We start from the raw sequence: 115,343 nt of genomic DNA, 5'->3' as shown, positions 1-115,343 counted from the left end.
ATTGCAATCACCGCAACCGTTTTCTCATGAATGGAGGGTCTGCAATGATAAAACTGGACGTCTTTAATATGAAAAACTTTTTACAGACAGTAAACGAGTGTAGTGGAGCGATTAATTTGCTGCACCCGGACGGCAGAAAAGAAAACATTAACAAACAGTACGGTGTTCAGAATGAATTGCTGCAAAAACATAGGGAAAACAAAGGCTTTCTGCGGATCTCACTGGATATTCCAGCCTACAAGGATTATATGCGTCTTGTATATTTTACGATTGGGGACTCTTAAATAGTTTGTCTGTCAATTTTTCATCAGAAAAGGGCCTGACCGGTTTTTGGGTCAGGCCCCGGTCGTTTCACGAAAAAGAGCCAAAACGCATCACAATCAGGTGTGCGTTTTGGCTCTTCATTGGTTTCGGAACCGTCCCAGGGACAGCTTCTCTGCTCAGGGAAGGTTTTGCCGGCAAAGTACAGAAGGCTTGCTTCTGTGACAATGCTGATTTTACCGGGAATTCAGTGTCGTCTGAATTCTGTGAACGGGTCTCTGGTTCCGGCTATTGCGGGTTTGCGCTTGCTAATTTCTGTTTCTCCTTCTCCGCTTTGCGGTTGCTGGAAAAGCTGACAAAGGAGCCCACCAGGACAAACAGAATGCCGATTACGACGTTTGGCACAATTGTCTCGCCAAGCAGAACAATTGCTAAAATCGTAGCCAGGGCAGGCTTTATCAGGAACACCATGGAGGTCATGACGGGGGAAGTCAGCTTCACGGCTCCAAGGAAGAATATGTAGCTGAAAGCCTTGATGAAGATTCCCATGTAAAGAAGGATGATGACGCTCTGGGGCGCGATTCCGGAGAGGATCGGCCTTTTGGTGATTACCAGTATCAAAAACAGAACAATGATTCCGACCAGGAAACAAAAGAAGTTCAGCACATAAGAGCCATAGTAGCCGATTCTCGTCTTGCTGCAGACATTAAAGATGGCCCATGCTACCGCGGCAACCAATGCATACAGAATTCCTATGAGGTTGCGGCCTCCGGTCATTCCGGTGAGCAGGCTTACCGGGTTAAAGATAACGATAACGCCGACGATGCTGATAGCCATGGAAATGAGATCGGTTTTGCTGATCTTGGATTTCAAAATCATGACTGCAAACGGTATGGTAAAAATTGCGTTGGAACAGAAAACCACCGCTGAAGTAGACGCCGCCGTATAGGTGACCGCAAACTGCAGGCACAGCATTGACACGGGAACGCATAAGATTCCCATCGGGATAAAATACGCCCAATCCTTCGCGGTCAGTTTCAGCTTTTCCTTCTTCATCTCCTTGAACGCCATGGGCGCCAGAATGATGGTTCCAATGGTAAATACGATGAAGGTGACCTGTATCGGATCCATTTTTCCCGTGGTCGCCAAAAATTTACCGGAAATTTCCTGCGTGCTGTACAGCAATGCCGCTAAAACGATATACAAATATCCCTTTTTCATTTCAATTCCCCCAAAAATATTTTATTTTATCCGCTTTCTTTGTCTGTCGAACATGGGAACCCGGAACACTTATCAATCGATCGATTGTTCCAAAAACGGTATCAGTCCTCCTGCGTTTACCAGTTTTAGGATATGCTCCGGCATTTTTGTGGATTTATAAACTTCGGACCTGGTGAGATTGCTGACCTTCCCGTCGAAAAAATCCACTTCTATTTCATCCCCATCGGAGATTTTGTCCGTCTCCTGACACTCAATGACCAGCAGGCCCAAATTGATCGCGTTTCTGTAAAAAATTCTTGCAAAAGATTTCGCTAAGATTACTTTTACTCCTAACTCTCTAAGGCACAGCGGGGCTGTCTCTCTGCTGGAGCCTGACCCAAAATTGTTTTCCGCGACCAGAATATCACCGGGTTTGAATTTCTTGGAAAAATCTTTGTCAATTGGGTACATCGTATAGGCCGCCGCCTCTTTGATGCTGAGTTCAATATAATTAGGAGGAGATATGATGTCGGTATTGATATTGTCACCATATTTATGAACTTTTCCTCTAAACTTGTTTTCCACAGTGTTGCCTCCCTATTTTTGCTTATGCTTCAACGCTTTGTTCCTTTATAAAAACTCCCTCGGGTCGGTAATTTCGCCCGTAATTGCAGAAGCTGCAACGGAGAGCGGCGAAGCCAGATATACTTCGGAGTCCTTGCTTCCCATACGGCCGAGAAAATTCCTGTTGGTAGATGAAATACAGACTTCACCGCCCGCCAAATCTCCTGAATGGACTCCCAGACAGGCTCCGCAGCTGGATGCCAGAACCGTGGCACCTGCTTCTGAAAGCGTGGTGAGAATACCTTCCTTCGCGCATCTTTCCCATATTTGCCGCGATGCCGGATTGACCAACAACCGGATTCCCTTTGCGATCTTTCTGCCTTTCAGCATATCTGCCGCTAATTTCAGGTCGTGATAACGTCCGCCCGTACAGGAACCAAGATAAGCCTGATCGATTCTGACATGGCCGACGCTGGAAATTTCGGTCACGTTGTCCACTTCGTGCGGGCAGGCGCACAAAGGGTTGATTCCGGAGACGTCGAATTGATATTTGTGGAAATAGACGGCGTCTTCATCACTTGTGAAGGTTTCGCCTTCCGCCGCGCCGACTTCTTTCAGATATGCCTTCGTGATCTCGTCACATGCGATGATTCCGTTTTTCGCACCGGTTTCCACCGCCATATTCGTCATGCACAAACGCTCGTCCATCGGCAGATTTCTGATCGTGTCGCCGACGAATTCCATCGCCTTATAAGTTGCGCCGCTGTGGCCGACCGTGCCGGTCGCTTTTAGGATCAGGTCTTTCGCCATTACGCCTGGCTTTGTTTTGCCGCTGAATCCAAATTGAATGGTCTCGGGCACTTTCAGCCATATTTCTCCCGTCGCCACCACGCCGAGCATCTCCGTAGAGCCGATTCCGGTGGAAAAAGCACCCAGAGCCCCATACATGCACGTGTGTGAGTCCGTACCCACGACCAGATATCCCGGCGAAACATGTCCGCCTTCCACCATCACCTGATGGCACGGCCCGCAGAATTCATAGTAATTCTTAATGTTGTATTCTTTTGCCCAGTCCCTGGTGAACTTAACGATTTCCGCCTGGTTCTCATTCGCCGGAGGAGTATAATGGTCGGAAATAATGATCACTTTATCGGGATCCCAGACTTTTTTATTCAATCTCTTCATATGTTCCGCGATTTGTACTCTCGGCCCCAGAACATCGTCCATCATAGCCCGGTCAACCTTCGCCCATACGATATCGCCGGCCCTGACATTCTCATTGCCGCTGGCTTTCGCCAGTATTTTTTCACTGATTGTCATTGACATAAAATCACACCAATCTCCTATTCATTTGCCCTTATTTACGAATTGCTTTTTTGTCCTCCCCGTCATCATTCAGACAGTTTTTTCACAAATCGGCATTCCCTCCTATTTAATCGAATCGACGTCATTGGAATTGTGCACTAACTACAATGATAGCAATTTGCGTTCCAAGTCCTGTCCAACCTTGCGAAAAATCATCAGCGCCCATGATCCGCGCCGGCAAAAAAAGCCAAGTGAGGGATGCGCGCCTGCGAAATGCTTTAAAAATGTTAGACGCGGTCCTTGTTGTTTGATTCAAATTGTTTTATAATGTTTATATGTTTCAGATTATTTTGAAACATTTTGTCGAAGCAGCAGATGCTTTTCTGTGTGCTCCGTTCCGACGCAATCGTAAAATAGATGTTCTGCGGCAATCGGCGCACTTCTGTTTTGCGGGAGCGTCTGAGGAATATATTCCAACGTACAGGGGAGAACCAAAATGAAAAAAAAGGAAGAGATCGGGCGGGCAGTGCCGGAAATATGTTTGGTCGCCCCCTCCCAGGCACTGGCGGATTTAACGGCTTCCATCGCACAAAAAAGGGGAGAGGACATCGGAATTTATGTGGGCGTCCTGGATGAAGGAGTTCGAGCCGCTGAAGAGTTGTCAAAACAGGGAGCGAAAATTTTTGTAAGCAGAAAAGGGACCGCGTCTGTGATCGGCAGAAAGGGGTTCAACGTAGTAAAAATAAACACCACGCTGAACGATTACCTTCGGCACCTGAACCTGATGCGGCAGTATTCCGGTAAAATTGCCATCGTTGAATATTATGAATTTATACCGGAACTGAAAAAGCTTTGCGACTATCTTAAAATAGAGGTGGCTTCTCTTTTGGGCTACAGCGGCACGCAGGATTACAAAGACTGCGTGGAACGAGCCATAACCAGCGGCGCCAGCATGCTGATGGGCGGGGGGGCTCAGCTCCCGGCAGAAGCGAAAAGGCTGGGAATCCCTTACACTGTTGTCGAAAACACGAAGGAGTCCATCAATGCGGCTTTGGATGTTGCCCAGCAGCTGCTCAGAGTGCAAAAAAAAGAAGCGGAAGAAAAAAAGCACTATAAGATACAGCTGGAGAAGTATACCACCGTCGTGGATTATGCCCATGACGCCATTATCAGCGTAGATAAAGAAGACATCATTACTCTTGCAAATACAGAAGCTTTCAAAATTCTGCAATGGACGGACAGCTGCGTTGGAAAAGATATTGCAAATATCGTCCCGGCTTTTGAATTCAGCGCGTTGGGGCACGACCAGAAAAAGGAGCTCAATAAGATTGTTAAAATCCATAATCTCCTGATTTCCGTGAATAAAATTCCGATTATCATTAACGGGATTTTTGAAGGCGCCGTCTATATGTTTCAGGATATTAAGGATATTCAGAAAAGTGAGGAAAAAATCCGCCTGCAGCTCTATAAGAAAGGACATATCGCCAAATATGATTTCGTCAATATCATCGGAAACAGCCACAGCATAGAGCGTACCAAGGAGATTGCCAAAGGCTATGCGAACACAAATTTTTCCATCCTGATCACCGGCGAAACCGGAACGGGAAAAGAGCTGTTTGCCCAAAGTATCCACAATAACAGTCCGAGAAAGAACGGCCCGTTTGTCGCAATCAATTGTGCCGCACTGCCGAAAGACCTGCTGAGCAGCGAATTATTCGGCTATGAGGAGGGCGCCTTCACGGGAGCCGCCAAAGGAGGGAAGCCCGGAATATTTGAAGTCGCGCACGGGGGAACCATTTTTCTGGACGAAATCGGGGAAATTCCTATGGAAACTCAGGTACAGCTGCTCCGGGTCCTTCAGGAAAGGGAAGTCAGAAGATTAAGCAGCGATCGGGTGATCCCCATTGACGTGAGGGTAATCTGTGCAACAAACAAAGATCTGGCAAAGGAAGTAAAGGAGGGGCGGTTCAGGGCGGACCTGTTTTACAGAATCAATGTTCTGAAGCTGGCAATTCCTCCGCTGAGGGAGCGGGAGGAAGATATTCCGTTGATTATAGACCATTTTCTGCAGCGGTTGACCGATCAGAATTACCTGTTGATTAAAGAATACATGCAGACTCTGTATCCTAAAATTGCGGGGTATTCGTGGCCGGGAAATGTCCGGGAACTGCTTGGGATTACCGAAAGGATCGCAACTCTTCTGGAAAATAATTTTTCAATGGATATTGATTTGAATATGATTTTGGAGAATATCGATTCTGCTTTTTTCATTGAGGATAATCGAACCATCGAACAGCTTCAGAAAAGCGATATCGTCGCAGCTTTGAGAAATCATGCATATCACAGGGGCAAAACTGCCGATGCACTCGGGGTTTCACGCAGCACACTGTGGCGCCTGATTAACAAGTACCATATTTCTCAGGACTGACAGCCAAGCTTCCCTTATGAAAACATCGTATCAGTTGGCACGAAAATTGCTTATTTATAAGTGATCAGCCGACATCCTCAGAAAATGAACGTGGAAGAGGTCCGGTGAAATTCAGTTTATCATAAGGAGAAGGCATATGAAGCTCGATTTGACATTAAAGCACACTCAGACTCAAATCATAAGCCCTGCGTTGCAGCAGACCCTTAAAATTCTTCAGATGCCGCTTCCTGAGCTCCGCGAAAAAATGGAGCTTGAGCTGGAGGAAAATCCGGTTCTGGACTGGATGGAAGACAATGATTGCGAGGATGGAATCTCCGGCTGCAGCCAGTGGGCCGGTGAGTTGGACGGGGAGGACCGCGCCGTGTTTCAAAGCGACGGCCGCATGACGGCGGATTTCGCTTCCAGGCACATTCCCGTAAAAACAGACGGCAGCCTCAGCCCCCTTGACCTGATCACAAAGGAAGAAACTTTCAAAGAGTATCTTTTAGGCCAGCTTCCGGATATTAAAGCCGATAAAAGGACATTATCCATTTGCCGCTATATGATTGAAAGCCTCAGTTCCTCCGGGTATCTGGACAGCAGCCTCCAGAATATCGCCACTGCCTTGCACTTGCCGCTCCAGCAGGTAAAACATGCGCTGAACCTGGTGCAGACCCTGCAGCCCTGCGGCGTGGGAGCACAAAATTTAGAGGAGTGCCTCAGCCTTCAGGTGAAAAAATTCTTTGAGGGTGATGAGAATTTGCTGCGGATGATTCATGAATGCCTCGAATTGATTGCAAGGAACAAAATTAAGGAGATCGCCAAAATCCTCCGGGTGGATATCGAATCGGCGGCCGGTTACTGTGCGGTTATAAAATCGATGCAGCCCATTCCTTCCTGCGGCTTCAACACGGAATCTCCTGTGGAATATGTAATTCCCGAGGCGAATATCAGCACGGAGCAGAAAAACATATGGATCCAAATGAACGATCATTTTCTTCCGAAGATATCCATTAACCGGTTCTATGAAGAGATGTACGAAAAGGGAAAAGACGAAGAGACACATGAGTTCCTTCGTCAAAAGATCATCGGTGCCAAATCGTTTTTAAACGGCGTTTCCATGCGCAATGAAATACTAAGCAGTGTTTTGCGCCAAATTGTGGAACTGCAGAAAAACTATTTTTTTGATGGGATTCTGAAGCCGATGAAACTGGCGGATATCTCCGAACCGCTTGGAATCCATGAATCCACGGTCAGCAGAGCGATTCAGGGGAAATATATCACCTGCAAACACGGAACGATCCCGCTAAAATCCTTTTTTACGACTGCCATCCGCACCGCGGAGAGTGAAAATATTTCCTCAAGCCAGATCAAAAGCACAATACGCGACCTGATTGACCATGAAGACAGCCGGAATCCCCTTTCGGATTTTGATATCTGCGAATATCTCAAGAAGAAAAATATTTTAATTTCAAGAAGAACCATCGCCAAATACCGGCGGGAAATGCAGATCGATTCCTCAACCATGCGGAGAGCTTTTATTCAAGCATGAGAGTGGGAACCGCTTTTAAAAGCTGCAGCCTGCGAACGATTACATAATTAATAACAAGCATAGATCCTATAGCTGTTTCTAAAAATTGTTTATGTAAAGCGCCGCTGAACAAGACCGAGTGATATAACCGATTTATGAGCAACAGCCATACTGATACCTCCTTTTTAAAGTTTGGTATCAGTATGGCTGTTGTTTGTTCTTTCATTATGTCGGTGCCTTAATCAACTCCGGCCGAGTGGCCTGCAAGCTATCCAGGGCGCCCTGATAAATCTGTGTATCATAAAAATTCGCTTAGCTCAAAGCTGATCATCATATCCAAAAAACAGTTGTAATCCTGTAAGTCGATATGGAAAAGCTCCTCAATTCTGTTTAGTCGGTAAGTCAGCGTATTCCGATGGATATGCAGCTTTTCGGCCGTATGGTTTTTATTGAACAGAGACTCGCAGTAACACTTAAGCGTAGATAGAAGCTCCGTGTTGTTTTTGATGTCGTAATCTTCGATTGTTTTCAGCAGCGGATCGATAAAGCAGGAAAATCCGGGCTGTTGTGAAATAAACAGATACAATGGCATGGGGTCCCCTCTGTCGTAATAGGAAAGATGGGGGACTTTCTCTTTTGGACTATTTTTATATGCTCTTGCGACAAGGTCAGCTGTTAAGTGACTTTGCAAGTAATAATCCGGTAATAGATACAAATTTTCAACCGGATAAACTGCCCCGCAATAAATTTCATAGCGTGAAAGGAAATTGGACATTTCCTGTGCGACACTTTTCATTTCACTGAAGCTATGCTTCTTTTCGTCCAGAACGAGACTTACCAGATCTGTTTTGAAAAGAGTGGAGACTGCCCCGGAAAATCTTTTTTTAAATGGATTATGAACGAAAGACAGCAAAGCCTGTTGGGCTTTGTTGCGGCCAAAAGGTGCCGTCAACAGAATTCCGGGTTTTTTGTAAAACCGTGAAAGGTTTAAAACGGCGCTGCTTTTCGCACTGTCAGGGCTGTTTCTGTTTAAAAGAATATTCAAATCGCTTGACAGAGACGGGGCATAATCCTGTGAAAGCTTGACCTTTATCCGCAGCACACTGACAAGGATGGAGGCAGCTTCCAATTGCCAGGGTTCAACGGAGTTTTTATTGATGAAAATCGCAATGTGGCCGTAAATATGGACGTCGTCATACACCTCGGCGAAAATCCGCGGCATATCTTCCACTAGACCTTTGTTGGCGAAAAAAGGATCATAGCGCGGGCCATCCTCTTCCAGATAAGCCTTCTGAAAATTCACAATTGTGTCAATTGGCAGCGTCCCGCTTTCCAGAAGCGTGTCGTAAACAGAGTCTCCAATTTTCTTTAAAGGATACTGAGCCACAATGTGGTACTCTTCATTTGTAAAAACCACGGGGGCGTCGAATATCTCGCTGGCACATTTAACAATATTTCCGAATCCGGGCCGATCCATAACTGCGTGGAATTTGCGGTAAATCCCAAGAAAATCATGGTTTCCTTTTGCATCCCACAAAGTGAATCACCTCTTTGGATTGATTATAGCAGTTCCTGTTAAAATGCACAATGACTCTATTTGATTTAGTTAAAACAAACATAGTAGAAAATCGTTAAATTATATACAATTGAATTATCATCAGTACAAATGATAATATTATTTTTTTCGTCAGATATGACGGCGTGAAAAATAGGATTGTCATTATGTACAATAATGTCGATAAGGAGGACGTATTGATGAATTTTGAAAAAACCTTCAGTCCCATGCACATTGGCAAAGTACTGATTAAAAACCGTTTGGTTGTTCCCGCAATGGACTCGGCCATGTGTGAGATGGATGGAACCATCAAGCAAATGGCTATCGACTATTACCATGCGAGGGCCAAAGGCGGTTTCGGTATGGTCATTACCGAAATTGCTGCAGTCGATGAAAGAGCCACCGGAATGCCCGGCGAACCGCGGCTTTATTCTGAAGAGTACCTTCCTGGTTTAACCAAGCTTGCCGCGGCTATTCACAACGGCGGGGCCAAAGCGTTTGTGCAGCTGCACCACGCAGGCCGCGAAACGATCCCGGACGAAATTGAGGGACTTACCCCAACTGCTCCGTCCAGCATTCCCTCCGTCGTCTATCGCGTCAAAGTGGAAGAATATACAACCGAGCAGGTTTATGAGCTGATCCATTCTTATATCGCCTGCGCTGAAAGATGTAAAAGAGCGGGCTTTGATGGGATTGAATTCCATTGTGCACACGGGTACATGGGCCTTCAGTTCTTCAGTCCGCGCACAAACAAGCGTATAGATGAATTCGGGGGCGGCTATGAAGGCAGGACATACTTCCATAAGCTTATTATTGAAGGAATCCGCAAGGTCTGTGGCGAAGACTTTGGAATTATCGTCAGGATGGATTCCATTGAAGGCAGAATCGGTGGGGTGGAAGAAAACGAAGCCATTGTTTTTGCAAGATTAATGGAAAGCTATGGTGCCGATGCGCTGAATGTTTCCGCAGGAACCTACGGCTCGTGGGTAGAGACGGTTCCTTCCCCGGACGTTCCGCAAGGCTGGAACTGGCACGCGGCCAGACGTATCCGCCAGGCCGTGGGGGTGCCGGTCATGCTGGCTGGAAGGTTCTCCGATCCTTTTGTCATTGAGCAGTCTATTGAGCGCGGCGATACCGATTTTGTCTGTACCGGACGCCAGTCCATTGCCGACCCGGATTTCCCAAACAAAATGGCCGGCGGATACCTTTCTGAGATCATCCCTTGCATTGGATGCACCCAACGCTGCATGAGCTTTAATGATCATAGCACTCTTCAGGAAGGCGACTGGGGCGTTTCCTGCATGCTGAACCCCATGAGCAACAATCGCAGGGAAGTTCAGTATCAGCCAACCGAAACGCCAAAAAAGGTTATGATTATCGGAGCTGGTATAGCGGGAATGGAAGCCGCTTGGATCGCTGCTCAACGCGGCCATGAGGTAACCGTTTATGAGCGCAATGACGAAAACCATGTCGGCGGACAGTTCCTGATTGCCTCTTACCCGCCTTACAAACAGGAGCTTACGCGTGCTATCCGTTACTATAAAACCATGTGTGAAAAAAACGGAGTCAAAATGGTGTATAACACAGAAGCGGACGAGGCGCTTATTCGGACTGAAAAACCGGATGTTCTTGTTATTGCAACCGGCGCAACTCCGTTCCGCTTAAACATCCCTGGTAACGATGCTCCGAATGTATATCAGGCAAACGACGTATTAACTGGAAAATCGATCCTTGGAAACAGCGCACTCGTAATAGGAGGCGGCTTGGTCGGTGTTGAAACGGCAGAATTCTGCCGCGATTATTGTTCCAGAGTTGCTGTTGTGGAAATGCGCAACGACATTGCCCTTGACCTCTACATGACGGTTCGGGACAATCTGATGAAGCGCTTTAAGCAGGAAGGCATCGAAGTATACACGAACACCACGGTTTCCAAAATTGAAGGTAACAGTGTTTACGCAACACAAAACGAAGAGGAGATTGTACTGTCCGGATTTGACAATATTGTATTCGCCGTTGGTTCAAAAGCGATCCCGCAGTTTGAAAAACCGGAATCTTTTGCAAAAGAAGTCTATGTGATCGGTGACGCGAAAAAAGCCAGAAGCGCTCTTGAAGCAATTTACGAGGGAGCAAAAATCGGACGGACAATTTAACCGGATTTTACACAAAGGAGGGTGATTTATAATGATTCTTGAAAACTATATCGAGTGTATGAATAACAGCGATTTTGAAGGAATAGCCCTACTTTTTACCGAGGACTGCCGCTTTAACGATGGCGGAGGACGCACAATTCATGTTGATGATCTGGTTGTCACCGGCAGGCAGGAGCTTAAAGCCGCATTTAAAGAGGTTTGGAAACAGTACAAGGTGCGCGCAAAGATTGTAAAGCTTAACGCCAACTCTATGGAATACGATGTCTGTTTAGGCGATGTGGTACTCCCGTGTATCGGTTGCGCCACCCTTAAAGATGACCTTATCGACGAGTACATTGTAAGGCCGCGCTAAGCATAGCCGTTTACCCATTCAATCATCTGACGGACAGGCGGTAACTGCTCTGAGAACAACGCAAACCGCACTGACCGTTTCAAAAAACAAGTTTTAAAATGTAGAAATCCAATACAAAGATAAACATGAAAAAGCCATCGAATTTTCGATGGCTTTTTCCTCGCTCGGATACAAGAAAAACATAAGATGAACTGTATCAGTATCTCCCAACATCACTAACCCAACATTCGTATTGGACGAAGTGATCTCATAGAGTATTTCGTTGGCATAGCTGACCATATTGCCAAGGAGAATATCTGAAGACCGAGTTCCGATTGATAGCCCGACCTGTTCTTTTCCCGCGTCTCATCCATGCCTTCGCGATTTATGTTAGCTGAATTTCCATGATATAAATAGAAACCTGCAAAAAAAGCAATTGAGAGGCATCTTTCCAATCAATATGGAACAGTATCTGCATGCGTTTTAAACGGTATGCAAGAGTTGTTTTATGAATATAGAGTCTGTCCGCTGTTTGTGACACGTTCTGATTGCAATTAAAATATGTTTTGATCGTATGGTAAAACTGAGTGGAATTTAGCTTGTCATACTCAATCATGGAGAGGATAGCATCTGCCACATATTGTTTCAGATTTCCGGTTGGCGGGTGAACATCTGTCATAAGGTCATAAAGCTTACAGTCATCATAATTTTGAACCGGATTTTGCATCCCCCAGCGTTTTGCAAACAAAACGGCGCGTGACGCACCTTGAAAATAGCGATGGACATAGAATAGATCTCTGAATTCAGCGCTGATTCCAAAATATACGGCATTTTTGTATGCAAGCTCAAGAATATCGTTTTCGGAGGAAAGCGGCCCGTCTCCTTTGGTTGTATCAACAAGCAGAGCTATACTGCCGTCGTACCGTGCTGCTGCTACGTAATCTTTTCTGGATTCAAGGCGGCCGGCTATTTTGTAATACATGTCTGCGGTAATATTGCCGCTTCGTGAATCAATTCGGCAGATTTTCATTCTGGAGGGCAGGTACAGTGTGGTTGAAACCTGAAGGCGCAGCTCATATTCCGTGCGTCTGGACAGCTTTTGCGTAAGGAGATCCTGCAACAATTTTGTCCAGGCGTGATCCGGCAACGGAAATGCCTTTGCCTTTTGTATTCTCAGTGCAAGAGCATAAACCTGCGCGATCATCATAGCAAGCGGTTCATCCATCTCAGTCAGTAGCCGGTCTTTTTCTAAAATCGTAAGGTGCCCCTCATAAAATCCGTCGCAGTAAGCCCTCACGATCATACGCCGCTGTCCTGCAAACGGAGAATCCAAAATATACGGCTGAAGCCGTACACTGTCAATTGCCTCCGTCACACATCGGGCATATTCCATAAAGGAAGTGCCTTCACGGCTTTTGATTCGATGCACAAGGTCATTTTTTGGTGCATTTCCACTGACAGCAACAACATTCCAATCCGCATCCATCAGGAACACGGGGTTGCCTAAATATCGTGATGACAGATTAACAAGTTCTGTCATCATGTCTTTTTTCTGCAGTGATTCGTACAATTCGAGCTTGATTTGGTCATTGTCTACAAATTTCGACATCATGCCTTCACCTTATCCTTCATTTGTAGGATATAAAACTGCATCTTTTCTCAGAGCATAGCATAGCAAAGCAAAATTTGCAATGCTATAATAAAAGCGCAGAGAAAGATGTTCCATAATTATGAGAATATTATAAATTATTTTAAGCATTATAACTAAATTTTAAAATAGCTGTATTCATACAATCATAGAATATGGCTTAGGAGGTTTGACTTTATGAGAACAGTACTCGAGCCGCAGACCCAAATTCCGGTATATGACGAGGCTGACGTATTAGTCGTGGGAGGCGGTCCTGCCGGCAGTGCCGCCGCTATATCGGCGGCCAGAAACGGAGCAAAAGTGATTTTACTGGAAAGATACGGCTTTTTAGGCGGCCTTGTTACCGGCGGTCAGGTCTGTATGATTCCAAATCTGGACAACGGTACCGGTGACAAAGTTTTGGGAATCCAGAAAGAATGGATGACGCGTCTTGGAAAATACCCCGACGCTGTATTCGGGCCAAAGGATCGCGAAGCGGGCAGCACCAATTCGGAGCTGGTTAAAAAATGGTCCAATTATTTTGGCACCGTATGGAACAACAGAGTAATGTATACTACTTTTATCGACCCGGAGCTGATGAAAATCGTCCTAAACGACATGGTGGAAGAAGCAAAGGTCACTGTCTACTTTCACTGCTGGGCCGCTAAAGCGTTTATGGACGAAGGGACCTTGAAAGGCGTCTTTTTTGAAAGCAAAGAGGGGCGCAAAGCCATTTTGGCCAAAGTAGTCATCGATGCGACTGGTGAGGGAGATATTTTTGCTTCCGCAGGCGCCGAGTTCGACAATAGCATTGATCCTACGATCCGCAACTCCAACATGGCGGAATGTTTCCGCCTTGCCAACACGGATTATGCAAAATACGCAGCTTACAAAGCGGCATTTCCGGAAGAGTGTGCCCGGAAGCTGCAGTGTCTGAATGAAACGGCGGGATACAAACTGCTTCCTATTCCCTCCAACCGCAACGACAATATGTGGGTGAATAACTGGATTCCGGAAAGAAACAGTATGAAGATCCAAGACCTCACCTATGTGGAAATGAAAATTAAAAAGGCAATTCCGGATGTTGTCCGCTACTTACAGAAAGAACTGCCGGGTTTTGAGGATTGTTACCTGATGGATATCGCATCCGTGGTCGGCTGCCGCTACTCCCGGCGGCTGAAAGGACAATATCAGATTGCCTTTGACGACTTAAAGCAGGGAAAGACATTTTCAGATTCCATTGCCGTTACACCGGCGATGCACAGCTTCAACAAACCGGACGGTGAAGCCGCTCTGAGTATTCCGTTCAGGGCTTTGGTTCCTGAGAAGCTGGACAACCTTCTTGCAGCAGGACGATGCCTGAGTGCGGATGTGCGGGCCCATAACTGGCTGAATTTAATTCCACACAGCGTGGCAACGGGGGAGGCTTCCGGCGCTGCTGCTTATCTTGCGGTTCAGTCTGGCAAAAAGCCCCGCGATATTGACATCGTTAAGCTGCAGAAAATTTTGAGAAATCAAGGAGTATACCTTCCGGAAATCTAATTAAGCTTCAGAGGCTAAAATAGAGGGAGTGTTCATATTGAAAAAAACAGATGCTAAGCGAGTATTCGGCGCTGTTCTGGGCATTGTAATTGCCGTTGTCTTCGTCTGCCTGCCGGTTCCTGATGGTCTGACCCATCCGGCAATGGTCGCACTTGGAATTACTCTTTGGGCAATTATCTATTGGATTTTTCAGGTTTTCAGTATTTTTATTACTTCCATGCTGATGTGCGCGCTGTTCGCACTGACGGGTGTTGTTCCGTTTACCCATGCGTATTCCGGCTTTTCCAGCTCCACCTGGTGGTTTATGCTGGCTGCTCTCGGCATGAGCCTGGCGCTTACTAAGACAGGATTGATGAAGCGGTTCGCTTACTCCATTATGAAGCTGTTTTCGCCTACTTACAAAGGACAAGTCTTGGGTCTGATTGCCTCCGGGATCATAATCAATCCTTTTATTCCCAGTGCCACAGCAAAGCTTTGCATGGGAGTTCCCATTGCCGAAAGCGTTGGGGAAGCCATGGGCTACGAGAAAAAGAGCAACGGAATGCACGGCCTTTTCCTCGCGGTGGTCACAGGGTTTATGCTAATGAGCGTTTGCTTTATTAGCGCCAACTTTTTTGGTTACATCGCCTTTGGCCTGCTGCCGGCCGAAACACAGGCTGAATTCACCTGGATTAAATGGTTCATCAGTATGCTGCCTTGGGGGATTGTAGTCGCAGTGGGCTGCCTGATCAGTATTTGGGTGCTGTATCGGCCAAAAGAAGAGAAGCATTTCTCTAAAGGCTATGTGAATCAGGAACTGGCCGCCATGGGTCCAATGACCATGAATGAAAAGCTGACTCTTGGGGTATTTTTGGTTGCCGTCGTCCTTTGGGCACTGCAGAAAATTATTAACGTTGACGGTACCGTTGTCGCTGTGTTTGCCCTTCTTATATTTTTGATTTCCAATGTAATTGATGTTTTAGATTTTAAAACAAAAATTCCCTGGGACATGCTGTTTATGGTAGGGAGTATGATCAGTTTTGGCAGCATACTGAACGAACTCAAGATCCAAACATACATCAGCAAGCAACTGGCGCCATACATCGGCCTGTTCACCGGAAATCCGTACATATTTATTACAGTAGTGGCAATCGCCATTTACCTGATACGGTTTATTTATGTGGATCAGGTTTCCAGCATTACAATATTTGTGGTTCTGCTGATTCCGTTCGCTCAGGCAATGAGCATCAGTCCCTGGATTTGTGCTATGGTTGTATTCACATCTATCCTAACTTGGAATGTGATTTATCAAAATGGCCTGTTTCTCATCGGCTATTCTGCCGGTGGAGGTGAAGAAAGCATCTCTTTTCCCGCTATCAGCAAGCTGTCTTATATTTACATGGCTTTGAACATTCTGGGATTCTGGGCATGTATTCCTTTCTGGCATCTGCTCGGCATCCTCTAAGCAAAACTCAACAGTTTGGTATTAACCTAAAAGGAGCAGGGACGTCTTTCGACATCCCTGCTCCTTTGTCTGCCAAAATGCGCGTCTGACAACAAAGTGATGCTGTATCCAGCCACGGAGAAGAATTATAATCTGGTCACCGGATATCGAAAATCCGGCGGCCTTTTAGTGCGAAAACTCCCGGCCATGCCGGGAGCCTGACTAAACAATATTAGCAAGAGAGTCGAAAAGATAAATCATCTGATTCCCGATGTGTTTCATATCAACCTTGCATTTGATGAGGAAAGGGACGGTCTGGCTGATCTTTCAATGCTTTCATTTGAATAATGATATAGATCATGAATACAGTGTGTTCTTTTCCAGAAAAAGGTCAATGGCAAAAGAATAGCTCAGAAGGAATTTTACCTGAGAATCTTCAAGATCGATTCCGGAAACCTGCATAATTTTCTGCCGCCTGTAGTTGAGCGTATTGCGGTGCAGAAAGAGAATTTCTGCCGTCTTGTTCTGGTTAAAACCGGTAAGCGTATAAGTGCGCAGGGTTTCATACAGCTTCGTGTCTTTTTGCTGGTCGTATTCCCTGAGAAGCGAGAGGGATGGATGGCAGTAGTGCATGAGTTTCATCTCTTCGGGAAGATGATCGAGTATATCAAAAAACGCATAATCTTCATAGCTGTGTATCAGGCCGTCCGCGTCCATCTTCTGCGAAAGGATCATGGCTTTTTCCGCCTGACGGTAATATTCCGGAAATTTTGCCGGATCGGAAAAGGAGTTGCTGATACCGGCTAAAAGGTAGTTCTGTGCGCATAATGTTTTGAGAAGCTCCAGCTGCTCCGGAGGAAGCGCCCGGTTCTTTTTCACTCCGATGATCAGCACAATTGATTTCTGGTAAACAATGCTCTGCTCCACCTGAAAGATGCTTTCAAGCTGGGGCTGAATAGACGCGGCCAGACTGACTTCACCATGATAATAAAGCGGCTTGACCGTCAGGACACGCATATAGGGCGGAAATGTGAGTTCACTGACATGGATACGGGTGGCCGCCTGCTTTTCAGAAATTCCGTTCAGCATATCCGTCAGCATTTCACTGTAAAGGTGTGAGCGCAGAGTGATTTTGTTTTGGTGTCTCAGCGTCGTTTCCGTCAGCGTTCTGCTGACGATGGACAGCATTTCGTAGCAGTCCGCGCCGAATTCGTTGCTTGGCTGAATCATGAAGATATAACCGAAAATCATATCGTTTTTCGTGATCTTACTGCAGAGGTAAAAAAGCTGCATCTCTTCGCAGATACGGACATAGGGATCGGACCCCGGCTGTTTTCCGTTCTCGCGCCGGAGCGTACGAATATGCTCCATAAATTCAGTCGGGCAATAGCCCTGCTTTACGCTCTGTGTCCAAAGCGGGTTCTGCAGGCGGAAGGGGAACGAGTGTGCCAGAATTTTACCGCTCATGTCGATCATTACGATGGAGCTCTCCGCTCTGTCGGCAATATCACTCAGGATACCGGAAATGCCTTTCCCGTCCAGAATCATCTGCAGCGTTGATGTGTATAGGGCCTGCATCCTATAAGCCCTGTTCAGGATATCGCAGACAAGGGTCACTGCTGCCTGATAGCTGCCGGCTTCGATCTGCGCGGAGTTGACAAAGGACCCGCATACTTCGTCGGATGCGCATTCCGTATAGATGAGATTCTGCGGAACGGTGTTCGTTAAAATGGATGCATCACGCACAAAGTACAGAATGTCATTTTTACATTTGCTAAGATCGGTTTTTAAATCCAGCTCTTTCAATTCGTAAATTTGTAAGTTGTTACTAATTGTTGATTGCAGTATTCTCAAATTTCCAGATAATATCTCGACTATTTTGCTGAACAGCAAAGCCATCACCTCAACTATATTTTAGTCATCAGGCACAAAAAAGGCAAGGGTTTTGTGTGAGAGGTCCATATCTTTTCCCAATTGAGTATGTTATATTATTAACAGAGAGTTTGCCGAAGCAAAAAAGTACGTGCCGGAAAAGTCAAAATTTAAGGAAGAAAGGGCTGATTTCATGAAGTACACAAAGCTTTTTGAAAAAGGAAAAATCGGAAAACTGGAACTGAAAAACAGAATCGTCATGCCTGCGATGGGGACCGGGTTTGCGTCCTCAACAGGAGAAGCATCGGACGAAATCATCCGGTATTATGCCGACCGGGCGAAGGGAGGCTGCGGGCTGATTATCACCGAAATCTGCCGGATCGACGAGGAAACGGGAATCGGCACAAGCAACCAGCTGTGCGCGACGGATTCCAAACACATCCCCCGTCTTGTCCGGCTGGCGGAGGCGGTGCATGCGTACGATACGAAAATTTTCCTTCAGCTCCACCATCCGGGAAACGAGACAATGAGCAGGCTTCTGCACGGAAAGCAGATTGTCGCTCCCTCGCCGGTGATGTGCAAAATCATAGGCGAAATGCCGCGGGAGCTTACCACAGAGGAAGTCACGGCAATGGCGCAGAAATTTGTGAAGGGCGCCGTGATCGCCAAGACCGCGGGATTGGACGGGGTGGAGGTTCACGCCGCCCACGGGTATCTGGTCAACCAGTTCTTAAGCCCGCACACCAATCGTCGTACGGATAAATACGGCGGTGATTTCTTCAACCGTATGCGTTTTATTACCGAGATCGTCGTCGGTATCCGTTTTGCCTGCGGCCCCGATTTCCCGGTCTGCGTCCGCATTGACGGCAGCGAATTCATTGAGGACGGCCTCGATGAAAAGGAATGTATCCGTATCGCGAGATATCTTGAAAGTCTGGGAATCGCTTGCCTGAATGTGAGCTGCGGAACCTATGAGTCCGGCGCAACGATCATTGAACCGTCCTGCTTTGCGGAGGGCTGGAAAAAGCACCTGGCAAAAAATATTAAGGCGAATGTCAGAATCCCGGTGATCGCCGTCAACACGATCAAGCATCCGGCTTTTGCCGAAGCGCTTCTGGAGGAGGGCGTCTCCGATTTCGTGGGTGTTGCGCGCGGACAGCTTGCCGACGCCGAGTGGGCCAATAAGGCAAAATGCGGGGAAGACGTCCTGATCCGCAAATGCATCGGCTGTATGAACTGCTTCCTTGTGGCCAATCAGGGCAGGCCGGTCGAATGCACGGTCAACCCGATTCTCGGGCGGGAGCTGACCCATGGGGACGACCGTCTTGTAAAGGACGGAAACGGGCGTACAGTGGCCGTTGTCGGCGGCGGACCGGGTGGTATGCAGGCCGCGCTGGTGCTGGCCAAGAGAGGGTTTAAAACGGTGCTGTTTGAAAAAAGCGGCAGACTGGGCGGAACCATTAAATTCGGTTCGGTTCCTCCTCATAAGGAACTGCTTGCTGAACTGATCGACACTCAGGAAGCGGAACTCAAAAAATGGGGCGTGGATGTACGCCTGAATACACAGGGCACCGTGGAAGAGTGTAGAAAAGCCGGGGCGTGCGGGGTGTTCCTTGCCCAGGGCGGGAACCCGATTGTTCCCAAAATTCCCGGAGTTGAAAAAGCGGTTCTGGCGGAACAGGTTTTATCAGGAGAGGTAAAGCTCAGCGGAAAGAATATCGCCGTCATAGGCGGCGGTGTCACGGGGCTGGAAACAGCCGAATATCTGAGCCCGGACAATCAGGTCACCGTGGTGGAAATGATGAACGCCGTCGGCACCACTCTTTATCCGAGCGTCCTGCACTACCTGATGGAACGCCTCAATAAAAATAAGGTTGAAATTTTGACGGGCCACGCCATCAAGGCGGTCGGGGACGGAGAAATCACGCTTACTGTTACAGCCAGCGCCGTTGAAGTTGCCCGCAAGGCCGACGTCGTCGTTCTGGCGCTTGGCGTAAGGCCGAACCGCGCGCTGTATGAAGAGATGGAAGCCGCGTTTGACAGGGTGGTACTGGTCGGCGATACGGAAAAGCCGGGTACGATTGTCAGCGCCATGCATTCCGCGAACGACAAGGCATTTGTATTTTAAGGGAGGGGAACAGAAGATGAAAGAGTTTAAAGGCAAGGTTCTGGTTGTTACAGGCGGCGGAAGCGGTATCGGAGAGGCGATTGCCAAAGAGGGTGCGCTGCGAGGCATGAAAATAGTGATCAACGACATTGACGCTCCGGCGGTGGACCGTGTTGTAAACGAGCTGCACGGGATGGGTGCCGAGGCGGTGGGACAGAAGGCGGACATTTCCCTTCTTGAAAACGTTGAGGGCCTTTTAAAGCTGACTCTGGATGCCTTTGGGCAGGTGGATATGCTTGTCAACAACGCCGGGGTTTCGGTATCCGGCCCTGTTTGGGAGATTCCGGTGCAGGATATCCACTGGATTACCGAGGTCAACATGCTGAGCCATCTCTACGGGATGAAGGTCTTTATTCCTCAAATGATCCGGCAGGGGACCGAAGCGGTCATTATCAACACCGAATCCACAGCGGGGCTGATGACCTCCGGAAACGCCGTGATGTACCACGCCACAAAATTCGCAGGGATCGGGGCTTCGGAGGGTACCTACCTTGCCCTGAAGAATCGCGGCCTCGGGCGCATTCAGGTCCATTGCCTTGTACCCGCCTTTGTGCAGACGGGCATTCATCTGGCGGATACTCACCGGCCGGAACGTTACGCCATCAACGACGATCCTTATTACCAGGGGCAGGAGTTTAAGTCGGGTTTTGTGCGCAGCGAGCGCCAGGTAACGACGGGCATTCCCATCGATTATGTTGGAACCTGTGTTTTTACCGCTGTCGAGGATGAGAAATTCTATATCTTTACCCACCCGGAATCCCAGGTTGTCGCCGGGATGAGGATTCAGAATCTGGTTAACGGAAAAAATCCGCAATAAGGAGGGTGCCGATATGATTGAAAACTATAAAGGGAAAGTGCTGGTAATCACGGGCGGTGCCAACGGCATCGGGCGCGCGCTGGCACTGGGCTGCGCGAAACGGGGGTCCGATGTGCTGATCGCCGATATCCACGGGGAAGAAGCGGAAGCGGTCGCCGATGAAATCAGGGCGATGGGCCGCAAAGCGGTTGCCGTACAGGCTGACGTTTCCCTTTCGGAAGAATGCCAGAAAATATTCGACCGGACCATGAAAGAATTCGGCCGCTGCGATATCCTTATCAACGACGCGGGCGTATCCAACGGCGCCGATCTTTTGGACATCAGGGAGCAGGATATCAAGTGGGTGACGGAAGTCAACGTTTATGCCCACTGGTTTATGATGCAGCGGTTTATTCCGCAGATGCTCACGCAGGGCACGCACTGCCAAATTTTAAACGTCTGCTCCATCGCGGGACTGATCACCTTAGGCTCCGCTCCGGTTTACTTCAGCACGAAGCATGCGGCTGTCGCTCTGTCGGAGTGTGTGTACAAGTCCCTCAAAGCGTCGGGCGCCGACATCGATGTTTCCGTGTTCTGTCCCGGTTTTGTACAGACGGAGATGCATCTGACGGACCGCCACCGTCCGGAACGGTTTGCCGTACCAAAGGACGATCCTTATTACTCGTCGGAAAAATATCAGAAATTCATAGAATTCAATAAGAAGATTCTTGACAACGGCGCTCCTCTGGAGCCTACGGTTGAGAAAGTATTTGAGTCCCTCGCGAAAAAGCAGTTCTATATCCTGACCCATGAAAATTATGATGAGCTCTTAAAGCAGCAGGGAATTTATCAGGCAAACAGAACAGAGCCTGTGGATCCTTCCCTCTTGACAAAACATTAAGGAGAAAAAGAACCATGAATGAAACAGTACAGAAGCGCTTTCTGCTCTACTTCCGCCTGTCTCTGCTCCTCTGGATCCTGATTGCAAACGCAATTCTCAATGTCATGAATTTTCAATACGGCTGGCTGATCTTTATCAGCAATATTATGCTGTTTACAATGGAAGGGGATATCAGGGACAGACTGATTTCCGTTGAGGTGGGTGGTCTTGTCGGTCTGGTGCTCACTGTTGTGGCACTTTTGGCTATTTCGGCACTGACACCGGTTCTGGGCGGCCTTTTCGGTTTTCTGATTCCTCTGGCTGTCGTCCTTTTTATCCTGATCGTCCTGCATCCGTATGCTCCAAAGGCCCTCAACAACGTCGGGTTTGCGTACTTAACCTGTGCCTGTATCGATGTAAATGCGTTTTCGTCGAATATCCCGCTTTTTTTCGGCACTTTTATTGTTGGTAGCCTCATTTTTAACGGGGTTTGCGTTCTTCTTATGAGGCCGTGTAAAAAACTGGCTATGAGAAGCGAAGCACAGGGTGAAAAGAAAGCAGTGTAATTGCAGCAATGTTATCAAGTTTATAAACGTTAACCCCTAAGCATACTGTTGCTTAGGGGTCGTTTTTTTGACTGAGAGGTTTAAAATTATATAAAAGTTCTTTATGAAGCGAATGCTGAAAGAAGTAAAAAATATTCATTAAGCCTTTGAAATGGTGTAATAATTTTCTTTCATTTTTATATGGACATCACGGTGACAGCCAACTTTAAGAAGAGCTATCAATGGACATATTCTTATAGTATCTACGCAATGTACTTTAACGGACAGTTCCAATACAGCATCAGTGCATAGCAGCTATGGATCAGAATCCCATGCTCAGGATAGGTATAACTAGATTACTTAAACTTTTACAAAACCTCTGATTCTCCCGCACCTAACTTTAGTAAATTTAATTGAATTTTGTGATATATTGACAATTCGGAATATTGGGACTATTATAATTTTATATAAAAAAGGAAATATAGGAGGGGTATTTGTCAGTTTTTGTATTGGTTACTGCAATTATTCTTAAATGTTAAAGGGGGTTATAAAATTATATTTTTTAATTAAGTAATGATTATTAGGAGGGAAACATGAAAATTTCTAAAAGATTTCTTTCATTATTACTAGCGACTACCATGATATTCTCCATTGTTCCTAATTCCCTGGCCCAAGCGGCAGAGAATAGCACTGACGAAACTACATATCAGGATTCAAACAATGATAAGGACAGCAATAGTGACAGTGGCTTTATTGATAGCGGGATTCCCGTAATGAGTGTTAAGCTGAACAAAACAAAGCTTACACTGGAAAACGGACAATCTGAGACATTGCTTGCAACGGTTTCTCCTTCCGATGCCTCCAATCAGGAAATATATTGGTCCACTTCCGACAGTACGATTTGCACCGTAAGTCAGGATGGAGAAGTTACGGCTGTAGGAAATGGATCCGCAGTAATTAAAGTAATGACACACGATGGCGGTTTTACCGCTAAATGCAACGTGAACGTCATCACTTCTGTTACAGGCATTATATTAAATAAAACACAAATGACCATAGCAAAAGGTTCAAAAGAAACCTTGACTGCAACAATCACTCCGCCCGGAACATATCAGGAAATTAACTGGTCATCTTCCGATGAAAATGTTTGTATTGTTGATTCATCAGGGGAAGTATCTGCTCTAAATGTAGGAACTACCGTTGTATCGGCTGCCACAAAGGATAGTGGTCATACAGCCGTATGTTTAGTTACCGTTGTAGCTCCGGTGACCGGTGTTGCTCTGAACAAAACAGAACTATTGCTGAAAAATGGACAATCAGAAACATTGAAAGCAACAGTAATTCCCTTCGATGCAACTGATTCTAAGGTTATCTGGTCTTCCTCCAATAATACGGTCTGTATGGTGGACCAAAACGGGAAGGTTACAGCGGTAGGAAACGGAACAGCCGTCGTTACTGTTAAGACACATGACGGTAATTTTACAGCAGAATGCAGCGTGAATGTCAATACGCCAGTCACCGGAATTATGCTTAATAAGACGCAATTAACTCTTGCGAAGGGATCAAAGGAAACCTTAATTGCGACAGTAACACCTTCTGATGCCTCTCAGCAGGAAGTATCATGGTTTTCCTCAAATCCAACTGTCTGCACTGTTGATTCAACCGGCACAGTATCTGCTTTCAATACGGGCACAGTCGTCATCTATGCCAAGACGACAGACGGTGGATTTATAGCAGCATGTATCGTTACAGTTGTGATTCCCGTAACCGGCATCACTCTGAACAAAACGGAATTAACCTTAGAAAATGGATCTTCTGAATCACTGACCGCGACTGTTACGCCGTCCGATGCAAGCGATCAGGGACTTTCTTGGTCATCTTCCAGTTATTCCGTCTGCACCGTTGATCAGGGCGGTAAACTTACGGCTGTAGGAAATGGTGCCGCAGTCATAACAGTTACGACATATGACGGCGCTTTTACCGCGAAATGCAATGTGAATGTCAAGACATCTGTGAAAGGCATCACACTTAACAAATCAAATATGAATCTTGTAAAAGGTTCGACGGAATCCCTGATCGCAACAGTAACTCCAATCGGGGCTACACAAAAAGATGTTTTATGGTTCTCATCCGACCCCAATGTGTGTACCGTCGATTTATCCGGCGAGGTAACCGCAGTTAATGCAGGTACCTCAGTGGTTTTCGCAACCACACTGGATGGAGGGTATACCGCAGTCTGTACGGTGACAGTGACCGTTCCTGTAACGGGGGTAACCCTGAACAAAGAAGTGCTGACGCTTGAAAACGGTACTTCCGAGTCGCTGACGGCAACAGTCAATCCTTCCGATGCCACAGATCAAAAGCTTTCATGGTCATCATCCGATGTCTCAATTTGTACTGTTAGTGAAGACGGTGTTGTAACAGCCGTAGGAAATGGTACGGCTGTCATTAGAGTTACAACCTACGACGGCGGTTATACCGCAAATTGCAGTATAAAGGTTGTTACCTCTGTAACTGGGGTTACTCTCAATAAATCAAATCTCACTCTTATTAAGGGTTCCAAAGGATCCCTGATAGCTACTGTTTCTCCGGCCGGAGCTTCCCAGCAGGATGTAATCTGGTTGTCCTCAAATGAGAATGTCTGTACAGTGGATTCTGCAGGAAATATTATCGCATTAAATGCTGGAACCACCGATATCTGCGTAACGACGAAAGACGGTAATTATACCGCGAAATGCACAGTTACAGTAATCATTCCGGTTTCCGGTGTTGTTCTGAATAAGACTGAATTAACGCTGGAAAAAGGAACGACTGAATTGCTTACTGCAACCGTTAGTCCTGCGGACGCGACCAATTCAAATATGGCATGGTCATCCTCGAATAAGGCCGTGTGTGCAGTTGACCAAAATGGTAAGCTGGTTGCTGTTGCGAACGGTAATGCTGTGATTACTGTTATGACTCTTGATGGAGGATATACCGCGGAGTGCAGCGTGACGGTTATTACTTCTGTTACAGGAATCACGCTTAATAAAGCCAGTACAACTCTTGTAAAAGGGACAACAGAAACTTTGATGGCCACCATAACCCCTGAGGATGCCTCACAGAAAGATGTACTATGGTCATCGTCTGATGAAAATGTTTGCACCGTGGATTCTTTGGGATGTATTTCCGCTATCAATGCGGGATCAGCGGTGATTACTGTGACCACGAAGGATGGCGATTTTACCGCTACATGCGCAGTTACCGTTGTAATCCCGGTGACCGGAATTACGCTCAGTTCTTCTGCTCTCTCCATTATCAAAGGCAACAGAGCAACTTTGCAAGCCACCATTCTGCCGGCAGATGCAACAAACAAGTCGGTTACCTGGACCTCTTCGGACAATGCGATCTGCTCTGTTGACCAGTCCGGAGTAATCATTGGTACCGGTGTCGGCACGGCCACGATTACCGCAACAACGCAGGATGGAGGATTTACTGCAACCTGTGCGGTAGAAGTCAAACCAAACACCTATACCGTATCGGCTAATGCAGTTAACGGGCATGTAAACGGTACTGGTATTTTCAATGCAGGAACAAATGTAACACTGACCGCAGCGCCCGATAATTATTACGAGTTTGTAAATTGGACGAATTCAAGCGGTGCAGTAATTGGCACGAGCACTACTTACACCATTTATGACCTGAACGCGGACGTCACGGTGACGGCCAATTTCAGAGAGAGGGCATATTGTTGGACGTATACCAGAGATTCATCATATTGCAGTACGAGTGATGATAATAATACAACATCTTTACATGCATACTATTCTGATGATAAATATCGCCAAAAAGGATATGGACAGGTGACATATACGTTCACAGAACCTGTTGTTCTACCCGCAGGAAGTGGAATTGCGGTAACTATTGATTGGGGTGATTTTTATCTGGTTGGCGGTGATATATACGTTAATGAAGTAAAGTTAGCTAAGCCTCATAATCATTATAGCTATGGTTCCAGTACTTCAGATATGTATCGATATCCGAATGGAATTACGTTAAATACCATAAGGATCCGTTCTGAATACGGGGATAAGAGACACTATGATAATGCAGTTATAACGGTTAAGATAATACCTCTTAATGGAAAACCGTTTTTAATGAATTTTACAGGGACTTCTGCGAATCAAAGTAACAATGAGAAACTTGTAGCGGATGATGACTGGGGTGCATCGTATGATACTACAGTATTAAATAATGGATATGCAAATTATTACAGAGATAAGGATTATGATGATGGAAGTGGGGGTGAGATAGATTATTATTACTACCAGCCTGAGAATATAGACCATTTTGTAATAAATGTTGCAACTCAGGATAGTGAAAAAACACTTTCAAGGGCATTCTATTCTCTAAAAGTTCTGGATACTGCTAATCGTGTTAAAGAATTTACAAGTCGTGAAGAATCTGCCGATTTTAGAACAAGCTATGACTGTTCAATGAGCAAGTACATTGTTGGAAGTGGCTCATATGAGATACCAGCTGTTGTGGATGCGCCTAATGTGAATGGTGATGGGGGCGTTATGACTACGCCATATATGTATGTGTATGGGAGTGTGGACTCAACTAAGATAGTTGGTGTTATGTTTAAATTTGGTGCAATGTATGATACAAAAATTAGAATAATAGCATATAGAAAAGATGGCACCAGTTTTAATATTAATTAGGGGCAATGATATTATATGAAGGCGGCCGGAGAACTCCGGCCGCTCACTTTATGTGAATGGAGGTCCGCAATTGGATAAACTCAATGAATGCAAAGAATTACTGCAAAGGACACAGCAAAAAGTGGTCTCCTCCAACAAGGAATGGACAACCTTTTTCCGGTTTGCGTCAGGAATCTACAAATATGATTTTACGTCGGCCCTGCTGATCTACGCGCGCCGGCCGGACGCGACCGCCCTGGCTCCGATCGAGACGTGGAACCGTGTCGGCCGCCGCGTGAACGCAGGTGTAAAGGGAATACCGGTAATCATCGACACCGACCATTGGGTAACACTGAAATTTCTGTTTGACGTGTCCGATACGAATGGGGAAGAAAAAACACTTCCTCAACGTTGGGAGCTTTCGCTCGATAAATATAATATAGCTATCGCAGATTTTGAGGACCGATACGGCATCACTGCGGACGGTGCGTCGTTCAAGGTCAAGTATGTTGGCTGGGGAGGCATCCCGCAGACATTTGATAAAAAGAATGAGAAATGACAGAAAGAATATGAAGAACTCAATCAATTGCTGACACCTGAAGAATACACCGCTGCCCGTACTTCTACCTTAACAGCATTCTACACGCCACCGGCCGTCATCAGTGCGTACATACCGCCTTGAAAAACTTCGAGTTTACCGGCGGCAATATTTTGGAACCGTCCTGTGGAACAGGGCGGTTTCTTGGTTTTATTCCGGAGAACATAGCGGGTTTCTGCAATCTTTTCGGGGTGGAGTTGGACAGCATCAGGGAGAATTTCCTAGCAGCTATATCAAAAGGCAAGGATTCAGATCCGTGGCTTTGAGAAGACGGCATTCACAGAAACAGTTAAAGGAAGCAAAAGCGCAGCTCGCGCTCCCGTGGGAGCATGAACAGGAATACAACGAAAAAACGAAAAGGCTGAATCAGCTTGATATTGTAAAAAGAAAAAGGCGGTTACATACAGGCGAATGCCGTCGAATTCTCACAGCAGCAGGCGGCGCGGCTGGGATGGGAAAGCTATGGTGACGGTCAACTACATCAGCCATGTGCTTCGCTATTACGGCACGGCCGGAAGCGGTATCTTCGACTATTCGATCAAGGCGGGAAAATACACGATCTCGTCCCCCTTCGGCTACCGTTCCGACCCGACGACAGGCAAGACCACCCTTCATAAGGGGGTGGACTTCGCGGCAGCTTATGGGACGCCGATCTACGCCGGTGAATCAGGAAAGGTGATTTTTGCTGATTTCGGTGTCACAGGAGGCGGCTACGGGGGCTATGGAAACGTTGTGGCAATTCAGCATTCATCTTCTACAATGTCTCTGTATGGCCACTGCTCACAGCTGCTTGTGAAGAAAGGAGATACCGTACAGAAAGGGAAGGTGATCGCCCTGGTCGGAAGTACCGGAGAATCCACCGGGAACCACTGCCATTTCGAAATCCGTGTAAACGGAAAAGCTGTTGATCCGATGAACTTTCTGAAATAAAAAAAGCGTTGCTTTATTAACAAATCGGGGAATTGAAATATAAGTACCGAAATCGAGAGTTTTGGTATAAAGGGTATTATGTAGACACGATAGGCCGCAATAATAAGATGTTTTTAGGGAGCCTACATTTAATTTATATAAAATTTAAAAAATCTTTACTTAAAATGATAAACAATCTTGACATTTCTGTATGGAAAGCTATAATGTATATATAACATGTATATACAAATATGTATATATAAATAAGTATATACAGAGGAGGGCCACAATGCCGATTTTTAAAGACATCGAGAATTTTATAGAGCAAAACATTATCAACGGAAACTATCCGAAAGGTTCGCTGCTTCCCAGCGAACAGGATTTCTGCAAAATGTTCAACACCAGCCGTATGACCGTCCGAAGAGCTTTTGATGAGCTTGCAGCCAACGACCTGATTTATCGCATAAAGGGAAAAGGCAGTGTCGTATCCCGGTTTGATGTGGGGCGCGAATATTCTCTCAAGGGGTTCTCACAGATGATGGCGGCCAAAGGGGTGGATCACAGCAGCAAAATTCTGCGTACGGCAACCGTAAAAGCCGATGAGAAAATTGCAAAACGGCTGCATGTCAATGAAGGGGATTCGGTTTATAACTTAGAGCGTGTCCAGTACCTCTACGAAGAACCCGTAGCCATTGAGAATCTGTATTACAATGCAAGGCTTCTTCCCCATCTTCTGGATCATGATTTTACAAAGGGCTCGATCTATCAGACGCTGGAGGAGCAATACAATAAAAAAATCATCCGGATCGAACAGAAAATTTCGACTCTGGACATCAAGGGTGAATATGCAAAAATTCTTTTCGGCAGAAATTCGGCGACGGTTTTGTATTTACGCGGTGTGGGGTATGACATGAACGCCGTTCCCATTGAGTACGGGCGCACCTGCATCAATGGAAATAAATATAGTCTTGATGTCCTGATTCAATAGGAGGGATAAAATGAAAGGCTTTTATACAGTTTTATTGAGTCATGGCAATTATGCCATCGAAGCTTTGAAAAGTGCCGAAATGATCATGGGCAAGATGACAGATTTTTCCGCCATAGGGCTTTTCCCAGGCATGGGCAGCGATGATCTTGAAGAAGCGTTGGAAACCGAGCTGGCAGCTCCCGCCGCAAAAAGCAAAGAGAAAGTGTTAATATTAACAGATGTTCCTTATGGAACTCCCTCCAATGTCTCTCTGCATTTTGCTGCAAAAAACCCTAAAGTTACCGTTATTAGCGGGTTCAACCTTCCGCTTGTTATCAACGCCTACGACTGTGATGACATAAGCGAAATCACAGCGACAATGCTGATTAAAGAATCGAGTGAATTAATGAAAGTGGTGTCCCAGACAGTAAGAATTGCCCGGAAAGAAGCACCTGACGAGGAGGATTTGTGATGATTGAATTTATCCGTATTGATGACCGCCTAATCCATGGGCAGGTGGCTACAACCTGGCTGAAATTCTATGAGATTGAACAGGTTATTGTCATTAGCGACAAGCTTGCAGATGATGAGATTCAAAAAACTGTCCTAGAGGCGGCTGCACCAGAAGGTTTGAAAGTGCATCTTTTTTCGACCGACCAGTTTACCTCAGTATACAAGAAGAGTCCTATCAAACGGCGCACCATGCTGATTTATACCGATCCGCAGGAAATTTTGAGATGTTTATTAGGAGGTGTAAAAATAAAAAAAGTAAATGTCGGAGGAATGAAATTCGCCCCGGGAAAACAAAAGCTTACAAAAGCTGTAGCGGTCAGTGAGGAGGAAAAAAAGGCATTTCAAGAATTGGTGAAGTCAGGTATTGACATCGAGATTCAGATGGTACCCAATGACAAAGCCCTTAAAATAGCACAGGTTTTGTCTTAATAAAAAGGAGGCAGATATAATGTTAATCCCCGCGTTATTGGTTGCGCTTTGGACAGCCATATGCACTTTCGACCTGTTTGGGCCGCAGCTCTGCTTTTGGCGTCCCCTGATTGCCGGTTCGATTACGGGTCTTATTCTGGGGGATTTCACCCAGGGTATGATCATCGCGTCGGCTTTGGAACTGATGTGGTTGGGTGTCAGCGGCATCGGCGCCTATGTGCCGCCGGATGTCGTCTGCGGCTCTATCCTCGGTACGGCGGTAGGTGTTTTGTCTGGTCAGGGCGCCGTGGCCAGCATTGCCATTGCAGTCCCGGTAGCTGTTGTTGCCCAGCAGCTTGATGTGTTGGCCCGGACAATCTCCGTCTTTTTTACTCACCGTGCAGACAAGGTTGTGGAAGAAGGCGATTTCGACAAGGCCGCCAAGTATCATCTGCGCTGTTTGCCGCTGTTTCTGCTGACAAGGTCGGTGCCGGTTTTTCTTGCCATCTTTTTCGGTGCCGAACACGTGACCACCCTGTTCAGCGTGATTCCCTCGTTTATCCAGAAAGGCCTCACGGTGGCCGGCGGCATGCTTCCGGCGCTTGGTTTCGGTTTGCTGTTGTCCCTGATGATCAATAAAAAGTTGTGGGTATTTTTCCTGTTGGGCTTTGTGCTGAACGTATACATGAAACTCCCCACTATCGGCCTTGCCATGGTCGGCATTGTATTCGCGATTCTGTATGACGCGTTCACCCGCAGCAATGATAAAGACAATCATACGCCCGCCGCCGATGAGGCCGCAGCTTTGGCGACTGAGAAGGGAGGAATCGATTTATAATGGCAGAGAAAATTACGAAGAAAGATCTTAATAAGTTATTCTGGCGTCTCAATCTGTTTCAGGTTTCCTGGAATTATGAGCGCATGCAGGCATTGGCGTACCTGTACACCATGGTGCCGGTGCTGAAAAAGGTGTACGCCGACAAGCCCAAAGAGGGACGAAGCCAGGCAATTGCCCGCCATCTTGAGTTTTTTAACACCATGCCATCGTTTGCCGCCCCCGTTTTAGGCATCACCGCCGCGTTGGAGGAAAAAGAAGGCAACAGCGCTTCTTCGGTGATCTCTGCGCTGAAGATCGCATTGATGGGGCCTCTGGCAGGTTTGGGAGATAGTTTGATCTGGCTGACCTGGATGCCGATCTGTATGTCCATAGGTGCCTCGTTTGCTTCGAAAGGAAACCCGATCGGTCTGCTGCTGGCCCTTCTCATGTTCAATGTCGTGAACGTGGGTATTAAGTATTTCGGTATCCACATGGGCTATAATCAAGGTTCCAAAATGCTGGACAACATTAAAGAAAGCAATGTGGTCCAGCGGTATACCACCATGGCGACCATTCTCGGCCTGCTGCTGGTAGGAGGATTGATCCCGCAGCTCGTGGCCATCCCAATTCCGGTCGCGCTTACCATTGGCAAGATGTCTGTCAAAATTCAGGAGCTTCTGGACGGCATCGTCCCGTCACTGCTGCCCATGCTGTTAACGCTGCTGTGTGCCAGATTAATCAAGAAGCGGATCAATGCCGTGTTCATCCTACTGGGAATTATCGTGATTGCCATTCCGCTCGTGGCACTCGGCGTTTTGGGCTGATGCCGGATTAAGTTCCGGATTTCCGTTTACAGTCCGGCTTAGTCATAAAAAAATTCAGATAAGGAGTGATACGAATGTCCATAATAAAAGCCGGGTATGGGAAAGCTTACATAACACCGCCCTTGCGAAAAGAACTGGCGGGATTTGCGGGAGAGGGACGTATAGCGCTTGGCGTTCATGACGAACTTTACGCGCGCGTCCTGCTCCTGCAAAACAATAACGAAACCTATTGCATTGTTCAGACCGATCTTCTGGATATTGACGACGGATTTGCCGCCGACATCCGTAGGGATCTGGCGGGTCTGGGGCTGAAGGATTCGAACGTTTTCGCAGGGGCGATCCATACTCATTCCGGCCCGAAAGGGACCAATAAAGGCATAGACCCCTTCATAAAAGGCATGGAAAACCTGATGGGCGGGTATGACAAAGAACTGTGCAATCGTTATATTCGGTCAATCCACAAAGCCGTGGAAAACGCTTTTAAAAATCTTTGCCCATGCAATTTCCGGTACGGCATGATCAGGACAGAAGGCATCGCCACCAACCGCAATGACAAAAGACTGCCGGGCGATCCCGTGCTGCTGGCACTAGAAGGGACGCGGGCGGACGGGAAAAAGCTTCTGGTGTATAACGTGGCCTGCCACCCCACCACCATGAATTTTCAGAACCGGATGATCTCCGCCGATTTGCCGGGCGGGGTTGCCGGATTTCTGGAAGATAAGGTGTATGCGATGGTCATGTTTTTAAATGGAAGTTGCGGAGATATCAGCACCCGTTTCACAAGGACGGCCTCGACTTTTGACGAGGTGGAGCGAATTTCTGGAAAGCTTTGCAAGTACATAGACAAGGCGCTGAAGCAGGCGTCCCCATTGCCCGCCGATCCGCTCAAAACAGGGGCTTTCACCTATCCGATGGCTGTAAAAAAGCTGGACAGTGTGGAAAATGCCAAAGCAAAACTTGAAAAGCTTTCCCGGGAATTGCAGCGAGCCCATTCGCAGAGCAGGAAGGATTTACGGCTGTTTGAATCACGCGTTGAAGGCGCACAGAGCAACTTGTCGTTGTCCGTCGGATTTGGCGGCGTGGATATGCTTCCCATGGAAGTCCGTTTTTTTCGCATGGGTACTCTTGTGTTTGTATTTGTCCCGGGAGAGCTGTTTTCCGCTCTCAGCAATCCACTCCGGGCCGCTTACGGAAATGAAGTAGTCTTTTGCGGCTATTTTGGCGGCTATCAGGGGTATATTCCCGATACGTCTTCTTACCTGGCGGAGACCTACGAAACCCTGTCCTCCCCTTATGAGAGGGGCGAAGGAGAAAAACTGATGGAAGCCGTTCGGGACATGATTCTATCTTTGAAGTGAGGAAAATCCAAATGGAAGATATATTGCAAAAAATAAGAGGGGGTCTGGTGGTTTCCTGCCAGGCCCTGAAGGGGGAACCGCTGCATGGTTCTCTGTATATGGCCAAGATGGCGCTGGCGGCCAAAATGGGAGGCGCAGTTGCTTTACGGGGCAACGGTCCGTCCGACATATCCGCAATAAAAGCCGAAACGGGTCTTCCGGTCATCGGTATTTATAAGCGGAAAAAACCGGGGTCCGATGTTTTCATCACGCCGGACCTTGAAAGCGCCGCCGCCATTATCGACACCGGCGCTGATATTGTTGCTCTGGACTGTACAAAACGTTCAAACAGCGAAGGCCTTTTCGGAACGGATATGATACAGGAAATAAAAAAACGCTTTCATGTTCCGATCATGGCTGAAATATCTGTGCTGGACGAAGCGGTTGCCGCTTACGAGAAGGGGGCCGACATTCTCTCCACCACACTGTCCGGATACACCCCCTACAGCCCTCAGCAGGTATCGCCCGATTTTACTTTGATTTCCGAGATACGGAAAACGCTGCCCCACTCCTTTATCAATGCCGAAGGGCGCATTATCAATACGGAGCAGCTGAAGAAAGCATTTCATATGGGGGCGGATATTGTCACCATCGGCACAGCGATTACTCGTCCCCAGTGGATTACGGAACAATTTGTGTCCGTGCTCAAAGAGAAAGGAAGATGTTTATGAACGCTCTTGACCTATACCTTGACTTTATTGTGGAGAAAATGCAGGAGGTGCGGCGCACACAGCGGGAAAACATAGCGAAAGCCGCCGAATTGGTGGCGTCATCCTGCCTTTCGGGAGGGCGCTTTTATGTTTTTGGTTCGGGCCACTCCCATATGGTGGCTGAAGAAATTTACATTCGGGCGGGGGGCCTTGCCTTTGTCAAAGCGATCCTGCCCCCCGAGCTGATGCTGCACGAAATGCCGAATAAAAGCACTTGGCTCGAACGCCTTTCAGGCTATGCCGAGGCGATGATTTCTCTGTATAAAGTAGATGAAAAAGATACCCTTATGGTCGTGTCCAATTCAGGACGCAACAGCGTACCTGTACAGATGTGCCTGGAGGCGAAAAAAGCGGGCGCCAAGGTCATAGCCCTTACCTCCATGAAGCATTCCGGGGCGGTTTCCTCACGTGATGCCAGCGGCAAAAAAATGTACGAAATTGCAGACGTGACCATAGACAACTGTGCGGAAAAAGGGGACGCGGCTTTTTACATCGATGGATTCGACGTACCGATTGGGCCGAGCTCGGACTTCGCGGGAACGGCCATCGCCCAGGCTTTAATTGTGGCGGTGGTGGAAAGGCTTGTAAACGCCGGCATGAAACCGCCGGTTTTCAAGAGTTCCAACGTGGACGGCGCGGATGTGTATAACGAAAAGCTGTTTGATCAATATTACGGCTATTTTAAGTAAGCATGAGGCAACGATATTGCTGAATGGGGGAGAAAGCTATGCAGGGAATTGTTTTGTGCGGCGGGACCGGCAAACGGATGTGGCCCTACAATCATTATTGGCAAAAATGCTGTCTTCCAGTGGGGAACGTGCCAAACATTCTGCGCATCGTTCGGCAGCTGCGGCAAAACGGCGTTTCGCCCATCACCTTGTTCGCCGGTTATCAGAGTGTCCATCTCCGGTATCTTCTGCGCAATGAAAAGGATATTTCGATTTTAGAATCGGAAGAACACAAACTTGGCGATGATATTGCATCGCTTGCGAAAAATGGTCCTGCGGTCCTCTGGTATGGGGATATCTTTCTGGAGGACGGGACCGTCCAAGAATTTTTGGGACAGCACACGGCAAGCAGCCGCGTTCTGCTAAAAAATCTGGAGGATGGAGATTTCGCTCAGGACCATATCTGCGCTTTTGCGGAAAACTCCATCGTCAAAAGCTTTTGGGGCCATCCGCGCGCCCATTACGCAAACGCCAAAGTGGCCGGTATATTTGTGCTGGAAGAGACAGTACTGAGTTATGCAGCACAAACATCGAATACATTTTTTAAGGTACCCGTGGGCGGCATGCCGCCGATCGGCTTTTTTTTGGAACAGGGCCTTCAAACCGCCCTTGAAGATGGATATACGTTCCAGGCGGTATTTATCGACGGCGCTTATGCTGATATGGATTTCCCATGGGATATCTTAACGGCCAATCAGCTGTTTTGTAGGCACGTTGTGGGGAAACTGACAAAAAGTGTCCTTGCACAAGACGCGAAAGTGGAGAAAAGCGCCCGCTTGGAAGGGTATGTCATGGTCGGGGCGGGCAGCGTCATCGGCGAGCGGGTCGTTATTCGCGGGAACTGTATCATCGGGGAGGAAAGTATCCTTGAAAACGGCGCGGTTATCGGTAAAAATTGCATAATCGGTTCGCACACCCTTGTACGGGATTACTGTAAAATCGCAGATGAAAGCGTTATTGGAAACAATAATAAAATTGGATTTTCTGCCGAAGTGGCCGGTGTCACTTTTGATGGAGCCGCAATGGTGCATAATTGCGAAGTGTATGGAGTGGTGGGCCGAAGCACCGACATTGCTGCCGGCTGCACGATGGCCATCCTGCGCTTTGACGATATGCCAGGCGCTCAAAAAGCCCCTGTAAAAACATACCAGGGCATTAATACAAACGCCATATTCCTCGGCGACCATAGCCGGACGGGTATAGGAAATCTATTTGTGCCAGGCGTAAGAATAGGCGCGAATTCCACTCTGGGGCCGGGGCTTGTCGTAAATAAAGATATCCCGGATAATAAAATGGTGTTGGTTAAACAGGAAACGGCGGAAACCGAGTGGGACCCCCAAAGATACGGATGGTAAAACAAACAGCACTTTCCCACAGAAAGCAAGGATGGCATTCTCTGAGAGGTGTGCCGTCCAGAAAAGTGCAGCTATGAAAAAAGAAATTGAAAGAGGAATCGTGATGACAAGCTTTCATTACAAGATACAAAGCAGCATGGGTCTTCACGCAAGGCCTACGGGGATCATGGTAAAGCGGCTGAAACCTTTGGATGCACAGGTCATCATCCGGTGCGGTGAACGCAGCGCCGATGCCAAGAAACTGTTTTCTGTCATGAGCATGGCCGTAAAGCAGGGAGAGACCGTCACAATTGAGATAGACGGACCGGAGGAAGAAACCCTTAAAGAAGAACTGTCTGCTTTTTTCTCTGAACATTTTTGACCAAAGGCAAATGATAGAACTATACGGAAAAAATCAGAAAAAGCATTGTTGCAAAAAGGGCCCGCCTGATGTTAATCATCAAGTGCCCTTTCTTAACAATTGTCTGTCCCATTTCAATGGTTCAGTATTCCGACCATACACATCAGGGTCACAATTTTTTTTATTTAATGAATTTATAATATCGGTGCCCTATGAAAAGAGCATACTCTTGAAGAAGCCTCCGGAAGAATACGATCCTAAGAAAATTGGATTATAAGCTAATTCAGAAGGAATGGACGGCCAAAGGGTCGGACTTGTTTAGTGAGTATCAGAAATTTCAAGTAAACCAAATGAGAACGGGTACAGTTAGATTTCTTGTGAAGAAGGGAGAAACCGTACAGAAAGGGCAGGTGATCGCCCTGGTCGGAAGCACCTGAGAATCCACCGGGAACCACTGCCACTTTGAAATCCGTATAAACGGAAAAGCTGTTGATCCGATGGGCTTCCTGAAATAGAAACTGTTATTTTTTCTCTGCTTTAGGCGCTCATTTTCGCTGAAATTCTTTGATAAACCAGCCCAAAAGTGCTATAATATAATTAATAAAAGGAGGGCTGACCGATGATAAATATTGAGAAAATAATAGGCGAAGTCAATGGCACAATGGCCATGGAAGGTATGCCCTTAACAGAACAGGATAAGCAGAGACTGCGTGAATGTATCACAGGAAAAACATCCTATGACGATATGGTAAAAGAGCTTGCGAAAAAGCATACCGCTCGACCTGCCAGATAATTTTACGGATGATTGTCAAAGAAATAATATCAGAATAATAACAGGTCATTAAAACCATCGGATAACAATATCCGATGGTTTTTTATATTACTGTTCCATCCGAAAAATCGAAAGTGAAACTAAAAACCGCTCCCAAGGCTTCAGCTATTTTTTCAATTTCTTCAGTTGAAAACTTATCTGTTTTCATTCTTTGGTTAAAAGCAGACGGCGAAGTCCCTATGCAGCGTGCCAATTCTGCCTCACTCATGTTTTTATAAGCTAAAGCCATTTTGACTTTTTGACAGATTTTCATGTTATCACCCTTTCACCTAAAGTATAAAGGTTATTCTATATAATGTCAAGTTTATATCAACAACATCAAGGAAATATTAAAGGTTTTTCTTGACGTTGTTTAGATTTTCCTATATAATATTAGTATACCAATGAAAGGGGCGGTCAAGAGTGAAAAGAATGAAAGACGGTAAGGTGCACATGGAACTCAATCAAGTTAGCTGGGACGCAGGCTACACAATGCGGTCTAACATTAACCCTGACGCAATTCGAGCTTTCAAACGCTGGAACAAAAATAGCGCGGCGATCATCCGGGACGCAAAGCTTTGATGAGTGTTTCGGTAAAGCAATGAACGGGGATATAAAGGCCAAATATGAGCTGGCAAAGAAATACTTCTACGGGAACGGCGTGGAGCAGGATTATGAGCAGGCGCAAATGTGGTATGGCCTTGCAGCTGCGGCCGGACATTCCTTTGCGAAATACGAGCTGGGAAAAATGTATCTCTATGGCATCGGTATTGAAGAGAATCAGGAATTAGGCACGGAATACTGTCTGGACGCCTACTGGGATTTCCGGGCCTCGATTGAAAAGAGCTACGGCTTTGATGTGGGCCGTTCCGTCGACGATGGAACGGCAGAACAGGCAGGATTCTCAGGAAGGAAAGACACCGCTTTTCTAATGTACACTTTGGGGAGGATGGAATACGCTGGCGAAGGGCTTCCCCGGGATTACGGGAAAGCATATCAATGGTTTCGGCTTTCCGCTGACGGAGGGCATATCCATTCTAATTACCGTTTGGGAAAGATGTTTTACGCGGGAGAAGGTGTCCAGCAGGATTATGCGGTTGCTGAGTCCTATTACAAGGAGGCAGCGAACGGCAAGGACAAATATGCTTACTATGCGCTGGGGAAAATGTTTGATACCGGTATCGGAGCCGAGCAGAATCAAAGTGGCGGCTGAGTGGTACACAAAGGCTTCCATGGAGGATGTCTCCTATGCCGATTACAGGCTCGCTCAGATGTACAGCAACGGGCAGGGCGTCGAAAGGGATGACGAGCTGGCCGGAGTATTGTATCAAAAGGCTCTGACTGAGTTTATCGAACAGGACAAGCAGCAGCCGGACGCCGACACTGAATTCCGAGTGGCCAACATGTACCTGAAAGGGCTGGGTATGGAAGCAAACCCGGAGGAAGGCTTAAAGTGGCTGGAAATCTGCTGTGAAAAGAAAAATGCCCGGGCGCAATATCAGTTGGCCGGCATGTACCAGAAAGGAGACGGTGTCCCACAGGACGAAATAAAAGCGCAGAGTTTGTACAATGAAGCGCTGGCCGGATTTTTGGAACAGGAAAAAGAAACACCTGCAGCTTATGTTGAATATCAGATTGCCAGCATGTACAAGCACGGCAATGGAACGGAGCAGGATAATTATGCAGCTTTTCAATGGTACGTGGAAGCCGCAGAAAAGGGACATCCTCACGCGGCCTACTGTACCGCCCGTGCCTACTATGAGGGAGCCGGCACGGAGCAGAGTTATCCGGACGCCGTAAAGTGGTATCAAAAAGCCGCCAAAAGCGGGGATGCCTATGCAATGTACGAGCTGGGGAAAATGTACCGGGACGGCATTGGGGTGGAATCGAATAAAGAAAAGGCCTATCAACACTTTTTGGCGGCGGCAAAGCTGGGGCATGAATTCGCTCAGTTTGCAGCCGCCAAAGCTTTGTTATCTGGAGCCGGCGTGGAAAAGAACATACAGGGCGCTGTTGATTGGTTCCGAGAATGCGCGGAGAAAGAGAACCCCTTTGCAGCATATCAGCTGGGCGTGCTTTTTTCAGCGGGAGAGGAGATTTCCAAAGATGATTCACTGGCACAGAAATTCTACTCTATGGCGATTGCCGGATTTATTTCTCTTGATCGTAAAAAGCCGGATGCAGGCATAGAACGCAAAATTGCACAGATGTTTTACTCCGGGAACGGCACGGCTCAGAATTATGCTGCCGCAGCGCAATGGTTTTCCATGAGCGCGGCGAAAGACGATCCTTATTCTCAGTTTCAGTTCGCCCGTATGATACAGAAAGGGGAAGGAACCCCTGTTGATGAACTCAAGTCTCAGCTGATCTATGCAGCCGCCATTTCCGGATTTTTGAAAATACTGCAGGAAAACCCTGACGCGGATCTGCTTTATAAAGTCGGGATGATGTATGAAGCCGGTCTGGGAATAAAGCGCGACCTCTCCACCGCCAAACAGTATTACACGGAAGCGGCGGCCGAGGGCAATGTTCACGCGCAGCTCCGTCTGAATCAGATTCAGGCTTATCAAAATCAAGCGGCCGTCAGCACGGTTATGGGACTGTTTAACGCCTTTGTATACAGTCTGGGCGATAACATCAAGGACAGCACGACACGCAAATATCGGCACGACCGCAAGCTGACGCAAAAGCAAAAGGCATATGATGAGCAGGAAGAATTGATGTAAGGAGGAATTCACTTGTCAAAATTCATACCGTTTACGGAAGAAGAAATCTATTAGGCCGCGCACACGGAAATCAAAAGCATTCTGGACGCAAAGGGCGAAAAATATGAGCGGAGCGGCACGGAATGGCTGTGGGCGGCGAACCACAGCGTCAAGTTTCGCGGACATGTCTTTTATGACCATAACACCGGCGACAAAGGAACCGCGATTGATTTTCTCTGCACCTTTTTCAATATGCGGTTTCAGGATGCCGTCTGTACGCTGAACTGCAGGGATTACAACGGGATTGAGTTTGAGAGATCCACGCTGAAAAAGGAAAGGAAACGGCGCCCGTTCGCGCTGCCGGGCAAGAGCCGCAATATGAAGCGTGTTTATGCTTACCTGATGCAGGAACGCCGCATTGATTCCGAAGTGATTTCCTTCTTTGTACATAACAGGAGCCTCTATGAGAGCGCTAACACACATAACGCCGTCTTTGTTGGGTACGATTCCACTGGCAAGGCGCGCGCGGCTTTTCAGAAAGGAACACTTACTGAGAAGCCATTCCGTGGTGATGTTGATGGATCGGATAAAGAATATTTCTTTAATTATCACGGCGGGTCAGAGAGACTCTATGTCTTTGAAGCGCCCATAGACATGCTGTCCTTTATTGACCTTCATAAAGAAAAAGGCTGGCAGAAACATAACTACCTTGCTTTGGGCTGTACAGCTCTCCCCGCGCTGCTCCGCTTCTTATCAGAGTACCAGGGAATCCATCAAATCGTTTTATGCCTGGACAATGACAAATCCGGTATTAAAGGCGATGCGATCATTCAGGAAACACTGCAAAGGCTTTCCCAAGGGATGTATGTGGAAGATCTGTGTGAAGAAATGCGGGAGCAGCTGCGGAGGCCTTATGAAATAAGTATATTGTTTAGGTTCGTTTGAGCCTAATATAAGAAATATTGATCCAACAGTCTCTCTTCGCAAACGTCAGCAAGATGAAATGTGCTGTCGGCCGGTTCATAATGCCATTTATACTATCCCACACCAGGACAATATTACGTGGCTCAGTAATTTCGATGATTTGCCAGCTATAGAAAAAATGCTACAACAGGTATATCACCATAATAAATATCTGCTACTCAATGGTTGGTATTCTTGTATCGAAAACAAAACATTGGGAGAAAGGATGTATCAAACACCACTAAAGGATATATGGGTACAGGTCAATAGCTATATAGTTAAACAGGATCAACTTGAAAAATATATTGAAACACTATCGGATGCTGATTTTATGGGGCGTTGGGCAGCCGAGCCAAATGAAAACTACCAATTGTTTAACAAGGAGTATTATTGGTCTGATGGCTATCGGTTCTTTCAAAATGCATATTATTGCGGTGAACAATGGGTTAATATCAGTAATCGCTATGGGAAGTATTCTGAAGTACTTGAAAAAGTTTTGGTTCCATCATTTCAGTATTTGTCTGAACGTCCAGAAGACAAATTTGAAGATGGCAGTATTTCATGGTACAAACCATGTGAAGAGATTTTTAATACTTTACAATTAGTGTATGGTAATGAAGATGCTACATTATATGATAGAAATGGGAACATCGTATGCTTTGATAGCAAGGAACTCCTACATGATAATATCGGCTTTTTCATGGATGCAAATGTCTTTAAGGATTTTTTAATAAAAAAAGGATATGCAGTATTTTGGACGATACTGGCAGAGAAAAAAATTCTCCAGGGTGCTTTATCAGCTAATAAAGTGAGCTATTCTATGCCGCATATATCGGGAGTTTTCTATTATGATTCAGACGAGAGCTTAGTTCATAAATTAAGTCAATTTGATAGTTAGAATAAGCAATTCAAAGCTGAAGCCGAGTTTCCTATTATGTTTATAACAGTGCAAAATCATTGTATCAATCAGTACATTAATTACATCAGTTAAGCACCTCTTCGGAGGTGCTTTTCTTATATCATTTTTAAGGAGGAAAACTTATGCCAAGTACAATAGCTATTGTTATGTCTATATCAGCCGTCGCTTTTCTGGCTGCCCTCTTTATTTCAGAAGCAGTACACGGAAATCTAAACATCAAGGCTCGAACCGTGGGTGACGGCCAATACGGTACCGCACGATGGGCCACTAAACAGGAAATTCAGAAAACCTATGATGACATCTCTTTTGAACCGCAACTGTGGCGCAAAGGCAAACATCTTCCGGATGAACCGGACGGCGCGGCTGTTCTGGGATTGTTGGAAGGGCGTCGAGATGTACGCGCTCGGATCGACAACTCAGACAGCCACACTTTAATTCTCAGCACAACCGGCGGTCGCAAGACCACCGGTTTTCTTTATCCCAATCTGGAATTCATCTGTGCCTGCGGTTGCAGCTTCCTGGCAACCGACACCAAGGGAGACGTTTTCCGGGATTACGCCGGGATTGCTCAGAAATATTATCACTATACCCCGTACGTCATCGACTTGCGCAATCCCACGCGCAGCCACGGATTCAACCTTCTGCACCTGGTCAATAAATACACGGATCTCTTTAAGGAAACCGGCGACATCACCTGTAAGGCCCGGGCAGAGCGTTACGCAAAGATCACGGCAAAAACCATTGTCCGGATGGAAGGTTTTGACGGCGGAGGCCAGAACGCTTATTTCTATGACGCAGCCGAAGGTCTGATAGCGTCCACCATTTTGCTTGTGGCGGAGTTTTGCGGCTATGGGGAGCGTCATATCGTAAGCGTATTTAAAATCGTACAGGAGCTTCTACAGACGAAAACACCGCCCTCCACAGAATGGGAGAAGGCAAAAAATGTGAAGCCGAAGAACGAATATCAGAAATTGATCGAACTGCTGCCGGCAGAACACAAGGCGCGCTGGCTTGCCGGTGCTGCACTCAACACTGCGGAATCTAGTATGCACAGCGTCATGAGTACGGCCATGAGCCGCCTGCTTTCATTCATTGATTCTGAACTGGAACAGATACTATGCTTTGATAGTGATGTAGACGCAGAGCAGTTCTGCAATGGCCACACTGCTGTCTTTATTGTATTCCCGGAGGAAGATGCCACAAAGCATTTTCTTGTCTCTCTGTTTGTTTCTCAGCTTTACAATGAATCCCTGGTGGTAGCAAACCAGGATGGTAAAAACAAGCTGGACAAGCGCGTCTATTTCTATCTGGATGAGTTTGGTACCCTCCCAAAATTCGATAATGCCGAGCAGATGTTTACAGCCGGTAAATCGAGAAACATTCTATTGTTTCCAATGATTCAATCCATGGAGCAGCTGCACAAGAATTACGGCCGGGAAGGTGGAGAAATCATCATTGACTGCTGCACCAATGCCTTATTCGGAGGGTTTACCCCTTTGTCCAAAGGTGCGGAGGATGTCTCCCGGGCGCTGGGCAACCAGACCGTCATGTCCGGAAGCACTTCCCGCAGCGGCAGCTTTGAACGTGACAGTTCAACAAAAAGTCTGCAGATGATTCAAAAACCGCTGATGACTGCGGAGCAAATCAGGACAATGCCAGAAAATCAATGGATATTAACAAAAACCCGGACTCATCCATTGAAAACCGTTTTGAAGCGTTTTGACGAGTGGGGCATCAAGCTGGACACTCCGTTTGCAATGCCCGAAAACGCGACGCGCACAGTCAGGTATGCAAGCCGGGAAGAATTGAAAGCAGCCGTGCTGGAAAGATTTCCCCATAAAGAGAGGATGGAGCCGCTTGATATTACTTCTCTCGGCTCCGGAAAATCAGCCAGAAGAAGAATTACTTTTGAAGAAGAAGATATTTAATATAAACTTTCAGGGCGGGAGGATAAACACTCCTGCTCTTTTATTATGAATATTTAGGGGGAGCAACATGAAGGGATACTTTGTATCGAATATGATGAAGATCGTCCGGAAATTGGAGCTGACAGCCAAAGCAATGCATGTCTATTTCTATTTAGCTGAGTGCAGCAACATCAACGGCGAATGCTGGCCGTCTAAAAAGACGATTGCACAGGCTTGTAGGGTCAGTGTAGCGACGGTAACGCGGGCTTTAAGAGAACTGGAAAAGGCGGGTATGGTGATTTCCGAGCCGCGTCACCGTCTGAATAACGGACAAACTTCAAACCGGTACACGGTATTCACCGAGCCGCAGGTTGCGGAGCCGACAGAAAGATTTTATCTCTAAGATAGCTAAGTGGAAGCCTCTACGTAAGAGAAAATATGAAAGTGATAAATTTGGTGATGGGTAAAATGCAGCCATAAATAACTCTTAATAAGCAATGCCCGCCCTCTTTTTCCCCTGCTTTGGAAGAATGGGAACCACACAGAAAAAGTAAGAGCAGATCAAGAATAATCCTGGTCTGCTCATTTTTTATGAATGGAGATTAGAAATGAAATATCTAAAAATTATCGGCCTGCCGGCAATCGTTTCAGCTAGGCACCGGATCGTGATCGACAAAAGCATACGCAAGCTTTATGGCATCCATGAAACGTCAGAGGTCTACATGCAATGCAATAAAAACTGTTGATAATTACTCTTGCCCACCATCGAAATCCGAGTAGGGAGCTAAAGGAGCTTAGCATCGGCCGGTTTAATCTTCCGGTCGAATGGGCGCGGTCAAACCACATCCAGATCGGGGACTGTGTTTACCTTGTGGCCACTACCGAAGGGATTATTATCTGTCCGAAAGGGACCGAGTTTTTGTGTATAAAAGGGGAGAGAAGCTATTGAATATTTTAGGATGCCCATTAAAAATATCAGCAACGAAGCAAATTTACTTTCCTAGACTCTACATCCAGCATTTTGGAATATCACCTGATAAGTCGGTCACAGTCATTCGGGAAAATCACAAAGACTATTTTGTTTACCGGATTGATGTCGGCCATGATCTACATGAAAATGAAACCCGTGTGGTTATTCGTAATGGATTCACAACCATACCGACAAAATTTATAAGGAGCAATGGATTAGAGCCAGGGAAAGATAATTTATTCTTGCTGGGCATCGAGAACGGGCTAAAGGTCAGCGTGAAGAAGGATATGCTATAAAAAGCGGAAGTACTTCCGCTTTTCGCGGGGAGAGGAACTATCCTTCTCCTTTGCGCATGTCGGTATAAATCAGATCGCAGAAGTACGATATATGAGACGTTTTTGGAAATCAATGCTTAAAGACGAGGACAAAATAAAAAAGCGGAAGCACTTCCGCTTTTCGCAAAACAGCGAAAGGGGAGTCTCCCGTAAAAAGGCTGCTTAAAAATAATTAAGCACTTGCAAATTACTAAAATTTGGTATATAATTCAGCTTGTGGAAAATAAAAAAGCATCCACAGGCGAAAAACTGTCTGCAAAACAGTTAATCGCCTTGCGCCATAAGTGGGAGAAGACCCCATTATGACTTGTGAATGCCGTTTATGCGGTGTTATTTTAACACGCATTTCGGATACATGTCAAGGTCTGTACCCTTATGTCGTAGTGAGGGTGCAGACTTTTATTTTTCACAACGAACTCCACAATGACAAGCATTGTGTACCTCATCGTGACCGATGCAGTCACACGCGAGGTTGGCGCTCCTTGACAATTTAGTAAGTCAAGACCAACATTTGAATTCCATCTTCAAATGTTCGTGTCGACTTGCTATTATATGCTTGCCGGAAGAGTAATACCGGAGTTTATTGGACCGAACCAAAGTTAAGCTACGCAACGATGAGCGAAAATATGAAACGAGGTGGTACAAAGCTCGGAGCGAGCCTCTGAACTCCCTGAAAACGCGATTGAACTTATCTGCACCAGAAATGTGGATATGCGGCGGTACCGGCTTCTGGATACCAAGCAATCAATTTATGATCATATCTCTCTGGCTATGTGGTCAGCATAACTAGGGAGTTATCATAAAAATATATATTCTGGATTTTTATTTGAGAATACATATTTTTATGATAACAGGGGCAAAAGCGTTTGCTTTTACCCTCATATCATAAAGCTGGTCGAGGTGACTGGATTCGAACCAGCGGCCTCTACGTCCCGAACGTAGCGCTCTACCAAGCTGAGCCACACCTCGAAAAATGCGGCCCCAAAATTGGGGCCATGGCTGCGGAAGAAGGATTCGAACCCTCACAAACAGAGTCAGAGTCTGTCGTGCTACCTTTACACAATTCCGCATCAAAATATTTCAAACAGCAAGAATTATTATACCAAAAACCAGAAATTTGTCAATCCTTTTTTAAAAATAAATCTTTAAGTTTTTTAATTTGTATTTAACACAAATGGATTGATAAATAATCGAAGGTAAGATATAATTGAAACAATTTATATTAAAATGGATTGTGTGCCAAACGGCATACGAGTGATTAAGGAGGAATTCACAGTGATACTCAACCATACCATAGAGGCTTTGCTCGACAGGCGGGCGGTTCGCGCTTATCGGCCTGAGCAGATTTCAGAGGAAGAGCTGACAGATATTTTACTCGCGGCAAAATTTGCCCCGTCAACCATGGGGATGCAGGCAAGGCATTTTACCGTGATTCAGAATAAACAGCTGCTTGCGGAGATTGTTTCCGTCGCTGTGGAAAACGGCGCGAAATTCGTTCCGGGCCATGTGCCGTTCTACAACGCTCCCACCGTCATTGTTTTGTCGGCCCCGGAATCGGCGAAATATAACCGCGAGGATTGTTCCTGCGCAATCATGAATATCATGCTTGCCGCTCAGGCATACGGGCTTGGAAGCTGCTATATCTGTTCGGTCAACGACGGCCTGCGCGACGATCGCATCAAAAAGCGTCTTAAGCTGCCGGATCAGTGCATTCCGTTCGGCTGCGTTACCGTGGGGTATCCGAGCGAAAATGCACCGGCTCCCAAAGAGCGCCGTGACGATGACATCAGCTACGTAAGATAATTGTATTATTATATGAAAATGTTGGTGAAGCATGCGGGCAAAATCCGCTTGCTTCAACGGCGGCCATAACATTTTGATAGAACCCTCCCTGTTGCAGGAGAGAAGCAGCTTAGCTCCTCCTTTAAATAGGGAGGGTTTGCTGTTTACGGCTTTATAGCTTTTTCCTGATTTTCAGAACTCCTTGACAATAGGGTTTAGCAGGTATACAATTGAGAACATGGAAAAGCAATACGATGCGCAGAAAATCTCAAGGTGTCTCCTGGATACTGTGGAACAATTCAATAAATACGATAGAAGATCCCGCACCTTTGGCACGGATCATGAGCTTTTTATTGCCGAAATACATTTGATCGATTTTATCGGAAGCAACGAAAGTTACTGTATCTCCGATATTGCCAAGTCCATTCGGGTGACAAAGGGCGCCGTTTCTCAAATGGTAAAGAAGCTTGAGGAAAAAGGGTATCTGATGAAGGCGGCGGATTCCGGCAATAAAGCGAGGGTCATTGTGCGGCTGACGCAAAAGGGCCAAAAGGCTTTTGAAGAGCATCGCCGCTATCACAAAGAGCTTGACGGGAAAGTTTTTGACGTAGTGCAAAACTATGACGGACAGAAGCGCGCGGTAATCTGTGAGTTTTTAGAGGAGATTCAGAAAAAATGGGAATAGTGCTGCAAAGCGCTATTTTTTTTGCAAAATCGTATAGCAGCTAAACGGTTAGGAAGGGGCAATTTTCATTGAATAAAAGATTGGCTATGATGGAGAGCGGGAAAGTGAATACCGCTTTGCTGTACTTAGGAATGCCGACGATCATCGGGCTGCTGATGACGGGGTTTTACAATTTTATCGACAGCTTCTTCGTGGCGCAGCTGGGTACCGCGGCGATGGGGGATATTTCCATTGCCTACCCGCTTGTCACGTTCATTCCCGGAATCGGGCTGCTCTTTGGAAACGGGGCGGCGGCGTATATCTCCGAGCTTCTCGGGGCGGGCGAAAAGAAAAAAGCGGAAATCGTGCTTTCGTCGACTCTTTTTTACTGTGTTCTTGCAAGCGTAGGGTTTCAGTTCGTCCTGCTGTTTCTGCGTCCGCTGCTCAGGGCAATGGGCGCTTCCGCCGAGGTGATGCCCTATGCGATGGATTATACGGGAATCCTGATTGTCGGCTTCCTGTTTCAGATCCCGTCCATCTGCCTGATGAACCTCGTGCGCGCCGAAGGTGCGGTAGCGCTCAGTACGTGGTCCCAAATCGTGGGTTCCGTGGTAAATATCATTTTGGACCCGATCTTTGATCTGGCCGCTTAAGATGGGGATTTTGGGCGCCGCCGTGACCGATGTCATCGGGCAGTTCATCAGTGTTGCGATTCTGCTGCCGTATTATCTGAGAGGGAAAAGCTACTTGACCCTTTCCGTCAAAAATATCCGTTTTCAATCGTGGTTTATAAAGCCGATTCTCAAAACGGGGATTCCCATCTTTACGATCAACCTTTTTCAGAGCCTGTCCATCAGCGCGGCAAACGTTGTGGCTGCTCCGTACGGCGACAACACCATTGCCGCGCTGGGAATCGCCAACCGCATGGTGGGGATGACCACGTTTGCCATTACCGGATTTTCAAGAGGGTATCAGACCTTTATTTCCTATAATTACGGCGCGCGGCATTTTGACCGTATTAAAGAGGCCACCCGGAAGGCATATCTGTGGGCGATTTCAGGCGGAGTGATTCTGGCGGCTCTGCAAATTCTGTTTGCGCAGCCGATTGTTGCCGCGTTTTCCAGGGACCCCGCCGTTATTAAGCTGGGCATACGGGCAATGATCGGGGCAAGCGTTTTGTTCTTCACCTATGGCTTTCAGGCGATGGCGATCGTATATCTGCTCTGCATCAAATACAGCAAGTCCGGATTTGTATTCAGTATTTCCAGACAGGGGATCATCTATCTTCCGATTCTGATCCTGATGGAACGTCTGTGGATGGAAAACGGGATTTACTACGCGCAGGCGGTCGCCGATCTGATTACGACCTTAGTGATGCTGGTCTTTTTTGTGTGGACCAGACAGAAACGGACGGATGCTTTGCGGGAGTTACCGCTTCGGACAGACGTTTTATCCCCGGTACAGGACAGCGAAGCATGCTCCGCGGCCGTGAATGAGAAAAACGCAGATGCGCAGGATTTCTCTGCGGATGACAGGGAAGGGAAGAACTGAGAACAAAGAAATGCCTTGATCGGATTATCAAAGCCGATCAAGGCATTTTTTATGCATGGTTTATTTTTAATTATTTGGTGTTGGTATCCTGTATCAGCTGAATCAGCAGCTTTTCCGCTTCCGTCGCGTCCGCGCGGCCCCGTGTCGCTTTCATAACGGAGCCCAGAATGGCCTTGAGCGCCTTTTCCTTGCCGGAGAGGTAATCCGACACCGCGTTGGGATTGGAGGCAATAGCCTGCTCGCAGACGGATTTAAGAGCGTCCGCATCCACACCGCCCATATCGGCCTCACTGATCAGCTCGCCCGGAGCTTTCCCGGTGTCGAGCATTTTTTCAAGCGTCGCCTTCAAAAGGTTCATTTTGATTTTGCCTGCGTCCAGTAACTTCACAAGCGCGTTTAAGTTTTCGGGCGTTACATTCACCTGAAAGCTTTCTTTCGCGCTGTCGCCGTCCAGACGGCTGAACATCTGTCCGATCATGCAGTTAGCGATGACCTTCGGATTCTGAACGCCGTCAATGGCGGCTTCAAAATATTCCGCAATCCGGCGGTATTTAATCAGCTGCTGCGCGTCGGCTTCGGGAATTCCGAATTCGGCCCGATAGCGCTCCAGCCTTTGATGGGGCAGCTCCGGCAGCTTTTCCCTTAATTGGGCGACCGTCTCTTCGGAAACCTGAATGGTCATGAGGTCCGGCTCGCGGAAATAGCGGTAATCGTGGGCGTCTTCCTTGCCGCGCATGCTTTCGGTGCAGTCGTCCTCCTCGTTGTAGCGGCGGGTCTCCTGTACGACCTTTTCGCCGCTCTGCAGCAGGTCGATCTGGCGGTTCACCTCGTATTCCATCGCCTTGGCCATGTGGGCAAAGGAGTTCATGTTTTTTATTTCGGTTCTTGTGCCGAATGCTTCGGTCCCCTGCGGACGTACGGAAACGTTCACGTCGCACCGCATGGAGCCCTCCTGCATTTTACAGTCCGAAATACCGAGAAAGCGCATGACGAGCTGCAGCCTTTCCAGATATTCCCTCGCTTCGTCAATGCTGCGGATATCGGGCTCGGTAACGATTTCAATCAACGGCACGCCGCCGCGGTTGTAATCCACATAGGTGCTGCCGCGCTGGTGGACCAGCTTGCCGGCGTCCTCTTCAATATGGATGCGCAGGATACGGACCTTTCTGCCGTTGCTCAGTTCCACATATCCGTTTTTGCACAGCGGCATATCGTACTGTGAAATCTGGTACGCCTTCGGAAGGTCGGGGTAGACGTAGTTTTTGCGGTCCATTTTGGAAACCGGGCTGATTTCGCAGTTTGTCGCCAGACCGGCCATGACGGCGTATTCGACCACTTTTTTGTTCAGCTTGGGCAGCGTGCCCGGCAGCCCGATGCAGACGGGGCAGCAGTGGGTGTTCGGGTCGCCGCCGAACTCCGTGGTGCACGAACAGAAGATTTTCGTTTTGGTGGATAATTCAATATGAGTTTCCAGTCCGCAGACCAGCTCGTAATTGCTCATAGTTTCACCCCCATGTCCGCAGAACAAAAGACCGTGTTTCCCACGGCCGATTCATACTGATGCGCAATATTCAGGATGACCGCCTCGCTGAAGCTGCTGCCGATCAGCTGCATGCCGATGGGCAGGCCCGCGGCGTCAAAGCCGCAGGGGATGGAGACGGCGGGCAGGCCCGCGATGTTCACCGGCACGGTGCAGATATCCGTCTGATACGTTTCCACCGCGTCCTGTGCGGTAAAATTCAGCGGGAAAGCCGTCATGGGGACGGTGGGGGCGAGAATCGCGTCGCATCTCCCGAAAGCGTCCTGAAACGCTTTGACCAGCGTGCCGCGCAGGTTCTGTGCCTTTTTATAATACGCGTCGTAGTACCCCGCGCTCAGCACGTAGGTGCCCAGCAGAATTCTGCGCTTAACTTCCTTGCCGAAGCCCTCGCTGCGCGTTTTGCAGATCATTTCATTGCGGTCGCCGTAGTGCGGGGTGCGGTAGCCGTAGCGGATGCCGTCGTACCGCCCGAGGTTGGAGGAAGCCTCCGCGCACGCCAGAATATAGTACACCGGCAGGCTGTATTTTAAAGCGGGCATATCGAAATAGACGATCTCGGCGCCGAGCGACTCGTAGACCTTCAGCGCGTTCTGTACGGCGCCGTTCACATCGTCGCGGATGCCGTCGAAGTATTCCTTCGCAATTCCGATTTTCATACCCCGGATGCTGTTGTTCAGGCTTTCGCCGACCGGTTTTCCGGTGTTGCCGCGGCAGGTCGAATCCTTTTCGTCGTACCGGGAAATCGCGTCGTAAACCAGCGCGGCGTCCTCTACCGTTGCGGTGATCGGCCCGATCTGGTCAAAGCTGGAAGCGTAGGCGATCAGCCCGTAGCGGGAAACGGCGCCGTAGGTCGGTTTTAAGCCGACCAGGCCGCAGAAGCTCGCGGGCTGACGGATAGAGCCGCCCGTGTCGGAGCCAAGGCCGTAAACGGCAAGGTTGCCGCCGACCGCGGAGGCGACGCCTCCGGAGCTGCCGCCCGCCACGCGGGAAAGGTCGTGGGGATTCAGCGCCCCGCCGAAGCACGAGGTCTCGCAGGAGGAGCCCATGGCGAACTCGTCCATATTTGTTTTTCCGAGCAGTACGGCGTTCTGCCGCTGCAGAATATCCCACACCGTCGCGTCGTAAATCGGGTAGTAGCCCTTCAGTATATTGGAACAGCAGGTGGTTTCGATCCCTTTGGTGGAGATATTGTCCTTGAGGGTCATCGGAATTCCCGCAAGGGGAGAAAGCGTTTCACCGGAAGCGATTTTTTTGTCCACCGCCTTCGCCGTTTCCATTGCCAGCTCCGCCGTGGGGTTGACATAGGCGTTGATTTTTCTGTTGTCGCGTTCCATCGCGTCGATATAGTTCTGTGTAAGCTCCTGACAGCTGATCTGCCGGGACTGCATCAGCCCGTGCAGCTTTTTGATCTGACTTTCCATCCGTACCTCCTACACGCGTTTTTTGACCAGAAAATATCCGTCGTCCCGGCTCTCGGCATTTTTTAGTATCTCTTCCCGGTCATAGGAAGGGACGACGGTGTCCTCCCGGAAGACGTTGGAGAGGTTATTGATGTTGTCAAAATCGGAAGCGTCGGCGCTGGCGGCGTTGATCGTGTCGGCAAAGCCGATGATTTCGCTCATATCCTTCGTCAGCTCGTCCAGCTCTTCGTCACTGACGGAAAGCTTCGCCAGATTGGCGATATTCAATATTTCCTCATGGGTAATCATGAAAGCCCTCCTTTGGGCCGGGCCAAAAACAGGCTCCGGGCTTATTTTCTCAGCTTAATGTGAACCTCGCGCAGCTGCTGCTCGGTGACTTCTCCGGGGGAGCCCATCAGCACGTCCTGCGCGTTGGAGTTCATCGGGAACGCGATTACTTCGCGGATGTTATCCTCGCCGGTCAGCAGCATCAGCATCCGGTCCACGCCCGGGGCCATGCCCGCGTGCGGGGGCGCGCCGTACTGGAACGCGTTGTAGAGCGAGGTGAATTTGGTTTGGATATCCTCCTCGGTGTAGCCAGCGATTTCAAACGCCTTGACCATCACGGCGATGTCGTGGTTGCGCACCGCGCCGGAGGAAAGCTCCACGCCGTTGCAGACGATATCGTACTGGTAAGCCAGGACCTCCTCCGGCTTTTTGGCCGTCAGCGCCTCCATTTCACCCTGCGGCATGGAGAACGGGTTGTGGGTGAAGACGTAGTTTCCGGTGTCCTCGTCGATCTCGTACATCGGGAAATCCACAATAAAGCACAGTTCAAACGCGTCCCTGTCGATCAGGTCAAGCCTTTCGCCAAGCTCCGTGCGGATCTGTCCCGCAAGCTTCGGGGCCGTCTCGCAGTCGTCGGCGATGAAGAAGATCACGCAGCCGGGCTTCAGCCCCGCGCGGCGGGCCAGCTCCTCGCGTTTGTCGTCTGGCAGATATTTGTTGATCGGGCCCTTGTACTCGTTTTCAGCGGTGACGCTGATATAGCCGAGGCCCTTCATGCCGATTCCTTCCGCGAATTTCAGCATGTTCTCGAAGAAGCTCTTTGGCTGGGCAACGCAGTCCGGCACGTTGATCGCGCGGACGGTTTTGCCTTTGAACGGGGTAAAGGCGGTATCTTCAAACAGGTCGGTAATATCGATAATGGTAAGCGGGTTGCGCAGGTCGGGCTTGTCGGTGCCGTATTTCAGCATGGATTCCTCGTAGGGAATGCGTACAAACGGCGCTTTGGAGACCCTTTTATCGGAAAATTTTGCAAAGGTCGCGCCCAGCACTTCCTCCGCGACCGAAAAAACGTCCTCCTGCGTGGCGAACGCCATCTCAAAGTCGAGCTGATAAAACTCGCCCGGAGAACGGTCGGCCCTCGCGTCCTCATCGCGGAAACAGGGGGCGATTTGGAAATAGCGGTCGAAGCCCGATACCATCAGAAGCTGCTTGAAAATCTGCGGAGCCTGCGGCAGGGCGTAGAATTTTCCCGCGTGTCTGCGGCTGGGAATCAGATAGTCGCGCGCGCCCTCCGGAGAAGATGCGCTGAGAATCGGCGTCTGGATTTCCAGAAAGCCCATGTCCGTCATCTTGCTGCGCAGAAAAGAAATCAGCTGGGAGCGCAGGACAATATTCTCGTGTACCTTCGGGTTACGCAGATCGAGAAAGCGGTATTTTAAACGGACATCTTCCTTGGTTTCCTTCGACAAATCCACTTCAAACGGCAGGCTGTTCAGTGTTTTGCCCAGCACGGTGAGGGCGGAGACCTTTACCTCCACCGTGCCGGTATTAATTTTGGGATTAACAGTGTCTTCGTCGCGCAGTATAACGGTGCCGGCGGCGGTAATGGTGCATTCTTTCGTTACATTTTCCAGCAGGCTTTCGTCGTAAACAACGATCTGAACTACGCCGTAGTGGTCGCGCAGATCCAGAAATTTTACGCCGCCGTGGTCGCGGATGTTTTCCACCCAGCCGGCCACGCGCACTTCGCTGCCAATGTCCTTTTCGCTGACTTCCCCGCACAGATGGGTGCGGTACTGGTTCACACAAATCATAATTCCGTTAATCCCCTTTAAGCACTTTCTTAATTTAAAGCATAATTATACCATAAAATGCATTTTTCGGCAACGGGAACTCCGCCGTTTTTCCGCCGATTTGCACTTTATCACTTTACTATATCATATTTTGCAGGGAAATGCGATACAAAATTCATTCCGCCTTTACAATATTCAGGAGTACGTCCGCCATGCTGTCCATGGACTGGACCGGGATATATTCGAACCGGCCGTGAAAATTGTGGCCGCCGGTGGAAAGGTTGGGACAGGGAAGACCCATATACGAAAGCCTTGCGCCGTCCGTACCGCCGCGGATAGCCACGATCTCCGGCTCCACGCCCGCGTCCTTCATGGCCTTTTTTGCCTTTTCAATGATAAACATATGCGGCTCTATTTTTTCCTTCATATTATAATAGGAATCCTGAAGGGTGAGCTCAATGGTATTGTCCCCGTATTTTTCGTTGAGATAGCGGGCGGCTTTTTCAAAACGGGCTTTTTTCTCCGTAAACTGGTTCATGTCGTGGTCGCGGATAATATAGCGCAGAACGGTTTTTTCCTCGTCGCCCTCCATGTGGCTCAGGTGATGGAAACCCTCGTAGCCCTCGGTACAGGCGGGAATTTCGTTCGGGGGAAGCATGGAGTTGAATTCAATGCCCATCAAAAGCGCGTTCTTCATTTTGTTTTTCGCGTCTCCCGGATGAATGTTCACCCCGTTTACCGTGACCGTCGCAGCCGCCGCGTTGAAATTTTCGTACTCGATTTCCCCCAGCTTTCCGCCGTCCACCGTATAGGCGTAATCCGCTCCGAAATGTTCGACGTCGAACCTGTCGGCCCCGCGTCCGATTTCCTCGTCCGGAGTGAAGCCGACCGCGATTTTTCCGTGCTTTACCACGCCGCCGCCCAATTTTTCCAGAAGGGTCATGATTTCCGCCACACCGGCTTTGTCGTCGGCGCCCAGCAGGGTGGTGCCGTCGGTGACGATTAAATCCTTGCCCTTGTAATCGCGCAGGCTTTCAAATTTTGCGGGACTCATTACGATCTGTTTTTCCTGATTGAGGACGATGTCCCCGCCGTCGTAATTTTCCACGATTTTCGGCTTGATCCCGGCGCCGCTCGCGGACGGGCTGGTGTCCATGTGGGAAATCAGCCCGATCACCGGCAGCTTTTCCTCACAGTGTGCGGGAAGCGTGCCATAGACGTAGCCGTTTTTGTCCATGTGGGCGTCGGAAAGGCCCAGACCCTTCATTTCCTCCACCAGAAACTTTGCCAGCGCCTTCTGCTTTTCGGTGCTGGGGCAGACGTTTTCCGGGGCGTTTTCGTCAGAGGTGGTGTCAAAGCCGACGTATTTCAGAAATCTTTCATATGCTCGCATGTTATGCTTCTCCTTTATCCGATGGAAATCCGCCGCATCGGCGGGATGCGGACTAGAGCGTGTATGTAAATCGGAAAAACGACGGATATTTCGCTGAGAAGGAGGGACTTCAAGGAAAAAAGCACCCGAATCCTTTCCGTATTCGGAGCATTTTTGACGACTAAGGAACCCTTCTCAGTAGAAATAGACTAGATTTTGGAGTTTGCATACACGCTCTAATTCCATTATTTGTTAATGTACCCTATTTTACTACGATAACCCGGAAAAAACAATCAGTTACCGACGGACCACGCGCTTTTCAGGCAGTCTACCGCCGCGCCGATTTCCCCGAGGGGAACCCCGGCAAAGCCGAGCCTGATTCTGGAGGTCCCCTCCTGCGGCGGCATGGTCCGAACGCCCTTCTCCGCCGCAAGGGCACAGAGCTCCTGTGACATCAGCCCGGTTTTTACGTCCAGAATCAGATACAGAAACGTCTCCTCCAGCAAAATATCGACGCTGTCGCCGAAAGCGCTTTTCAGGGCTTTGATCAGCGCGGTGCTCTTGGCGGCGTACAGCTTTCTCAGCCGGCGCAGGTGGCGCTCCAGCTGTCCGCTTTTCACGTACCCGCTCAGAGCCAGCTGTTCGATTTTGGAGGCGGTCTGGTTGTAGCGGCTGGCCCGCTCGCGGTAGCGTTCCAAAAGGTTTTCCGGCAGCACCATATAGCCGATACGCACCGAAGGAAGCAGAAGCTTGGAGAAGGAGCCGATGTAAACGATGCTTTCTCCGCCCGCCATGCTCTGCATGGCCGGAATCGGACGCGCGTTGTAGCGCAGTTCGCCGTTGTAGTCGTCCTCAATGATGATCGCGTCAGTTTCCCGCGCCCAGTTCAGCAGCTCGGACCGCCTGCCCATGGGCAGGCTTGTTCCCGTGCGGACCCGGTTGGAAGGACTGACAAACAGCAGCTTTGCGCCGCTTTTTTCCAGCGCGTCCATCCGGATGCCGTTTTCGTCCGCCGGCAGCTGCAGGACGGACAGTCCGCAGTCGGAGAAAATCTGCTCGGCCTGCAGAAATCCCGGCTCCTCCATGGCAACGCGCGTATCATCCCTGTTTAATAATCCGCATAATATGGTTAACAGCGGCTGCGTGCCCGCGCCGATGACGATCTGCTCCGGGGAAGCGACCACCCCCCGGACGCTGTAGCTGTAGGCAGAAAGCGCCTCGCGAAGAGCGCGTTCCCCCTGATGCTCGCCGTATCCGGCGATGACCTCCTGACGGTTCAGCACGTCGCGGATATGGCGCCGCCAGGCCTTGATGTCGATATTGTCGCTGTCCACACAGTCGCTGCCGAAATTGTAGCGGATGGGAGGGGCGCTCGGCAGAGGGGTTCCGATGCGGCGGGGCTTCTGGCGCCCGTCGTCGTGCGCCACGGTCAGGACAAAATAGCCGCGCTGCGGCCGGGGCTGGATATAGCCTTCCACGCAAAGCTGCTGATACGCGTTTTCCACGGTCGTGCAGCTCAGTTTTAAATCCTCCGCCAGCTTGCGGATGGAAGGAAGACGTTCTCCCTTCGCGAGATGTCCGGCCTCAATGGCGGCTTTCATAGTGAGATAAAGCTGCTGATAAAGCGGGGTGCCCGAATCGGCGTCCAAAATCAGATAATCGTAGGTCATGAGCTTCCTCCAAAAACTGTACTGATCATTTTTTTATTAACTGTATATTTCAACACGAACAGTTATACGCTATTATTATAGCACAGCTTTAAAGCAAATCAATCATTGGAGTGTTTAGATGATGAAAACGAACCGGTCTTCTGCGACGGGAACCTATGTCATGACGGCGCTTTTTGCCGCGATGATCTTTGTGGTTACGGCCTATGTCCTTCATATCCCTACGCCCGCGACGGGCGGATATATCCATCTGGGGGATTCCATCCTCTATCTTGCGGCCAGCGTTCTGCCCGCGCCGTTTGCCATTGCCGCCGGGGGAATCGGCGAAGCGATGTCCGACGCGCTGACGGGGAGCGTAGCGTACGCGCTGCCGACCTTCCTGATTAAATCGGCCATGGTCCTCTGTTTTTCCGCGGCGGGCAAAACGATCCTTCATAAGCGCAATGCCGCGGCGGCCGTCGCTGCCGGGGTGATCTGCATCGCCGGATACTATCTGACGGAGGTCGTTTTCCTGCACAGCTTTGTTTCTCCGCTGGCAGAGATCCCGGCCAATCTGGTGCAGGCAAGCGCCAGCGCGGCGGCTTATTTCCTGCTGGGCAACGCGCTGGACCGGCTGAATATCAAAAACCGTATCGGCGTCCTTAATTAAGAATCATTTATAGTTTGGGGGTATCATCATGAAATTCAATACAAATCAGCAAAAGACGACGGTCAATGTCGCGCTGACCGGCCTGATGGGCGCGCTTGTGCTGGTGGGAACATACTTGAACGTTCCGATTCCCGTGCTTGGCGACAAAACCATGATCGGCCTCGGCAACGTGTTCTGCATCCTGTCCGGCCTGCTTTTGGGGCCGGTTTACGGCGGCGCGGCGGCGGGAATCGGTTCGTTTATCTTTGACCTGATCGGCGGCTGGGCCTCCAGCGCGCCTTTTACGCTGGTTTTTAAGTTTATGATGGCGTTTGTCTGCGGCACCATTGCCTGGGGCGGGAACAAGTCCGCGAAAAAGCTTTCCCGCCTGATTCTTGCGGCGGTCGCGGGTTCCTTGAGCTACTGCGCCCTGTACCTCGGCTATTCCTATGTGAAGGAGCTGCTCATCGGCTCCGCGGTGCAGGTCGTCAATATTAAAATCGCGACCAAAGCCGCCGCAACCCTCACGAACGCGGTGATTGCGGACGTGGTGGCCGTACCGCTGTTCCTCACCATTCGGAAGGCGCTCGACAGAAACCATGTCGGAGGAAAACTTCAGGAATAACCACCGCAATATTGTTAATTTTTTGCGATCATGCTATAATATACTCCTTGTTAAAAAGTACAGCGGCAGATATTGGAGTATAGGATAGATGAAAGAAAAAAAAGACCGTAAAATCAGAAGTTCCATCGTGCGCGACTCTCTCGATACCTTCGGCACCAATGTCTTCGGCTCGCTTTTGGGGCTGATTGCCAGCCTGCTGGTGCTCAACCGGGTTCAGCCGGCGGTCAAGGGCCTTTACAATACCGTGCAGCTTTGGGGCGGGGGCTTTTCCTCCCTGCTCGGCCTGAGCGTGAACGCCGCCATTATTTATTTTGTGTCCCGCTATAAGATTCAAAACACCAAACGAGCCGTCCGTCGGCTTACACTCTGGATTTCCGCCGCCATCGTGGTGGTGGGGGCTCTTTGTATGTTCCTGTTGCGGGATAGCTCCTTCTTTGCCGGGACGCCCGTTTCCTACCTTGTTGCCATCGTCATTTACGGCGTAAGCTCCATGGTCCTGAACAACTGCATTGCGATTCTGCGCGGCGAAAACAAATTCCGTTCCTATAATATGGTTGTGCTGATTCAGCGAATTCTCGTGTTTGCCCTTGCCATGGCTATTTTTCTGCATCCTTCCGCCGCCGTGTGGGTTTGGGCGACCATTTTGATTTCTCTGCTGATGATTTTGCTGTCCCTGTACAGCATCCGCCGATGGAGCGGCCCCATGCCCGTTCCCGCGCCCGAGGACGATTTCCCCGTGCACACGGGCAGCCTTGTGCGGTACAGTCTGAAAGCCCATGTGAGTAACGTCATGACCTATATCAACCAGAATTTCGGCAGCTATATCGTGCAAGGGAGCTACGGCCAGAGCAATTTTGCCGTTTACAACGTTGCCTACACCATGATGCAGCAGGTCTGGATTCTTCCCGACGCCGTGAGCCAGGTCATCATGAGCCGCCTCGCTTCCATGAAGGAACAGAGCGACAAGCTCCGCCTGACGCTGATTTCCTGCAAAATCGTCACCTATATTACCATGGTTTCCGCGCTCCTGCTCGTGGCGGTGGCGAACGTGCTGGTCCCGGTGATCTTTCCCATGTACCGTGGGGCCGTCGAGCCTTTGTGTTACTTGATTATCGGTTCGGTCTTCATTTCCTACGCCAAAGTGCTCAACAATTCCATTTCCGCTTACGGGCGTCCGGAGCTGAACATTATTCCCACCGCGCTCGCCATCGTGGCCAACCTTGTGTTCAGCCTGCTCCTGATTCCCAGAATGCAAATTAACGGCGTGGCGCTCGCCACCTCCATCACTCTGACTCTGCAGGGCCTGAGTTCCATCGTGATTTTCTGCAAGTTTACTAAAACGCCTTTCTACAGGCTCCTGATTCCGAGCAAAGAGGAAATTTCCATCGTACAGAAAATTATCAAACGATAATGTGATAATAGAAAAAAGCCTGTGGGCCTCGGCCCGCGGGCTTTTTTCATTCAGCTTTAAAATAAAGAACATACAACCGTCACATTGCGCCAATATAATAACCATACGTCAGGAAGATATTTCCAATTTTTTAGAATGGAGATGCAAATCATGAAGGATCGTATGGTAAAACGGGTGGAAGCGGTGCTGCTGGCCGCCGTTTGTACTGTCGGACTTGCGGCATGTTCCTCACAGACAACGGCCGCGTCCGCAACGGCGGCACAGTCGGCTTCCCAGCAGGGCGCGGACGATCAGACGACCGTGTACGGCAAGGTGACGGCGGTTGACGGCAGCAAAATCACTCTTGCTCTGGGAACCTTGAACCGCGGAGAGGGCGGCGGGCGTCAGGAAAGCGGGAAAGACCAGGGCGGCGCTTCCGGCAATGAACAAAAGGGCGACCCTCCGTCGAAAGACAATACTGCGTCTGGCGGCGACAATTCCGAAGGGAAAAATCAAAGGCAGCAGGGTTCCGGCGGCGAAGGCGGATTTGAAATGCTGACGCTCACCGGCGAAACAAAAACCATTACCATCTCCGACGAAAGCATCCTTACCAGACAAAGCATGCGGGGAAACCGGCAGACTCCGGACGGAAAGACGGAACAGGGGACGGGTTCCACTGCTTCTTCCGCAGGGGATACAAGTGATACATACAGTACAAAAGGAGTAAAGAATACAAATGGTAATGAAAGCGGAGAGTCTGCTTCCCTCAGCGACATCACCGTTGGCAGCGTGTTAAAGGTCACCAGCGAAACGGGAAGCGATCAGCTGGTTTCCGTACAGATTCTGGGCGGGGGTACGCGCGAAAAACCGGAAGAGTTGAGCAGTTCAAGCCAGTCCTGAGGGAGGGGGCATAAAACTGCCTGCCGGAAGCAAATATTCTCAGCCGCCTCAAAGAACCTCTGAAAACAAAAAGCGCTTTGATACGGCCCTGAAAAGGACAGCTCAAAGCGCTTTTTTTTAAAGAAGGACTATTCGGCAACACCCTCAGAACGGGGGACAAAGACACGATTTGTTGCAGTTTGCAGCCTGAGTGTTATTGATTGCGGAAACGGGACAGAAACTCCTTAGTGCTCTCCTGCTGAGGATTGGAAAAGAGCTCCTCAGGCGTGTTTTCTTCCGCTACCACACCGTCCGCCATAAAGACCACACGGGAGGAAACATCGCGGGCAAAGGCCATTTCATGGGTCACGATCACCATGGTCATGCCTTCCTGCGCAAGATCGCGCATAACCTGCAGCACTTCGCCGACCATCTGGGGGTCCAGCGCGCTGGTCGGTTCGTCAAACAGCAGCATTTCGGGCTCCATAGCCAGCGCGCGCGCAATGGCGACACGCTGCTGCTGTCCGCCGGAAAGCTGGTGGGGCTTTGCGTTGATGTATTCGCCCATACCGACCTTCGTCAGGTATTTCATCGCGGTTTCTTCCGCGGTTTTCTTATCTTTCTTGAGTACTTTCGTTGTACCGGCCATGCAGTTCTGGAGCACGGTCATGTTGTTGAACAGATTAAAGGACTGGAACACCATTCCCACCTTGGAACGGTACACGTTCACGTTGCTCCCCTTGGAGGTGATGTCTCTGCCGTGAAAGAAAATCTGGCCGGAGGTCGGCGTTTCCAGCAGGTTGATGCAGCGCAGGAGCGTGGATTTGCCGGAACCGGAAGCGCCGATAATGCAGATGACGTTCCCGTGATAGGTTTCAAAGTCGATGTCCTTCAGCACCTGATGGTCTCCGAAGCTTTTGCTCAGATGGTTTACCCGCAGGATCGGGGCGTTTACTTCTTCCATGTTTGATTGCCTCCGTGCTTCTTAACAGGATTGTGGCCGCAGGGGTCGGCCATCATGTCGATCTCTACCAGAGAGTAATAGCCGGAGCCGTCGATTTTGCGCTCTATCCAGCGCAGCAGGCGGGAGCAGGTAAAGGTCATGATGAAGTAGATCACACAAATGATAAAGAATACTTCAAAATACCGGAAGTAGGCGCCGGCGGCGGAATTTCCGGAGAAGAACAGTTCCGTGACGGAAATGATGTTCAATACGGAGGTATCCTTGATGTTGATAATCAGATTGTTGCCGATCTGCGGAAGGATGTTGCGCAGGGTCTGCGGCATAATGACGCTTACCATGGTCTGCCAGTGCGTCATGCCGATCGCCTTTGCGGCCTCCGTCTGACCCACGTCGATGGAGTCGATGCCGCCGCGCACGGTTTCCGCCATATATGCGCCGGTGTTGATGGATACGATGAAAAACCCGGCGAACATCGCGCTCATATCCACGCCGAACATCTGCTTGGAGCCATAATAGAGCACCATGGCCTGAACGATCATCGGGGTTCCGCGAAAAACTTCTATGTATACGGCTAAAATAAACTGCAGGACCTTATACAGAATTTTGATGATCGGATTGGCTTTTTTATTGTAGGGCAGGGTCCTTAATACGCCGACCAAAAGGCCGATCAAACATCCGATCAGGGTGCCGACCAGCGCCAGCATCAGCGTTACGCCCGCCCCGCGCAGAAAAATCATTCCGTATTTGTCGAGCAGATACAGTACCCAACCGAAAAAATCGGCTTCGTTGGGGAGATTCATAGATTACACTCACTTCCTGCCTGAACGCAGTCAATCATTATTGAGCCATCGGCTGTTTTGAAATCGCATCCTGCATGATTTTGTCGCGGTCGGCTTCGCTGACTTCCGCAAGGGCTTTATTTATGGCTTCTTTTAAGTCCGTGGCGGATTTTGAAACCGCAATACCGAGGTCGACGTCTTCGTCAGACGCCTTAAAATCGTCTCCGCTGGCGGAAAAGTCTAGCATGACAAGATTTTTATTCGTAGAGGAGGCGGCCATGGCCGTCGGCTTGTCTGTCACAAAAACCTCGGTTTTGCCGGAGGTCAGGGCCACGATCAGCGCGGGAACATTCTTCATGGCCGGCTGGATTTTCGCGTCCGGGATCTGTTTGAGCATATCGTACCAGATGGTGTTCTGCTGGGAAGTGCAGGAAGCACCCTTCAGGTCGGCCACACCCTTGGCGGAAGCGTATTTGCTGTCGGACTTTACCAGAGCGTAAATGGAGGCTTTGTAGTAAACATCCGTGAAATCGACGGTCTGCAGACGCTCCTTTGTAATGCTCATGCCCGCGATCGCCGCGTCCAGCTTACCGGAGGAAACACCGGGGGCAAGACCGTCCCATTCGGTCTTGACGATTTGCAGGTCGTATCCGATTGCGTCGGCAATCTTCCTGGCCATCATAACGTCGTAGCCGTTGGCATACTCGCCGCTGCTGTTGGAAATCGGGACCGCACCATTGGAATCATCCGCCTGAGTCCAATTGTACGGGGCAAACGCGCACTCCATACCGACCTTGAGCACCTTTTTTGCAGCGGTGCTTTCCGCGCCGGATGCGGCGGGAGCGGGGGACTGTGCATCACTTTTGGAACAGCCCGCCAAAGAAAACAGGCTGATCGCCATCGCCGCACAGAGCACGGCGGATAAAATCCTTTTTGTCTTTTTCATAATAATACCCCTTCCGTTAAAAAAAGCAATACCGGCAAACCGCCGGTGAAATCCTAAGTAAAGCAGATCGATATGCAGGAAAAATGGATGAAGACTGCAAAAAAACGCCGCTTTATCTGTTGAACCTGCTGAATTATTGCAAATTATAATATGATTATAGTGAAATGTCAATGGCTGTTTTTTGAAAAATCATGCATCAGATTGGGCTGTTTTATGCATTTTGCACCTTGTTAGAGCGTTAAAGCAACATCCTCTGAAAAAATATTTTTATGCTGACCGTTCAACCCTTTTTCCTGAAACTGCATCGTCATAAAACAGCGCGGGAAAATACGCTTTGCCGGGGCTTTCAAAAGCCTGTTCGGGGCGTGTTTTTTCGCGTCTTAGCATTCCGATTTATTCCATTTGTGTCATAAATTCATTTTGCGGCAGCTCTTTTCATTATATAAAGCGGATTTTCAGAACAGCTGCTTTGCCAGAACGCAGAAGAAAGGCATTGTCGCCACGGAAAACAGGGTCGTCAGCGCCACGGACTTGGAAGCGAGCTTTGCGTCCCCGCCGAACTGGACCGCAAACATCGCGGTGGCGGTAGCCGACGGAGCGGCGCAGAGCAGTAAAACGGTGGAGGCCACGGTTTTGTCAATTCCAAACGGGAGCATCAGCAGAAGGGTCAGACCCGGGAGCAGGACCAGCCTCAAAGCGGAAAGCAGGTAAAGGCTGCGGTCCGTAAACAGCTCCTTCAGGTTGATTCCGGAAATGTAGATTCCCACCACGATCATGGCGAGCGGCGTGTTCATCGAGGCCAGGGAGCCGATCGGCGATTCCAGAATTTCCGGCAGTCTGATTGAGAACGCAAAAAGCGGAAAGGCAACCGCCAGCCCGATGATTCCCGGGTTGGTGGCGATCTTCTTCCAGCCCGGAGCGCGTTTGCTGCTGACGCTGGTATAACCGTGCGTCCACATAAAAAAACTGAACACGGCGTTGTACATGGAAGCGTAGGCGACTCCTGCGCTGCCGAAGACGGCTTCCACAAGCGGGATTCCCATATATCCGCTGTTGGAGTAAGCGGCTGCGAAGCGCAGGATTTTTTTCTGGTAATCGGGGTTTTTCCGAAAGAAGAGCATGCTGGCGAGAATCGCCAGGCCCATGGCAAAAGCCGACCAGAACACGGCGGAAATCAGCTCTTTGATCCCGATCTGTCCGATGATGCTCTGCAGCGAGGCGATAATCAGGCACGGCGTTACCACATACAGCAGAATAGAAGTAATCTGCTGCGCGCCGCGCTTCGTAACCATCCCGGTTTTCCCGCAGAGATAGCCGATGAAAATCATGATAAACAGAATCACGACCTTCTCAAAAATGGTCAAAAAGGAAATAAGCATCAGAAATCCGCCCCGATCTTTGTCAGATGGGTCTTTGCGCGGGCCGGGGATAATTTGATGGTGTAGAAATGATTCAATTCAAGCGTCCTTTCCGCAGAGATATTATATTGAGAGGGGCTAAGGGAGCTTTCTGGCATGGAAGAGCTTTTCTATGGTCCTGACAACCGCGTCGCTGTCCTGACTGCCGATGATCTGCGGGGCCGCTTTCTTCAGGCTGTCCGCCGCGTTGGCGACCGCATAGCCGTAGTCCGCCGCCGCGATCATGCCCGCGTCGCTCTCGTCGTCGCCGAAAGCGGCGACCTTTTCCATCCCGTAGCGCCTTTTCAGTTCCAGTACGGCGTTTTCTTTGGAGGCTTCCACGCTGTAGATTTCCAGAAAATAGTGCCCTTCGTTGTTCCGGTCGGGGTAATAGACCGCGCTGATTTGTCCGGCGCAGCTCAGGCTCAGAATTTCTTCGCGCAGCTTCCGGATGGTTTCCAGCCGGTCAACCGCCATGATATAGACCACGTCGCGGTTTTCGGGCAGCGGGTTGCAGATATAATTTTTTAAGGGCCGCAGCTTATGTTCGTGGTAAAAGCGTTCCTCCGCCGCGTTGGTAAAATCGCCGTAATAAATATGAAGGATATCGTTGATGATCGTGTGCACAAAGCAGTTCAGCCCGTATCTGTCAAATACCCCCAGCACTTCCTTCGCCGTCGCGTAAGGGATATTTTTGCTGTAAAGATAGGTTTTTTTCCTGATATCATACAGTGCTGCGCCGTTCATGGCGATCACCGGAAGCGAAAAAGAGATTCCTTTCAGGATCGGCTCCATGGAAGAGGACGAGCGTTTGCTCGCCACCGTGATCATAGCGCCCCTTTGCAGGAGCTGATTCAGCTTGAAACGGGTGAAATTGCCGATCTGCCCGCCGGAATTGGTCAATGTGCCGTCCAGATCGCTTACGAACAGCAGATCGCCGTTTTTTCTGCGGGGAAGCTGGAAGGCGTTCACGCCCAGCGACACAAAAATGCCGATCAGCGTGTCTAAAATTCTGTTCAGCGCGAAAAAATAAGGACTCGCATCCTGGCCGTGAGAAACGGTAATGCTCATAAAGACAACGCAGGTAATATAGGAAGCGGAGGTCTTTTTCGCGAGTACGGTAAGATAGATCAGCGGGATAATTACGGCGGAAATCAGCAGATATTTCAGCACCGGCACCTCCGGCGGGATAAAGCTCTTTTCCGCCATCATGACCAGCATGCCGGCGGTCCCCCCGATAAAGGTGCCGATGATGCGGTTAAAGGCGACCTTCCGGCTGTTGGAGACATACGGCTGCATACACAGAATTGCGGCGATTGCGGAATAAAACGGAATTCCGTCTCCGCGGACAAGATAGATCGCGAAGCAGAGGAAAACCGCCACAGAGGATTTGATGATTCGCATTCCGATTTTGGGCATTTGCAAGAACTCCTAAAACAATATTCGTTTTTATTAGTTTACCACAACACTGAAAATTTGCAACGTTCATCTTTTGAAAAATGAATCCTTATATATTGTTTATACTTTTCTGCAATACCCAATATCATCTTTGTATAAACCATAAAAATTCCCGAAGTCGGGTGTAAGTCTTAAAAAAGGAATGCGCTCCAAACCGACTTTCGCTAAGTCCGTTCGAGGCGCATTTTTTGTATAATGATAAGACTGTTTTATAACGGCCTCCTGTTCCGAATGGTATGGTGTTTTATTCCTTTCCGTAGCCGGATAGAATTGCCGCAGTTTCATCCGCTGTTTCCTCTTGTTCAATCCGCTCCTCCAGAATCCGGGTAATGCTTACGCATGTATCCACGCCGAGTTCCTTAAAAAGCACCTGGTTTTTCGGGTCGTTTACGACGGAAAATGTTTTCAGGGTGTGAAAATATTTCTTCGCTATTTCACAGACAAGCAGGTTAAACGCATCCTTACTGCTGAGCGCGGCAATCAAATCCATTTTATCCGCCTCTGCTGCTTTCAGTATGGCGGGATCGGTTCCATCACCGCAGACGGTTTCCACTTCGTATTCATCCGTAAGTTTTTTACACCAGCAGAAGTCTTTGCCGATCACTTTAATGTGATGTCCGTGTTCTTTCAGTGCTCCTGTCAGAAAACGGGTTTTTGTTTGTTCACCCACCAATAATATATTCATAAGGCTTTCACTTCCTTATCTCGAAGTAACACTCGCTGCGCTTCGCAGACAGAAAGAGCGGCGGGACAGAGCACGGTAATATTCATTTCAGAACAGGAAATCGCTTTTGATATGTCATTGATGTACGCAAGAATATTTTTTACAGGGTAGTGACAGCCGGCAATCTGAGCGATCATAATATTAGTGGCATCATCATCGGTCGCCGCCACCAAAGCATCGGCCTTTCGTATTCCCGCAAATTCCAGGATATCGCTGTCTGTACCATCCCCCAGAAGGACGGAACCGCTGTAGGAGGAAGGCAGCCTTTTGAGTGCAGTCTCATCAAGGTCAATTACGGTGACGTCCCATTCCTTACTGGACATAGCGCACGCCAGGGAATTGCCCAGGCGTCCGCAGCCGATGATGAGAATCGTCCCTTCTTTTTTGCTTTCAAACAATCGCATGAAGATTCCCTCTTTCTGCTGCTTATCTTAGCACAACGGATATTATCGTGGCGTTAAGAATGGCGGAAAAACGTTAAGATTCCGTAAAAGGGTTCGGTCCCCATTGCCGAACGGCGGTGTTCGCTTCCAAGATAACGCAGCACGGGTGGGCGGATTCTTGCCCGATATTCGCAGGAAAAAGCGAGGAAACTGTCTTGCGGGATTTACCATTGTTTTTGTTAAAGAGAAGCAGAATTATTTTTTACCTATTGACAAAAACTAAAAATATGTTTATAGTAGTAATACACCCCCCAGGGGTGGAGTGAGGTGAAGCATGAATAAAAAATTTAATGTAACGGGCATGACCTGTTCGGCGTGCTCGGCCAATGTGGAAAAAAGCGTCCGGAAGCTGAACGGAGTCAGCTCCGTCAACGTCAATCTGCTTTCAAACAGCATGACGGTGGACTACGACGATACGGTTGCCAATGACTATGAGGTGATCCGGGCGGTTGAAAACGCGGGGTACGGCGCTTCCGTATATTCCCGTAAGGCGAATACAAACGCGAAAAGCCAGCCGCAGGAGAATCCGGTCCAAAAAGAACTGCAGTCGATGAAAACGCGTTTGATCGTTTCTTTTACATTTTTGATTCCTCTGTTGTATCTTGCCATGCATCATATGCTGAAGGAATGGATCGGCCTGCCGGTGCCGGAATTTATCAAAGCGGCCTTCCATGGTCCGGAAAACGGTGTGGTGTTCGCGTTTGCGCAGTTCCTGCTGCTTTTGCCGATCGCCTATGTCAACCGCAAATATTTTCAGGTCGGATTCAAAACGCTGGCAAAACGCGCGCCCAACATGGACTCCCTGATTGCCATCGGTTCCACGGCGGCGATCGTTTATGGAATCTTCGCTATTTTCAAAATCGGCTACGCGCTGGGACACGGCGAAATGGAGACGGCGGACCATTTTCTGATGGACCTTTATTTTGAATCGGCGGGAACCATTCTGGCGCTGATTACGCTCGGGAAATACCTGGAGGCCAGGTCAAAGGGCAAAACCTCGGAAGCGATTACCAAGCTGATGGATCTGGCGCCGAAAACCGCGGTGGTGATCCGCGACGGCGCCGAGGTTGAAATTCCGGTGGAAGAGGTCGTTGTCGGCGATATCCTGCCGGTTCGCCCGGGCCAGAGCATCCCGGTAGACGGAATCATCGTGGAGGGCTCTTCCTCCATCGACCAGTCCGCGCTGACCGGCGAGAGCATTCCTGTGGAAAAGCATGTCGGCGATAAGGTCATTGCCGCAACCATCAATAAAACAGGATATTTCAAGTTTGAGGCGCAGAAGGTCGGCGACGACACAACGCTGGCGCAGATCATCGATCTGGTGGAGGAGGCAAGCTCTTCCAAGGCGCCGATCGCAAAGCTTGCGGATAAGATCAGCGGTATTTTTGTTCCGGTCGTGATCTGTATTGCCATTGTGTCGGCGGCCGCGTGGATGATCGCCGGCCAATCGTTTGAATTCGCCCTCTCCATCGGCATCGCGGTACTGGTTATTTCCTGCCCGTGCGCGCTGGGTCTGGCGACTCCCGTCGCCATTATGGTCGGCACGGGAAAAGGCGCTTCCAACGGCATCCTGATTAAATCCGCGGAGGCTTTGGAAACGGCGCATACCGTGAATACGGTGGTTCTGGATAAGACCGGCACCATCACGGAAGGCAAGCCGAAGGTGACGGATATCCTGACCACCGGTCTGGCTTCGGAGAGGGAGCTGCTCACAATTGCGGCTTCCATGGAAAAACCCTCGGAGCATCCGCTTGCGGACGCCATTGTGGAAAGGGCGTCCGAACTGGGGCTGGAGATCAAAGCGGTCGACCAGTTTGACTCCGTTTCCGGCCAGGGCGTTGCCGCGGTGCTGGGCGGCAAACAGTATTTTGCCGGGAACCGTGCGATGATGGAAAACAGAAAGGTGGATATCTCCTCCCTGCAAAGCGCCTGCGACGCGCTGGCGGAGGACGGAAAAACGCCGCTGTATTTTGCGCAGGGGCAGAATCTGCTGGGCGTCATCGCGGTGGCAGACGTTGTGAAGCCGACCAGCCGTCAGGCAATCGAAGAATTTAAAGCAATGGGTATTGACGTAGTCATGCTGACGGGCGATAATAAAAGAACAGCCGAAGCGATCCGCCGCCAGCTTCACATTGACCGCGTAGTGGCGGAAGTCATGCCGCAGGACAAGGAAAGCGAGGTCCGCAGGATTCAGGACGGCGGTAAAAAGGTCGCGATGGTCGGCGACGGCATCAACGACGCGCCCGCGCTCGCAAGAGCCGACGTCGGGATCGCCATCGGGGCGGGAACGGATATCGCCATTGAATCGGCCGACATTGTACTCATGAAAAGCGATTTGCTCGACGCCGTGACTGCGGTGCAGCTAAGCAAGGCCGTCATCCGCAACATCAAGGAAAACCTGTTCTGGGCGTTCTTCTACAACAGCATCGGCATCCCGCTTGCGGCAGGCGTGTTTTTCTCCTTGCTGGGCTGGAAGCTGAACCCGATGTTCGGTGCGGCGGCTATGAGCCTGAGTTCCGTGTGCGTTGTTTCCAACGCGCTGCGGCTAAAGCTGTTTAAACCGCGCAGAATATCTGCGGGGCAAAAACAGAACGAAATTGAAAACCCAATCAAAATAGAAGCGGAAGGAGATCTTTCTGAAATGAAAAAAGTCATTACCATTAACGGCATGAGCTGCGAACACTGCAAGGCCAGGGTCGAAAAGGCGCTGAATGCCATTGGGGGCGTGGAAGCAAAGGTGGACCTGAAAAAGAACAACGCCACGGTTTCACTGAAAACGGAGGTTTCCGACGAAGCGCTGAAGAACGCCGTGCAGGAAGCCGGTTATGAGGTGGTTTCCGTAGAGGAAAAGAAGGGCCTGTTCGGCAAATAATTTTACACGGAGGGCTGCCATGAAAGCAGACAAAGAAAAGGTGACCCGGCTGCTGAAAACCGCACGGGGACAGCTTGACGGACTTTTGAAAATGGTGGAAGAGGACCGCTACTGCATCGACATCTCCAACCAGCTGATGGCCACGCAGGCGATCCTGAAAAAAGCCAACATTGAAATTATCCACGCGCACCTTGGCTGCTGTGTCAAGGAAGCGTTTGAACAGGGAGACGCCGAAGAAAAGATAGACGAAATCCTGGCTGTCATGGATAAGCTTTCAAAATAGCGGAATATCAGCGCTCTGAGCGGCTTTCAAACCGTTTCGGGGCGCTGTTCTTTTATTGTAATACGAAAAGCGGCGGCTTTGATTTTATTTCAAAGCCGCCGTCAGGCTGTTTTTTCTGTCTAGGCGTATCAGTATCCGCCGCCGAAACAAAAGACGATATCAATTTTTATTGGAATAATTCGCAAGCAGCATGGCTGTTCCTTCAGGCATAACCTGAAACCCCAACTTTTTATAAAATGAAACATTTTTCTTTTCTTCCGGCATAAGCTCAATATATAAAAAGTTTTTGTATTTGTCTTTGACCCGATTCAGCAGTTCTTTGGCAATTCCGTGCCCCTGAAATTCAGGATGCACCAGAACATAGTGGACATAAGCGACCAATTCGCTGTCGTCCAATGCCCTTGCCAATCCGACAAGTCTGTCTTCATTCCAAGCGGTTATTACAGTGGATGAATTCCGGAGCGCTTTATGGAGCCGGTCCGGATATTGTCCGGACACCCAATCGACAGACAAAAATAGTTCTTGTACCTGATCCCTGGTGAAATTTTTTTCTTCCGTATATCGAATTTTCATAAATTTCCTTTTTAAAAAATTAGAGGCCCAGCGCATTTTGACCTCTCACTTACGTTTTTACAAGGGTTGTCAGATGGATTTGCCGATGTCGGGGCCCGGCGTACAGACGATGACCTCTCGAATCTTGAGGCTGACAGCGCCCTTGGTGGTCAGCTGAAAGCCGGAGGTAATACTGTTGCCTGCGGCAACCAGCGTGGCGTCAGTAGTATAGGCTGCGTCACCTTTTATCTGGTAGCCTTCCAGTGTCTCGTCATTATAGACGGAGATGGCTGCCTCGCCGCTTTTCTTGATGTTTGCGATCGTCGTGTCCATAAACACGTCGAAGAGCACCAATTCATCGTCTCCCACGACTTTCTTAAAGAGAATCGGCACTGCGTTGGGAGTTTCGCCATGGGTAGCAATTACCCACGTTTTCGCTGATTCAAGCAGCTTTTTGACCGCGTCATTTAATTTTGGCATCTTTCATCGCTCCGTTTCTTTATTGTACCTTATTGGTTCCGAATGGGTTAACCATAACCGCAGTATAACAGAGCAGCTTGAAAGAGTACATATATTAGGAAATTTATAAGTAACTAATAAATTTATTAGTATCAAAATTACAGTTGCTTGCAAGTTCTGCAAGGGGGTAATTTTTTGCCCAAGGCTTCTAACGTATGGCTCCTCGACCACTGACAAATACTTTGAAGAATTGGGAGTACGGATTTTCCTTTTAAGGTAAGAGAATATTCTACCTTAGGCGGGATTTCATTGTATTGAGTTCGATCGATCAGTTCATCCGCAATCAGTTCCTTTAACGTTGCGGCAAGCACCGCGTCAGTAATATTACCGAGTTCCTTTTTTATTTCGTTATAACGCAAAACATCGTTTGCGGATAACACACATAGAATCCTCGATTTCCATTTGCCGCCGAAAATGTCAAGGCCATATTCAACAGGGCACATAATTTCTTTTTCGAGTTTTAATTCGTATTTCATTTTTATTCTCCCCCAATCTCGCTTTCCTGCCGCGATTAACTATATCAAATAAAAGTAACTATGTCAAAAGAAAGCGAAGCCATTCCTAATCTTTCCCGCTTTTCGCATGAATGAAATAGGCAGCTTTCATAAAACGGGAGTGGGCAGGGGGGTGAGAGGTGCTGCTGCAAGTATGAGAAAGCTGCAAGCGCTCCGGGGTGCCGCCGATAAAACAGGGCTTTGCCCGCAGAAAAAGAATCCCCGGCTCTCCCGCCGTCCCGATTGCAGGATGAAAATTTGAAAAAAGAAGATTTTTGCTGGAATATGGATAACATTGACAGATTATAAGATTTGAAATATAATAATATTGTGTATAAAAGAGACATGGAATGAAAGTAAAGAAGTAAAATTTTATCAGTTTTGAACTAAATTTTTTGATTGCTGAGGCGGTAGAAAAATGAATTTTACATCGAAACGGTCTGTCTTTATTTCTGCAATTGCAATCCTCATTCTTCAGGCGGCAGGACTTTTGTTCCAATTCCACGGGGTGGGCGGCTTTCTCTATTCCGTGATCGGGAGCATTCTGATTCTGGCTGCCGCCGACGCCCTGTTTGGAAAAACCGGCGGGGAACCCCACCCTGTAAAGCAAAAGGACCATGAGCAGGACGAGCTGGGGGAAAGACTTTTTCAAGTCGCGGAAACCATGGGCTTTGACTCCCAGCAGCTGATCTGGCTTTCCAAGGACAACATGAAAACCTTTGAAAAGGTTGCAAAGATTTCTTATGAGATTGAAAAGCTCAGCGAACAGAATGCGGCCAGTTCGGAAGAAATCAATGCAAGCATCAATGAGCTTGCCGGAGCATGTACCAATCTGAATTCCGGAATCATAAAAATCGAGGATCATTCCAAAACCTCCATTGAAATGCTGAACAAAAATGAGCGGACCATCCGGAGCATCGGCAGTTTCATCCTCGACCTTACGTCGGTCATCAAGGTCGCTTCCGACAGCAACCTGGAGCTTCAGGAATCCTCTGCGAAAATCAATGAAATTGTCGACTATATCAGAAAGATATCCAGCCAGACCAATCTGCTGGCGCTGAACGCCGCCATAGAAGCCGCGCGGGCGGGGGAGGCCGGCAGGGGCTTCTCCGTCGTTGCCGGGGAAATCCGGCGGCTGGCGGTGCAGACGGACGACGCGATCTCCGTCATTGAGGGCGTGGTCAGGAATATCGTCGATAAAATACAGACATCCAACACGGCCATGACCGAAATCGGCGACAAGATGAAAAATGTGGACGGCATTGTTACGGAATCCTCTCAGATCATTCAGGAAATCAACTCGATCCTGAAGGACGTCCAGAACGCGATTTCCGGCCTTACCCGAGAGTCGCTGATGCAAAAGAATACGGCGGCTGAAATTGGAAAGGCAGTGGAAAATGTCGCGGAGGCGGTACAAAAGACCCACGATGTTTCCTGCTCCGCCATTGAGATGGTAAACGTCCAGCAGAAGAAAAATGAAACCATTCTTTCCTTCTGCAACAAGATCGGCGAAACCGCGGAAATGCTGCAGCAGGACGCCATGGCTTTCAAAAAGCAGGACGAGATCATCTTTGGCGTCAATCCCTTCGTCGAGCCCGACCGTATCCGGAAAACCTATGTGCCCATTCTTGAGCGGGTATGCGCCAGCGTGGGGCTGAAATGCCGCACCCTGATCGTCAGAAGCTATGACGCGCTCAGTGAAAGCGTGGAGAAGGGCATCATCGACGTCGGCTGGTTCTCTCCGTTTGCGTATGTCAACGCGCATGAAAAATGCGGGGCGAATGTTCTGGTTACGCCGAAGGTCCAGGGACGCTGTTCCTACAACGGGTACGTTGTGGCCCGTAAGGACGGCAGGGTGCATTCCCTCAATGATTTAAAGGGAAAGACCTTTGCCTACGTCGATGAAAAAAGCGCATCGGGGTATCTGTACGCCCGCGATATGATGAAGCAGAACCATATGGACCCCGATACCATTTTTGAAAAGGTCGTCTTTTTAGGCAACCACAATAATGTTGTCAACGCCGTTCTGGCCGGGGAGGTGGACGCGGGCGCGACCTATGACGAGGTTTACAATCAGGCGCACGCCGACGGGCTTTTCACGGACGAGCTGATCATCGTCGCCCGTACGGAGGAAATTCCGAAGGATGCCTTGGCCGCCGGAAAGGACATGCCCGCGGTACTCGCGGAAAAGCTCAGCGGTGCCTTTGTGGACTTCAGTGATTACAGCGGGATCGATACGACGGTTCAGGGCTTTGTCAGGAATGAAGACAAGGCGTACGATATTATCAGAAGATTAAACAATTAATTTTGTAATTCATAATTTTTCCAGTATCTTCATTAGTTTACATAATTTTCAGTATTGTTTTCTTCATGCATCGGTGTTACGATAAGTGCAAGAAAAGTTACAAACCTGTAACAATTCAAAATCGAGAAGCATGAAAAGGAGATAATACATGAAAACGAAAATACTTGCGTTAATTGCATGTGTGCTGATGTCAGGTACGGCCGGCGCGATTGTAAACAGCGGCAATGCCGCGGCTGCACCAAGCGAAAGCACCACCACAAGTACCGTTTCTGTCGATTCTCAGGCGGAAGCCGTGGAAGTAACCAGCGAAGCACCGGCGGCGGACACACAGGAAACAGGCAACACTGTTGCCGATATCGTTAAATCCGGTACATCCAGCGTTTGTCCCAAAACTTCCGCTTCCAGCGGAACCGTGGCGGGAACCGATTCCACCAACTGCAAGGTTGGCAACAGCTGTGCCAGCAACCAGATCTGCAGCGCGGCAAACGGCTGCACCAACAACTCCAACTGCAAAGCAGGAACCACCTGCACAGTCAATTCCAACTGTCTGACCAATTCCTCCAATGGAAACAAATATCAGATCACGATTGGCGGAAAAACATACACCTGCCCCAATACGAACGCAAGCTCTAAGCCGAGCTCCAGTTCAAAACCGAGCTCAAGCTCCAAACCCAGCTCCAGTTCCAAGCCGAGTTCCAGCTCTCAGGGCAGCACTTCCAGCACACCGTCCACCACGGGCGGAAGCTACGCTTCCTTTCAGAATCAGGTAGTTCAGCTTGTCAATCAGGAAAGAGCCGCAAACGGGCTTAAAGCTCTTACCGTCAATTCCTCTTTGACAAATACCGCGACCTTAAAGTCGCAGGATATGGCGAAACTGAACTATTTTGACCATCAGTCTCCTACCTACGGTTCTCCGTTTGATATGATGAAGCAGTATGGAATCAGCTACAGAGCCGCCGGCGAAAACATCGCTGCAGGTCAGACATCCCCGCAGCAGGTTATGGAGGGCTGGATGAATTCCCCCGGACACAGAGCGAACATCCTGAATGCTTCCTTTACCCAAATTGGCGTGGGCATTGCCCAGAACGCACAGGGCCGTTATTATTGGACCCAGCAGTTCATCGGTTAAAAATTACATTTCCTTTCAAATTATGTAAAAGAAGGCTGCCGTTTATCGGCGGCCTTCTTTTTTTTGCTGCCATGGAACGTGTCAGAAAACGTTGGAACAAGATGGAGAGCACCGTCATAAAGTGTTTACTGGAGGCCTGGACAACAAACCACACAGGGCTGTTGAGAAGGCCTTCAACAGGAGGAATGAGTATGAATAACTTTTTTACCTGGGAAACGCTGGCTACCTTTGCAGGATGCGCCGCCGCTACTGCGGTGATTACCCAGTTCTTAAAAAGCGCATCGTTTTTTAAAAACATTGCCACCCAGTGGGTGTCCTATTTCGTTGCAGTAATTCTTTTACTGGGGGCAACGTATTTTACCGGCGCGCTGACATGGTCGTCGGGCGCATTGATACCGTTTAACGCGGTCATCATTGCCCTTAGTGCCAATGGGGCGTATTCCGCTGTATTAAGGGCCACCGGGACCAAAGAAAACAAATAGACGAAGTAACGTTCCGCTGTGGAAAGGAATGTCCTTCCGGCCGGATGGCCGGAAGGATGTTCTGAAAATCCATGTGGTTCCTGGGTGTACCCGTTCCCACTACACAGGCGTATACTGCACTTTTCACGGGTCACCACATATTATATTAAAAAGCGTAAAGTGTTTGTTCATGCTAATGTTCGTAAACAAATTTGATACATGGGAGTTTTGATTATGTCAAATAGCAGAAGATGCCCGCCTTATGATGCGGGTGACGGGTTTAATCCAGAAATGACAATTTATCATAACGGATGCCTGGATAACTGTTGCAAAGACCCGTGCGGCTGCGGCTGCCCGGGTCCCACCGGCCCGAGAGGCCCGCGGGGCCCTGCCGGACCCATGGGCCCTATGGGCTTTAGCGGTTCCACCGGCCCAACTGGCCCCACAGGTCCTATCGGTCCGTCTGGCGGTCCCACCGGCCCAACCGGTCCGACTGGTCCAACCGGCGATCCAGGTCCGACAGGTCCGACAGGCCCAACTGGAGCAGCAGGCCCAACTGGCCCGACAGGAGCACTTGGTCCGACAGGTCCAACCGGAGCAGCAGGTCCGACAGGTCCAACAGGCGCTACCGGTGACACAGGTCCGACAGGGGTAGCAGGTCCCACCGGCCCAACCGGAGCACTCGGTCCCACCGGCCCGACAGGTCCAACCGGTGACCCGGGTCCGACAGGTCCAACAGGCGCGTTAGGAGCTACCGGCCCAACAGGGGCTACCGGTGACACAGGTCCGACAGGGGTAGCAGGCCCAACCGGTCCAACCGGAGCACTCGGTCCCACAGGCCCGACAGGCCCAACCGGCGATCCGGGTCCGACAGGTCCCACAGGCGCGTTGGGTGCTACCGGCCCGACAGGAGCTACAGGTGACACCGGCCCGACAGGAGCTACCGGTGACACCGGCCCGACAGGAGCTACCGGTCCTACGGGCGCATTAGGTGCTACCGGCCCGACAGGAGCTACAGGTGACACAGGTCCAACCGGCACTACCGGTCCTACGGGCGCATTAGGCGTTACCGGCCCGACAGGAGCTACAGGTGACACAGGCCCAACCGGCGCTACAGGTCCTACGGGCGCGTTAGGTGCTACCGGCCCGACAGGGGCTACAGGTGACACGGGTCCCACAGGCGACACCGGTCCTACTGGCGCATTAGGCGCTACCGGTCCGACAGGGGCTACAGGTCCAACAGGCCCAACGGGTGACACAGGTCCTACTGGCCCGACGGGCCCGACAGGTCCCACCGGCCCGGCCGTCGCTTTGCTGGGAATCCAGGCACAGCTTCTTGGAGATGGTGTAGGTACCGTTGCCGACGGAGCCAATGTGATTTTTGATACGCTCACAACTGACGTAAGCCCCAACATCACCTATAGTGCGGTAACTGGTGAATTTACGATTACCGCCCCCGGAAATTATTATGTAGCTTGGTGGGTGGCAACGGATGGTGCGGAAGCCGCTACGACTGTATCCTTTGCAGTAGAGTTAAATGGTGGAGGCGGTGTCCTTGGCTCGTCCCCGATCGTAACAGGGCAGCTGAATGGAAGCGTATTGGTAACCGTGGGAGCAGTCCCGGCTACTATTGCACTTACCAATGTCACTGGAGCGACCGTTGGTTTTGCGACGACACCTGTTCAGGCCAATATCGTTATCACTGAGGTAAGCCTGTAAAGACTGCCTCGTTGTGCAAGAAAGTATTGGAGGATTTTAATTGAGCAATATAGCACTGCAGATAGAACGCACAACAGGCGGCTCAGTGGCAGTCGCGGCTAATGTGGTTTTTGACAGCGTAGTTTATTCGGCAGGAAATATAAGTTATAACCCGGCAACCGGAGAAATTACTTTTAATGAAGCGGGAAGATATGAAATAAATTGGTGGGTAACATCCCAATCCTCTCTGACAACCAATGGAATCGTATTTGCGCTTTCTTCTTCACAGGGGGATTTTCTGGAAGGCAACTCACCGCTGAAAACGGGAGAAGTTGTAGGGTTTGGAATTGTTGATGTAGCCGCGGCGCCTGTGACAGTGTCGTTGGTAAATGCCAGCACGCAGGTTGTTTTCTATGCGCCGATGGTGCCGTTAACGGCGACTCTCGTCGTAATTGAGGATGATATTGTTACCCCAACAGGTCCAACAGGCCCGACTGGTGTGGCAGGCCCGACAGGAGCAACCGGAGCTACTGGTCCAATGGGAGCAACTGGAGATACCGGCCCGACAGGAGCAACCGGAGACACTGGCCCCACGGGGGCAGCCGGAGCTACTGGTCCAACAGGAGCAACCGGGAATACCGGCCCGACAGGAGCAACCGGAGACACTGGCCCCACGGGACCGACAGGTGCGACTGGAGACACAGGTCCTACAGGAGCAGCTGGTGCAACTGGAGATACCGGCCCAACAGGAGCAACTGGAGCAATCGGCCCGACGGGAGCAACTGGTGATACCGGTCCGATAGGAGCAACCGGAGACACTGGCCCCACGGGACCGACAGGTGCGACTGGAGACACAGGTCCTACGGGAGCAGCTGGTGCAATTGGAGATACCGGCCCGACGGGTGCAGCCGGTGCAACTGGAGATACCGGTCCGACAGGGGCTACAGGTGACACCGGTCCTATAGGAGCAACTGGAGACACCGGTCCAACGGGAGCAACCGGAGACACCGGTCCGACAGGAGCAGTTGGCGCAACCGGAGACACCGGTCCGACAGGAGCAGTTGGCGCAACCGGAGACACCGGTCCGACAGGAGCAGTTGGCGCAACCGGAGACACCGGTCCGACAGGAGCAGTTGGCGCAACCGGAGATACCGGTCCAACGGGAGCAACCGGAGATACCGGTCCAACGGGAGCAACCGGAGATACCGGTCCAACGGGAGCAACCGGAGATACCGGTCCGACAGGAGCAACTGGAGCAACCGGCCCGACGGGAGCAACTGGTGACACAGGTCCAACCGGAGATACTGGTCCGACAGGAGCAGTTGGAGCAACCGGCCCTACAGGTCCAACGGGAGCAACCGGAGATACCGGTCCGACAGGAGCAACCGGAGATACCGGTCCTACGGGAGCAACTGGAGACACCGGCCCGACTGGTGCCACTGGTGTGACCGGTCCTACAGGAGCAACCGGAGACACTGGCCCAACCGGAGCAACTGGAGACACAGGTCCAACCGGAGATACTGGTCCGACAGGAGCAGTTGGAGCAACCGGCCCTACGGGAGCAACTGGGGATACCGGTCCTATAGGAGCAACTGGTGACACAGGTCCAACCGGAGATACCGGTCCTACAGGAGCAACCGGAGACACCGGCCCGACAGGAGCGACTGGAGACATCGGTCCAACGGGAGCAACCGGAGACACCGGTCCAACGGGAGCAACCGGAGACACCGGTCCAACAGGTGATACCGGAGATACCGGTCCAACGGGAGCAACCGGAGATACCGGTCCTACAGGAGCAGTTGGCGCAACCGGCCCTACCGGCCCGACGGGAGCCACCGGCCCAACCGGCCCCACAGGAGCAACCGGTGACACAGGTCCAACCGGAGATACAGGTCCGACAGGAGCAGTTGGTGCGACAGGACCGACAGGCCCAACCGGAGATACCGGCCCTGCAGGAGTAGCCGGTGTTGCAGGCCTGATTGGCAACATCGGCCCCACCGGCCCCACTGGGCCCACTGGGACTTCTTTAACCGTAAACTCCATGAGTGCACAAAATGCCACTGGCGACACCATTGCCGTGGTGGCGGGCGGCACCTCGATAGTCCTGCCCGACAACCAGAACCTGGATAGCTTCACTGTCAATGGAGCAAATACAATCTTTACCGTTCCCAGTACGGGCACCTATCTGGTAACTTACCAGATTAACGTCACCGCGGGTCTGCTCGTGTCTACTCAGGTACTCCAAAACAGCACGGCAATCCCCGGGTCTGTTTTCTCTCCCCTCGTTTCCGTCTCAGCTTTCAGTGCTACAACCATTGTCTCGCTGACCGCCGGAGATCAGCTTCAGCTTCAGTTCTTCGGTTTGCTGGGCGCGGCAACACTTCAGGGCGGTGCAGGTGCCACCTTTACTGTAATACGCCTTGCCTGATTTCCTTTGTGCGGGAACATGCCTTTTCGGGCATGTTCTCGTACAGTTTCCCAAGATAAACGGCCCTATGGTTCCGAAATGGGGAATTTAGGCACAGTTTCTTTGCTATGTAGGTATGGTTGCCGACTGGGAATATGATTGTCTTAGTAACCATGGGGAGCGGTTATAGGCGCTATTACACTTACAATGCCGCTGGAACAACCGTCGGTTTGGCGACACCTGTTCAGAAAGTATCGTTATCACAGAGGTAAGTCTGTAAAGAATGCCTCATTGAGCAAGATAGTATTGGAGGATTTTAATTGAGCAATATAGCATTACAGATAGAACGTATAACAGACGGTTCAGTGGCGGTCGCTGCTAATGTGATTTTTGACAGCATCGTTTATTCGGCAGGAAATATAACTTATAACGCGGCAACCGGAGTAATTACTTTTAATGAAGCGGGAAGATATGAGATAAATTGGTGGGTAACATCCCAATCCTCTCTGTCAGCCAATGGGACAGTGTTTGCACTTTCCTCTTCGCAGGGAGATTTTTTGGAAGGCAACTCACCTCTGAAAACAGGAGAGGTTGTAGGGCTTGGAATTATCGATGTTGCCGCGGCACCGGTGACAGTATCGCTGGTAAATGCCAGCACACAGGTGGTTTTCTATTCGCCGATGGTGCCGCTAACCGCGACCCTCGTCGTAATTGAGGATGATATCGTTACTCCCACCGGTCCCACAGGCCCGACAGGTCCGACAGGTCCGACTGGTGTGGCAGGCCCGACAGGAGCAACCGGAGCCACCGGTCCGACAGGGGCTACAGGTGACACTGGTCCCACAGGTGCAGCTGGTGTAACCGGTCCAACGGGAGCAACCGGCGCTACCGGCCCGACAGGTGCAGCCGGGGCCACAGGCCCGACAGGAGCAACCGGAGACACAGGTCCGACCGGAGCAGCCGGAGTCACCGGCCCAACGGGTGCGACTGGAGCCACAGGCCCGACAGGAGCAACCGGAGACACCGGTCCCACAGGTGCAGCTGGGGCCACAGGCCCGACAGGAGCGACCGGCGATACCGGTCCCACAGGCCCGACAGGACCTACCGGGGATACTGGTCCAACGGGACCTACCGGTCCGACAGGAGCAGCCGGTGCAACAGGCCCGACAGGACCTACCGGGGATACTGGTCCAACGGGACCTACCGGTCCGACAGGAGCAGCCGGTGCAACAGGTCCAACAGGACCTACCGGGGATACTGGCCCAACGGGACCTACCGGTCCGACAGGAGCAGCCGGAGCCACCGGCCCGACAGGCCCGACCGGAGATACCGGTCCGGTTGCCGGAGCAGCGATTGTCCCCTTTGCCTCGGGGACGCCGGTTGCCCTGACGTCCCTTGTGGGCGGTCTTGCCGGACTGCCCGGGTTTGTTGGCTTCGGTACTTCCGCTCAGGGTATGACCGTGCTGGGAGCGACGATTGACCTGACGGGCGGTCCGGGTATCGGAATCAACGAGGCGTTTTCGGTTCCGCGTGACGGTACGATCACTTCCGTTGCGGCCTTCTTCAGCACCACGGTGGCATTATCTTTGGTAGGATCAACGGTGACAATTACTGCGCAGCTGTATGAATCGGCTACACCGGACAATACGTTCACACCGATTGCCGGTACCCTTGTCACTCTGGCTCCCCCTCTGACGGGTGTTCTCGCCCTCGGTACCGTATCCAGCGGTATTGTGACAGGACTGAGCATCCCGGTAACCGCGGAAACGCGTCTGCTGATGGTTTACTCCATCACCGCCGCGGGGGTTACGCTTATTAATACAGTTACCGGCTATGCCAGTGCTGGTGTAACCATCGCTTAAACGCGTCTTGCCCAAGAAAAATAATTAATATTATGATCGTTTGGCCTCTCCAAAAGGGGGACCAAACGATTTACATACTTACTGAGAAGAGGGTGCGAAATTGAACCGGTATAAAATCTGCGTTTATGCCATTACAAAAAACGAGGAAAAGTTCGTCGACCGCTGGATGGACGCGGTCAGCGAGGCGGACCTGGTGGTTGTAACGGACACAGGTTCCACGGACAGAACGGTGGAAAAGCTCCGCGAAAGAGGGGCCGTCGTCTATGTGGAAACCATCAGCCCCTGGCGATTCGACGCGGCGAGAAATCTGGCTATGGACCATATCCCTGAGGACGTGGATATCTGCGTTTCCAATGATCTGGATGAAGTATTTGAAGCGGGATGGAGGGAGAAGCTGGAAAACGCCTGGCTCCCTGTCTATACACGCGCAAGGTATCTGTTTACATGGAGCCGAAACAGCGACGGGACATACGGCAAGCAGTTCACAATGGAGAAAATTCACCGGCGGCACGGCTTCCGGTGGGTGCATCCGGTCCATGAGGTTCTGGCCTACAGCGGCGAGGACCCGGACAGAACGGTGTGGGTCCCCGGCCTGGTGCTGAACCATTATCCGGATGTCAGTAAACCCAGAAGCCAGTACCTGCCCCTGCTTGAGCTGTCGGCTAGGGAGAATCCTCAGGACGACCGGGTCGCCTTCTGGCTTGGCCGGGAATATATGTATAAGGGAATGCTCGACAAAAGTATCGAAACACTGAGCAATTACCTGAAGATGCCCACCGCTCTCTGGAACGAGGAGCGGTGCGCCGCCATGCGCTTTATAGCAAGCTGTTATCAGGCAAAAGAAGATAAAAACGTGGCCCGCCTGTGGCTGTTCAGGGCGATTGCCGAATGCCCGACGATCCGGGAGCCCTATCATCAGATGGCCCAGCTCGGGTACCAGATGAATGACTGGCCCCTTGTCTTTTTTATGGTCAGCGAGGTGCTGAAAATCACGGAAAAATCGGGCAGCTATCTGTTTGAGCCGGCCGCATGGGGATATTCGCTGTACGACCTTGGGGCGATCAGCGCTTACCGGCTGGGACTGTACCGGTTGTCCTGCGATTACGCTGTCCGGGCGTGCGAACTGCAGCCGGGCGACGAGCGCCTGAAAAAGAACCTGGAACTGATTAAGCTGAAGCTTCCCGAGGCTCAGCCGGACCCGAAGGTTTGAGGTGATCTTTTGAAAAAATATCGAATTTGCGTGTATGCGATCTGTAAGAATGAGGAAAAGTTTGTCGACCGCTGGATGGATTCCATGGGGGAGGCGGATGTGGTCGTTGTGACGGACACGGGCTCCACCGACGGCACCGTTGAAAAATTGAGAGAGCGCGGCGCGGTGGTGTACACGGAAGAAGTAAAGCCGTGGCGGTTCGACGTGGCACGCAACCTGTCCCTCGATCATGTTCCCGAAGACGCCGATGTCTGCGTATGCACCGATCTTGACGAAGTATTTACCAAAGGGTGGCGCGACTGCGTGGAAAAAGCGTGGCAGCCCGACACCTCCATGGGAAAATACCTTTACAACTGGAGCCTGAAAGAGGACGGCACGCCCGACGTGCAGTTCAGCTACTTCAAAATTCATGACAGACACAGCTACAAATGGGCTTATCCCGTTCACGAGTGCCTGAAATATGTTGGTACAGGACCGGAAAAAATCATCTACATTACCGGAATGGAGCTGAATCACTACCCGGATGCAGGCAAATCCAGGGGGTCTTATCTGCCTCTGCTGGAGCTTGCGGCGAAGGAAACGCCTCAGGACGACCGCGTGGCGTATTACCTTGGACGGGAATATATGTACAAGGGCATGTGGAAAGAATGCATTGCGGAATTAAAAAGGCATCTGGCGCTGCCGTCCTCCATCTGGAAAGAGGAACGGTGCGCGTCCATGCGCTGGATCGCAAAATCCTACTTCGGCCTTTCCGATCTGACGGAGGCTTTCGGCTGGTACTGCCGCGCCATTGCGGAAGTGCCCTATATGCGCGAACCCTATGTGGAGTGTGCCCAAATGGCCTATCGGACATCAAACTGGCCCATGGCGTACTATATGGCGACGGAAGCGCTGAAAATCAAGCAGAAGTCCATGGTCTATGTCAACATGGGATACGCATGGGATTATACGCCGGATGACCTGTGCGCAATCGCCTGCTACCGGCTCGGCATGTACGGGGAATCCCTTGCCCACGCAGAGGCGGCGCTGGCGTTCAGCCCCAAGGACGAAAGGCTGAAAAACAACCTCAGGCTGATCGAGCTGAAAGCAAATCATTAAAAGGGGCGCGGGGACAGCTTTTCAGCAGTGGTAAATGCTCCAATATTCGCATATATAAATAAAAACAGGGCATTGACGAAGGAAAACCGCAGTTTTGCACAGAAAGACGGGTGCAGGTATGAAGGTAGTCATTCTTTGCGGAGGAAAAGGCACGCGTATGCGGGAGGAGACGGAATTCCGCCCCAAGCCCCTGGTGGAGGTGGGCGAAAATCCGATTATCTGGCACATTATGAAAACCTATTCCCATTACGGGATCAACGATTTCATTCTGTGCGTGGGGTACAAAGGCGATATGATCAAGCGGTATTTCATGGAAATGCGGTGGCGGAACAATGATTTCACCGTAAAGACGGGAACGCAGGAAGCCGTGGAATATCATACCGCCGGGGAAGAGGACTGGAACGTTACGATTGTGGACACCGGGGCGGAAACGCAGACCGGCGGCCGGATCAAGCAGATCGAGAAATATATTGACGACGATGAAGATTTTATGCTGACGTACGGCGACGGGCTGAGCGACGTCAATATCCGCAAGCTCTATGTCTATCATAAAAAAACCGGGAAAATCGCGACTCTGACCGGCGTGAGCCCGAACTCTCCTTTTGGGGTGATCGAAACGCAGGACGGGATCGTGACCGCGTTTAAGGAGAAGCCGGTATTGGAGGATACCATCAACGGCGGCTATATGGTCCTGAACCGCAGGGTGTTTGAATATCTGCCGGAAGAGGACTGCGCTTTTGAGCAGGAGCCTCTGCACAGGCTTGCCCTTGACCACGAGCTCGCCGTTTACAGGCACGGCGGCTTCTGGACGGCGATTGATACTTACAAGGATGTGGAAAGGGTCAATACGCTATGGAAAACGGGGGAGACGCCATGGAAAATATGGAAATAGACCTGAGCAGAATGTTCGGAGGCTTTTACCGCGGGAAAAATGTGCTGGTCACCGGCCACACGGGCTTTAAGGGCTCCTGGCTTTGCCTGTGGCTTTATTTGCTGGGCGCAAGGGTGGTCGGCTACGCGCTGGACCCTCCGGCGGAAAACGGCAACTTCAGCCTGTGCGGGCTGCGGCGCAGAATGGTGGATATCCGCGGGGACATCCGCGACGGGGCAAGACTCAAACAGATTTTCGACCTGTACGAGCCGGAAATCGTGTTTCACCTTGCTGCCCAGCCCATTGTCCGCCGTTCCTATGAAATCCCGGGCGAAACGTTTGAGACCAATGTCATGGGAACCGTGGAGGTTCTGGAAAGCATCCGGCTTTCCCAGACCGTAAAAACGGGCGTGATCGTTACGTCCGACAAATGCTATGAAAACAGGGAGCAGCTCTGGGGCTACCGGGAAGGGGACGCGCTGGGCGGGTATGACCCGTACAGCGCCAGCAAGGGCTGCTCGGAGCTTGTTACAGCCGCGTACCGGAGCTCCTTTTTCAGTACCCGCCCCGGGAAATGCGTCTCTACCGCGCGGGCGGGAAACGTGTTCGGGGGAGGGGACTGGGCGGAAGACCGGCTCGTTCCCGACTGTATCCGCGCCCTGCAGTCGCACAGCCCCATTATGCTCCGGAATCCCGAGTCCGTCCGGCCGTGGCAGCATGTTCTGGAACCGCTTTACGGCTATCTTCTGCTGGCGTATCAAATGGCGGAGAAGGGGTCGCGGTACACGGGGGCGTGGAATTTCGGCCCGGATGCGGACTCCGTTGTCCCGGTCGGCCGGCTGGCCGACGAGCTGATCTCGCTGTGGGGAAGCGGGGAATGGGTGGACTGCTCGGAATATACGTGCCTGCATGAGACCGCTATGCTGAGCCTTGACTGCACCAAAGCAAAGACATTTCTCGGTTGGAAACCCCGTATGAACCTGAAGAAAGCATTGGAATATACCGTGGAGTGGTACCGGGATTACCGCAGGGAGGACGTTTACGCCCTCTGCAGAAGGCAGATCGCCTCTTACTCCGCGGCGTGTATGGAAGCGGCTCCGGACTGACGGGGAGGTGAGGCTGCTTTGAAACTGTCCGATTATATCGCGGAGTTTTTGGCGGAATACGGCTGTACTTATGTGTTCGGCTATCAGGGCGGTGCCGTGACCCATCTGGTGGATTCCCTGTACCGGCGCAGCGACCTCCGGTTTATCGCCGCCTGCAACGAGCAGGGGGCCGCTTTTGCCGCGGAGGGCTACGCGAGAGTACGCAACGACATCGGCGTGGCGGTCGCGACCAGCGGCCCCGGCGCCACCAATCTGATCACGGGGATCGGCAGCGCGTATTTCGATTCCATCCCGTGCCTTTACCTGACCGGTCAGGTCAATACCTATGAATATAAGGGGGACCTTCCCATCCGGCAGAGGGGCTTTCAGGAAACCGATATCGTCAGTGTTGTCGCGCCGGTTGTCAAATACGCCGTGCGCATCACGGACCCCCAAAAAATCCGTTATGAGCTGGAAAAGGCGGTACATATCGCCAATTACGGCAGGAAGGGCCCCGTTTTGCTGGATATCCCGATGGATGTCCAGCGGGCGGAGGTGGAAACCGGCGCTCTTGAGGGATACGAAGAAACCGTGGAAACAGCTGACTCGTTCAGCCCCGAAAAGGTTGTGGAGTATTTCCGGCGCGCCCGCAGGCCGGTTCTGCTGGCCGGCGGCGGGGTGCGGCTTTCCGGCGCTCAGGAGCTTTTCAGCCGTTTTGCCGAGACGACGGGAATCCCGGTGGTCAGCTCGCTGATGGGTCGCGACGTATACGACGGCACCCATGACAATTATTTCGGGATGATCGGTGTGTACGGCAACCGCTGCGCCAATCTGGCCATTGCCAACAGCGACCTGATCCTCGCGCTCGGCACAAGGCTGGACACCCGCCAGACCGGCACAAACGTGAGCAGCTTTGCGCGCGGGGCCCGGCTGATCCGGGTGGATATCGACGGGAATGAGCTGAGCAGAAAAGTTAAAGAGGATGAGGTTGCCATTGCCATGGACGCGGGGCGGTTCCTTGCGGAAATGCGCGGACACATCCATCAGATACCCGCCGGGGAGTATGCTTACGGCCCGTGGATCGAGCGGGTCAAGGGCTACAGGAAGCGTTACCCGTTTGTGGAGAAGCAGGAAATGCCGGATCCCAATTATATCCTTTCCCTGATTTCCGCAATGACGGAGGAAAACGACATCCTGTGTCTGGACGTCGGGCAGAACCAGATGTGGGCGGCGCAGTCCATGACCGTTCGGAAAGGACAGCGGATGCTGATTTCCGGGGGAATGGGAGCGATGGGCTTTTCCCTGCCGGCGGCGATCGGCGCAAGCTTTGCAAAGCGGAGCGGGGGAGCCGTCCTTTCCATCAACGGGGACGGCGGGCTGCAGATGAACATTCAGGAGCTGGAGACCGTCAAGCGGAACCGGATTCCCGTGAAGATCATCGTTATGAACAACCGCTGCCTTGGGATGATCCGCCATTTTCAGGAGCAGTATTTTGAAAACCGCTTCTGCGCCACCGTGAAGGATTACGAAGCCCCGGACTTTTGCAGAATTGCAAAGGCCTACGGCATCGCGGGCGTCCGGGTGGAAACGCCGGAAGAGCTTTTCGCCGTCCGGCCCCTGCTGGAATCCAACGACCCCGTTCTGATCGACATCCGGCTCGAACAGAACACACAGGTGTGGCCGAAGCTGTCCGTCAACCGGCCCATTGAAGATCAGGAACCGCTGCTGCCGCGCACGGAGCTTGCGGAAAATATGCTGATCAGACTCTATGACGGCGGGGGAGAGAATGACGATGCGCCATTATAAAAAGTATGTGAAAAAAACGCTGGACGCGGTCAAACGGATCAGCCCCTACGAGCCGTTTCTCTATCTTCCCATTTGTGACCGGCACGGAATCATTCAGGGGTACCTGCGTCCCATCACCAAGGAGTACCGCTATGCGATTCCGGACTGCGCCGCCCTGTTTGCCGGATGGCGCAATGAAAATTCCCATATGTCCCCGGCTCGGTTTGAAGCGACCGCTGAAAGCACCGAAAAATGGCTGAACGGGATTATTGCGCGGGAGGACCGGGTTCTGTTCCTGATTGTAGCTGCGGACGGCGCGAGGGTGGGGCATATCGGCTTTTCGTCTTTCGATTGCCGCCGCCGCTCCTGCGAAATCGACGCCGTCATCCGAGGAGTGAAAATCGGGTATCCGGGGATGATGACGTTTGCGCTGAATACGCTGATCCGCTGGGGACTCGGCAAATTGAAGCTCCGGCAGGTGCGGCTGCGCGTACTGTCCGACAATACGCGGGCAATCGCCTTTTACAGGAGGAACGGCTTTGATCCGTCGGGGGACATTCCCCTTTACCGGGCTTTCACCTCACAGGGCGAATCCTGGTCGGAATCGAAAGCCAAACGCCACCAGCGGGCGGAAAAGCATTATATGCAGATGAAACTCGATATCAAAAAATGGAAGCGGCAGAACGATACCGTTTCCATTTGAAGGAGGATTTGCCTTGGGGAAAAAAATCAGCTTTGCGGGGCCGTCCATTACGGAAAAAGAGGTGGCCTACGTCACGGACGCGGTCCGGAACGGATGGTATGAAAATTTCGACGGGTACATCAGAAAGCTGGAAAGAGCGTTTGCGGATTACGTCGGGGTCAAATACGCCATTGCGACCCACTGCTGCACCCATGCGCTGCACCTTGCCGCGGCCGCCGTGGGGCTGAAAGCGGGGGACGAAGTGATCGTCACCGACTTCAGCTGGGTGGCGACGGCGTATGCTGTTTCCTATACCGGCGCGGACTGCGTTTTTGTGGACATTGACCCCGACACCTGGACGATCGATCCGGCATGTATCCGAAAGGCCGTTACGAAAAAGACAAAGGCCATCATGCTGGTGCACACGTTCGGGCACCCCGCCGAAATGGATGAGATCATGAGTATCGCGAAGGAATACGGCCTTTTTGTCATAGAGGACGCCGCGCCCGCCGTCGGCGCGCAGTACCACGGAAAGCCGGTCGGCGGCTTCGGCGACGTCGCCTGCTTCAGCTTTCAGGGCGCAAAGATGACGGTCAGCGGGGAAGGCGGCATGCTTCTGACCGACAACGAGGACATCTACCAGCGCGCAAAGCTTCTGGCAGACATGGGCCGCACCGACCGCGAGGCCGTTTTCTGGTCGGACCTTCTGGGCTTTGAATATGTCATGAGCAATGTTTCCGCGTCGCTCGCCCTTGCACAGCTGGAACGCGTGGAAGAGCTGATCGCGAAAAAAAGGCAGATTTTCAACTGGTACGATACCCGCCTGAAAGAGGTGAAAGGGTTGAAAATCGTCAGGGAAAAGCCGGGCTGCAGAAGCAATTACTGCTATCCTTCGCTTCTGCTGGAGGATTCGGTAACGGCGGACAGGGACGAAATCCTTGCCGGGCTAAGGAAGCTGAATATCCATGCGCGTCCCGGGTTTCCGCAGATGAGCCGCTTCCCCGTCTACAAACAGCGCTTTGAAAACCCGGTTGCCGCGCTTGTGGAAAAACGCGGGATTTCCCTGCCCTCTGCGGCCAATCTGGAGGAGGACGATATTGATTTCGTGTGTTCCAGCCTGACGGGGCTGATGCAGGGGGGCTGATATGGAGGAGCGTATGGAAGCGGAGCAAAAGCTCCGGCAGGAAATCCTCGACCGTGTCGCCCGTATTTATGAGCTCAGGGAACAGGACAGACCGTTTGTCCCGGGAAAAACAAGGGTGCATTATTCCGGCAGGGTATTTGATGAAAAGGAAATGCAGGCCATGGTCGACAGCGTGCTGGACTTTTGGCTGACGCTGGGGCCGAAGGGCAAAGAGTTTCTCACACAGTTCCTTTCCTATACCGGGATGCGGTACGGACTGGTGGTCAATTCCGGGTCGTCCGCCAACCTGGTCGCGGTCGGGGCGCTGTGCTCGCCCCGGCTGGAAAATCCGCTCAGGCCGGGGGACGAAGTGATTACCCCGGCGCTTGCCTTTCCCACTACGCTGAATCCCCTCCTGCAAAACGGGCTTGTCCCCGTCTTTGTCGATGTTGAAGAGGGTACCTATAATCTGGACGCCGGTCTGCTAGAAGACGCACGGTCGGAGCGTACCCGCGCGGTTGTGCTGGCCCACACGCTTGGCAATCCCGCGCAGATGGACGCGGTTATGGACTTTGCGCGCCGCTATGATCTCTATGTCATTGAGGACACCTGCGACGCGCTGGATTCCCGTTATGACGGGAAGCTCTGCGGCACCTTCGGCGATTTTTCGACCTACAGCTTTTACGCCGCCCACCATATCACCATGGGGGAAGGGGGCGCGGTGCTGACCAACCGGCTCGAACTGTACCGTCAGGCCCTGTCCCTGCGCGACTGGGGGCGGGACTGCTTTTGCCAGACGGGCGAGCAGAACCCCAACGGCGCCTGCGGCCACCGGTTCGACCACACCTATGAAAGCCTGCCGTACGGCTACGACCACAAATATGTATACGGCAATATCGGCTACAACCTGAAGCCGCTCGACATTCAGTGCGCTATGGGGATTGAACAGCTGAAAAAGCTGCCGTCCTTCAGCGAAAAGCGGAAGCGGAATTTCCGGCGGCTGTACGGCGCGCTGGAAAAATATCAGGACAGCTTTCTTCTGCCGCGCTCTCTGCCGAAGGCCGACCCCTCGTGGTTCGCTCTGCCGCTGACGGTCAGAAAGGAAGCCGCGTTTACCCGCAGGGACATTGTCCGGTTTCTGGAGGAAAACCAGATCGAAACGCGGATGCTGTTTGCGGGGAATATTTTACGCCACCCCGGCTACCGGAATATCCGGCACCGGATCTGCGGCAGTCTGGAACACACGGATGATGTTCTTCTCAACACCTTTTTTATCGGCGTGTATCCGGGGCTGAGCGACGAAATGATCGAGTATGTTATCCGGACGATCGACCGGTTTATGTCATAATTTCAGCCGGGACCGGCACAAGAAAGCGGTGATGAATACGGAACCTGTACCAGCAAAACCGGAAGACCGGCACACGCCGGTCGTGAGCGTTGTCCTGCTCGCTTACAACCATCTCAATTATACAAAGCTGTGTGTGGAAAGCCTGTTCCAATATACCTCCCATATCGATTTTGAGCTGATTACCGTCAATAACGGCTCCACGGACGGGACGGAAGAGTTCTTCAACAGCCTGCCCAACAGCAAAAAAATCAGTTTCCCCGAAAATGTCGGGGTGGACAAAGCAGTTAACTGCGGGTTCAGAATCGCACAGGGAAAATATACCCTGAATCTGAGCAACGACATTGTCGTTACCGCCCACTGGCTTGACAACCTGATCGCCTGTATGGAATCCGATGAAAAAATCGGAATGGTCGTGCCCGTGTGCAGCGCGTCCTCCAACGGGCAGCAGGTGGACCTTCCCTATCATTCGATTCCTGAAATGCAGCAGATCGCTCAGGCGTACAACGTCAGCAACCCGTGCCTGTGGGAAGAGAAGATGAAGCTTGTCACCTATACCTGTCTGTTCCGCACGAGCCTGCAGAAGGAGCTGGGCGGATTCGACGAGGATTTTAACCCCGGGGCTTATGACGACGACGCCATCAGCTTCCGTATCCGCAGAAAGGGTTATAAACTCATTTTGGCGAAAGACACATTTGTGCATCATTTCGGTTCCGTGACCTTTCAAGCGGAATATGCGAAAAACAATCTGGCGCAAAGAAATCTGAACCTGTTTATCAGCAAATTCGGCGTCCATCCGTGGCAGGCCGCTTTTACCGACGGTACGCTTCTGACCGTGCTGAACTACGACGGCGGCAGCGGCAAAAACATTCTGGGAATCGGCATGTCCTGCGGCGCGACCCTGCTTCAGATCAAAAATTTATTAAAGGAAAAGGGCGCGGCCGATATCAGACTCTATTATCTTTCCGGAAGGGAGGATAACATGGCCGACCTTTCCTCCGTCTGCGAATACTGTGCGCATGCGGATATGGACGCTCTAGTGCCTCTGTTCGGTTCAAGAACCTATGACATCATCGTTCTGGAAAGCGAAATGGATCAAGTCGGCGACCTGGAGGGACTGATCGGTGACCTGAAGGGAATCCTGAAAGACGGCGGGCAGATTGTCTGTACCGCGCCGACGGAAGAGCTTCATGCGCGTATCAAAACGCTTTTCGGGAGTCTGGGGATGGCTGAGATAAAAAGTGCCCGCGGCTATTATTATTGTTTTTTAAATCAAAAGACGGAGGTCTGAAAAGCGTTTCGCTTTTCAGACCTCCTTTACAAATGTTTCAGGAATTGCTCCATGCTACATGACTCTGACTGGAAATACCGCATCGACAATGCCGATGACCAAAGCACCCAGAATGGCGCCGATAATCGAAACGCTCATACCAGGGACTAAAAACTGTGCGACGTAGATGATAATTGCGGATATAATAAATCCTTTCAATCCTTTCCCAAAGGGAGCTGCGTCCACTTTCATCATCTTTTCCACCAGATAGTCAATCACGCTGATGACTACTGCAGCAAGCAGGAATGACCATAATCCTCGGATGGAAAAGCCCGGGGTCAAAAACGATACGACTGCAAGAACGACTGCTGTAATAATCATTCGGCCAAACCAGCGGAGAAATTCCGAACCGGTTGACTGCGTTGAATGCTCGGTATCCATATGCCCTTCGTGTGTCATTTATTCATCCCTCCTGTACCGCACGCAAAATGGATTTGGTACGGACAGATATAGTTTTGACGAAATACCGCTGCGATATCCTTTACGGCGGCTGACAGTTATTGTTAAGTTGTTATTCGTTAAAAAAATTCAATCACACAAATTTACCGCCAACATTATTATGGTATAAATAATGTTTTGGCGGTGAGTGAATTTGTATCTGATATCCGTATTATTATTTGCGCTGTCGGCAAACCTTGACAATTTTACCGTGGCAATCACCTTTGGAATGCGGAAAATTAAAATGAATTTTTTTGTTAATTTTCTGATTGCCGTTATCACAGGGGTCGGCACCTTCCTTTCCATGTGGATCGGTGGGATCATCGGCCGGTTTTTCCCCGCGTCGGTATCCAATACGCTTGGCAGCGTTATCCTGATTCTCATCGGACTTTGGTTCCTCAAAGATTTCTTTAAGAAACCGCAGGAAGACGAAGCCGGGCAGGATGAAAAGGTGAATCTCAATGCCATGCTCAAAGATCCCGAAAAAGCGGATCTGGACAGTTCGGGAACGATCGATGTCAAAGAGTCCGCGATCCTGGCCCTGGCGCTGACCATCAATAATTTCGGCATGGGCGTCGGCGCGAGCATTTCGGGGCTGAACATATGCGCCACAACGATTTTTACATTTCTGATCAGTATGTTTTCCATAACCCTGGGGTATCGTGTGGGAAGGGGCTGCATTCCGAAGTCGCTTTCCCGGTTTGTTCCGCTGATTTCGGGCGGGATCGTCATTGCGCTCGGAATTTTTGAGATGCTGATCTGATCCGATGCCGAAAATCAGCCGCCGAGGGTGACATCCTGGTCCTGATACCATGCAAGGGCCCGATAAAACTGCTCGGGCTTGAAATCTGGCCACAGCTCGTCCAGCACATAAATGTCCGCATAGATGGACTGAATGGGCAGAAAACCGCTCAGGCGGCGTCTTCCTCCCCAGCGGATGATCAGATCGATTCTTGAAATATCGGAGGACGCGATCGTATTTGCCATGTTGCCGCCGATGCCGGCCTCGCTGTTTTTCAGGGAGCAGTTTAAATCCCAGTTCCATCCGTAGTTCACAAGGAAATTGACTTTCATAAGGCCTCGGCCGAAACGCACTCTTTTGGAATAAGGCAGAAGCTCTTTCGGGAATAACGGTGACTCCGTATTGCCGACGATTAAAAGGTCGGCATCCTGATTGGCGAGGTTCATAACCGCGTCCACACAGGCGCTCTGAAAGGCTTTTGTCTGAACGGATGGGCGCTTCGTGTTGTCGATGGTGAAGCCGTAGAAAGTCATTTCCTGAATCCCGAGCTCAAGACAGGTTTTATAGAGCTCAAATCCCGGTGTAATGCCGAATTTGTAGCCGTCCTGTTTTTCATATCCGTTCTTTTCAGCCCATCGTCTGTTGCCGTCCGGAATAATCCCAATGTGCCGGGGCAGTCTGCCGAAAGATAACCTGTTCATTTTTCTCTCCGATTCGTTTGATTTTCAGAGAATAGTCTGCATAAAACAGAAACAATTATACTCAAACAAGGGCAGAGCTTTGTGAAACTTCAGGCAATTTACATATTTTCTCACGATGATGCAATAATAAAAACAATTGTTTACGCGGAGGATCAGATATGTTTCATTTTTCATCAAAGCGAAAAAAGGCGGTTGTAACAGAGCAGGTTGAGCATTTCAATCGGAAGCTGGACGAAAATCAATTGGGCCGTTCTTTGGACACCAATGTGGAAATCATTAAAAAGCTTTTTACCGATGTGGACATCCTGATTGTCAGGTATTTTCAGAACAACCATGACAAAGACCTGAAATACTGCATCGTCTATTGCGACGGCGTGGTCAATTCTGAGATCATCAACGAAAATATCATCAAGCCGCTGATGCTCTCCGACGCGGCGAGCGGGCATCCGGACGAGCATTTTGTTGACGATCTGATCGAAAACGTCGTTTTCATCAACGAGATTAAAAAGACGAAGGAAATAAAAGAGATTGTGGAGTACGTTACCTACGGCGACACCATTTTATTTGTAGAGGGCGTGGAGGAAGCCGTCATTCTGAATTCCAAGGGCTTTATGACCCGCTCCATGGATGAACCGGAAAACGAAAAGATCCTTTCGGGCCCCAGAGAAGGGTTTAATGAATCCCTGCTCCAGAATCTTTCGCTGATCCGCCGCAAAGTACGCACCAATGAGCTGAAGATGAAATTTACCACGATGGGAAGAGTTACAAGAACCAAAGCCTGTATTTGCTATATCGATAAAATTGTCAACAAAAAAATTCTGAAAGAGCTTTACCGCCGTCTTGAATTGATCGATATCGACGGGGTTCTGGATACCAACTACATTACCGAGCTGACCAGGGATTCCATGTGGTCCCCTTTTCGTACGACGGGGTATACGGAGCGTCCCGACGTCATCGTGGGAAGGCTTCTGGAAGGCAGAATCGCTATTTTTCTGGATGGAACACCGGTCGTCCTGACTGTTCCTTATCTTTTTATTGAGAATTTTCAGAGCAGTGAGGACTATTACCTGAGCTTTTATTATACTTCGTTGTCGCGCTTTGTGCGCCTCACGGGATTTCTTCTGACAATTGCCGTCCCGGCGCTTTATGTTGCGATTGTGGCGTTTCAGCAGCAGATGCTGCCTACCCAGCTTTTAATCAGTATCGCCAGTTCCAGAAAGAGCGTGCCGCTGCCCGCCGCCGCGGAAGCGTTTATCATGCTCGCCGTATTTGATATTCTGCGTGAAACCGGAATCCGGATGCCCTCCAACATCGGACAGCCGCTCAGTATTGTCGGCGCTCTTGTGATCGGACAAGCCGCCGTGGATGCAAAACTGGTGGCCGCTCCGATGATTATTGTCGTTGCGCTTACGGGAATCACCGGTCTGCTGGTTCCTAAAATGAACGCGCCTGTGATCTATATGCGCCTGTTCCTGCTGGCGATGGCTACCTGTTTTGGTCTATTCGGATTTGTGCTGGGCCTTTCGGTCGTGTTCATTCATATTCTGAATCTGCACTCATTCGGAATTCCTCAGCTTACCTTCAGCGGAGCGCTTCAGTTCCAGGATATCAAGGATACCTTTATCAGGGCGCCGTGGTGGGATATGCTTACAAGGACAAAGTCAATGACAAACAATCTTGTGCGAATGAAGAGCAGTCCCGTAGAAAGCAACGGAGGAAAGCATGAGTAAGAAGATAGTCTGCCTGATGATGAGTTTGGTACTGCTGTTTTCCCTGTCGGGCTGCTGGAGTTACCGGGGGCTGAACGAAATAACGATCGTCGCTGCGGTGGGGATCGATCTGGATCCGGCCACCCAGGAGTATTTGTTCAGCTGCGAAGTCATTGATCTGACCGCGACAGAAAAGGGAGCAGGAACCAAGGCCAAGCTTGTGGAATCAAGGGGAAAAACGGTGATGGATGCGGTCAGAAATGCGAAGAAAAGGCTGCTTAATAAGCTTTATTGGGGCAATAACGAGATCCTGATCATAGGGAATGAGGTTGCCAAGAGCGGTAAGCTGGACAATGTGCTTGTCTGGTTTTTATCCGATGAGGAATGCCGTGAAACGGTAGGCGTTATCGTGTCGGAGGAGAGGACAGCAAAAGATATTCTGACTCTCTATGGGCTTGACAATTCGGTCGTCGCCTATGAAATCAAGAAGATTCTTGATGATGATCAAAGTACCGTGGGGAGCATTGAAAGCGTCCCGCTGTACCGTGCGTTCAGTACTCTGAAAAGTGAAGGGCATTCCCTTACCCTTCCGGTTTTTCACAATGTGGAAAACGATGAGGAAATGGTCGTGGAAGCAGACGGCGAAGCGGTCTTCAAGGGGAATAAAATGGTAGGGCGTCTGGCCCCGGAGGACAGCAAATATTATTTGTTTGCGGTGGACGGCCTTCACGGCGGAATTCTGACTGTATCTTCTATGGGGCTAAACAGCCCGGACATATCGCTCGAAATTTCAAAAAGCACAACGAAAGCATCCTATTCTTATTCGGGTGGGAAGCTGAAAGTGACGCTTCAGATCGAGACCGAGGCCTTTGTGGACGAGTCTGAAGCGGATACGGATATGCTGGATGAAAAAACGACCGGCAAAATTGAGCAGGAAGCACAGAAAATGGTCAAAGAGAGGACCGAGGACGTTATTCGGAAGGTTCAAAGGGAATATAACTCGGATATTTTTGGATTTGGCGAAATGATTTATAAAAAAGATCTGAAGCTTTGGAAGCAGCTGGAACCACAATGGGATAAAATCTTTCCGACGATACAGGTAGATGTGCAGTCCCAAGTGAAGATAGTCAATACCGCCTTTCTCAAACACAGTTGAAAGTGGGTGTGCCCCTTGATGACGTTTATTGTAATCGGTTTATATTTAGTCATTGTTCTGGCTGATTTCATTCCTGTTGTAAAAAACGGTGAAAAAAAGATCACCTGGATTTACTCTGTGCTTCTCACAGCCAGCTTTTGTGTGCTGATCCTGTATACGTTTGATATTGTGCTTCCCGGTCCCTCCGGTCCCATCCGGCAGATTATTGAAATCTTTTATAAACCTTAAAAAGCAAAATGCATCGATTAACATGGAAAGGAACAGGTTCCGATGAAGAGACAATACCTCTCAATGCGTCAGTCCATATGCGTTATTGTCGTTTATATCTGCGGGAGCAGTGTTGTACTGGGAGGAAACTCCGAAGCGGGACAGGATTCTTGGATTTCTATGATTCTATCGCAGGTAATTGTCATTCCAATGGTTCTGATTTACGCAAAAATCATCAAACTGTTTCCGGAAAAAAATATTTTTGAAGTGGCGGAAATCCTGTTCGGAAAAATTGCCGGTAAAATCTTAACCGCTCTGATTACCTGGTATGCGCTTCATCTGGGGGCATTGGTCTTGCGGAATTTTTCCGAGTTTGTCGAAATAACGGCGATGACTGAAACCCCCCAGCTCGCATTGATGATTGTTATGATTCTGGTCACCACCTATATGGCCAGGAGCGGAGCAGAAATTTTGGGAAAATGGTCGCTGGTGAGTCTGGTAATCATTGTTTCCATTATGTTTCTTACGGTCATACTGCTGTACAATCGCTTGGATATGAATAATTTCCTGCCTGTTATGGAGCACAGTACGAAAGTGATTCTGACAGGATCCTATGAGATCTTTACTTTCCCATTTGTCGAGACGGTTCTGTTTTTGACTCTGGCCGATTATATAAAAAAGGAGGACAGCCCTTTCAAGATATACGTTTGGGGTGAAGTGCTGGGGGCCTTGATTATGCTGATTGTCGCACTGAGAAATATCGCGGCGCTGGGTTCTGCCATGCTGAAAGTGGAGACTTTTCCTTCTTATTCGGCCGCCAGAATCATCAGTCTCAGCGACTTTCTTGCAAGAGTGGAAGGCTTTATCTCAACGAACTTCATTTTGGGCGGAATCACCAAAATTACCGTTTGTCTCCTGGCGGCGTCCAAGGGGCTGGCCAGCCTGTTCAATATACGGGACTGCAAGAAGCTGGTGCTCCCGGTCAGCCTTTGCATGCTGGCCCTGTGCAGCATCGTTTACCGCAACACCATGGAAATGATTAACTTTTTGGACATCTATAAAATTTATGCCATTCCTTTTCAGATCGTTATCCCGGTCATGATCTGGATAGGCGGTGAGATAAAAGCGCGTGTAAAGGAAGGAACGGCAGAAAAACCCGCGTAAACAGGAATTGCCGGAGGAAAAAGAATCCGATCCCCCGCTGCACGTTAAACCGCGCTCAGCGAGGGGTTTTTTCAGGGATGGATTATTTTGCACAGAATTTTCAGGTGTACGGAATAGAAATTTGAAAATTTTTTTGAAGAGTTAAATTTTTATCGTATGTCTCATGATATGAAAGCGATTTCAGGAAGGAAACAATTTTACCGCCGTTTTCTTAATAAAATAATATTAATTCCTATTATTTACATTCATAAATTTGTCTCATTCGATGGTATTGCTTTAATTTTCCAACATTATAGCGGCATTATTTATCAATTTACGCATATTGACTTATTGAAATTGCTTGTTATAATATTGTCGAGGTATGTTTTATAATATATTAGGATTCTTGTCAGGTTTCCCTGTAAATTATTCTTTATTTTGAAAGAGGATTGCTATGGAGAAAAAAATCGTTATTATCGGTGCGGGTTATTCGGGGTTGCTGACCGCGAAAAAATTGGCCAAACGGCTGAAAAAGCAAGAGGATGTCAGCATTACCATTATTGATAAAAATCCGTTCCACACCATGCTGACCGAACTGCACGAGGTGGCTGCCGGACGCGTAGATGAAGACAGTATCAAGATCAGCCTCAACAGGGTTTTTGCCGGAAGAAAGGTAAACGTCAAGCTGGATACGATTCAGTCCATTGATTTTGAGCAGAAGTCCGTAACTGGAACCAGCGAAAGCTACAGCTACGATTATCTTGTGCTTGCGGCCGGTTCCAAACCCTCTTTTTTCGGCATTCCGGGAGCGGAGGAATACGCCCACACGCTGTGGTCGTATGACGACGCCGTGCATCTGAAGGATCATATCCAGGAGTTTTTCAGAAAGGCCGCCCGCGAGACCAACCTGGAAGAAAAGAAAAAGCTGCTTACGTTTTATGTCGTGGGCGCGGGTTTTACGGGAATTGAAATGGTGGGAGAGCTGGCCGAGTATGTGCCGGTCCTCTGCGACAAATATGAAATAGACCGTTCCCTTGTCACGATTTACGACGTGGATGTTCTGCCGCGCATCGTGCCTATTTTACCTGACAAACTTTCCAACAAAATAGAAAGACGCCTTTTCAGAATGGGCGTTGGTCTCAAGCTGAACGCCGGCGTTGTCAGCATTGGAAAAGACTACATTGAAATCAAGAGCGGCGAGACGGTAACCCGCGAAACTGCCGGCACCGTGATCTGGACGGCGGGAATCGAAAGCGCCGAAATCGCGGGCGAGGCGGCAAAGGTGCTCCAGTCGGCCCGCCGCGGAAGAATCCAGACCGACGCTTATCTGCGTTCCGTGGATAATCCGAATGTCTATGTCGTCGGCGACGATATCCTTTATACGCCGGAAGGCGAAAAGATGCCGGTTCCGCAGCTGGTCGAAAACTGTGAGCAAAGCTCCGGCGTCGCCGCGAAAAATATTATCGCTGCCCTTACCGGCACGAGCGAAATGGAAGAGTACAAACCGAAGTTCCACGGGGTCATGGTTTGTGTGGGCGGCCGTTACGGCGTCGCCCATGTCGGCCTGCCGAACCACATGTTCAGCCTTCCGTCCTTCCTCGCCATGTTCGCGAAGCATTTTATTAACATCATCTATTTCATTCAGGTGCTTGGCTGGAACAAGATTTTCAGCTATATGAAGCATGAGTTCTTTACAGTGCGCCACGACAGAAGCTTTGTCGGCGGCCACTTCTCCAACAAAACCCCGAGTTTTTTGCTCGTCGCTCTCAGAATCTGGCTGGGTATGGTCTGGCTGTATGAAGGCGTCATGAAGATTGTGGAAGGCTGGTTTAATTCTCCCCAGCTGACCGGCTTCTTCGGCGGCGCAAACACATGGTACAACACCATCCTGAACGGCGCGGCTGCCGGCGGCACCACACCGGACGCGACAAGCAGCGCAACCACCACTGCGGCCACCGGTGCGGTGAATGTAGTAAATGCGGTAGCCGGAGCGGCTTCCGTTGCGGTAGACGCGATTTCCTCCGCTACGTCGGGTGCCGCCGATGCGGCAGGCCAGGCGGCGGGTGCCGCTGCTGCTGCGGTCGGGCAGGTTTTGATGAATTTCAGCTTCCTCGGCTGGTTCCAGGTGATCTTTGTAAGCGGCAAGGAGCTGGCAAAATCCACTCTGAACGATCTGGCATTCAAACTTGACGTGCCGCTGATGAACTGGTTTGTTAAAACGTTAATTCTTCCAAACCCCAAAGTACAGCTTTTTATGCAGATTTTTATTGTGGTTGCGGAAATCCTGATCGGCCTGTCGCTGATCGGCGGCCTGTTTACCACGCTTTCCTCCGGCCTTTCGCTGGTTCTTCAGGTCATGTTCGTCTGCACGACGGGCCTGTATCTCAACACCTTCTGGATGATCTTCGCGGCAATCGCGGTCCTGATCGGCGGAGGCAGGACCTTTGGATTGGACTATTACGCGATGCCGTATCTGAAAAAGCACTGGAAAAATGTGAAATTTGCAAGAAAGTTATATATTTACAATGATTAATGAACACACTGCAGAAAATGCCGCAGTTGAATTTCTTACTTTCGACGATGCGGCGGAACAGGTAAAACAGGAGGTGGGCAGATTGCTGTCCGCCTCTCCTAAACCCATCCGCAATTATACGCAGCATCTGACTCTTTCATGGGGCAAGTTCCTTCGTTCCCGTGCTTTGCTTGCCTGTGCCGAAAACAGGGAAGGCCTGCTTCATCCCAATGCGGTGAAGCTCGCTTCCGCGATAGAGGTTCTGCATCTGGCCACGCTGGTGCACGACGACGTCATTGACAACGCCGATCTTCGCAGGGGCTTTGTCACTCTCCAGAAAAAATACGGAAAGCGCACCGCCGTCATCTGCGGGGACTATCTTTTCTGTCTGGCTCTGGAACAGGCTGCTTCCATACCGAACAAGAGGGACTATCTGGACTTCAATATTCCCGATTACATGACCAGAATCTGTCTGGGTGAGCTGAGGCAGAACCAGAACAATTACAATCTGGACCTTTCCGTTGCGAGCTATCTCAGGATTATCTCCGGGAAAACCGCGGCCCTCTTTGAAGCTTCCTTTTACGCGGGGGCGATCCTCTGCGAGGAGGAGAAAGATGCAGTGGAGAAATACATGCGCCTTGGCCATCTGATCGGCATGATCTTTCAGCTTACCGACGACTGCATCGACTTTGAGGCGCCGCGGCAGCTGGCCAAAAAGCCGGTCCAGTCCGACTACGAACAGGGCGTCATCACTCTTCCGCTGATTTATGCGTTTCAGACGCGCGCCGCTTTTAAGGAAAAGGCGAGGGATGAAAAGATTTCCAGAGAAGAAATCAATGCCGCCGTGGAAGAAACGGGCGGCCTGAGCTACACAAAGACAGTTTCAAAAAAGTATTACGACAAGGCCTTTAAAATCATCCGGGAGCTCGGCGCTTCCGAAAATAAAAAAGAAAGGCTTCAGTCTATTTTGGATAAAGCTTACCGCGGGTTATAAAAACGATGCTGAAAAGGTTTTTGAATTTTGTGGAGCTGCGGACGAAAATCACCAGCGTCTTTGCCTTTTTGATGGCGCTTGCGTATCTTTTTTACAAAAAGCAGCCGGTAAACTGGACATTGACCCTGCTCTTTTTCGGTTCCATGCTTCTCTTTGATTTAACCGCTACGGCGATCAATAATTATGAGGGGGCCAAAACGGCCGGGGAAGTCCTGCCTTTCCGCCGCCCGACGGCGAAGGCAATCATTTTTCTGCTGCTTTTGGTTAGTACGGCTTTGGGGCTGGCTCTGGCCTTTCTGACGGACGCGGTCGTGCTGCTTTTGGGCGGGCTGTGCTTTCTGTTCGGAGTGCTCTATTCGTGGGGCCCGATTCCCCTTTCCCGTCAGCCGTTGGGGGAGCTTTTTTCCGGCGTGTTTTATGGATTGTTCATCCCTTTCCTGTTACTGTACATCAATATGCCCGCGGGAACCTTCCTTACCTTTGCGTTTGATTTTCAAACAGTTCATCTGGATTTGAATCTTTTTCCGCTTTTTTCGCTCGCGCTGCTTTCGGTAACGCCGGCCTGCGCGACCGCAAATATTATGCTCGCCAACAACCTGTGCGATCTGGAAAAAGACATTGGGGCAAAGCGATACACGCTCCCGTATTATCTTGGCGAAAAAGCCTTGTCCGTATTCGCGGGGCTGTATTCCATTTCGTATGCCTCGGTTGTCGGGATGGTGTTTTTAAAAATCCTGCCTTCTGTCTGCCTGTTATCCCTGTTGACGATCGTTCCCATCAGAAACAATGTTAACCGGTTTAAAAAGAAACAGCAGAAAGAGGAAACGTTTGTCCTTTCGGTCCAAAATTACGTCATCCTTGTGGGTGCCAACAGCCTGCTGATTTTTATCGGCGGTTTTTTTAACTGAGGCGGAGTTTATCGATGAAATTTGTCAAAAAAACCGATCTTGTGATTCTTGCCGTTGCGCTTGTGGTCTGTGCGGCCGCGTGGTTTTCCTATCAGTCCATCGTTGGGAACAAAGCGGCGAAAGCCGAGATCTACTACAAATCGGAGCTGGTGGACACGGTCGATCTGACGGCGGGAGTGGATAAGCGCTTTTCAATTGAGCAAAATAAGAATGTGATTTTTCACGTTTTTAAAGATGGCAGCATTTGTTTTGAGGAATCCAATTGCCCGGATAAAGTATGCATCCACGCGGGAAGGCTCCACACAATCGGTGAGAGCGCGGCCTGCCTTCCAAACGGCATCGTAATGAAAATAGTGGCAAAGGATCAGCGCAGTTCGGACGATCTGGACGCTGTGATTGGATGAGGAAAACAAAGAATGGCTGAAGACAAAAATCTGACGAAACGTGAGATCAATTCCCTGAGGATCAAACGGATGGTTCTGACGGGCCTTCTTTTTGCGGTGGTTCTCGTGCTGTCCGTCGTCGAGAACCAGCTGCAGATTCCCGTGCCGGTTCCCGGCGTCAAGCTCGGGCTGTCCAATATTGTGGTGATGTATTCCCTTTTTTTCGTTGAAAAAAAGGAAGCGCTGCTTCTGGCGGTGTTGAAATCCATCTTTGTGTTTCTGACCAGAGGCGCGGTTGCGGCGCTGCTGAGCTTTTGCGGCGGCCTTCTTTCCGTATTGGGCATGATCCTGTTTCTGTTCCTCTTCAAGGAAAAAATCTCTTACCTGATGATTAGTATTCTGGGCGCAGTCTTTCACAATATCGGGCAGATTGCTGCGGTTTCCCTTTTATATACGAATTTGTTTCTGTGGGCGTATGCCCCCGTGCTGTTGCTGTCGGGCGTGATAGCGGGCGCGGCGACATCCGCCCTGCTCAAGGTTACTCTGCCGGCTTTAAAAAAGGTCGGCTTCAGTAAATAAATTGAAATTTTGGAGGAAAATATGAAAAAAGCACTAGCAGCGTTTTTAGCCGCAACGATTACCGCAGTCAGCTTTGCGGGATGCGGCACAACCACCACGGCCAGCTCCGCCGCGGCTTCTCAGCCCGCCGTGAGCTCACAGGCCGCTGAATCGACCCCGGCGTCCGGTACATGGAAAACAGGTCTTGCCGTCATTACCTCTATCGCTAAATCCACAGATGTCAAAGACGGAAAGGGCCTTGCAGAGGCGGATTCCACAGTAGTGACCGTCGCGGTAGACCAGGACGGCAAAATCGCAAAATGCCTGATCGACGCAGTCCAGAGCAAAATTGAATTTTCCGATGCCGGAAAAGTTCTGACTCCGCTTGACACCGTCGTGAAATCCAAGCAGGAACTCGGCACAGAGTACGGCCTTGGCAAAGCTTCCGGCATCAAGAAGGAATGGAACGAGCAGGCCGACGCGTTTGCAAGCTATGTAGTCGGTAAAACAGCGGACGAGGTCAAGGGCATTGCCGTCAACAGCGAGGGCAAAGCAACCGATAAGGAGCTGACCGCATCCGTTACCATCCATGTCGGCGATTTTATCGCCGCCGTTGAAAAGGCAGTCGCCAATGCAGCCGATAACGGTGCAAAAGCGGACGACAAGCTGGGCCTCGGCATTGAGACCAGCATTTCCGGCTCCAAGGATGCCGGTACCGAAGACGGCCTTGCACAGGCTTATTCCTATTACACCGTTACCACCACCGGCGCCGACGGCAAAATTACCAGCTGCATCATCGACGCTTCCCAGACCAACGTAAACTTCTCCAAAGCGGGCAAGATTACGTCCGACCTGAAGGCGGAGCAGAAGACGAAGAACGAGCTGGGCGACGCTTACGGCATGAAGAAGGCTTCCAAGATCGGCAAAGAGTGGAACGAAGAAGCCGCTGCCTTTGCAAAGTATGTAGTCGGCAAAACGCTGGACGAAGTCAAGGGGATTGCTGTTGACTCCGAAGGCAAAGCGACCGATAAGGAACTGACCGCCTCCGTTACCGTGCATGTCGGCGATTTCATCAAGGTCATCGATAAGGCTGTTTCCGGCGCAAAATAACGGAAAAGCTTAATTCACAAAGTGATTCGCGAGAGGTAGATTCATTTCTACCTCTCCATTTTTTGAGGTGGAAAACTGGTGAAAAAACTGATTTCGGCGATTCTTGCCATGGTGCTGATCGTTCAGCTTCCGGCCTGCAATACCAGTAAGAAAACACGCTATGAAGCGCAATTTTTACAGCTTTTCGACACCATGACGGAAATTGTGGCTTATACGGAAACCAAAGAGGAGTTTACAAACCTTTCCAATTTGATTTATAATAATCTAAAGGTTTACCATGAGCTTTACGATATTTATAATGATTACCCCGGCGTCAGCAACATCAAAACGATCAATGACAACGCGGGGAAGAAGCCGGTCAAGGTGGATAAGAAGATTATCGATATGCTTCTGCTGGGCAAAAAGGAAAGCGCGGACAACAGCTCCGCCTTCAATATCGCGCTGGGTCCAGTGCTGAAAATATGGCACCAGTACAGGGAAGCGGGGATAGACGACCCGGAAAACGCGGCCCTGCCCCCCATGGCCGACCTGAAGGAAGCCATGAAGCATACGGATATCAGCAAGGTCGTCATCGATGAAAAAGCTTCTACGGTATACCTGGAGGACCCGGAAATGAGCCTGGACGTCGGCGGGATCGCAAAGGGCTACGCTACGGAGCAGGTGGCGAAAATCGCGATGGAATACGGTTACAAGTCCGCACTTCTCAGTGTGGGCGGCAATGTGCGGGCCATCGGCGACAAGGGCGTCAATCAGGAAGATTGGAATATCGGGATTCAAAACCCGGATAAGGAAAGCGAGAAAAAATCCCTCTGCACGATCAACATCAAGGATGAATCCGTTGTGACCAGCGGGATTTACGAGCGTTATTATACGGTGGACGGCAAGACCTACCACCATATCATCGATCCGAAGACCCTGATGCCGTCTACTTATTTTAAAGCCGTCACCATCATTACGCCGGATTCCGGTATGGCGGATATTTACTGCAAGCTGATTTTCAACGTCCCTTACGAGCAGGGGCTGGCTTATATCAGGACGCTGCCGGATACGGAGGCGCTTTGGGTGCTTCCGGATAACGAGATTAAATACAGCGACCATTTTCAGAAATATATTAAGAGCTGAATTTCACGGATTTAAAAAGTATTGAGCAAATGGGGAATGCGCGGATGGCATACAAAGGCCTTCAGAGTTTTATCAGAAAACTGGAAACGAGCGGGGATCTGAAGAAGATTGACGCGCCCGTGTCGCCCGAGCTGGAAATTACGGAGATCACCGACCGTGTTTCCAAAGCCAACGGTCCTGCCCTGCTGTTTCAGGAGGTAAACGGGTCAAGGTATCCCGTCCTGATGAACGCGATGGGCAGCTATCAAAGAATGAGCATGGCTTTGGGCGTGGAAAAGCTGGACGACATTGCGGACGATATCCAGAAGTATCTGGATATCGTCAACCGCCTGTCCGTTCCCCGGCTGATCAAAAGTGTTCCCCGGCTGTTCCGTCTGCTGAGCGCGTTTCCGCGAAAAAGCCTGTTTCGGGGAGAATGCCAGCAGGTGGTGGAAAGGTTCGTGGATTTGTCCTCCCTGCCCGTTTTGAAGTGCTGGCCGCAGGACGCGGGACCGTTTATTACGCTTCCCGTCGTCTTTACGCGGGACCGGAAAACGAAGCGGCAGAACGCCGGAATGTACCGCCTTCAGGTCCTTGACAGCACCACCACCGCGATGCACTGGCACAAGCATAAGGACGGCTCCGAAATCTACCGGGACTACGCGGAGCAGAACCTGAAAATGCCGGTTTCGGTCGCGCTGGGGTGCGACCCCGCCGTTACCTACTCAGCGACCGCGCCGCTGCCGAAAATGCTGGATGAAATGATGCTGGCCGGATGGCTGCGCAGGAAAAGGGTCAAAATGGTCAAATGCATTACGAATAACATCTATGTTCCCGCGGACGCCGAATTTGTGCTGGAGGGTTACGTAGACCCCGCGGAAGAACCGGTGCTGGAAGGGCCGTTCGGCGACCACACGGGCTATTATTCCCTTGCGGATTATTATCCGAAATTTCACGTGACCTGTATCACCCATAAAAGGGAAGCCGTCTATCCCGCCACGGTTGTGGGCAAGCCGCCGATGGAGGACTGCTATATGGCAAAGGCGACAGAGCGTATTTTCCTCCCGCTGCTGCGGATGCAGATTCCGGAGCTGGTGGACCTGAACCTGCCGCTGGAAGGGGTCTTTCACAACTGCGCCATTGTTTCAATCAAAAACAAATACCCTGGCTGCGCGCGCAAAGTGATGAACGCGGTCTGGGGCATGGGGCAGATGATGTATACGAAGCTGATTGTCGCCGTGGACGAATCCGTGGACGTTCAGAACCTGGCCGCCGTGCGGGACGCGGTGCTGAAAAATGTCAGCGGGCCGCAGAGCCTGATTTTTTCGGAAGGCCCGCTGGACGCGCTGGATCATTCCTCCAACCGCGCGCTGTACGGGTGCCGGCTGGGAATCGACGCCGCCAGCCCCGCGAGAGGCTACAACGACGAGGTTACCGATACTTTCAGGATTCTGCCCGTCCGCAAGGACCGTCCGGGAAAGGGCAGGGAGCTGGTCGAAAATTACCTTTGGAACCACCCGGACAAGTTTGTGATCGTGGTGGACGAGGATGTGGATACGAGGGACCTTTCCACCGTTATGTGGAAGGTGTTCAATAATATAGACGCTAAAAGGGACGTTGCGGTCATTGATTTCAAAATCGGTGTGGACGCTACGAAAAAATGGAAGCAGGAGGGTCTGACCCGCCCCTGGCCGGATGACATCGTCATGACGGACGCAATGAAGCGGCAGGTCGACAAAAGGTGGAACGAATATGGGCTTGACTGAAATCATCGATAAGATTCAATCATACGGCAAGCTGGTCATGTTTTCGCACACGATTTTTTCTTTCAGCTTTGCGCTGGTTTCCATGGTGCTGGCCGCGAACGGCCTTCCGGGAGCTTCCACCGTCTTTTGGATCGTGGTCTGCTTTCTGGGTGCGCGTACGGGCGCGAACGCCGTCAACCGCGTGATCGACGCAAAGATCGACGCGAAAAACCCGCGCACGGCCGGCCGCCAGATTCCAAAGGGAGAAATGAAAAAAGGCGAGGTCGTTGTGTTTACCGCGGTCTGTTTCCTCGTGATGCTGTACGGAGCGTACCGGCTGAACTGGGTCTGCTTTGCCCTGTCCCCGGTCGCTTTGTTTTTGCTGATTATTTACTCCTACTGCAAACGGTTCACTTTTCTGTGCCATCTGATCCTCGGCGTCACCTGCGCCTGCGCGCCGGTCGGCGCGTGGCTTGCCGTTACGGGAAAGCCCGCGCTGGTCCCGCTCGTTATGGGCGCCGCCAATACCCTGTGGGTCGCCGGGTTCGACATTATCTACGGCTCGCAGGATTATGACTTTGACAGGCAGAACGGGCTGCATTCCATCCCCGTTGCCTTCGGCGTGAAAAACGCCCTGCGTATTGCCATGCTGTTCCACATCATCACCCTGATCTGCCTCGTCGTTATCGGCCTTCTTGTGCCGCGGTTCGGCGTGATCTATTATGTGGGTGTGGCGGTCATCGCCGCCCTGTTTACCGCGGAGTACCGGATGGTGTCTCCCGACAATCTGACCCACGTCAATATTGCGTCCTACAGCGTGAACCAGCTCGTGAGCATCGTCCTGCTGGTATTCGGGCTTCTGGATGCGTTTATTTAAGAAGGGATAATATGAAGAGAATCATCGTGGGAATCACGGGGGCGAGCGGAAGCGCGTATTTTCTGCGCGTGATGGAAGCGCTGTCGCGGCAGGAGCTGGAAATCCATTTGATTGCTTCCGAACAGGGCCGCAAAGTGCTGACCTATGAAACCGGGGCGGTCCTGGAGGAAAAGGCGCGGTTTTGGAGCGGCGGAAAGGCAAAGATCGTTCTCGAGGACAACGAAAACATGTTTTCTCCGGTCGCGAGCGGCTCTTTCCGGTGCGACGCAATGGTGATTCTGCCGTGCTCCATGTCCACCGTGGCCGGAATCGCCTGCGGAATTACCAAAACGCTCCTGACCCGTGCCGCCGACGTCATGATCAAGGAAAAACGCAAGCTGGTGCTGGTCCCCCGGGAAACGCCGCTCTCGACGGTTCACCTCAGGAGGATGGCCGAGCTTTCGGAACTCGGCGTGACCATCCTGCCCGCCATGCCCGGGTTTTACGGGCATCCGCAGACTTTGGACGAGATCGTCGGTTTTGTCGCGGGCAAGGTGCTGGACAGCCTTGAAATTGAAAACGATTGTTATCAAAGGTGGAAAGGAAACCATGAAAAATAAAATCATAGCAGTTTTTGTTTTTTTGTTAATGGCGTTCACGGCGGGATGCGCACCGCAGAACGCAGCAGGCAGTACGTCGGGCAGCGTGTCCGTCGGTACGGAGAAGCCGGTCATCCGTGTCGGGATGATGTCGTCCTCCGACGTGATTCCTTATGTGCTGATCAATGAAAACAAGCTCGCCGACAAATACGGCTTCCAGCTCGATCTGGAGGTCTTTACCTCCTCAAAAGACCGGGACGCCGCTTTGCAGGCGGGGGAACTGGACGGCGTGCTGACCGATTTTATCGGGGTCTGCATGTATCAGAACGCCGGGCTGGACGTTAAAATCACCGGGATCACCGACGGGGACTACATCCTTGTCGCCGGTAAGGACACGGGCATCAAGGACATCAGCCAGATCAAAGGAAAAAGCATCGCGATCTCCGAGAAAACGCTGATCGAATACACGCTGGAAGATATTTTAAGCAATAATGACATGATCGGCGACGACGTTGTGAAGGAAGTGGTCCCGAAAATTCCGGACCGGCTGGAGCTTCTGCGCAACAAAAAAATCGACCTCGGCCTGCTGCCGGAGCCCTTCGCCACCCTGGCATTAAACGATGGCGCCGTTTATCTGGGCAGCGCGAATCAGTTCGGGCTGTACCCGGCGGTTTCCGCGTTTTCAAAGACCGCGCTGGACAGCAAGGCCGACGCGATCCACAAGCTGTATCAGGCCTATAACGAGGCCGTGGACTATATGAACCATACGGATATCCGCAAATATGAAAAAACCGTGATCAAGGCGGTGGGGTACCCGGAGGAAATGATCGGCAAGATCACGGTGAAGCCCTTCCGTACCAGTAAGCTCCCTACCAAAGCGGAAGTGGAGAACGCCGTGCAGTGGGCGAGCGAAAAGGGTCTCTGCAAGCCGAACCTGCAGTATGACCAAATGGTGTATGACGTTTATTCCGAATCGTAACGGCGGAATTTTATGGAGAGCAAGATGCTTGTAATCGATAAGGTAACGGTCAGCTACAAAACAAAAAAAAGCAGAACGCCGGTGATTGAAGGACTCTCCCTGCAAATAGAGGAGGGGGAGGTCCTTGCCGTACTCGGGCCTTCCGGCTGCGGCAAGTCGACGCTGATCAACGCGCTGGCGGGGATGCTCCCTCTGGACGGCGGCAGCGTAGACAGCGTGATTGAAGGAGAAAAGCGGCCTCTGAATCCCAGAACGCATAAGATCGGGGTGATTCCCCAGAATTGCGGGCTGCTTCCGTGGAAGACGGTCGGGGAAAACTGCCTGCTTCCGCTCAAGCTCCGCAGAGAGCCCGTCACCGAAGAGCGCAGGCGGGAGATCAGCGAAATCTGCGACGCGCTGGATGTTTCGCGGCTGCTGCGCCGGTATCCCGCGCAGCTCAGCGGCGGTCAGGTCCAGCGCGCGGCGCTCGCGCGGGCGTTTATTTTCAATCCCGACCTGCTTTTGATGGATGAGCCCTTTTCCGCGCTGGATGCGATTACCCGACAGGACGCGCGGGAGCTGTTTTTACGGATATGGAAGCGGAACCGGCCGACCACGATTCTGGTGACCCACAGCATTGAAGAGGCACTGTATCTGGGAAACACCGTTGCGGTCATGGGGGACCGCCGCGGGGTGCTCCGGTATTCGATGAAAAATCCTTATTTCGGGCAATCCGACCCGGAGGCGGTGGATTACCTGACAGCGAAACGGGTTCTTCATGAAAAACTGGGGCCGGAGGGCGAAAGGCGGGGCGATATTGAACAGACTGCTGAATAAGTGCCTGCTGTTTTTGCAGGGCTTTCTGCTTTTAAATGTCCTCTGGTTTCTGGCGTATCTTTTGATGCGTACAACGGTCATTCCGGACCCGGCGGTCATTTACCGGAATTTCGGCACCGCTTTTTCCAATCATATTTTCCTCCATATCCTCGCTAGCCTGAAAAGAATCGCGGCCGGTCTGGGTCTCTCTCTTGCGGTGGGGGTGCCGGTCGGCATCCTGATGGCATATTCCGGGAGCGCCAACAAGATTCTGTACCCGCTCATCTACTTCAGCTACCCCATTCCCAAGACGGCCTTTCTGCCGGTCGCCATGATTCTGTGGGGCATGCGGGACGGCTCCAAGGTGGCCATTATTTTTCTGATCATCGTCTTTCAGGTGATTGTTGCCGCCAGGGACAGCGTCCGCAACATCGACCCCTCCGTTTATCTGGTAACCGTCAGCGCGGGAGCGGGCCCCGCGCAGATTATCCAGCATATCACGCTGCCCGCCATTTTGCCGGAGCTGTTCACCAGCATTCGCGTTTCTCTGGGAACCGCGGTATCCGTCCTGTTTTTTGTGGAGGGCTACGGAACAAAATACGGCATGGGCTATTACATTCTGGATGCGTGGTCAAGAATTGATTATATCGATATGTATACGGGAATTATCGTGATTTCCATTGTAGGCTTTGCCCTGTTTGTCGCCATCGACCTGCTTTCGGATCTGCTGTGCAGGTGGAACCGGCCGCTCGGGTGATGAACCGGGTTCCCGCTTGGAGAATCCTGTGTAGTGGCAGGCATCATTTTCATAATTCCCTGCCATCATTTACATTTGCAAACCCGCCCTTTTTTAGTAAAATAGTGGGGTGCTATGAGAAATGAGTAATTTGGGCCCAGAGATAGTAATAAGTCTTCCGGATGAAAGTTTCTTGCGATATGCCGCTCCGTTATGGGGGCGGCATGTTTGCTTTTATTGTAAAAATTATGATCATGCTGATTTCCAATTCCCTCAAATCGTGGTAAAATAAAGAAAAAAGACGCTCAGTCATCCTTTGTTTTGATAGGATCACTCAGTGGAAGGAAGAACCTGATATGGATAAAACGATCACCATTCGCATGGCCTCGGAATCGGACGCGCAGCAGATACTGGACATTTATGCGCCGTATGTTACGGATACGGCGTTTACATTTGAATATGATGTACCGGCCATCGAAGAATTTACGCAGAGAATCCGCAATACCCTGAAAAAATATCCTTACCTGGTGGCGGTGCGGGACGGCTCCGTCGTCGGCTATGCTTATGCCTGCGCGTTCAAAGGGCGCGCTGCCTATGATTGGGCGGTGGAGACCACGGCTTATATCAAAAGGGACTGCAAGGCGAAAGGAACCGGCAAAAAGCTTTATCAGGCGCTGGAAGAAATTTTGAAGCAACAGAATATCATCAATCTCAATGCCTGTATAACCTGTTCCAATACGGAAAGCGTCGGATTTCATGAGCATCTGGGATACAAAACCGTCGCGCATTTTACCAAGTGCGGATATAAATTTCACACTTGGTACGACATGATCTGGATGGAAAAAATGATCGGAGAACATGTTGAGAACCCGGACCCGTTCATTCCTCTTCCGCAGCTTGCGCTGCTGGAACGGTAAATAAATGAACAATGGTAAAATAAGGTAGATTGGCGACAGGGGTGAGAATAATGAATATATATTTGGCGAAAATTGATGATGAAGAAAAAATAGCCCCATTAATCGCACAGTTTCGGGTAGAGTTAAAGCAATTGAAAGGAATTACATCAAAGCCCAAAATAGACCTGGCCAAGGAAGAATTTCGAGAGTATCTGGAAGCAAAGTACCCTGTTTTTGTTGCTGAAAAGGATAATGAACTGTTGGGCTATTTAGTTTGCAGAATTGATGGAAGCGTAGTTTGGGCAGAATCTATATTTGTTTCTGAAAGTGCAAGAAGAAGTGGCATAGCCTCAAAACTGTATCAAGAAGCGGAGAATATTGCAAGGGGATTAGGCGGTACAACCGTCTTTAACTGGGTTCATCCGAACAATGATAAAATAATAAATTTTTTAGCTAAGAGGGGATATAATGTTTTAAACCTCATCGAAATAAGAAAGCCATGGGAAAATGAGGTGTTTACTCAAAAAATCAGTGTTGGAAATCACAAATATAACTATTAAAACTTGCTTCTCATTTTTTCTATAGCAATTCCATTTCAGTTTGCAAGACAAAACATGTTCCTCCCCCGCCGAAGGCGGGGGAGGAACGCAACCTTTTTGCAGAATTAACTGGAAATGCTGTAAAATATGCAATAAGGGAACTTTTAACAAGTTCCCTTAAAAAATTCTATCGTATCAACATCGTTCGTTAACATGGCCCCAAAAATAAAAGAAGGCGGTGGAAAAATGTCTCTGACGGAACTTCCGATTGAAAAGGCCTTTATGCTGATTGAGCCGGGACCGGTGCTGCTGGTCACCACGCACGACAAAGGCCGCAATAATGTGATGACCCTCTCCTGGCACATGGTGATGGATTTTACCCCCCAGATTGCCCTGACGACGGGCCCGTGGAATTATTCCTTTCAGGCGCTCAGGCATGCCGGGGAATGCGTGCTTGCGGTTCCCACGGTAGACCTTGCGGAAAAGGTGGTCGCAGTCGGCGACTGCTCCGGCGAACAAACGGACAAGTTTGCGAAGTTCGGGCTTACGCCGCTGCCCGCGGCCCGGGTAAAAGCGCCGCTGATTGCGGAATGCCTCGGCTGTCTGGAATGCCGTGTAACGGACTATCTGGAACCGCAGGGCATCTTCCTTCTGGAGGGCGTACGCGCCTGGATGGATTACGACCGGAAAGAGCGACGGACCTTTCATGCCAACGGCGACGGCACCTTTGCGGTGGACGGAGGCACGATCGATCTGCGCAGTCTCATGGAGGATAAGCTGCCGCCTGGCGTATAAAAGGAAAGTCCTTTATTTGATAATGCGGATAGTCCCTTCTTTGCGCGGCAGGGCGGCTGACTCCGCGCCGATATACCCGATCGCGGCCGCGGAGCAGATGGTGTGTTCTCTGGGAATCCCGAGCTGAAACAGAAATTCGCGCACACCGGGGTCACTGCGCAGCCAATGCAGCTGATTGATGTAGCAGGTGCCCAGTCCAATCGACTGCGCGGCTAAAAAGATGTTTTCCAGTGCAAGCGCGCAGTCCGCCATGGCGTTTTCGTAATCCGGCCGGTTCGACGCGATAACAAGGGTCGGTGCATGGTAATAAAAATTGTAGTTTTCTTTTTCCGAGCTGGCTTTAGCCCTGACTTTTCCGGGATAATTGTCGTCCGGAACCCAGTTCTGGAAGCCTTCTTTCACCACTTCGTTCAATTGAAGCAGGGTTTCTCTGTTTTGAACAGCGGTAAAAAGCCAGCTTTGGCTGTTGCTTCCGCTGGGCGCCCAGATTGCGGCGTCGAGCAGAGTTTCTAGCTGTTCGGGCTCGATCTGGCGCTCCTGGAACCGGCGGATGCTTCTGCGCCTGTGGATGCAGTCCAGCACTTCATTTTGAATCATAGGAAATCCTCCTGACTTTTTGCGTTTGTTTTGGAAGTTCGTATATCAGGAAAACCGGTTGTAAAATACGGTTTTCTCTACCGGCTTTCTGCTTGGGTGCAGTTTGGGGTTCGGTTCGGCGTCATCCGCGGGGTATCCCAGCGGGAACAGGGCGACCGGTACCAGATTTTCCGGAATGGAAAAGGCTTTTATCACGGCGTCGGGATCAAAATGCCCGACCCAGGTGGTACCCAGCCCAAGCTCGGCGGCCTGCAGCATCATGTGGGTACCGACGATGCTTGCGTCGACATCTCCGCTGTCTTTGCTGTCGTAGCTGCGTTTCCAGCTTGCCGTATTGTCGTAGCAGACCAGCAGCGCCATCGGTGCGTCGAAATGGTACCGGGTGCAGCCCTTCAGCTTTGCAACCGCTTCCTCACTTTCAATGACTAAAATTTTTTGCGGCTGATTATTACAGGCGGTCGGGGCCAGACTGCCCGCCTGCAGCACAAGGTCGAGTTTTTCTTTCTCCACCGGTTTTTCGCTGAATTTGCGAAGGGAGTACCGGTCCTGTGCAAGTTCTATGAATTTCATCTGCATCTCCACCTTTTTGTTTATTTTTGCCGCGCGGAAGTGCGACATTCATCGCTCTGCGCGGTTCTTTATCTATTAGTATATTCAGCAGAGAACATATCTACAAGTACGCACATTTTTGTGCCTTAAAGCGGGAGAAATCATATGCCAGAAGAACAG

General features: G+C 50.3%; 107 protein-coding genes, 2 tRNA genes and 2 pseudogenes (1 of these 111 only partly in view). 81 read left to right on the top strand and 30 right to left on the bottom strand.

Annotation, left to right across the window (positions count from 1 at the left end; translation table 11 throughout):
- Positions 1-44: 44 nt before the first annotated feature.
- Positions 45-284: a hypothetical protein gene (locus tag ACRQU7_RS12910; protein ID WP_444641271.1), complete on the top strand. Its 240-nt coding sequence runs from the start codon at positions 45-47 to the stop codon at positions 282-284.
- A 265-nt stretch (positions 285-549) separates the two neighbouring features.
- Here the strand turns inward: ACRQU7_RS12910 and ACRQU7_RS12905 are convergent, their stop codons facing one another.
- From ACRQU7_RS12905 to ACRQU7_RS12895, 3 genes are all read right to left on the bottom strand, one after another.
- Positions 550-1,482, bottom strand: coding sequence for a DMT family transporter (locus tag ACRQU7_RS12905; RefSeq protein WP_444641270.1), 933 nt, complete (start codon positions 1,480-1,482; stop codon positions 550-552).
- Positions 1,483-1,554: 72 nt separating this feature from the next.
- Positions 1,555-2,046, bottom strand: coding sequence for a LeuD/DmdB family oxidoreductase small subunit (locus tag ACRQU7_RS12900; RefSeq protein ID WP_141825709.1), 492 nt, complete (start codon positions 2,044-2,046; stop codon positions 1,555-1,557).
- Positions 2,047-2,091: 45 nt separating this feature from the next.
- Positions 2,092-3,351 carry a 3-isopropylmalate dehydratase large subunit gene (locus ACRQU7_RS12895; protein WP_444641269.1) on the bottom strand — a complete coding sequence of 420 codons (1,260 nt, stop codon included), beginning with the start codon at positions 3,349-3,351 and terminating at the stop codon, positions 2,092-2,094.
- Between the two features lie 475 nt (positions 3,352-3,826).
- Here ACRQU7_RS12895 and ACRQU7_RS12890 point away from each other — a divergent pair, with 475 nt between their 5' ends.
- On the top strand, positions 3,827-5,758 hold the full coding sequence (locus tag ACRQU7_RS12890; protein WP_444641268.1) for a sigma 54-interacting transcriptional regulator: 1,932 nt from the start codon (positions 3,827-3,829) through the stop codon (positions 5,756-5,758).
- Positions 5,759-5,894: 136 nt separating this feature from the next.
- Complete coding sequence (gene rpoN, locus ACRQU7_RS12885) at positions 5,895-7,289, top strand: RNA polymerase factor sigma-54 (RefSeq protein ID WP_444641267.1); 1,395 nt, start codon at positions 5,895-5,897, stop codon at positions 7,287-7,289.
- Between the two features lie 277 nt (positions 7,290-7,566).
- Here the strand turns inward: rpoN and ACRQU7_RS12880 are convergent, their stop codons facing one another.
- Positions 7,567-8,805 (bottom strand): PucR family transcriptional regulator, encoded by a 1,239-nt coding sequence (locus ACRQU7_RS12880; protein ID WP_444641266.1) that lies wholly within the window; start codon positions 8,803-8,805, stop codon positions 7,567-7,569.
- A gap of 218 nt (positions 8,806-9,023) precedes the next feature.
- On the opposite strand from ACRQU7_RS12880, the gene ACRQU7_RS12875 reads away from it, so the two are divergent.
- The gene (locus ACRQU7_RS12875; RefSeq protein WP_444641265.1) at positions 9,024-10,973 is read left to right on the top strand and encodes an NAD(P)/FAD-dependent oxidoreductase; all 1,950 of its coding nucleotides are present in this window, start codon (positions 9,024-9,026) and stop codon (positions 10,971-10,973) included.
- A 31-nt stretch (positions 10,974-11,004) separates the two neighbouring features.
- Positions 11,005-11,325, top strand: coding sequence for a nuclear transport factor 2 family protein (locus ACRQU7_RS12870; RefSeq protein ID WP_444641264.1), 321 nt, complete (start codon positions 11,005-11,007; stop codon positions 11,323-11,325).
- A gap of 364 nt (positions 11,326-11,689) precedes the next feature.
- Here the strand turns inward: ACRQU7_RS12870 and ACRQU7_RS12865 are convergent, their stop codons facing one another.
- Positions 11,690-12,913: a PucR family transcriptional regulator gene (locus ACRQU7_RS12865; RefSeq protein ID WP_444641263.1), complete on the bottom strand. Its 1,224-nt coding sequence runs from the start codon at positions 12,911-12,913 to the stop codon at positions 11,690-11,692.
- 216 nt (positions 12,914-13,129) lie between these two features.
- Between ACRQU7_RS12865 and ACRQU7_RS12860 the strand changes: the two genes are divergently transcribed.
- Both ACRQU7_RS12860 and ACRQU7_RS12855 read left to right on the top strand, forming a co-directional pair.
- Positions 13,130-14,473 (top strand): FAD-dependent oxidoreductase, encoded by a 1,344-nt coding sequence (locus ACRQU7_RS12860; protein ID WP_444641262.1) that lies wholly within the window; start codon positions 13,130-13,132, stop codon positions 14,471-14,473.
- A 37-nt stretch (positions 14,474-14,510) separates the two neighbouring features.
- Positions 14,511-15,917: an SLC13 family permease gene (locus ACRQU7_RS12855; protein ID WP_444641261.1), complete on the top strand. Its 1,407-nt coding sequence runs from the start codon at positions 14,511-14,513 to the stop codon at positions 15,915-15,917.
- 336 nt (positions 15,918-16,253) lie between these two features.
- On the opposite strand, the gene ACRQU7_RS12850 is transcribed toward ACRQU7_RS12855, so the two are convergent.
- On the bottom strand, positions 16,254-17,702 hold the full coding sequence (locus ACRQU7_RS12850; RefSeq protein ID WP_444641260.1) for a PucR family transcriptional regulator: 1,449 nt from the start codon (positions 17,700-17,702) through the stop codon (positions 16,254-16,256).
- 259 nt (positions 17,703-17,961) lie between these two features.
- Between ACRQU7_RS12850 and ACRQU7_RS12845 the strand changes: the two genes are divergently transcribed.
- The 19 genes and pseudogenes from ACRQU7_RS12845 (at position 17,962) to ACRQU7_RS12755 (ending at position 37,197) form a co-directional block, all read left to right on the top strand.
- A complete protein-coding gene (locus tag ACRQU7_RS12845; RefSeq protein ID WP_444641259.1) occupies positions 17,962-19,896 on the top strand; it encodes an oxidoreductase in 1,935 nt (644 codons plus the stop codon).
- A gap of 16 nt (positions 19,897-19,912) precedes the next feature.
- Positions 19,913-20,752: an SDR family NAD(P)-dependent oxidoreductase gene (locus ACRQU7_RS12840; protein ID WP_141825692.1), complete on the top strand. Its 840-nt coding sequence runs from the start codon at positions 19,913-19,915 to the stop codon at positions 20,750-20,752.
- Positions 20,753-20,765: 13 nt separating this feature from the next.
- A complete protein-coding gene (locus ACRQU7_RS12835) occupies positions 20,766-21,632 on the top strand; it encodes an SDR family NAD(P)-dependent oxidoreductase (protein WP_141825691.1) in 867 nt (288 codons plus the stop codon).
- A 14-nt stretch (positions 21,633-21,646) separates the two neighbouring features.
- Positions 21,647-22,177, top strand: coding sequence for a hypothetical protein (locus tag ACRQU7_RS12830; RefSeq protein ID WP_141825690.1), 531 nt, complete (start codon positions 21,647-21,649; stop codon positions 22,175-22,177).
- Between the two features lie 572 nt (positions 22,178-22,749).
- Positions 22,750-26,859 carry an Ig-like domain-containing protein gene (locus ACRQU7_RS12825; RefSeq protein ID WP_444641258.1) on the top strand — a complete coding sequence of 1,370 codons (4,110 nt, stop codon included), beginning with the start codon at positions 22,750-22,752 and terminating at the stop codon, positions 26,857-26,859.
- 70 nt (positions 26,860-26,929) lie between these two features.
- Positions 26,930-27,397 carry a hypothetical protein gene (locus ACRQU7_RS12820; protein WP_444641257.1) on the top strand — a complete coding sequence of 156 codons (468 nt, stop codon included), beginning with the start codon at positions 26,930-26,932 and terminating at the stop codon, positions 27,395-27,397.
- Between the two features lie 450 nt (positions 27,398-27,847).
- Positions 27,848-28,366 (top strand): M23 family metallopeptidase, encoded by a 519-nt coding sequence (locus ACRQU7_RS12815; protein WP_444641256.1) that lies wholly within the window; start codon positions 27,848-27,850, stop codon positions 28,364-28,366.
- 20 nt (positions 28,367-28,386) lie between these two features.
- Positions 28,387-28,467: pseudogene (locus ACRQU7_RS12810) on the top strand (IS200/IS605-like element IS200 family transposase); the annotation flags it as partial.
- A gap of 167 nt (positions 28,468-28,634) precedes the next feature.
- Complete coding sequence (locus ACRQU7_RS12805; protein WP_444641255.1) at positions 28,635-29,333, top strand: GntR family transcriptional regulator; 699 nt, start codon at positions 28,635-28,637, stop codon at positions 29,331-29,333.
- Positions 29,334-29,343: 10 nt separating this feature from the next.
- Positions 29,344-29,784, top strand: coding sequence for a PTS sugar transporter subunit IIA (locus ACRQU7_RS12800; RefSeq protein WP_444641254.1), 441 nt, complete (start codon positions 29,344-29,346; stop codon positions 29,782-29,784).
- Positions 29,784-30,254, top strand: a complete 471-nt coding sequence (locus ACRQU7_RS12795; protein ID WP_444641253.1) for a PTS system mannose/fructose/N-acetylgalactosamine-transporter subunit IIB — start codon at positions 29,784-29,786, stop codon at positions 30,252-30,254. Before ACRQU7_RS12800 ends, ACRQU7_RS12795 begins: the two co-directional genes overlap by 1 nt.
- Positions 30,255-30,273: 19 nt before the next feature.
- The gene (locus ACRQU7_RS12790) at positions 30,274-31,071 is read left to right on the top strand and encodes a PTS mannose/fructose/sorbose/N-acetylgalactosamine transporter subunit IIC (protein WP_444641252.1); all 798 of its coding nucleotides are present in this window, start codon (positions 30,274-30,276) and stop codon (positions 31,069-31,071) included.
- Positions 31,071-31,874, top strand: coding sequence for a PTS system mannose/fructose/sorbose family transporter subunit IID (locus ACRQU7_RS12785; RefSeq protein WP_444641251.1), 804 nt, complete (start codon positions 31,071-31,073; stop codon positions 31,872-31,874). Before ACRQU7_RS12790 ends, ACRQU7_RS12785 begins: the two co-directional genes overlap by 1 nt.
- A gap of 74 nt (positions 31,875-31,948) precedes the next feature.
- Positions 31,949-33,232, top strand: a complete 1,284-nt coding sequence (locus ACRQU7_RS12780) for a neutral/alkaline non-lysosomal ceramidase N-terminal domain-containing protein (protein ID WP_444641250.1) — start codon at positions 31,949-31,951, stop codon at positions 33,230-33,232.
- A gap of 11 nt (positions 33,233-33,243) precedes the next feature.
- On the top strand, positions 33,244-33,942 hold the full coding sequence (locus ACRQU7_RS12775; RefSeq protein ID WP_444641249.1) for an N-acetylmannosamine-6-phosphate 2-epimerase: 699 nt from the start codon (positions 33,244-33,246) through the stop codon (positions 33,940-33,942).
- Positions 33,939-34,670 (top strand): SIS domain-containing protein, encoded by a 732-nt coding sequence (locus ACRQU7_RS12770; RefSeq protein ID WP_444641248.1) that lies wholly within the window; start codon positions 33,939-33,941, stop codon positions 34,668-34,670. Before ACRQU7_RS12775 ends, ACRQU7_RS12770 begins: the two co-directional genes overlap by 4 nt.
- A gap of 38 nt (positions 34,671-34,708) precedes the next feature.
- Positions 34,709-36,064, top strand: a complete 1,356-nt coding sequence (locus ACRQU7_RS12765; protein WP_444641247.1) for a sugar phosphate nucleotidyltransferase — start codon at positions 34,709-34,711, stop codon at positions 36,062-36,064.
- 73 nt (positions 36,065-36,137) lie between these two features.
- Entirely contained in the window at positions 36,138-36,425 is a 288-nt protein-coding gene (locus tag ACRQU7_RS12760; RefSeq protein ID WP_444641246.1) for an HPr family phosphocarrier protein, read from the top strand.
- 598 nt (positions 36,426-37,023) lie between these two features.
- A complete protein-coding gene (locus tag ACRQU7_RS12755) occupies positions 37,024-37,197 on the top strand; it encodes a hypothetical protein (RefSeq protein ID WP_444641245.1) in 174 nt (57 codons plus the stop codon).
- Between the two features lie 82 nt (positions 37,198-37,279).
- On the opposite strand, the gene ACRQU7_RS12750 is transcribed toward ACRQU7_RS12755, so the two are convergent.
- Positions 37,280-37,489, bottom strand: a complete 210-nt coding sequence (locus ACRQU7_RS12750; protein ID WP_444641244.1) for a helix-turn-helix domain-containing protein — start codon at positions 37,487-37,489, stop codon at positions 37,280-37,282.
- 327 nt (positions 37,490-37,816) lie between these two features.
- Between ACRQU7_RS12750 and ACRQU7_RS12745 the strand changes: the two genes are divergently transcribed.
- Together ACRQU7_RS12745 and ACRQU7_RS12740 are read left to right on the top strand one after the other, a co-directional pair.
- Complete coding sequence (locus tag ACRQU7_RS12745) at positions 37,817-38,428, top strand: tetratricopeptide repeat protein (RefSeq protein ID WP_444641243.1); 612 nt, start codon at positions 37,817-37,819, stop codon at positions 38,426-38,428.
- Positions 38,385-39,941 (top strand): SEL1-like repeat protein, encoded by a 1,557-nt coding sequence (locus tag ACRQU7_RS12740; protein WP_444641242.1) that lies wholly within the window; start codon positions 38,385-38,387, stop codon positions 39,939-39,941. Before ACRQU7_RS12745 ends, ACRQU7_RS12740 begins: the two co-directional genes overlap by 44 nt.
- 15 nt (positions 39,942-39,956) lie before the next feature.
- On the opposite strand, the gene ACRQU7_RS12735 is transcribed toward ACRQU7_RS12740, so the two are convergent.
- A complete protein-coding gene (locus ACRQU7_RS12735) occupies positions 39,957-40,370 on the bottom strand; it encodes a hypothetical protein (protein ID WP_444641241.1) in 414 nt (137 codons plus the stop codon).
- Between ACRQU7_RS12735 and ACRQU7_RS12730 the strand changes: the two genes are divergently transcribed.
- The 6 genes from ACRQU7_RS12730 (at position 40,323) to ACRQU7_RS12705 (ending at position 44,975) form a co-directional block, all read left to right on the top strand.
- Complete coding sequence (locus ACRQU7_RS12730; RefSeq protein WP_444641240.1) at positions 40,323-40,865, top strand: DUF3991 domain-containing protein; 543 nt, start codon at positions 40,323-40,325, stop codon at positions 40,863-40,865. The genes ACRQU7_RS12735 and ACRQU7_RS12730 overlap by 48 nt on opposite strands.
- Before the next feature lie 244 nt (positions 40,866-41,109).
- The gene (locus ACRQU7_RS12725; protein ID WP_444641239.1) at positions 41,110-41,781 is read left to right on the top strand and encodes a hypothetical protein; all 672 of its coding nucleotides are present in this window, start codon (positions 41,110-41,112) and stop codon (positions 41,779-41,781) included.
- Between the two features lie 143 nt (positions 41,782-41,924).
- Positions 41,925-43,730: a type IV secretory system conjugative DNA transfer family protein gene (locus ACRQU7_RS12720; protein WP_444641238.1), complete on the top strand. Its 1,806-nt coding sequence runs from the start codon at positions 41,925-41,927 to the stop codon at positions 43,728-43,730.
- A 67-nt stretch (positions 43,731-43,797) separates the two neighbouring features.
- Positions 43,798-44,112: a helix-turn-helix domain-containing protein gene (locus ACRQU7_RS12715; protein ID WP_444641237.1), complete on the top strand. Its 315-nt coding sequence runs from the start codon at positions 43,798-43,800 to the stop codon at positions 44,110-44,112.
- Positions 44,113-44,317: 205 nt separating this feature from the next.
- Positions 44,318-44,455 carry a hypothetical protein gene (locus ACRQU7_RS12710; protein WP_444641236.1) on the top strand — a complete coding sequence of 46 codons (138 nt, stop codon included), beginning with the start codon at positions 44,318-44,320 and terminating at the stop codon, positions 44,453-44,455.
- A 199-nt stretch (positions 44,456-44,654) separates the two neighbouring features.
- Positions 44,655-44,975 carry a hypothetical protein gene (locus ACRQU7_RS12705; protein ID WP_141825652.1) on the top strand — a complete coding sequence of 107 codons (321 nt, stop codon included), beginning with the start codon at positions 44,655-44,657 and terminating at the stop codon, positions 44,973-44,975.
- A gap of 931 nt (positions 44,976-45,906) precedes the next feature.
- Here the strand turns inward: ACRQU7_RS12705 and ACRQU7_RS12700 are convergent.
- Together ACRQU7_RS12700 and ACRQU7_RS12695 are read right to left on the bottom strand one after the other, a co-directional pair.
- Positions 45,907-45,983, bottom strand: a tRNA-Pro gene (locus tag ACRQU7_RS12700).
- Positions 45,984-46,010: 27 nt separating this feature from the next.
- Positions 46,011-46,084 (bottom strand) — tRNA-Gln (locus ACRQU7_RS12695).
- A gap of 205 nt (positions 46,085-46,289) precedes the next feature.
- Here ACRQU7_RS12695 and ACRQU7_RS12690 point away from each other — a divergent pair.
- The 4 genes from ACRQU7_RS12690 (at position 46,290) to ACRQU7_RS12675 (ending at position 49,011) form a co-directional block, all read left to right on the top strand.
- Positions 46,290-46,817 carry a nitroreductase family protein gene (locus tag ACRQU7_RS12690; RefSeq protein ID WP_444641235.1) on the top strand — a complete coding sequence of 176 codons (528 nt, stop codon included), beginning with the start codon at positions 46,290-46,292 and terminating at the stop codon, positions 46,815-46,817.
- Positions 46,818-47,085: 268 nt separating this feature from the next.
- The gene (locus ACRQU7_RS12685; protein ID WP_444641234.1) at positions 47,086-47,481 is read left to right on the top strand and encodes a MarR family winged helix-turn-helix transcriptional regulator; all 396 of its coding nucleotides are present in this window, start codon (positions 47,086-47,088) and stop codon (positions 47,479-47,481) included.
- Between the two features lie 68 nt (positions 47,482-47,549).
- Positions 47,550-48,113, top strand: coding sequence for an MATE family efflux transporter (locus ACRQU7_RS12680; RefSeq protein WP_444641233.1), 564 nt, complete (start codon positions 47,550-47,552; stop codon positions 48,111-48,113).
- Between the two features lies 1 nt (position 48,114).
- Complete coding sequence (locus tag ACRQU7_RS12675; protein WP_444641232.1) at positions 48,115-49,011, top strand: MATE family efflux transporter; 897 nt, start codon at positions 48,115-48,117, stop codon at positions 49,009-49,011.
- A 70-nt stretch (positions 49,012-49,081) separates the two neighbouring features.
- On the opposite strand, the gene gatB is transcribed toward ACRQU7_RS12675, so the two are convergent.
- The 6 genes from gatB to pdxR form a co-directional block, all read right to left on the bottom strand.
- Complete coding sequence (gene gatB, locus ACRQU7_RS12670) at positions 49,082-50,512, bottom strand: Asp-tRNA(Asn)/Glu-tRNA(Gln) amidotransferase subunit GatB (protein WP_444641231.1); 1,431 nt, start codon at positions 50,510-50,512, stop codon at positions 49,082-49,084.
- Positions 50,509-51,972 (bottom strand): Asp-tRNA(Asn)/Glu-tRNA(Gln) amidotransferase subunit GatA, encoded by a 1,464-nt coding sequence (gene gatA, locus ACRQU7_RS12665; protein ID WP_444641230.1) that lies wholly within the window; start codon positions 51,970-51,972, stop codon positions 50,509-50,511. The genes gatB and gatA overlap by 4 nt, the downstream gene beginning before the upstream one ends.
- 9 nt (positions 51,973-51,981) lie before the next feature.
- Positions 51,982-52,260 (bottom strand): Asp-tRNA(Asn)/Glu-tRNA(Gln) amidotransferase subunit GatC, encoded by a 279-nt coding sequence (gene gatC / locus ACRQU7_RS12660; RefSeq protein ID WP_038324946.1) that lies wholly within the window; start codon positions 52,258-52,260, stop codon positions 51,982-51,984.
- 41 nt (positions 52,261-52,301) lie between these two features.
- Positions 52,302-54,053, bottom strand: a complete 1,752-nt coding sequence (aspS, locus tag ACRQU7_RS12655) for an aspartate--tRNA ligase (RefSeq protein WP_444641229.1) — start codon at positions 54,051-54,053, stop codon at positions 52,302-52,304.
- A 154-nt stretch (positions 54,054-54,207) separates the two neighbouring features.
- Entirely contained in the window at positions 54,208-55,425 is a 1,218-nt protein-coding gene (gene pepT, locus ACRQU7_RS12650; RefSeq protein ID WP_444641228.1) for a peptidase T, read from the bottom strand.
- A gap of 272 nt (positions 55,426-55,697) precedes the next feature.
- The gene (gene pdxR, locus ACRQU7_RS12645) at positions 55,698-57,074 is read right to left on the bottom strand and encodes a MocR-like pyridoxine biosynthesis transcription factor PdxR (protein ID WP_444641227.1); all 1,377 of its coding nucleotides are present in this window, start codon (positions 57,072-57,074) and stop codon (positions 55,698-55,700) included.
- Between the two features lie 118 nt (positions 57,075-57,192).
- On the opposite strand from pdxR, the gene ACRQU7_RS12640 reads away from it, so the two are divergent.
- From ACRQU7_RS12640 to ACRQU7_RS12625, 4 genes are all read left to right on the top strand, one after another.
- Positions 57,193-57,720: a TIGR04002 family protein gene (locus tag ACRQU7_RS12640; protein ID WP_444641226.1), complete on the top strand. Its 528-nt coding sequence runs from the start codon at positions 57,193-57,195 to the stop codon at positions 57,718-57,720.
- 28 nt (positions 57,721-57,748) lie between these two features.
- Positions 57,749-58,324 (top strand): ECF transporter S component, encoded by a 576-nt coding sequence (locus tag ACRQU7_RS12635; RefSeq protein ID WP_038324939.1) that lies wholly within the window; start codon positions 57,749-57,751, stop codon positions 58,322-58,324.
- An 88-nt stretch (positions 58,325-58,412) separates the two neighbouring features.
- Positions 58,413-59,735, top strand: a complete 1,323-nt coding sequence (locus tag ACRQU7_RS12630; RefSeq protein ID WP_444641225.1) for a lipopolysaccharide biosynthesis protein — start codon at positions 58,413-58,415, stop codon at positions 59,733-59,735.
- A gap of 150 nt (positions 59,736-59,885) precedes the next feature.
- Complete coding sequence (locus ACRQU7_RS12625; protein WP_444641224.1) at positions 59,886-60,614, top strand: hypothetical protein; 729 nt, start codon at positions 59,886-59,888, stop codon at positions 60,612-60,614.
- A 193-nt stretch (positions 60,615-60,807) separates the two neighbouring features.
- On the opposite strand, the gene ACRQU7_RS12620 is transcribed toward ACRQU7_RS12625, so the two are convergent.
- The 7 genes from ACRQU7_RS12620 to ACRQU7_RS12590 form a co-directional block, all read right to left on the bottom strand.
- Positions 60,808-61,557, bottom strand: a complete 750-nt coding sequence (locus ACRQU7_RS12620; protein WP_141825595.1) for an amino acid ABC transporter ATP-binding protein — start codon at positions 61,555-61,557, stop codon at positions 60,808-60,810.
- Positions 61,545-62,357: an amino acid ABC transporter permease gene (locus ACRQU7_RS12615; protein WP_444641223.1), complete on the bottom strand. Its 813-nt coding sequence runs from the start codon at positions 62,355-62,357 to the stop codon at positions 61,545-61,547. Before ACRQU7_RS12615 ends, ACRQU7_RS12620 begins: the two co-directional genes overlap by 13 nt.
- A 37-nt stretch (positions 62,358-62,394) precedes the next feature.
- Positions 62,395-63,282 carry a transporter substrate-binding domain-containing protein gene (locus ACRQU7_RS12610; protein ID WP_444641222.1) on the bottom strand — a complete coding sequence of 296 codons (888 nt, stop codon included), beginning with the start codon at positions 63,280-63,282 and terminating at the stop codon, positions 62,395-62,397.
- 455 nt (positions 63,283-63,737) lie between these two features.
- A complete protein-coding gene (locus ACRQU7_RS12605; protein WP_444641221.1) occupies positions 63,738-64,661 on the bottom strand; it encodes an AEC family transporter in 924 nt (307 codons plus the stop codon).
- A gap of 117 nt (positions 64,662-64,778) precedes the next feature.
- On the bottom strand, positions 64,779-66,098 hold the full coding sequence (locus ACRQU7_RS12600) for an HAD-IIB family hydrolase (protein WP_444641220.1): 1,320 nt from the start codon (positions 66,096-66,098) through the stop codon (positions 64,779-64,781).
- A 283-nt stretch (positions 66,099-66,381) separates the two neighbouring features.
- Entirely contained in the window at positions 66,382-66,822 is a 441-nt protein-coding gene (locus ACRQU7_RS12595) for a potassium channel family protein (RefSeq protein WP_052010655.1), read from the bottom strand.
- A complete protein-coding gene (locus ACRQU7_RS12590; RefSeq protein WP_038324931.1) occupies positions 66,819-67,265 on the bottom strand; it encodes a potassium channel family protein in 447 nt (148 codons plus the stop codon). Before ACRQU7_RS12590 ends, ACRQU7_RS12595 begins: the two co-directional genes overlap by 4 nt.
- Before the next feature lie 313 nt (positions 67,266-67,578).
- Here ACRQU7_RS12590 and ACRQU7_RS12585 point away from each other — a divergent pair, with 313 nt between their 5' ends.
- Complete coding sequence (locus ACRQU7_RS12585) at positions 67,579-70,176, top strand: heavy metal translocating P-type ATPase (RefSeq protein ID WP_444641219.1); 2,598 nt, start codon at positions 67,579-67,581, stop codon at positions 70,174-70,176.
- A gap of 19 nt (positions 70,177-70,195) precedes the next feature.
- Positions 70,196-70,459 carry a metal-sensing transcriptional repressor gene (locus tag ACRQU7_RS12580; RefSeq protein WP_038324927.1) on the top strand — a complete coding sequence of 88 codons (264 nt, stop codon included), beginning with the start codon at positions 70,196-70,198 and terminating at the stop codon, positions 70,457-70,459.
- A gap of 159 nt (positions 70,460-70,618) precedes the next feature.
- On the opposite strand, the gene ACRQU7_RS12575 is transcribed toward ACRQU7_RS12580, so the two are convergent.
- The 3 genes from ACRQU7_RS12575 to ACRQU7_RS12565 form a co-directional block, all read right to left on the bottom strand.
- Positions 70,619-71,032 carry a GNAT family N-acetyltransferase gene (locus tag ACRQU7_RS12575; RefSeq protein WP_444641218.1) on the bottom strand — a complete coding sequence of 138 codons (414 nt, stop codon included), beginning with the start codon at positions 71,030-71,032 and terminating at the stop codon, positions 70,619-70,621.
- 69 nt (positions 71,033-71,101) lie between these two features.
- Positions 71,102-71,491, bottom strand: coding sequence for a pyridoxamine 5'-phosphate oxidase family protein (locus tag ACRQU7_RS12570; RefSeq protein WP_444641217.1), 390 nt, complete (start codon positions 71,489-71,491; stop codon positions 71,102-71,104).
- A 137-nt stretch (positions 71,492-71,628) separates the two neighbouring features.
- A complete protein-coding gene (locus ACRQU7_RS12565; protein WP_444641216.1) occupies positions 71,629-72,006 on the bottom strand; it encodes a winged helix-turn-helix transcriptional regulator in 378 nt (125 codons plus the stop codon).
- A 436-nt stretch (positions 72,007-72,442) separates the two neighbouring features.
- Between ACRQU7_RS12565 and phnD the strand changes: the two genes are divergently transcribed.
- From phnD to ACRQU7_RS12485, 16 genes and pseudogenes are all read left to right on the top strand, one after another.
- Positions 72,443-74,329, top strand: coding sequence for a phosphate/phosphite/phosphonate ABC transporter substrate-binding protein (phnD, locus tag ACRQU7_RS12560; protein WP_444641215.1), 1,887 nt, complete (start codon positions 72,443-72,445; stop codon positions 74,327-74,329).
- Positions 74,330-74,477: 148 nt separating this feature from the next.
- Positions 74,478-75,458 (top strand): CAP domain-containing protein, encoded by a 981-nt coding sequence (locus ACRQU7_RS12555; RefSeq protein ID WP_444641214.1) that lies wholly within the window; start codon positions 74,478-74,480, stop codon positions 75,456-75,458.
- A 191-nt stretch (positions 75,459-75,649) separates the two neighbouring features.
- Complete coding sequence (locus tag ACRQU7_RS12550; protein ID WP_038324923.1) at positions 75,650-75,940, top strand: hypothetical protein; 291 nt, start codon at positions 75,650-75,652, stop codon at positions 75,938-75,940.
- Positions 75,941-76,327: 387 nt separating this feature from the next.
- Positions 76,328-77,218: pseudogene (locus ACRQU7_RS12545) on the top strand (hypothetical protein); the annotation flags it as partial.
- 12 nt (positions 77,219-77,230) lie between these two features.
- Positions 77,231-77,638, top strand: a complete 408-nt coding sequence (locus tag ACRQU7_RS12540; RefSeq protein WP_444645654.1) for a hypothetical protein — start codon at positions 77,231-77,233, stop codon at positions 77,636-77,638.
- 400 nt (positions 77,639-78,038) lie between these two features.
- A complete protein-coding gene (locus tag ACRQU7_RS12535) occupies positions 78,039-80,045 on the top strand; it encodes a BclA C-terminal domain-containing protein (RefSeq protein ID WP_444645593.1) in 2,007 nt (668 codons plus the stop codon).
- Between the two features lie 536 nt (positions 80,046-80,581).
- The gene (locus ACRQU7_RS12530) at positions 80,582-81,886 is read left to right on the top strand and encodes an exosporium glycoprotein BclB-related protein (RefSeq protein WP_444641213.1); all 1,305 of its coding nucleotides are present in this window, start codon (positions 80,582-80,584) and stop codon (positions 81,884-81,886) included.
- 100 nt (positions 81,887-81,986) lie between these two features.
- Complete coding sequence (locus ACRQU7_RS12525) at positions 81,987-83,096, top strand: tetratricopeptide repeat-containing glycosyltransferase (RefSeq protein WP_444641212.1); 1,110 nt, start codon at positions 81,987-81,989, stop codon at positions 83,094-83,096.
- Between the two features lie 9 nt (positions 83,097-83,105).
- Positions 83,106-84,194, top strand: a complete 1,089-nt coding sequence (locus ACRQU7_RS12520; protein WP_141825557.1) for a tetratricopeptide repeat-containing glycosyltransferase — start codon at positions 83,106-83,108, stop codon at positions 84,192-84,194.
- Positions 84,195-84,312: 118 nt separating this feature from the next.
- On the top strand, positions 84,313-85,086 hold the full coding sequence (rfbF, locus tag ACRQU7_RS12515; RefSeq protein ID WP_038324918.1) for a glucose-1-phosphate cytidylyltransferase: 774 nt from the start codon (positions 84,313-84,315) through the stop codon (positions 85,084-85,086).
- The gene (gene rfbG, locus ACRQU7_RS12510; protein WP_444641211.1) at positions 85,068-86,171 is read left to right on the top strand and encodes a CDP-glucose 4,6-dehydratase; all 1,104 of its coding nucleotides are present in this window, start codon (positions 85,068-85,070) and stop codon (positions 86,169-86,171) included. The genes rfbF and rfbG overlap by 19 nt, the downstream gene beginning before the upstream one ends.
- An 18-nt stretch (positions 86,172-86,189) precedes the next feature.
- Positions 86,190-87,956, top strand: coding sequence for a thiamine pyrophosphate-binding protein (locus ACRQU7_RS12505; RefSeq protein WP_444641210.1), 1,767 nt, complete (start codon positions 86,190-86,192; stop codon positions 87,954-87,956).
- On the top strand, positions 87,943-88,638 hold the full coding sequence (locus ACRQU7_RS12500) for a GNAT family N-acetyltransferase (RefSeq protein ID WP_444641209.1): 696 nt from the start codon (positions 87,943-87,945) through the stop codon (positions 88,636-88,638). Before ACRQU7_RS12505 ends, ACRQU7_RS12500 begins: the two co-directional genes overlap by 14 nt.
- A 13-nt stretch (positions 88,639-88,651) precedes the next feature.
- Positions 88,652-89,761: a DegT/DnrJ/EryC1/StrS family aminotransferase gene (locus tag ACRQU7_RS12495; protein ID WP_444641208.1), complete on the top strand. Its 1,110-nt coding sequence runs from the start codon at positions 88,652-88,654 to the stop codon at positions 89,759-89,761.
- 1 nt (position 89,762) lies between these two features.
- Complete coding sequence (rfbH, locus tag ACRQU7_RS12490) at positions 89,763-91,088, top strand: lipopolysaccharide biosynthesis protein RfbH (RefSeq protein WP_444641207.1); 1,326 nt, start codon at positions 89,763-89,765, stop codon at positions 91,086-91,088.
- A gap of 31 nt (positions 91,089-91,119) precedes the next feature.
- The gene (locus ACRQU7_RS12485; protein ID WP_444641206.1) at positions 91,120-92,376 is read left to right on the top strand and encodes a glycosyltransferase; all 1,257 of its coding nucleotides are present in this window, start codon (positions 91,120-91,122) and stop codon (positions 92,374-92,376) included.
- 54 nt (positions 92,377-92,430) lie between these two features.
- Here the strand turns inward: ACRQU7_RS12485 and ACRQU7_RS12480 are convergent, their stop codons facing one another.
- Positions 92,431-92,814, bottom strand: coding sequence for a phage holin family protein (locus ACRQU7_RS12480; RefSeq protein WP_038324911.1), 384 nt, complete (start codon positions 92,812-92,814; stop codon positions 92,431-92,433).
- 187 nt (positions 92,815-93,001) lie between these two features.
- Here ACRQU7_RS12480 and ytaF point away from each other — a divergent pair, with 187 nt between their 5' ends.
- Positions 93,002-93,616 (top strand): sporulation membrane protein YtaF, encoded by a 615-nt coding sequence (gene ytaF / locus ACRQU7_RS12475; RefSeq protein ID WP_444641205.1) that lies wholly within the window; start codon positions 93,002-93,004, stop codon positions 93,614-93,616.
- Positions 93,617-93,630: 14 nt separating this feature from the next.
- Here ytaF and ACRQU7_RS12470 read toward each other — a convergent pair whose 3' ends face one another.
- Positions 93,631-94,296, bottom strand: a complete 666-nt coding sequence (locus ACRQU7_RS12470; RefSeq protein ID WP_038324909.1) for an undecaprenyl diphosphate synthase family protein — start codon at positions 94,294-94,296, stop codon at positions 93,631-93,633.
- Positions 94,297-94,454: 158 nt separating this feature from the next.
- On the opposite strand from ACRQU7_RS12470, the gene ACRQU7_RS12465 reads away from it, so the two are divergent.
- The 19 genes from ACRQU7_RS12465 (at position 94,455) to ACRQU7_RS12375 (ending at position 114,017) form a co-directional block, all read left to right on the top strand.
- The gene (locus tag ACRQU7_RS12465) at positions 94,455-96,026 is read left to right on the top strand and encodes a spore germination protein (RefSeq protein ID WP_444641204.1); all 1,572 of its coding nucleotides are present in this window, start codon (positions 94,455-94,457) and stop codon (positions 96,024-96,026) included.
- Positions 96,019-97,161 carry a Ger(x)C family spore germination protein gene (locus tag ACRQU7_RS12460; RefSeq protein ID WP_444641203.1) on the top strand — a complete coding sequence of 381 codons (1,143 nt, stop codon included), beginning with the start codon at positions 96,019-96,021 and terminating at the stop codon, positions 97,159-97,161. The genes ACRQU7_RS12465 and ACRQU7_RS12460 overlap by 8 nt, the downstream gene beginning before the upstream one ends.
- Before the next feature lie 270 nt (positions 97,162-97,431).
- On the top strand, positions 97,432-98,532 hold the full coding sequence (locus tag ACRQU7_RS12455; protein ID WP_444641202.1) for a GerAB/ArcD/ProY family transporter: 1,101 nt from the start codon (positions 97,432-97,434) through the stop codon (positions 98,530-98,532).
- 433 nt (positions 98,533-98,965) lie between these two features.
- Positions 98,966-101,044, top strand: a complete 2,079-nt coding sequence (locus ACRQU7_RS12450) for an NAD(P)/FAD-dependent oxidoreductase (protein WP_444641201.1) — start codon at positions 98,966-98,968, stop codon at positions 101,042-101,044.
- The gene (locus ACRQU7_RS12445) at positions 101,037-102,017 is read left to right on the top strand and encodes a polyprenyl synthetase family protein (protein ID WP_444641200.1); all 981 of its coding nucleotides are present in this window, start codon (positions 101,037-101,039) and stop codon (positions 102,015-102,017) included. The genes ACRQU7_RS12450 and ACRQU7_RS12445 overlap by 8 nt, the downstream gene beginning before the upstream one ends.
- Before the next feature lie 5 nt (positions 102,018-102,022).
- On the top strand, positions 102,023-102,925 hold the full coding sequence (locus ACRQU7_RS12440; RefSeq protein WP_444641199.1) for a UbiA family prenyltransferase: 903 nt from the start codon (positions 102,023-102,025) through the stop codon (positions 102,923-102,925).
- 14 nt (positions 102,926-102,939) lie between these two features.
- Positions 102,940-103,329 (top strand): NusG domain II-containing protein, encoded by a 390-nt coding sequence (locus ACRQU7_RS12435; protein WP_444641198.1) that lies wholly within the window; start codon positions 102,940-102,942, stop codon positions 103,327-103,329.
- 12 nt (positions 103,330-103,341) lie between these two features.
- Positions 103,342-103,887: a Gx transporter family protein gene (locus ACRQU7_RS12430; RefSeq protein ID WP_141825541.1), complete on the top strand. Its 546-nt coding sequence runs from the start codon at positions 103,342-103,344 to the stop codon at positions 103,885-103,887.
- Positions 103,888-103,908: 21 nt separating this feature from the next.
- On the top strand, positions 103,909-104,976 hold the full coding sequence (locus ACRQU7_RS12425) for a hypothetical protein (protein ID WP_444641197.1): 1,068 nt from the start codon (positions 103,909-103,911) through the stop codon (positions 104,974-104,976).
- Positions 104,977-105,054: 78 nt separating this feature from the next.
- Entirely contained in the window at positions 105,055-106,098 is a 1,044-nt protein-coding gene (locus ACRQU7_RS12420) for an FAD:protein FMN transferase (protein WP_444641196.1), read from the top strand.
- A gap of 44 nt (positions 106,099-106,142) precedes the next feature.
- Positions 106,143-107,843, top strand: coding sequence for a menaquinone biosynthesis decarboxylase (locus ACRQU7_RS12415; RefSeq protein ID WP_444641195.1), 1,701 nt, complete (start codon positions 106,143-106,145; stop codon positions 107,841-107,843).
- Positions 107,830-108,699 (top strand): UbiA-like polyprenyltransferase, encoded by an 870-nt coding sequence (locus ACRQU7_RS12410; RefSeq protein ID WP_444641194.1) that lies wholly within the window; start codon positions 107,830-107,832, stop codon positions 108,697-108,699. Before ACRQU7_RS12415 ends, ACRQU7_RS12410 begins: the two co-directional genes overlap by 14 nt.
- A gap of 11 nt (positions 108,700-108,710) precedes the next feature.
- Positions 108,711-109,298, top strand: coding sequence for a UbiX family flavin prenyltransferase (locus tag ACRQU7_RS12405; RefSeq protein ID WP_444641193.1), 588 nt, complete (start codon positions 108,711-108,713; stop codon positions 109,296-109,298).
- On the top strand, positions 109,288-110,256 hold the full coding sequence (locus ACRQU7_RS12400; RefSeq protein WP_444641192.1) for an ABC transporter substrate-binding protein: 969 nt from the start codon (positions 109,288-109,290) through the stop codon (positions 110,254-110,256). The genes ACRQU7_RS12405 and ACRQU7_RS12400 overlap by 11 nt, the downstream gene beginning before the upstream one ends.
- 12 nt (positions 110,257-110,268) lie before the next feature.
- Complete coding sequence (locus tag ACRQU7_RS12395; RefSeq protein WP_444641191.1) at positions 110,269-111,072, top strand: ABC transporter ATP-binding protein; 804 nt, start codon at positions 110,269-110,271, stop codon at positions 111,070-111,072.
- On the top strand, positions 111,053-111,808 hold the full coding sequence (locus tag ACRQU7_RS12390) for an ABC transporter permease (RefSeq protein WP_444641190.1): 756 nt from the start codon (positions 111,053-111,055) through the stop codon (positions 111,806-111,808). Before ACRQU7_RS12395 ends, ACRQU7_RS12390 begins: the two co-directional genes overlap by 20 nt.
- Positions 111,809-112,143: 335 nt before the next feature.
- A complete protein-coding gene (locus tag ACRQU7_RS12385) occupies positions 112,144-112,704 on the top strand; it encodes a GNAT family N-acetyltransferase (protein WP_444641189.1) in 561 nt (186 codons plus the stop codon).
- A gap of 50 nt (positions 112,705-112,754) precedes the next feature.
- Complete coding sequence (locus ACRQU7_RS12380) at positions 112,755-113,243, top strand: GNAT family N-acetyltransferase (protein ID WP_444641188.1); 489 nt, start codon at positions 112,755-112,757, stop codon at positions 113,241-113,243.
- Positions 113,244-113,468: 225 nt separating this feature from the next.
- Positions 113,469-114,017 (top strand): flavin reductase family protein, encoded by a 549-nt coding sequence (locus ACRQU7_RS12375; protein WP_444641187.1) that lies wholly within the window; start codon positions 113,469-113,471, stop codon positions 114,015-114,017.
- Positions 114,018-114,029: 12 nt separating this feature from the next.
- On the opposite strand, the gene ACRQU7_RS12370 is transcribed toward ACRQU7_RS12375, so the two are convergent.
- Positions 114,030-114,614: a nitroreductase family protein gene (locus tag ACRQU7_RS12370; protein WP_444641186.1), complete on the bottom strand. Its 585-nt coding sequence runs from the start codon at positions 114,612-114,614 to the stop codon at positions 114,030-114,032.
- Between the two features lie 45 nt (positions 114,615-114,659).
- The gene (locus ACRQU7_RS12365) at positions 114,660-115,184 is read right to left on the bottom strand and encodes a nitroreductase family protein (RefSeq protein WP_444641185.1); all 525 of its coding nucleotides are present in this window, start codon (positions 115,182-115,184) and stop codon (positions 114,660-114,662) included.
- Positions 115,185-115,328: 144 nt separating this feature from the next.
- Here ACRQU7_RS12365 and ACRQU7_RS12360 point away from each other — a divergent pair, with 144 nt between their 5' ends.
- Positions 115,329-115,343, top strand: partial view of a winged helix-turn-helix transcriptional regulator gene (locus ACRQU7_RS12360; protein WP_038324888.1) — the 5' portion only. 369 nt of this gene lie beyond the right edge of the window; 15 of the gene's 384 nt are visible here — the first part of the coding sequence; the start codon lies at positions 115,329-115,331; the stop codon falls past the right edge of the window.

It is taken from the genome of Caproiciproducens puteiluti, from assembly GCF_052442865.1.
In the GTDB taxonomy this organism is placed as follows: Bacteria; Bacillota; Clostridia; order Oscillospirales; family Acutalibacteraceae; genus Caproiciproducens.
This window is presented reverse-complemented; position numbering and strand designations above follow the sequence as displayed.

Bases quoted from the DNA above. Each gene is read 5' to 3' on its own strand.
- ACRQU7_RS12910 (WP_444641271.1), top strand. From the start codon at position 45: ATGATAAAACTGGACGTCTTTAATATGAAAAACTTTTTACAGACAGTA.
- ACRQU7_RS12905 (WP_444641270.1), bottom strand. From the start codon at position 1,482: ATGAAAAAGGGATATTTGTATATCGTTTTAGCGGCATTGCTGTACAGC.
- ACRQU7_RS12895 (WP_444641269.1), bottom strand. From the start codon at position 3,351: ATGTCAATGACAATCAGTGAAAAAATACTGGCGAAAGCCAGCGGCAAT.
- ACRQU7_RS12890 (WP_444641268.1), top strand. From the start codon at position 3,827: ATGAAAAAAAAGGAAGAGATCGGGCGGGCAGTGCCGGAAATATGTTTG.
- rpoN (WP_444641267.1), top strand. From the start codon at position 5,895: ATGAAGCTCGATTTGACATTAAAGCACACTCAGACTCAAATCATAAGC.
- ACRQU7_RS12875 (WP_444641265.1), top strand. From the start codon at position 9,024: ATGAATTTTGAAAAAACCTTCAGTCCCATGCACATTGGCAAAGTACTG.
- ACRQU7_RS12870 (WP_444641264.1), top strand. From the start codon at position 11,005: ATGATTCTTGAAAACTATATCGAGTGTATGAATAACAGCGATTTTGAA.
- ACRQU7_RS12865 (WP_444641263.1), bottom strand. From the start codon at position 12,913: ATGTCGAAATTTGTAGACAATGACCAAATCAAGCTCGAATTGTACGAA.
- ACRQU7_RS12860 (WP_444641262.1), top strand. From the start codon at position 13,130: ATGAGAACAGTACTCGAGCCGCAGACCCAAATTCCGGTATATGACGAG.
- ACRQU7_RS12845 (WP_444641259.1), top strand. From the start codon at position 17,962: ATGAAGTACACAAAGCTTTTTGAAAAAGGAAAAATCGGAAAACTGGAA.
- ACRQU7_RS12840 (WP_141825692.1), top strand. From the start codon at position 19,913: ATGAAAGAGTTTAAAGGCAAGGTTCTGGTTGTTACAGGCGGCGGAAGC.
- ACRQU7_RS12835 (WP_141825691.1), top strand. From the start codon at position 20,766: ATGATTGAAAACTATAAAGGGAAAGTGCTGGTAATCACGGGCGGTGCC.
- ACRQU7_RS12830 (WP_141825690.1), top strand. From the start codon at position 21,647: ATGAATGAAACAGTACAGAAGCGCTTTCTGCTCTACTTCCGCCTGTCT.
- ACRQU7_RS12825 (WP_444641258.1), top strand. From the start codon at position 22,750: ATGAAAATTTCTAAAAGATTTCTTTCATTATTACTAGCGACTACCATG.
- ACRQU7_RS12815 (WP_444641256.1), top strand. From the start codon at position 27,848: ATGCCGTCGAATTCTCACAGCAGCAGGCGGCGCGGCTGGGATGGGAAA.
- ACRQU7_RS12805 (WP_444641255.1), top strand. From the start codon at position 28,635: ATGCCGATTTTTAAAGACATCGAGAATTTTATAGAGCAAAACATTATC.
- ACRQU7_RS12800 (WP_444641254.1), top strand. From the start codon at position 29,344: ATGAAAGGCTTTTATACAGTTTTATTGAGTCATGGCAATTATGCCATC.
- ACRQU7_RS12795 (WP_444641253.1), top strand. From the start codon at position 29,784: ATGATTGAATTTATCCGTATTGATGACCGCCTAATCCATGGGCAGGTG.
- ACRQU7_RS12790 (WP_444641252.1), top strand. From the start codon at position 30,274: ATGTTAATCCCCGCGTTATTGGTTGCGCTTTGGACAGCCATATGCACT.
- ACRQU7_RS12785 (WP_444641251.1), top strand. From the start codon at position 31,071: ATGGCAGAGAAAATTACGAAGAAAGATCTTAATAAGTTATTCTGGCGT.
- ACRQU7_RS12780 (WP_444641250.1), top strand. From the start codon at position 31,949: ATGTCCATAATAAAAGCCGGGTATGGGAAAGCTTACATAACACCGCCC.
- ACRQU7_RS12775 (WP_444641249.1), top strand. From the start codon at position 33,244: ATGGAAGATATATTGCAAAAAATAAGAGGGGGTCTGGTGGTTTCCTGC.
- ACRQU7_RS12770 (WP_444641248.1), top strand. From the start codon at position 33,939: ATGAACGCTCTTGACCTATACCTTGACTTTATTGTGGAGAAAATGCAG.
- ACRQU7_RS12765 (WP_444641247.1), top strand. From the start codon at position 34,709: ATGCAGGGAATTGTTTTGTGCGGCGGGACCGGCAAACGGATGTGGCCC.
- ACRQU7_RS12760 (WP_444641246.1), top strand. From the start codon at position 36,138: ATGAAAAAAGAAATTGAAAGAGGAATCGTGATGACAAGCTTTCATTAC.
- ACRQU7_RS12755 (WP_444641245.1), top strand. From the start codon at position 37,024: ATGATAAATATTGAGAAAATAATAGGCGAAGTCAATGGCACAATGGCC.
- ACRQU7_RS12750 (WP_444641244.1), bottom strand. From the start codon at position 37,489: ATGAAAATCTGTCAAAAAGTCAAAATGGCTTTAGCTTATAAAAACATG.
- ACRQU7_RS12745 (WP_444641243.1), top strand. From the start codon at position 37,817: ATGAACGGGGATATAAAGGCCAAATATGAGCTGGCAAAGAAATACTTC.
- ACRQU7_RS12730 (WP_444641240.1), top strand. From the start codon at position 40,323: ATGCAGGAACGCCGCATTGATTCCGAAGTGATTTCCTTCTTTGTACAT.
- ACRQU7_RS12735 (WP_444641241.1), bottom strand. From the start codon at position 40,370: ATGTACAAAGAAGGAAATCACTTCGGAATCAATGCGGCGTTCCTGCAT.
- ACRQU7_RS12725 (WP_444641239.1), top strand. From the start codon at position 41,110: ATGTATCAAACACCACTAAAGGATATATGGGTACAGGTCAATAGCTAT.
- ACRQU7_RS12720 (WP_444641238.1), top strand. From the start codon at position 41,925: ATGCCAAGTACAATAGCTATTGTTATGTCTATATCAGCCGTCGCTTTT.
- ACRQU7_RS12715 (WP_444641237.1), top strand. From the start codon at position 43,798: ATGAAGGGATACTTTGTATCGAATATGATGAAGATCGTCCGGAAATTG.
- ACRQU7_RS12710 (WP_444641236.1), top strand. From the start codon at position 44,318: ATGAAATATCTAAAAATTATCGGCCTGCCGGCAATCGTTTCAGCTAGG.
- ACRQU7_RS12675 (WP_444641232.1), top strand. From the start codon at position 48,115: ATGGGGATTTTGGGCGCCGCCGTGACCGATGTCATCGGGCAGTTCATC.
- gatB (WP_444641231.1), bottom strand. From the start codon at position 50,512: ATGAGCAATTACGAGCTGGTCTGCGGACTGGAAACTCATATTGAATTA.
- gatA (WP_444641230.1), bottom strand. From the start codon at position 51,972: ATGGAAAGTCAGATCAAAAAGCTGCACGGGCTGATGCAGTCCCGGCAG.
- gatC (WP_038324946.1), bottom strand. From the start codon at position 52,260: ATGATTACCCATGAGGAAATATTGAATATCGCCAATCTGGCGAAGCTT.
- aspS (WP_444641229.1), bottom strand. From the start codon at position 54,053: ATGATTTGTGTGAACCAGTACCGCACCCATCTGTGCGGGGAAGTCAGC.
- pepT (WP_444641228.1), bottom strand. From the start codon at position 55,425: ATGCGAGCATATGAAAGATTTCTGAAATACGTCGGCTTTGACACCACC.
- pdxR (WP_444641227.1), bottom strand. From the start codon at position 57,074: ATGACCTACGATTATCTGATTTTGGACGCCGATTCGGGCACCCCGCTT.
- ACRQU7_RS12640 (WP_444641226.1), top strand. From the start codon at position 57,193: ATGATGAAAACGAACCGGTCTTCTGCGACGGGAACCTATGTCATGACG.
- ACRQU7_RS12635 (WP_038324939.1), top strand. From the start codon at position 57,749: ATGAAATTCAATACAAATCAGCAAAAGACGACGGTCAATGTCGCGCTG.
- ACRQU7_RS12630 (WP_444641225.1), top strand. From the start codon at position 58,413: ATGAAAGAAAAAAAAGACCGTAAAATCAGAAGTTCCATCGTGCGCGAC.
- ACRQU7_RS12625 (WP_444641224.1), top strand. From the start codon at position 59,886: ATGAAGGATCGTATGGTAAAACGGGTGGAAGCGGTGCTGCTGGCCGCC.
- ACRQU7_RS12620 (WP_141825595.1), bottom strand. From the start codon at position 61,557: ATGGAAGAAGTAAACGCCCCGATCCTGCGGGTAAACCATCTGAGCAAA.
- ACRQU7_RS12615 (WP_444641223.1), bottom strand. From the start codon at position 62,357: ATGAATCTCCCCAACGAAGCCGATTTTTTCGGTTGGGTACTGTATCTG.
- ACRQU7_RS12610 (WP_444641222.1), bottom strand. From the start codon at position 63,282: ATGAAAAAGACAAAAAGGATTTTATCCGCCGTGCTCTGTGCGGCGATG.
- ACRQU7_RS12605 (WP_444641221.1), bottom strand. From the start codon at position 64,661: ATGCTTATTTCCTTTTTGACCATTTTTGAGAAGGTCGTGATTCTGTTT.
- ACRQU7_RS12600 (WP_444641220.1), bottom strand. From the start codon at position 66,098: ATGCCCAAAATCGGAATGCGAATCATCAAATCCTCTGTGGCGGTTTTC.
- ACRQU7_RS12595 (WP_052010655.1), bottom strand. From the start codon at position 66,822: ATGAATATATTATTGGTGGGTGAACAAACAAAAACCCGTTTTCTGACA.
- ACRQU7_RS12590 (WP_038324931.1), bottom strand. From the start codon at position 67,265: ATGCGATTGTTTGAAAGCAAAAAAGAAGGGACGATTCTCATCATCGGC.
- ACRQU7_RS12585 (WP_444641219.1), top strand. From the start codon at position 67,579: ATGAATAAAAAATTTAATGTAACGGGCATGACCTGTTCGGCGTGCTCG.
- ACRQU7_RS12580 (WP_038324927.1), top strand. From the start codon at position 70,196: ATGAAAGCAGACAAAGAAAAGGTGACCCGGCTGCTGAAAACCGCACGG.
- ACRQU7_RS12575 (WP_444641218.1), bottom strand. From the start codon at position 71,032: ATGAAAATTCGATATACGGAAGAAAAAAATTTCACCAGGGATCAGGTA.
- ACRQU7_RS12570 (WP_444641217.1), bottom strand. From the start codon at position 71,491: ATGCCAAAATTAAATGACGCGGTCAAAAAGCTGCTTGAATCAGCGAAA.
- ACRQU7_RS12565 (WP_444641216.1), bottom strand. From the start codon at position 72,006: ATGAAATACGAATTAAAACTCGAAAAAGAAATTATGTGCCCTGTTGAA.
- phnD (WP_444641215.1), top strand. From the start codon at position 72,443: ATGAATTTTACATCGAAACGGTCTGTCTTTATTTCTGCAATTGCAATC.
- ACRQU7_RS12555 (WP_444641214.1), top strand. From the start codon at position 74,478: ATGAAAACGAAAATACTTGCGTTAATTGCATGTGTGCTGATGTCAGGT.
- ACRQU7_RS12550 (WP_038324923.1), top strand. From the start codon at position 75,650: ATGAATAACTTTTTTACCTGGGAAACGCTGGCTACCTTTGCAGGATGC.
- ACRQU7_RS12535 (WP_444645593.1), top strand. From the start codon at position 78,039: ATGGTGCCGTTAACGGCGACTCTCGTCGTAATTGAGGATGATATTGTT.
- rfbF (WP_038324918.1), top strand. From the start codon at position 84,313: ATGAAGGTAGTCATTCTTTGCGGAGGAAAAGGCACGCGTATGCGGGAG.
- rfbG (WP_444641211.1), top strand. From the start codon at position 85,068: ATGGAAAATATGGAAATAGACCTGAGCAGAATGTTCGGAGGCTTTTAC.
- ACRQU7_RS12500 (WP_444641209.1), top strand. From the start codon at position 87,943: ATGCGCCATTATAAAAAGTATGTGAAAAAAACGCTGGACGCGGTCAAA.
- rfbH (WP_444641207.1), top strand. From the start codon at position 89,763: ATGGAGGAGCGTATGGAAGCGGAGCAAAAGCTCCGGCAGGAAATCCTC.
- ACRQU7_RS12485 (WP_444641206.1), top strand. From the start codon at position 91,120: ATGAATACGGAACCTGTACCAGCAAAACCGGAAGACCGGCACACGCCG.
- ACRQU7_RS12480 (WP_038324911.1), bottom strand. From the start codon at position 92,814: ATGACACACGAAGGGCATATGGATACCGAGCATTCAACGCAGTCAACC.
- ACRQU7_RS12470 (WP_038324909.1), bottom strand. From the start codon at position 94,296: ATGAACAGGTTATCTTTCGGCAGACTGCCCCGGCACATTGGGATTATT.
- ACRQU7_RS12465 (WP_444641204.1), top strand. From the start codon at position 94,455: ATGTTTCATTTTTCATCAAAGCGAAAAAAGGCGGTTGTAACAGAGCAG.
- ACRQU7_RS12460 (WP_444641203.1), top strand. From the start codon at position 96,019: ATGAGTAAGAAGATAGTCTGCCTGATGATGAGTTTGGTACTGCTGTTT.
- ACRQU7_RS12455 (WP_444641202.1), top strand. From the start codon at position 97,432: ATGAAGAGACAATACCTCTCAATGCGTCAGTCCATATGCGTTATTGTC.
- ACRQU7_RS12450 (WP_444641201.1), top strand. From the start codon at position 98,966: ATGGAGAAAAAAATCGTTATTATCGGTGCGGGTTATTCGGGGTTGCTG.
- ACRQU7_RS12445 (WP_444641200.1), top strand. From the start codon at position 101,037: ATGATTAATGAACACACTGCAGAAAATGCCGCAGTTGAATTTCTTACT.
- ACRQU7_RS12440 (WP_444641199.1), top strand. From the start codon at position 102,023: ATGCTGAAAAGGTTTTTGAATTTTGTGGAGCTGCGGACGAAAATCACC.
- ACRQU7_RS12435 (WP_444641198.1), top strand. From the start codon at position 102,940: ATGAAATTTGTCAAAAAAACCGATCTTGTGATTCTTGCCGTTGCGCTT.
- ACRQU7_RS12430 (WP_141825541.1), top strand. From the start codon at position 103,342: ATGGCTGAAGACAAAAATCTGACGAAACGTGAGATCAATTCCCTGAGG.
- ACRQU7_RS12425 (WP_444641197.1), top strand. From the start codon at position 103,909: ATGAAAAAAGCACTAGCAGCGTTTTTAGCCGCAACGATTACCGCAGTC.
- ACRQU7_RS12415 (WP_444641195.1), top strand. From the start codon at position 106,143: ATGGCATACAAAGGCCTTCAGAGTTTTATCAGAAAACTGGAAACGAGC.
- ACRQU7_RS12410 (WP_444641194.1), top strand. From the start codon at position 107,830: ATGGGCTTGACTGAAATCATCGATAAGATTCAATCATACGGCAAGCTG.
- ACRQU7_RS12405 (WP_444641193.1), top strand. From the start codon at position 108,711: ATGAAGAGAATCATCGTGGGAATCACGGGGGCGAGCGGAAGCGCGTAT.
- ACRQU7_RS12400 (WP_444641192.1), top strand. From the start codon at position 109,288: ATGAAAAATAAAATCATAGCAGTTTTTGTTTTTTTGTTAATGGCGTTC.
- ACRQU7_RS12395 (WP_444641191.1), top strand. From the start codon at position 110,269: ATGGAGAGCAAGATGCTTGTAATCGATAAGGTAACGGTCAGCTACAAA.
- ACRQU7_RS12385 (WP_444641189.1), top strand. From the start codon at position 112,144: ATGGATAAAACGATCACCATTCGCATGGCCTCGGAATCGGACGCGCAG.
- ACRQU7_RS12380 (WP_444641188.1), top strand. From the start codon at position 112,755: ATGAATATATATTTGGCGAAAATTGATGATGAAGAAAAAATAGCCCCA.
- ACRQU7_RS12375 (WP_444641187.1), top strand. From the start codon at position 113,469: ATGTCTCTGACGGAACTTCCGATTGAAAAGGCCTTTATGCTGATTGAG.
- ACRQU7_RS12370 (WP_444641186.1), bottom strand. From the start codon at position 114,614: ATGATTCAAAATGAAGTGCTGGACTGCATCCACAGGCGCAGAAGCATC.
- ACRQU7_RS12365 (WP_444641185.1), bottom strand. From the start codon at position 115,184: ATGAAATTCATAGAACTTGCACAGGACCGGTACTCCCTTCGCAAATTC.